Annotated in this window: 94 protein-coding genes, 1 tRNA gene and 2 other annotated features (2 of these 97 cut by a window edge); of the genes, 80 read left to right on the forward strand and 15 right to left on the reverse strand. The window is 29.6% G+C overall.

Going from position 1 to position 115,343, the window contains the following annotated elements; all coding sequences use genetic code 11:
• On the reverse strand, positions 1–310 hold the 5' portion of the coding sequence (locus Q3287_RS01810; protein WP_021383499.1) for an RNA polymerase sigma factor. It extends 170 nt beyond the left edge of the window; only the first 310 of its 480 coding nucleotides appear in the window; the start codon lies at positions 308–310; the stop codon falls past the left edge of the window.
• 241 nt (positions 311–551) lie between these two features.
• Between Q3287_RS01810 and Q3287_RS01815 the strand changes: the two genes are divergently transcribed.
• Positions 552–1,352: a hypothetical protein gene (locus Q3287_RS01815; RefSeq protein ID WP_407963434.1), complete on the forward strand. Its 801-nt coding sequence runs from the start codon at positions 552–554 to the stop codon at positions 1,350–1,352.
• Between the two features lie 380 nt (positions 1,353–1,732).
• On the opposite strand, the gene Q3287_RS01820 is transcribed toward Q3287_RS01815, so the two are convergent.
• Complete coding sequence (locus Q3287_RS01820; RefSeq protein WP_054269209.1) at positions 1,733–3,136, reverse strand: ATP-dependent metallopeptidase FtsH/Yme1/Tma family protein; 1,404 nt, start codon at positions 3,134–3,136, stop codon at positions 1,733–1,735.
• A 627-nt stretch (positions 3,137–3,763) separates the two neighbouring features.
• Between Q3287_RS01820 and infC the strand changes: the two genes are divergently transcribed.
• From infC to Q3287_RS01855, 7 genes are all read left to right on the forward strand, one after another.
• Positions 3,764–4,273, forward strand: a complete 510-nt coding sequence (gene infC, locus Q3287_RS01825; RefSeq protein ID WP_074179152.1) for a translation initiation factor IF-3 — start codon at positions 3,764–3,766, stop codon at positions 4,271–4,273.
• 27 nt (positions 4,274–4,300) lie between these two features.
• A complete protein-coding gene (gene rpmI, locus Q3287_RS01830) occupies positions 4,301–4,495 on the forward strand; it encodes a 50S ribosomal protein L35 (protein WP_003418222.1) in 195 nt (64 codons plus the stop codon).
• Between the two features lie 54 nt (positions 4,496–4,549).
• Entirely contained in the window at positions 4,550–4,906 is a 357-nt protein-coding gene (gene rplT, locus Q3287_RS01835) for a 50S ribosomal protein L20 (protein WP_003423569.1), read from the forward strand.
• A gap of 220 nt (positions 4,907–5,126) precedes the next feature.
• Positions 5,127–5,672 carry a hypothetical protein gene (locus tag Q3287_RS01840; RefSeq protein WP_407963435.1) on the forward strand — a complete coding sequence of 182 codons (546 nt, stop codon included), beginning with the start codon at positions 5,127–5,129 and terminating at the stop codon, positions 5,670–5,672.
• A 172-nt stretch (positions 5,673–5,844) separates the two neighbouring features.
• Entirely contained in the window at positions 5,845–6,762 is a 918-nt protein-coding gene (locus Q3287_RS01845; RefSeq protein ID WP_407963436.1) for an exopolyphosphatase, read from the forward strand.
• A 429-nt stretch (positions 6,763–7,191) separates the two neighbouring features.
• Complete coding sequence (locus tag Q3287_RS01850) at positions 7,192–9,117, forward strand: metallophosphoesterase (RefSeq protein ID WP_407963437.1); 1,926 nt, start codon at positions 7,192–7,194, stop codon at positions 9,115–9,117.
• Positions 9,118–9,423: 306 nt separating this feature from the next.
• Positions 9,424–11,322 carry a metallophosphoesterase gene (locus tag Q3287_RS01855; RefSeq protein ID WP_407811877.1) on the forward strand — a complete coding sequence of 633 codons (1,899 nt, stop codon included), beginning with the start codon at positions 9,424–9,426 and terminating at the stop codon, positions 11,320–11,322.
• A gap of 76 nt (positions 11,323–11,398) precedes the next feature.
• On the opposite strand, the gene Q3287_RS01860 is transcribed toward Q3287_RS01855, so the two are convergent.
• Complete coding sequence (locus Q3287_RS01860; RefSeq protein ID WP_243193995.1) at positions 11,399–12,295, reverse strand: LysR family transcriptional regulator; 897 nt, start codon at positions 12,293–12,295, stop codon at positions 11,399–11,401.
• A 249-nt stretch (positions 12,296–12,544) separates the two neighbouring features.
• On the opposite strand from Q3287_RS01860, the gene Q3287_RS01865 reads away from it, so the two are divergent.
• From Q3287_RS01865 to Q3287_RS01895, 7 genes are all read left to right on the forward strand, one after another.
• Positions 12,545–14,281, forward strand: coding sequence for an ABC transporter ATP-binding protein (locus Q3287_RS01865; protein ID WP_407963438.1), 1,737 nt, complete (start codon positions 12,545–12,547; stop codon positions 14,279–14,281).
• Positions 14,281–16,140 carry an ABC transporter ATP-binding protein gene (locus Q3287_RS01870; RefSeq protein WP_407963439.1) on the forward strand — a complete coding sequence of 620 codons (1,860 nt, stop codon included), beginning with the start codon at positions 14,281–14,283 and terminating at the stop codon, positions 16,138–16,140. The genes Q3287_RS01865 and Q3287_RS01870 overlap by 1 nt, the downstream gene beginning before the upstream one ends.
• 216 nt (positions 16,141–16,356) lie before the next feature.
• Entirely contained in the window at positions 16,357–17,445 is a 1,089-nt protein-coding gene (locus tag Q3287_RS01875; protein ID WP_167639775.1) for a GGDEF domain-containing protein, read from the forward strand.
• Between the two features lie 356 nt (positions 17,446–17,801).
• Positions 17,802–18,248, forward strand: coding sequence for a hypothetical protein (locus tag Q3287_RS01880; RefSeq protein WP_054269219.1), 447 nt, complete (start codon positions 17,802–17,804; stop codon positions 18,246–18,248).
• Between the two features lie 1,135 nt (positions 18,249–19,383).
• Positions 19,384–20,727, forward strand: coding sequence for a glycoside hydrolase family 55 protein (locus Q3287_RS01885; protein ID WP_407963440.1), 1,344 nt, complete (start codon positions 19,384–19,386; stop codon positions 20,725–20,727).
• A gap of 25 nt (positions 20,728–20,752) precedes the next feature.
• Positions 20,753–22,180: a glycoside hydrolase family 55 protein gene (locus Q3287_RS01890; protein ID WP_407963441.1), complete on the forward strand. Its 1,428-nt coding sequence runs from the start codon at positions 20,753–20,755 to the stop codon at positions 22,178–22,180.
• A gap of 100 nt (positions 22,181–22,280) precedes the next feature.
• Entirely contained in the window at positions 22,281–23,714 is a 1,434-nt protein-coding gene (locus Q3287_RS01895) for a glycoside hydrolase family 55 protein (RefSeq protein ID WP_407963442.1), read from the forward strand.
• A 99-nt stretch (positions 23,715–23,813) separates the two neighbouring features.
• Here the strand turns inward: Q3287_RS01895 and Q3287_RS01900 are convergent, their stop codons facing one another.
• On the reverse strand, positions 23,814–24,041 hold the full coding sequence (locus Q3287_RS01900) for a Fic family protein (RefSeq protein ID WP_407963443.1): 228 nt from the start codon (positions 24,039–24,041) through the stop codon (positions 23,814–23,816).
• Between the two features lie 13 nt (positions 24,042–24,054).
• On the reverse strand, positions 24,055–24,246 hold the full coding sequence (locus Q3287_RS01905; RefSeq protein ID WP_054276032.1) for a DUF4177 domain-containing protein: 192 nt from the start codon (positions 24,244–24,246) through the stop codon (positions 24,055–24,057).
• Between the two features lie 194 nt (positions 24,247–24,440).
• Here Q3287_RS01905 and Q3287_RS01910 point away from each other — a divergent pair, with 194 nt between their 5' ends.
• Positions 24,441–25,220, forward strand: a complete 780-nt coding sequence (locus tag Q3287_RS01910) for an SDR family NAD(P)-dependent oxidoreductase (protein WP_407963444.1) — start codon at positions 24,441–24,443, stop codon at positions 25,218–25,220.
• A gap of 42 nt (positions 25,221–25,262) precedes the next feature.
• On the opposite strand, the gene Q3287_RS01915 is transcribed toward Q3287_RS01910, so the two are convergent.
• The gene (locus Q3287_RS01915; RefSeq protein WP_054276034.1) at positions 25,263–26,081 is read right to left on the reverse strand and encodes a MerR family transcriptional regulator; all 819 of its coding nucleotides are present in this window, start codon (positions 26,079–26,081) and stop codon (positions 25,263–25,265) included.
• 167 nt (positions 26,082–26,248) lie between these two features.
• On the opposite strand from Q3287_RS01915, the gene Q3287_RS01920 reads away from it, so the two are divergent.
• Together Q3287_RS01920 and Q3287_RS01925 are read left to right on the forward strand one after the other, a co-directional pair.
• The gene (locus Q3287_RS01920) at positions 26,249–26,830 is read left to right on the forward strand and encodes a TetR/AcrR family transcriptional regulator (protein WP_054276035.1); all 582 of its coding nucleotides are present in this window, start codon (positions 26,249–26,251) and stop codon (positions 26,828–26,830) included.
• Positions 26,827–27,021, forward strand: a complete 195-nt coding sequence (locus Q3287_RS01925; RefSeq protein ID WP_054269228.1) for a hypothetical protein — start codon at positions 26,827–26,829, stop codon at positions 27,019–27,021. Before Q3287_RS01920 ends, Q3287_RS01925 begins: the two co-directional genes overlap by 4 nt.
• Positions 27,022–27,257: 236 nt before the next feature.
• On the opposite strand, the gene Q3287_RS01930 is transcribed toward Q3287_RS01925, so the two are convergent.
• The gene (locus Q3287_RS01930) at positions 27,258–29,000 is read right to left on the reverse strand and encodes a peptidase M3 (RefSeq protein WP_407963445.1); all 1,743 of its coding nucleotides are present in this window, start codon (positions 28,998–29,000) and stop codon (positions 27,258–27,260) included.
• Between the two features lie 428 nt (positions 29,001–29,428).
• On the opposite strand from Q3287_RS01930, the gene Q3287_RS01935 reads away from it, so the two are divergent.
• The 12 genes from Q3287_RS01935 (at position 29,429) to Q3287_RS01990 (ending at position 45,518) form a co-directional block, all read left to right on the forward strand.
• Positions 29,429–30,805, forward strand: coding sequence for a TrkH family potassium uptake protein (locus Q3287_RS01935; RefSeq protein ID WP_054276037.1), 1,377 nt, complete (start codon positions 29,429–29,431; stop codon positions 30,803–30,805).
• A 211-nt stretch (positions 30,806–31,016) separates the two neighbouring features.
• The gene (locus Q3287_RS01940; protein ID WP_054269231.1) at positions 31,017–31,688 is read left to right on the forward strand and encodes a TrkA family potassium uptake protein; all 672 of its coding nucleotides are present in this window, start codon (positions 31,017–31,019) and stop codon (positions 31,686–31,688) included.
• Between the two features lie 171 nt (positions 31,689–31,859).
• Positions 31,860–32,657, forward strand: coding sequence for an RNA methyltransferase (locus tag Q3287_RS01945; RefSeq protein WP_054276038.1), 798 nt, complete (start codon positions 31,860–31,862; stop codon positions 32,655–32,657).
• Between the two features lie 174 nt (positions 32,658–32,831).
• Positions 32,832–33,066 (forward strand) — a binding site (T-box leader).
• Positions 33,067–33,115: 49 nt separating this feature from the next.
• A complete protein-coding gene (gene pheS / locus Q3287_RS01950) occupies positions 33,116–34,135 on the forward strand; it encodes a phenylalanine--tRNA ligase subunit alpha (protein WP_054276039.1) in 1,020 nt (339 codons plus the stop codon).
• Positions 34,136–34,151: 16 nt separating this feature from the next.
• Positions 34,152–36,545, forward strand: coding sequence for a phenylalanine--tRNA ligase subunit beta (gene pheT / locus Q3287_RS01955; RefSeq protein ID WP_407813831.1), 2,394 nt, complete (start codon positions 34,152–34,154; stop codon positions 36,543–36,545).
• 23 nt (positions 36,546–36,568) lie between these two features.
• Positions 36,569–37,159, forward strand: a complete 591-nt coding sequence (gene zapA, locus Q3287_RS01960; RefSeq protein WP_070442131.1) for a cell division protein ZapA — start codon at positions 36,569–36,571, stop codon at positions 37,157–37,159.
• A gap of 161 nt (positions 37,160–37,320) precedes the next feature.
• Positions 37,321–38,001, forward strand: coding sequence for a YoaK family protein (locus tag Q3287_RS01965; RefSeq protein WP_070442128.1), 681 nt, complete (start codon positions 37,321–37,323; stop codon positions 37,999–38,001).
• A gap of 159 nt (positions 38,002–38,160) precedes the next feature.
• Positions 38,161–40,662, forward strand: a complete 2,502-nt coding sequence (locus tag Q3287_RS01970; protein ID WP_407963446.1) for a DUF3656 domain-containing protein — start codon at positions 38,161–38,163, stop codon at positions 40,660–40,662.
• Between the two features lie 103 nt (positions 40,663–40,765).
• On the forward strand, positions 40,766–41,344 hold the full coding sequence (locus tag Q3287_RS01975) for an HD domain-containing protein (RefSeq protein WP_074179169.1): 579 nt from the start codon (positions 40,766–40,768) through the stop codon (positions 41,342–41,344).
• A gap of 50 nt (positions 41,345–41,394) precedes the next feature.
• Complete coding sequence (locus Q3287_RS01980) at positions 41,395–41,871, forward strand: NUDIX hydrolase (protein ID WP_407963447.1); 477 nt, start codon at positions 41,395–41,397, stop codon at positions 41,869–41,871.
• A 124-nt stretch (positions 41,872–41,995) separates the two neighbouring features.
• Positions 41,996–42,817, forward strand: a complete 822-nt coding sequence (locus Q3287_RS01985; protein ID WP_054276045.1) for a nitroreductase family protein — start codon at positions 41,996–41,998, stop codon at positions 42,815–42,817.
• A gap of 226 nt (positions 42,818–43,043) precedes the next feature.
• The gene (locus tag Q3287_RS01990; RefSeq protein WP_407963448.1) at positions 43,044–45,518 is read left to right on the forward strand and encodes a diguanylate cyclase domain-containing protein; all 2,475 of its coding nucleotides are present in this window, start codon (positions 43,044–43,046) and stop codon (positions 45,516–45,518) included.
• 338 nt (positions 45,519–45,856) lie between these two features.
• Here the strand turns inward: Q3287_RS01990 and Q3287_RS01995 are convergent, their stop codons facing one another.
• On the reverse strand, positions 45,857–47,308 hold the full coding sequence (locus tag Q3287_RS01995; RefSeq protein ID WP_054269240.1) for an aminoacyl-histidine dipeptidase: 1,452 nt from the start codon (positions 47,306–47,308) through the stop codon (positions 45,857–45,859).
• A 319-nt stretch (positions 47,309–47,627) separates the two neighbouring features.
• Here Q3287_RS01995 and Q3287_RS02000 point away from each other — a divergent pair, with 319 nt between their 5' ends.
• From Q3287_RS02000 to Q3287_RS02015, 4 genes are all read left to right on the forward strand, one after another.
• On the forward strand, positions 47,628–50,006 hold the full coding sequence (locus tag Q3287_RS02000) for an endonuclease MutS2 (RefSeq protein WP_054269241.1): 2,379 nt from the start codon (positions 47,628–47,630) through the stop codon (positions 50,004–50,006).
• Positions 50,007–50,027: 21 nt separating this feature from the next.
• Positions 50,028–50,441, forward strand: a complete 414-nt coding sequence (locus Q3287_RS02005; RefSeq protein ID WP_407963449.1) for a DUF523 domain-containing protein — start codon at positions 50,028–50,030, stop codon at positions 50,439–50,441.
• Between the two features lie 189 nt (positions 50,442–50,630).
• Positions 50,631–52,331, forward strand: a complete 1,701-nt coding sequence (argS, locus tag Q3287_RS02010) for an arginine--tRNA ligase (protein ID WP_054276047.1) — start codon at positions 50,631–50,633, stop codon at positions 52,329–52,331.
• A 253-nt stretch (positions 52,332–52,584) separates the two neighbouring features.
• Positions 52,585–53,508 carry a hypothetical protein gene (locus Q3287_RS02015; RefSeq protein WP_054276048.1) on the forward strand — a complete coding sequence of 308 codons (924 nt, stop codon included), beginning with the start codon at positions 52,585–52,587 and terminating at the stop codon, positions 53,506–53,508.
• A gap of 4 nt (positions 53,509–53,512) precedes the next feature.
• On the opposite strand, the gene Q3287_RS02020 is transcribed toward Q3287_RS02015, so the two are convergent.
• A complete protein-coding gene (locus tag Q3287_RS02020) occupies positions 53,513–53,719 on the reverse strand; it encodes a hypothetical protein (RefSeq protein WP_003418305.1) in 207 nt (68 codons plus the stop codon).
• Between the two features lie 135 nt (positions 53,720–53,854).
• On the opposite strand from Q3287_RS02020, the gene Q3287_RS02025 reads away from it, so the two are divergent.
• Both Q3287_RS02025 and Q3287_RS02030 read left to right on the forward strand, forming a co-directional pair.
• On the forward strand, positions 53,855–55,609 hold the full coding sequence (locus tag Q3287_RS02025; RefSeq protein ID WP_407963450.1) for a B12-binding domain-containing radical SAM protein: 1,755 nt from the start codon (positions 53,855–53,857) through the stop codon (positions 55,607–55,609).
• A gap of 17 nt (positions 55,610–55,626) precedes the next feature.
• Positions 55,627–56,769, forward strand: a complete 1,143-nt coding sequence (locus Q3287_RS02030) for a tetratricopeptide repeat protein (protein WP_407963451.1) — start codon at positions 55,627–55,629, stop codon at positions 56,767–56,769.
• Between the two features lie 79 nt (positions 56,770–56,848).
• Here the strand turns inward: Q3287_RS02030 and Q3287_RS02035 are convergent, their stop codons facing one another.
• Positions 56,849–57,757, reverse strand: coding sequence for a LysR family transcriptional regulator (locus Q3287_RS02035; protein WP_219673873.1), 909 nt, complete (start codon positions 57,755–57,757; stop codon positions 56,849–56,851).
• 223 nt (positions 57,758–57,980) lie between these two features.
• Between Q3287_RS02035 and Q3287_RS02040 the strand changes: the two genes are divergently transcribed.
• The 24 genes from Q3287_RS02040 (at position 57,981) to hisJ (ending at position 83,509) form a co-directional block, all read left to right on the forward strand.
• Complete coding sequence (locus Q3287_RS02040) at positions 57,981–58,547, forward strand: DapH/DapD/GlmU-related protein (RefSeq protein WP_407963452.1); 567 nt, start codon at positions 57,981–57,983, stop codon at positions 58,545–58,547.
• 127 nt (positions 58,548–58,674) lie between these two features.
• Positions 58,675–59,586, forward strand: a complete 912-nt coding sequence (locus Q3287_RS02045; protein ID WP_054269249.1) for a bifunctional enoyl-CoA hydratase/phosphate acetyltransferase — start codon at positions 58,675–58,677, stop codon at positions 59,584–59,586.
• A 605-nt stretch (positions 59,587–60,191) separates the two neighbouring features.
• Positions 60,192–62,111: an anaerobic carbon-monoxide dehydrogenase catalytic subunit gene (gene cooS / locus Q3287_RS02050; protein WP_021383498.1), complete on the forward strand. Its 1,920-nt coding sequence runs from the start codon at positions 60,192–60,194 to the stop codon at positions 62,109–62,111.
• A 287-nt stretch (positions 62,112–62,398) separates the two neighbouring features.
• Positions 62,399–63,178, forward strand: coding sequence for an AAA family ATPase (locus tag Q3287_RS02055; protein WP_054269251.1), 780 nt, complete (start codon positions 62,399–62,401; stop codon positions 63,176–63,178).
• A gap of 238 nt (positions 63,179–63,416) precedes the next feature.
• Positions 63,417–65,093: a formate--tetrahydrofolate ligase gene (locus tag Q3287_RS02060; protein ID WP_021383446.1), complete on the forward strand. Its 1,677-nt coding sequence runs from the start codon at positions 63,417–63,419 to the stop codon at positions 65,091–65,093.
• Between the two features lie 104 nt (positions 65,094–65,197).
• Entirely contained in the window at positions 65,198–65,830 is a 633-nt protein-coding gene (locus Q3287_RS02065; protein WP_054269252.1) for a cyclodeaminase/cyclohydrolase family protein, read from the forward strand.
• A gap of 91 nt (positions 65,831–65,921) precedes the next feature.
• Positions 65,922–66,794, forward strand: coding sequence for a bifunctional 5,10-methylenetetrahydrofolate dehydrogenase/5,10-methenyltetrahydrofolate cyclohydrolase (locus Q3287_RS02070; protein ID WP_054276053.1), 873 nt, complete (start codon positions 65,922–65,924; stop codon positions 66,792–66,794).
• A gap of 36 nt (positions 66,795–66,830) precedes the next feature.
• The gene (locus Q3287_RS02075; RefSeq protein WP_021383443.1) at positions 66,831–67,505 is read left to right on the forward strand and encodes a methylenetetrahydrofolate reductase C-terminal domain-containing protein; all 675 of its coding nucleotides are present in this window, start codon (positions 66,831–66,833) and stop codon (positions 67,503–67,505) included.
• 35 nt (positions 67,506–67,540) lie between these two features.
• Positions 67,541–68,422, forward strand: coding sequence for a methylenetetrahydrofolate reductase (locus Q3287_RS02080; protein ID WP_021383473.1), 882 nt, complete (start codon positions 67,541–67,543; stop codon positions 68,420–68,422).
• Between the two features lie 43 nt (positions 68,423–68,465).
• On the forward strand, positions 68,466–69,851 hold the full coding sequence (lpdA, locus tag Q3287_RS02085; protein ID WP_021383534.1) for a dihydrolipoyl dehydrogenase: 1,386 nt from the start codon (positions 68,466–68,468) through the stop codon (positions 69,849–69,851).
• A 54-nt stretch (positions 69,852–69,905) separates the two neighbouring features.
• Entirely contained in the window at positions 69,906–70,676 is a 771-nt protein-coding gene (locus Q3287_RS02090) for a carbon monoxide dehydrogenase accessory protein CooC (RefSeq protein ID WP_021383511.1), read from the forward strand.
• Between the two features lie 19 nt (positions 70,677–70,695).
• Positions 70,696–71,640 (forward strand): acetyl-CoA decarbonylase/synthase complex subunit delta, encoded by a 945-nt coding sequence (gene acsD, locus Q3287_RS02095; RefSeq protein WP_054269254.1) that lies wholly within the window; start codon positions 70,696–70,698, stop codon positions 71,638–71,640.
• Between the two features lie 30 nt (positions 71,641–71,670).
• The gene (gene acsC / locus Q3287_RS02100; protein WP_054269255.1) at positions 71,671–73,038 is read left to right on the forward strand and encodes an acetyl-CoA decarbonylase/synthase complex subunit gamma; all 1,368 of its coding nucleotides are present in this window, start codon (positions 71,671–71,673) and stop codon (positions 73,036–73,038) included.
• A gap of 49 nt (positions 73,039–73,087) precedes the next feature.
• Positions 73,088–73,894: a carbon monoxide dehydrogenase/acetyl-CoA synthase methytransferase subunit gene (gene acsE / locus Q3287_RS02105; protein ID WP_021383485.1), complete on the forward strand. Its 807-nt coding sequence runs from the start codon at positions 73,088–73,090 to the stop codon at positions 73,892–73,894.
• 56 nt (positions 73,895–73,950) lie between these two features.
• The gene (gene acsB / locus Q3287_RS02110) at positions 73,951–76,077 is read left to right on the forward strand and encodes an acetyl-CoA decarbonylase/synthase complex subunit alpha/beta (protein ID WP_054269256.1); all 2,127 of its coding nucleotides are present in this window, start codon (positions 73,951–73,953) and stop codon (positions 76,075–76,077) included.
• Positions 76,078–76,163: 86 nt separating this feature from the next.
• Entirely contained in the window at positions 76,164–76,541 is a 378-nt protein-coding gene (gene gcvH, locus Q3287_RS02115; protein WP_003418363.1) for a glycine cleavage system protein GcvH, read from the forward strand.
• Positions 76,542–76,652: 111 nt separating this feature from the next.
• Positions 76,653–78,581: a corrinoid activation/regeneration protein AcsV gene (gene acsV / locus Q3287_RS02120; RefSeq protein WP_054269257.1), complete on the forward strand. Its 1,929-nt coding sequence runs from the start codon at positions 76,653–76,655 to the stop codon at positions 78,579–78,581.
• 24 nt (positions 78,582–78,605) lie between these two features.
• Entirely contained in the window at positions 78,606–79,478 is an 873-nt protein-coding gene (locus tag Q3287_RS02125) for a radical SAM protein (RefSeq protein WP_407963453.1), read from the forward strand.
• Positions 79,475–80,413 carry a radical SAM protein gene (locus Q3287_RS02130; RefSeq protein WP_054276057.1) on the forward strand — a complete coding sequence of 313 codons (939 nt, stop codon included), beginning with the start codon at positions 79,475–79,477 and terminating at the stop codon, positions 80,411–80,413. Before Q3287_RS02125 ends, Q3287_RS02130 begins: the two co-directional genes overlap by 4 nt.
• Before the next feature lie 46 nt (positions 80,414–80,459).
• Positions 80,460–81,275, forward strand: a complete 816-nt coding sequence (locus tag Q3287_RS02135) for a lipoate--protein ligase family protein (protein WP_054269260.1) — start codon at positions 80,460–80,462, stop codon at positions 81,273–81,275.
• A gap of 150 nt (positions 81,276–81,425) precedes the next feature.
• Positions 81,426–81,617: a CooT family nickel-binding protein gene (locus Q3287_RS02140; RefSeq protein WP_003418375.1), complete on the forward strand. Its 192-nt coding sequence runs from the start codon at positions 81,426–81,428 to the stop codon at positions 81,615–81,617.
• Positions 81,618–81,635: 18 nt separating this feature from the next.
• Positions 81,636–82,052 (forward strand): DUF3842 family protein, encoded by a 417-nt coding sequence (locus Q3287_RS02145; protein WP_054269261.1) that lies wholly within the window; start codon positions 81,636–81,638, stop codon positions 82,050–82,052.
• Between the two features lie 15 nt (positions 82,053–82,067).
• A complete protein-coding gene (locus Q3287_RS02150; RefSeq protein ID WP_054269262.1) occupies positions 82,068–82,418 on the forward strand; it encodes a hypothetical protein in 351 nt (116 codons plus the stop codon).
• A 311-nt stretch (positions 82,419–82,729) separates the two neighbouring features.
• Positions 82,730–83,509 carry a histidinol-phosphatase HisJ gene (gene hisJ, locus Q3287_RS02155; RefSeq protein ID WP_054269263.1) on the forward strand — a complete coding sequence of 260 codons (780 nt, stop codon included), beginning with the start codon at positions 82,730–82,732 and terminating at the stop codon, positions 83,507–83,509.
• 170 nt (positions 83,510–83,679) lie between these two features.
• On the opposite strand, the gene Q3287_RS02160 is transcribed toward hisJ, so the two are convergent.
• Positions 83,680–84,555, reverse strand: coding sequence for a DUF4300 family protein (locus tag Q3287_RS02160; RefSeq protein WP_054269264.1), 876 nt, complete (start codon positions 84,553–84,555; stop codon positions 83,680–83,682).
• A 544-nt stretch (positions 84,556–85,099) separates the two neighbouring features.
• On the opposite strand from Q3287_RS02160, the gene Q3287_RS02165 reads away from it, so the two are divergent.
• Positions 85,100–85,612 (forward strand): hypothetical protein, encoded by a 513-nt coding sequence (locus tag Q3287_RS02165; protein WP_054269265.1) that lies wholly within the window; start codon positions 85,100–85,102, stop codon positions 85,610–85,612.
• A gap of 425 nt (positions 85,613–86,037) precedes the next feature.
• On the opposite strand, the gene Q3287_RS02170 is transcribed toward Q3287_RS02165, so the two are convergent.
• A complete protein-coding gene (locus tag Q3287_RS02170; protein WP_054276061.1) occupies positions 86,038–87,135 on the reverse strand; it encodes an alanine--glyoxylate aminotransferase family protein in 1,098 nt (365 codons plus the stop codon).
• Between the two features lie 290 nt (positions 87,136–87,425).
• On the opposite strand from Q3287_RS02170, the gene glpK reads away from it, so the two are divergent.
• Entirely contained in the window at positions 87,426–88,952 is a 1,527-nt protein-coding gene (glpK, locus tag Q3287_RS02175; protein WP_054269267.1) for a glycerol kinase GlpK, read from the forward strand.
• Positions 88,953–88,992: 40 nt separating this feature from the next.
• Positions 88,993–90,108: an ethanolamine utilization protein EutH gene (locus tag Q3287_RS02180; RefSeq protein ID WP_054269268.1), complete on the forward strand. Its 1,116-nt coding sequence runs from the start codon at positions 88,993–88,995 to the stop codon at positions 90,106–90,108.
• 253 nt (positions 90,109–90,361) lie between these two features.
• Here Q3287_RS02180 and Q3287_RS02185 read toward each other — a convergent pair whose 3' ends face one another.
• Entirely contained in the window at positions 90,362–91,126 is a 765-nt protein-coding gene (locus tag Q3287_RS02185) for a DeoR/GlpR family DNA-binding transcription regulator (protein WP_054269269.1), read from the reverse strand.
• A gap of 260 nt (positions 91,127–91,386) precedes the next feature.
• On the opposite strand from Q3287_RS02185, the gene Q3287_RS02190 reads away from it, so the two are divergent.
• The 16 genes from Q3287_RS02190 to Q3287_RS02265 all read left to right on the forward strand — a co-directional run bounded on the left by Q3287_RS02190 (position 91,387) and on the right by Q3287_RS02265 (position 111,136).
• A tRNA-Ser gene (locus Q3287_RS02190) sits at positions 91,387–91,477 on the forward strand.
• Between the two features lie 94 nt (positions 91,478–91,571).
• A complete protein-coding gene (locus Q3287_RS02195; protein WP_054269270.1) occupies positions 91,572–92,360 on the forward strand; it encodes a flagellar motor protein in 789 nt (262 codons plus the stop codon).
• Positions 92,361–92,381: 21 nt separating this feature from the next.
• Complete coding sequence (locus Q3287_RS02200; protein ID WP_407963454.1) at positions 92,382–93,122, forward strand: flagellar motor protein MotB; 741 nt, start codon at positions 92,382–92,384, stop codon at positions 93,120–93,122.
• A 177-nt stretch (positions 93,123–93,299) separates the two neighbouring features.
• Positions 93,300–93,674, forward strand: a complete 375-nt coding sequence (locus tag Q3287_RS02205; RefSeq protein WP_054269272.1) for a hypothetical protein — start codon at positions 93,300–93,302, stop codon at positions 93,672–93,674.
• Positions 93,675–93,766: 92 nt separating this feature from the next.
• Positions 93,767–95,227 carry an extracellular solute-binding protein gene (locus Q3287_RS02210; RefSeq protein WP_243193903.1) on the forward strand — a complete coding sequence of 487 codons (1,461 nt, stop codon included), beginning with the start codon at positions 93,767–93,769 and terminating at the stop codon, positions 95,225–95,227.
• Positions 95,228–95,279: 52 nt separating this feature from the next.
• Positions 95,280–98,309, forward strand: coding sequence for an EAL domain-containing protein (locus Q3287_RS02215; protein ID WP_407963455.1), 3,030 nt, complete (start codon positions 95,280–95,282; stop codon positions 98,307–98,309).
• 76 nt (positions 98,310–98,385) lie between these two features.
• Positions 98,386–100,452, forward strand: a complete 2,067-nt coding sequence (locus Q3287_RS02220; protein WP_407963456.1) for an ATP-dependent helicase — start codon at positions 98,386–98,388, stop codon at positions 100,450–100,452.
• A gap of 319 nt (positions 100,453–100,771) precedes the next feature.
• Positions 100,772–100,984: a binding site (T-box leader), on the forward strand.
• A 225-nt stretch (positions 100,985–101,209) separates the two neighbouring features.
• Positions 101,210–102,025 carry a transporter substrate-binding domain-containing protein gene (locus tag Q3287_RS02225; protein WP_054269275.1) on the forward strand — a complete coding sequence of 272 codons (816 nt, stop codon included), beginning with the start codon at positions 101,210–101,212 and terminating at the stop codon, positions 102,023–102,025.
• A 27-nt stretch (positions 102,026–102,052) separates the two neighbouring features.
• Positions 102,053–102,730: an amino acid ABC transporter permease gene (locus Q3287_RS02230; RefSeq protein ID WP_054269276.1), complete on the forward strand. Its 678-nt coding sequence runs from the start codon at positions 102,053–102,055 to the stop codon at positions 102,728–102,730.
• A gap of 58 nt (positions 102,731–102,788) precedes the next feature.
• The gene (locus Q3287_RS02235) at positions 102,789–103,511 is read left to right on the forward strand and encodes an amino acid ABC transporter ATP-binding protein (protein WP_054269277.1); all 723 of its coding nucleotides are present in this window, start codon (positions 102,789–102,791) and stop codon (positions 103,509–103,511) included.
• A 631-nt stretch (positions 103,512–104,142) separates the two neighbouring features.
• Positions 104,143–105,294 (forward strand): cysteine desulfurase family protein, encoded by a 1,152-nt coding sequence (locus tag Q3287_RS02240; RefSeq protein ID WP_167640374.1) that lies wholly within the window; start codon positions 104,143–104,145, stop codon positions 105,292–105,294.
• Between the two features lie 45 nt (positions 105,295–105,339).
• The gene (gene thiI / locus Q3287_RS02245) at positions 105,340–106,515 is read left to right on the forward strand and encodes a tRNA uracil 4-sulfurtransferase ThiI (protein ID WP_074179186.1); all 1,176 of its coding nucleotides are present in this window, start codon (positions 105,340–105,342) and stop codon (positions 106,513–106,515) included.
• A gap of 39 nt (positions 106,516–106,554) precedes the next feature.
• The gene (crcB, locus tag Q3287_RS02250; RefSeq protein WP_054276067.1) at positions 106,555–106,929 is read left to right on the forward strand and encodes a fluoride efflux transporter CrcB; all 375 of its coding nucleotides are present in this window, start codon (positions 106,555–106,557) and stop codon (positions 106,927–106,929) included.
• Positions 106,930–106,975: 46 nt separating this feature from the next.
• Positions 106,976–107,758, forward strand: coding sequence for a prepilin-type N-terminal cleavage/methylation domain-containing protein (locus Q3287_RS02255; RefSeq protein WP_054276068.1), 783 nt, complete (start codon positions 106,976–106,978; stop codon positions 107,756–107,758).
• 241 nt (positions 107,759–107,999) lie between these two features.
• On the forward strand, positions 108,000–108,638 hold the full coding sequence (locus Q3287_RS02260; RefSeq protein WP_054276069.1) for a nitroreductase: 639 nt from the start codon (positions 108,000–108,002) through the stop codon (positions 108,636–108,638).
• 827 nt (positions 108,639–109,465) lie between these two features.
• A complete protein-coding gene (locus Q3287_RS02265; RefSeq protein WP_407963457.1) occupies positions 109,466–111,136 on the forward strand; it encodes an EAL domain-containing protein in 1,671 nt (556 codons plus the stop codon).
• A 112-nt stretch (positions 111,137–111,248) separates the two neighbouring features.
• Here Q3287_RS02265 and pflA read toward each other — a convergent pair whose 3' ends face one another.
• Entirely contained in the window at positions 111,249–111,983 is a 735-nt protein-coding gene (gene pflA, locus Q3287_RS02270; RefSeq protein ID WP_407963458.1) for a pyruvate formate-lyase-activating protein, read from the reverse strand.
• Between the two features lie 159 nt (positions 111,984–112,142).
• Entirely contained in the window at positions 112,143–114,374 is a 2,232-nt protein-coding gene (gene pflB / locus Q3287_RS02275) for a formate C-acetyltransferase (RefSeq protein WP_407963459.1), read from the reverse strand.
• Between the two features lie 359 nt (positions 114,375–114,733).
• Between pflB and Q3287_RS02280 the strand changes: the two genes are divergently transcribed.
• Positions 114,734–115,343 carry the 5' portion of a calcium/sodium antiporter gene (locus Q3287_RS02280; RefSeq protein ID WP_054269405.1) on the forward strand. Its footprint extends 383 nt past the window's final position, so only the first 610 of its 993 coding nucleotides appear in the window; its start codon is at positions 114,734–114,736; its stop codon lies beyond the right edge, outside the window.

The following is a 115,343-nucleotide window of genomic DNA, read 5'->3' on the forward strand; positions in this document are numbered from 1 at the left end:
TTTGAATAGCAATATACAAATCATTATAATCTTCTTTTTCATCGATTTTTTTATTTTTAAATACGTCTTCAAATGATAGAAATTTCAATTGTTTACGTCTTAATGAGTTACATTCATTTATCACTATTCTAATCAACCAAGTTTTAAAATATTGTTCTTCCTTAAGAGAATCTAACTTTTCATATGCTTTTAAAATAGCATTGTTGACGGCATCTTCACAATCCTGGTCGTTTCCTAAAATAGACTTAGATACACGATACAAAGTCTGTTCTGATTCAAGGATATTATTTATAAATGTAGTTTTATTCAAAGGAATTCCTACCTTTCTATGCAAATTGTAGCGCTACTTTTTTGCCTTTCACTTATTAGATAAGATTTTACTATAAATGGTTCACTTTTTTTGAAAAAAATTAAACGAATAAACATAAGGTACCTTAAAAATAATGTTGACAAAACATTAAGGTACCTTTATAATTAAAAATAGATAAGGTACCTTAGTAAAAGAGGGAAGATAGATTAATAAAAAATCGAATTAATTAGGAGGAGTTAATATGAATTATTACAGAGATAAAAAAGAAAACTTTAGAGGATTTGAAGGTCATCATAGTAATCCATGGAATCATATGTGTGAAGGATGCAGAGTATTTGAAATGATGCATCGTGAAGGATTTGGTTATGGAGAGTGTAGAGGTCATGAAGGACATGGTTCAAGAGGACATGGTCAGGGTGAATTTAGAGGTCATGAAGGATTTGAACCAAGAGGATATGGTCAAGGAAACTTCAGAGGTTATGAAGGATTTGAACCAAGAGGATATGGTCAAGGGAACTTCAGAGGTTATGAAGGATTTGAGCAAAGAGAACATGGTCAAGGAAACTTCAGAGGTCATAAGGATTTTGAATCAAGGGGATATGGTCAAGAAGACTTTAGAGGTCATGGAAATTTTGAATCAAGAGAGCATGGACAAGGAGACTTTAGAGGTCATGGGAACTTTGAATCAAGAGAGTATGACCAAGGAGACTTCAGAGGTCACAGAGGATTTGAGCCAAGAGAGCATAGTCATGAAGAGTGTAGAAGTCATGGAGGCGCTGACCCAAGAGGATTTGAAGGAACATATGAACATGGATATTGCAGAAAAGGTCATGAAGGATTTGAACCAAAATGTGATGAAAGAAACCATATGAAGCATAAAGGGCATGAAGAATTTGGTGCTAAAGATTGTAAAATAGATAGTGAGCATAGAGAACATGAAAGATTTGAAAATCAAAATACAGGTGAAGAAATAGAAGCTGAAAGCAAAGAAGATGCTAAGAAAAACAATACAGAAGAAAATAAAGATACTGATAAAAAGTAAGATTATAAATTAAATAAAATTTAATAGTAAATAGAAGAAATAAATATTAGAAAATAATATTAAAGTTGGAAAGAGATGAGGTTGTAAGTAGATTTGTTTTATATTTTGCTTTTGTATAGAAGGTTTTTTAAATTATTTTATTGTATTTATTTGAGAAAGAGAAGTGATAATTACATGTGCTTGTTTTGTCTTAGATAAATGCTTTATAAATTAGTATAGAGTACATTAATATATAAAATAAAAAAAGCTATAAGTTTAATAATATAAAATTAAACCTATAGCTTTTTTATTTTAATATAATTAATTTGAAATATTTTGACTTTAAAAGTCATTTAAATATAATATAATTACTTTTGAAAAGACTATTAAATTGTCTTATACTAGTTTACAGCTTCTTTTCCTATTAAATCTTTTAACTCCTCATGAGTCATTGTTTCTTTTTCAAATAGGAATTTAGAAACAGAATGTAAATCTTCAAGGTTATCCTTTAATATCTCTAAAGTCTCTTTATAACAAACCTCAACTATACGATTTGCTTCCTTTTGGATTTTATCACATAAGAAAGTTTTATCATTTCCATCAATAGTCATAAATCCTAAGTTACTCATACCATATTCACAAACCATTTGATTAGCTATTTCAGTAACTTTCTTTAAGTCATCTTTTGCACCAGTAGATTTGTGGTTAAATATTAATTCTTCTGATGCTTTTCCTGCAAGTAGTATTTTTATCTTTCCAATTAATTCATCTCTAGTATAAATATATCTATCTTCATCAGGTAATTGAAGAACATAACCTAATGCTTGTCCTCTAGGAACTATAGATATTTTTTGTATAGGGCAAATTCCTACTATATCACTTACAAGAGCATGTCCAGCTTCATGATAAGCTACTATTTTTTTCTCTTTCTCAACTAGTGCAGAGTTTTTAGACTCTAGCCCTGCAATGACTCTTTCAAGTGCCTTGTCAAAGTGTTCTGATGTAATGTATTCACTGTCATCTCTAACTGCAAATATAGCTGCTTCATTTGCTATATTTGAAAGATGGGCCCCATTGAAACCATGAGTTTTTTTAGCTAAAAGTTCTAGATTTACAGATTTGTCTATAGGCTTGTCATCTGTATGTACCTTTAGAATTTCAAATCTAGTGTGATAATTTGGTGCACCTATATGAATGTGTCTGTCAAATCTTCCTGGTCTAAGTAAAGCTTCATCTAATAAGTCAAGTCTATTGGTAGCACCTATTATTAATACATTGGAATCTTTATTAAATCCATCCATTTCAACTAAAAGTTGGTTTAATGTTTGGTCCTTTTCGTTGTTGCTCTCAAGATGTCTTTTTGCTCCTACAGCATCTATTTCGTCTATAAATATTATACTTGGAGCTTCTTTTCTAGCTTTTTCAAATAAAGTTCTAACCCTTTTTGCTCCTACACCTACATATTTCTCAACGAACTCTGAACCTGTAACATTGAAAAATGATGAGTTTGTTTCACCAGCTACAGCAGACGCAAGTAAAGTCTTTCCTGTTCCTGGAGGGCCATAAAATAATACCCCTTTAGGTATCTTAGCACCCATTTTTTGATATTTTTGTGGTGACTTCATAAAATCGACTATTTCAAATAGTTCTTCTTTTACTTCGTCTAATCCAGCAACATCTCTGAATGTAGTCTTTGGTTTTGTAGAAAGTGAATCATCTGTTTGATTTTCTCTTTCCATTTTTGTTTGTGCAAAGACAGGAACTGGATTGTTGATTTTCTTAAAAAAGTTGTTTAGCATTTTCATATTCACACCTCAGGTAATTAATTATTGTTAATCAATTTTATATTTTCCATATTTACTATTTTTTATTATTTATTTTTAATGGAAAAAATATACATGTTATCCAAAGAAAAATAAATTTGCGAAATGTATGAAAAAGTGAATTCATGTATATATGCAGATTGTTTTTAGATGTTTAATAAAATACGACAAATCAAGATAAAATAAATATGATAAAAAATGTTATATTGTATAGATTAAGCGATGTGGAGTATAGTATTATGTATGAAATTGGCTAAGTAAGTTTTTCAGTTGTAGTTTTAAAATAATATTAATTTAGGAGTTAGAGTAGAAATCTAAAAATTAATAGCAAAATAGGAAGCATGTACATATAATGATTATTAGGAAGAAGTAATTAAATTTTAATAAACTAAAAAAAGTAGTTGCAAATAATTTGATTAAGTGATATAGTAAATAAGGTAAGAATAAAACAAAGAAGAAGTCCGCTTCTCACCTTACAACGAAAGTTAGTAAGGTAAATATAAGTTAAAGCTTAATATCAGTTTAAGCTTGTTTAAATTTGGTAACTTATATGGCGGATGATTATATCATTCGCTTTTTATTTTATAAAAAATTTGGAGGTGTCCTACAATTAGCAAAGAATTAGCAATCAATGAACAAATAAAAGACAAGGAAATAAGAGTCCTTTCATCAACAGGTGAACAACTTGGAGTAATGCCTACTAAAGAAGCTCAAGCGATGGCTACTAGCAAAAACTTAGATTTAGTTCAAATCTCGCCAAATGCAAATCCACCAGTATGTAAGATAATGGATTATGGAAAGTTTAGATATGAACAGGCGAGAAAAGACAAAGAAGCTAAGAAAAAGCAAAAAAATATAGTTGTAAAGGAAGTAAGACTTAGACCAGGTATTGAACAAAATGATTTAAATACGAAAGCTAATAATGCTATAAAGTTCCTTAAAAAAGGGGATAAAGTCAAAGTTGAACTTAGATTTAGAGGAAGAGAATTAGGACATAAAGACATAGGCAAAGAAGTTATGCTTAAGTTTTTAGATATAATAAAAGAGTTTGGAGAACCAACAAAAGCCCCTGCATTTGAGGGTAATAATATGGTTGTAATTATAGATCCAAAAAAATAGATGATTAACTGAGAGGAGGAATTTGTCATGCCTAAAATGAAAACTCATAGAGGTGCAGCAAAGAGATTAAAGAAAACAGGAACTGGAAAGTTAAAGAGAGCTAAAGCTTATAAAAAACATATATTAACTAAAAAATCTGCAAAAACTAAAATGAACTTAAGAAAATCAACTTTAGTAAGTGATGGAGATGCTAAGAGAATAGCACAATTATTACCATACTAAGATACAGATTATAAATAATAACTATAGAAGAGGGATATAAAGGAGGTCATAACGATGGCAAGAGTTAAAAAAGCTATGAACGCTCGTAAAAAGCATAAGAAAATATTAAAACTTGCAAAAGGATTCAGAGGATCTAGAAGCAAATTATATAGACCAGCAAATACATTCGTAATGAAAGCATTAAAAAATGCTTATATAGGAAGAAAATTAAAGAAGAGAGACTTCAGAAAACTTTGGATACAAAGAATAAATGCAGCTGCTAGAATGAATGGAATATCTTATTCAAGATTAATGAATGGATTAAAATTATCTGGTATTGAAGTTAACAGAAAGATGTTATCTGAAATGGCTATACAAGACCCAGAAGGATTTGCAAAATTAGCAGAAGTTGCTAAAGCAAAATTAGCTTAGTATTAAATCATGAAACGTAAAGTCTTTGAGTTATGTTAATAATTCAAGGACTTTTTTTATTTTTTAAAAAGAAACTGTCTATGAAAATGGTATTACTGTTCTTAATTTACTATAAAATATGATATCTTAAACTAGTGTATAAAATTTCCAGTCAATATTGAATTAACATTATCAACATGATAATATTATCTTATTAATAATATTATAGGAGGGATATAATATGAATGATAAGTTGATGGATTGCTTTGTAAATCCAACTAAATGTAAGTTGATACTTGAGATTTTTTCAAATAATAGAACTACAGCAAAACAATTAGGAGAAAAATTTCAAGATATATCAAAAGCTACACTTTATCGCTATCTTAATAAAATGCTAGAAGATGACATTATAAAGGTAGTTGAAGAGCATAAAATAAGAGGAACTGTTGAAAAAGTATATGCTATGAAGTTAGACATAGCTGATGATGTAAAGACTATTATAAATGAAAATTCTGGAGAAGAGTATGCACAACTATTTACTCAATATATGATGGTATTTTTAAAAGAGTTTTATGAGTATGCCAAAAGAGAGGAAAAGGATATTCTAAAAGATGGTTCAGGATTTTCTGTCTGTCCAGTATATGCTAGTGTTGATGAGATAACTGAAGCAAGTAAAAAGATTGCTAGTATACTAGAACCTCTTAGAAATAATTCAAATGGAGAGGGAAGAAAAATGCACTCTATAGGGTTAATAATTACACCACCTAAAGAAGATGAAGAGCAATAAAATACTAAAAAAATAACAGTTTAATCTTTATACCAAGCTGTTATTTTTTTAGTATTTTTATTTCACTGTATGTAATAAAATGTATATCAAGGTGACATATAAAGTGATATGATATATCTAAGGAAAAGATTGTTGTATATATGACATATTTAAAGTAAAGGGGATGAAAATTATGAGGTTAATTACACGTTCTGATTTTGATGGATTGGTATGTGGTGCACTATTAAAAGAAGCAGGTATTATTGATAATTGGAAATTTGCTCATCCTAAAGACTTACAGGATGGCCTGGTTGAGGTAACAGAAGATGATTGTCTTGCAAATGTACCATTTGTTGAGGGGTGTGGTCTTTGGTTTGACCATCATTCTAGTGAGTTTGAGAGAAATGAACTTCTAGGAAAGTACAAAGGCGAAAGTCGTATTGCTCCTTCTTGTGCAAGAATTATTTATGAGTATTATGGTGGAAGTGAAAGATTTCCTCATTTTAATGAAATGTTAGAGGCAGTAGATAAAGTTGATTCAGGAAATCTTACAATAGAAGAAGTACAAAATCCAACTGGATGGATTTTGATTGGTTACCTTATGGACCCAAGAACTGGTCTTGGTCGTTGGAGAAACTTTACTATATCTAACTATCAATTAATGGAGAAGTTAATTGATGCATGTAGAACTTTAAGTACAGAAGAAATTTTAGATTTACCAGATGTAAAAGAACGTATAGACGTTTATTTTGAACAAACAAGTAAATTTAAAGAGATGGTTGCCAAATATACACGTGTAGAAGGCGATGTTATCATTTCTGATTTACGTGGAGTTGAGACAATCTACACAGGGAATCGTTTTATGATTTACAGTATGTATCCAGAACAAAATATATCTGCTTGGATTGTAAATGGTAAAGGTGGAAAAGGATGCTCTGTAGCCGTTGGATATAGTATTTTAAATAGAACTTCTAGTGTGGATGTTGGTAGTCTAATGCTTAAGTATGGTGGTGGGGGACATAAAGCTGTTGGAACTTGCCAGTTTAATGATGAGCAAATAGACGAACTACTTCCAAAGTTACTTTATGAACTTGTAAATCCTAAAAAATAATGAATGAATTTGTAAGTTATAAAGATTAGTATAAATAAAATCGAACTTCTTTGTACCCTTTCACACAAGGATGTGAAGTGGTACAATGCAGTTCTTTAGAGCTTCATCAATTGTAATGTCAATATCATATCTAAGGTAGAAACTGAGCTTAGTATCAGTATTCTTACATATCTGATTTTAAACCTTGTTCAATCTTGTGTAGTTTTAAATATACTTGCATACCCAAAATCTAAGTTGTAATCATTCCATTTAATATAACGATATAAAAGATACTTAAATACAATAACATAGAAAATAAAATGTATATCTTTAAATATAATAATATGTGACTAAGTGAATGTTGCTCAGAAGCATATAAAATGCTATAGTTTAAAATAAAGTATGATGTTAAATTTCATTATAATCTAAAAATTTAAGAGGGGGGATTTTATGAAAATAAAATTTGCTATAATAACATCTATGATATTTTTAATTGTATCACTTGTGGCTTGTCAAAGTACTAAAAATATAGAAAAAAAAGCACCAGATGCAGAAGTTAAAATATTAGCTACAGCTGACTTACATTCAATTATGACAGATTCTTTAGTTTCATATGTAAAAGAAGAAAGAGCAAAGAATGAAAACTTACTTATGGTAGATGCAGGTGATTTTTTTGGTACACAAAGTAAAGAAATGTGGGAATGGACTTCTGGAAAAAAACTAGTCAATATTAAAACAAGTGGTAGGGCAGAATATGAAGATATAATTAAGCGAAGTACAGATGAGGTACCTATAGTTAAAGACATGGCTCCTTTGAAGTATGACGCTGTGGTATTTGGAGACAATGAATTTGTTTCAAATGATAAGCAAAATCTTGATAAACTAGTTTCTGATTTTAAAAATAATGATATGCCATTGGTATCGGCAAATATATACGAACAATCTGGAAAAAACTATGTACAACCATATATAATGAAAAATGTTAAGACAAATAAGGGGAATGTAAAAGTAGGAATACTAGGTCTTACTATAAAAGAAGTAGGGGAAAGCCCTGGTCTTGAAGATTTTGAAAAAGATAGAAAAGCAAGAGAGCTTGGAGAACAAGCAGAGTACAAGGGAAAATTATATGCAAATGATTTAGTAGAAGATGCAAAGAAATGGGTAAAAGTAATGCAAAAAGAAAATCCAGATATAATAGTTGCAGTTGTACATTCAGGTGAAGAACCCAAAACGACTAGAAATGCAGGTAATAGAATAAAAGAATTAGCAACTACAGTGGATGGAATAGATGCAATTGTAGCTGGTCATACTCATGAAAGAATAGATGAACATACATATAAAAATAAGTCTGATGAAGAAGTAATAGTTACCCAACCAGGTTCACATGCAGACAGTGTATCACAAATTAATTTTAAATTAAATAAGAAGGATGATAAGTGGCAGATAGAAGAAAAGTCTAGCAAGTTAAAAGTAATTGATAAAGAGGTAAGTATAGTTGCTACTGCAGATTTACATTCACATTTTTCTGATAAATTGACAGTAAGTCTTGTTAATGAACGAAGTAATCCAATCGAACCTGTTGTAGTAGACGCAGGTGACTTTTTAGACCCTCAAACAGGGGAAATGACTCAATGGTATAAAGAGTGGAAAAATATAAGAGATAACAATGCCGGGAAAACGATTAGTAGATGTCCAATGGTTAAATCTATGAATCAGGGTATGTATGATGCAGTAGTACTTGGAAATCATGAGTTTGTATCTGAGAAAGATGAGTTTTGGTCAGATGAGCGCCTTTTAGATGCTGTTATAGAAGACTTTGGACAAATAACAATTCCTGTATTATCAGCGAATATATATAGACAATCTGGAGAAAATTATGTTAATCCATATATCATAAAAGATGTAGAAACAAATGAAGGGAATATAAAAGTAGGAGTATTAGGGCTTACTATAAAAGAAGTAGGGAAAGGTCTTAAAAATGTAAATTTACAAGAGCAATTTCAATACAAAGATAAATTGTACGCAAATGATTTAGTGGAAGAAGCAAAGAAATGGGTAAAAGTGATGGAAAAAGAAAAACCAGATATAATAGTTGCAGTAGTGCACTCAGGGGAAGAACCTAAAAACCCAAAACATCCTGGGAATAGAGTAAAGGAACTAGCAACTACAGTAGATGGAATTGATGCGATTGTAGCTAGTCATACTCATGAAAAAATAGATGAACATGACTATAAAAATAAAGCTGGAGATAAAGTTATAGTGACGCAACCAGGTGAACATGGTAAATACTATTCTAAAATTACTTTTAAAGTAAATAAAGAAAAAGGTTCATGGGTTATTAATGATAAGTCTAGTAAAACAGTAGCAGTTGAATAATTTTATAAAACTTATAGATACAGTAAAGTAGCTAATATTAGTAGTATGGATAAGATGAGTAGATAAGAGTATTTAAATGTGGTAAATATATGTGAGTATACTAGTAGAAATCTTAATTGATAATCTTAGTTTACTAGAGCAGGTTTTGTTTTACGAATAAAAAATATTGAGAACTATATGTAGATTTGATTAAAAAGGAATTTACATATAGTTCTTTTAGTATAATAAATAGTACAAACTTATATAGTAAAGATAAAGCATGGTATTAAATTTTATTATCATCCAAAATCTAAGGGGGAGGCTTTTATGAAAATAAAATTTATTATAGTGACATCAATAATATTTTTAATAGTATTACTCACAGGATGTCAAAGTACTAAAGATACAGAAATTAATGTACTTGCTACAAGTGATTTACACTCAATTATTCCAGATAATTTGGTATCTTATGTGGAGGAAGAAAGAAAATATGATGAGAATCTACTCATGGTAGATGCAGGCGATTTTTTTGATATGCAAAGTGGTGAAATGAATAAGTGGTTTACTGGACAAAAACTGGTAAGATTTAAAGATGGAATACCAGAGTATAAAAAAATAGCTGAACCACGTGAAGGAGAGGTTCCCTTAGCTAAAGAAATGGCAAAACTAAAATATGATGCAGTTACATTTGGAAATCATGAATTTGTTTCTAATGATAAACAAAGCCTTGATAAACTGGTTTCTGATTTTGAAAATAATAACATACCATTAGTGTCGGCAAATGTATATAAACAATCTGGAGAAAACTATGTAAAACCATATGTAATGAAAAGTGTACAGACTGATAAGGGTGATGTAAAGGTTGGAATACTGGGTCTGACTATAAAGGAAGTAGGTGAGCGCTCAAGATTTAAAAATTTTGAGGAAGATAAAAAAGCTAGAGAACTTGGAGAACAAGAACAATATAAAGGAGAGCTCTATGCAAATGATTTAGTAGAAGATGCTAAAAAGTGGGTAAAAGTTATGGAAAAGGAGAAACCAGATGTAATAATTGCGATAGTGCATTCAGGTGAAGAACCTAAAAATCCTAAAAACCCAGGAAATAAAATAAAGGAATTAGCAACTACAGTAGATGGTATAGATGCTATTGTAGCAGGGCATACACATGAAAAAATAGAACAGCATACATATAAAAATAAGTCGGGTGAGGAAGTAATAGTAACACAACCTGGAGCTCATGGTAATAGTATATCAAAGATTAATTTTAAGTTGGATAAGAAGAATGAGAAGTGGTATATAAAAGATAAGTACAGTGAGTTAAAAATATTTGGAAAGGAAGTAAATATAATCACAACATCTGGTCTACATCAAAATTTTTCAGATGAAATGGCAGTCAGTCTGTTTAATGAAAGAGATAGGGATGTCCAACCTATATTTATTGATACTGGGGATTTTCTAGATACCAATGCAAAGGAAATGACTAAGTGGTCTAAAGAGTGGCAGTACAATTCAAAGAAAGGTATCCATAAAAAAATAAATGAATGGCCAATTGTATACCTTGGTTATGATGCTGTAGTACTTGGTAGCCATGAGCTTACATCGGATAAAAAGAATTTTAAAGAAAAAAAATCTATCTTAGATTCTATTATAGAAAATTTTGAGGAAATGAAGATACCAGTTTTGTCAGCTAATATATACAATGAGTCTGGAGACAATTATGTAAAACCATATATAATGCATAAAGTGGAAACTAGGGAGGGGAGTATAAAGGTTGGAGTATTGGGTCTTACTGTAGACAAAGATAAAAAAGATTCTAGTGATTTAAATTCAGAAAAAGATTCAAAAACTTTAAATACTCCTGAAAAAACAGAAGAATTGTATACCAACAATTTAGTAAAAGATGCAGAAGAATGGATAAGAGTTATGCAAAAGGAAAATCCAGATGTAATCGTTGCAGTTGTTCATTCAGATAATAATATGGCACTGAAAAATCCAAGTAGCGAAATAAAAAAACTTGCAATGTCAGTAGACGGAATAGATGCTATTGTGGTAGGTCATACGAAAAATAAGATAGAAGAACATAGTTATAAGAATGAGTTTGGAGATAAGGTCATAGTAACACAATCTGGAGAAGATTGTTATTCAAAAATAAGCCTTGAATTAAGAAAAGAAAATGGTAAATGGAATGTCATCAATAAATATAGTAAGTCAATAAAAATGAAATAGGGTAATAATGAAGTAAGGTAATAATATATATTGAAATAAAAGAGAAGAACCTTTATATAAGGCTCTTCTTTTTTATTTACAAGCAATTAAAATTGTCTATAAAGAATCGAATATATTTTTCTTTTACGTTTTTTTGATATGCAATACCGTATTCGATGATAGCTTGTTCAATGATTGGTCGAATAACAAAGCCATCATTTTCTATTGGAATACAATGTTCAGGCAATATTGCTATACCATACCCACAATTTGCAAGAAGGATACTTGCTTGGTCATTTTCACATACAATATTAAAGTGGCTTTGAGAATGTAATGCTATCTTTTCCTGCAATATATTTCCATGTTGAAATGGTATAAATTTAGGATTTAATATAATCAAACAATTTGTCTTTAAATCATCAAAAGTTAGACTATCTTTCTCAGCGAGTGTGGATTGTGATGACATAATAGCATAATTTTTAGCATCCTTTAATTTTTTAAAAGAACACTCTTTCATATCTCTAATCATTTCTCTTGTTGAGAGCATAATGTCTAAATGTTTATTATTGAATAAATTTTTAAGCTTAAAATAATCCTCCATAAAGATTAAAGGGTATACCTGTGGGAAGACGATTCGTAAGTCTGACAATACATTTTTTAATTTATTGAGTTCAGCATGACTAGAACATCCAATACGCAAAAAAGAAGTGTTCTGAGAAGTAGCTTTTGATATCCTTTTCTGTGATACTTCTATTTTGTTGAGTATATCTTTGGCATCACTATAAAACATAGTTCCAATTTCTGTCAGTCTAACCATTTTTGAATTTCGTATAAATAATTTTGCTCCTAATTCTTCTTCTAGATTTTTGATATGGTGAGTAACTGTAGGAGTAGATAAAAAAAGTTCTTCTGCAGCTTTTGTAAAATTTAACTTGTCAGCAACACATACGAAACATTCTAATTGTTGAGTATTCATATAGCACCTTCCTTCCATATCAAAAGTATAATTGTAAGATAATATAATTTCAATATAACATTAGATTTTATCTAATGTTATTGCGTTTTTTGAAATTCTCATTCAAAAGATATAATGATAAAATTCTAAATATTAGGCATCTAAGTATATCCATTTCTATACGAAATAAAGAAAAGTTAAGTAAGAAAATTATAGATAATTGAAGTTGTCTGATAAAACCTAGAATAAGTTAACATCTTAAAATTTATTTAGAAAAGGAGATAGAGTATGATTAAAAAATTAGCTCGTTCTATTAAAGAGTATAAAACTGCTTCCATACTAACATCAGTGTTTGTTATATTGGAAGTTTTGATGGAAATTTTGATTCCTCTAATTATGGCACAAATGATTGATGTAGGAATCAGTGGAAACAATACACAGACACTAGTACGACTTGGCACTATTTTGATTGTTTGTGTACTTTTAGGATTATGTTTTGGAATCCTGTCTGGAAGTTTTTGTGCTACTGCATCTGCTGGGTTTGCACAAAATTTAAGAAAGGATATGTATTACAAAATACAGGGCTATTCTTTTGCTAATATTGATAAGTTTTCAAGTTCAAGTATTGTAACAAGATTAACCACAGATGTTACGAATGTTCAAAATGCTTATATGATGATTATTCGTGTGGCTGTGCGTGCTCCACTTATGCTTGTATTTTCACTGGTTGCAGCATTTATGGTTAATACAAGTCTATCATTTATATTTTTGATTGCAGTTCCAATTCTTGGAGTGGGTTTATATCTCATTGTAAACCGTTCCCATCCTTACTTTGAAAGAGTGTTCAATATTTATGATGATTTAAATGGTGTTGTGCAAGAGAATCTCACAGGTATACGAGTAGTTAAATCTTTTGTAAGAGAGAAATTTGAAATCAAGAAGTTTAAGAGTATATCAGAAAAAATATACAAGACGTTTGGAAAAGCTGAAGAAATTGTTGCATATAATATGCCATTAATGCAGTTTTCCATATATTGCTGTACACTACTGCTTTGTTGGTTTGGTTCAAAGATGATAGTTTCAAGCAATGCAACTACAATGACTACAGGGGAACTTTCAAGTTTAATTGCATATGCCATGAACATTCTTAATTGTCTTATGATGTTATCTATGGTTATGGTTATGATTAATATGGCAAGAGCTTCTTCTGAACGAATTATAGAAATAGTAGATGAGGAAAGTTCCTTAAAAAACGGCGATAATCCTGTATATCATATGGAAAATGGAGATATAAGTTTTGATAATGTGTCATTCAGTTATGTAGATGATAAAGAAAAAGAATGTCTAAAAAATATTTCATTTCATATAGAGACTGGTTCAACATTGGGGATTATAGGTGGAACTGGAAGTGGAAAAAGCTCGTTGGTTCAGTTAATACCACGACTTTATGATGTTACAGAGGGAAAAATTACAATAGGAGGTGTAAATGTAAAAGATTATGATTTATTTACACTTCGTAATGAAGTAGCAATGGTTCTCCAAAAAAATGAGTTATTTTCTGGAACAATTAAAGAAAATCTACTTTGGGGAAATAAACATGCTAGTGAAGAAGAAATAATACATGCTTGTAAATTGGCACAGGCAAGTCCTTTTATTGATACATTTCCAGATAAATACGACACTTATATTGAACAGGGAGGTACAAATGTCTCTGGTGGTCAAAAGCAAAGACTGTGTATTGCAAGAGCCTTGCTAAAAAAACCAAAGATTTTAATACTGGATGATTCTACTAGTGCAGTAGATACAAAAACTGATTCGATGATTAGAAAGTCATTCAGTGAGGAGATACCAGATACTACAAAAATTATAATTGCACAACGTATTTCTTCAGTGGAAGATGCTGATTATATTATCGTTATGGAAGGCGGTAAAATCAATGGATATGGTACACATGAGGAATTGCTGAAAACAAATGTAATCTATAGAGAAATCTATGATTCACAAACGAAGGGAGATAATAAGTAATGGAAATAAAAGTATTCAGTGTATGGAAACGACTTCTATCTTACATTGTAGGACGACATAAAGTTTTGTTTGGTACAGTTGTTGTATGTATTCTTTTCAGCTCTTGTACAGTTGTTATAAGTTCTTTGTTTTTGCAAACATTGATTGATGACTATATAACTCCACTTTTACTTGAAGAGAATCCATCATTTAGTGGATTATTATATACAATTGTTTTAATGGCATGTATTTATGTCTTAGGAGTTGTTGCAACATTTTTCTATAATAGAATTATGGTAAAAATTTCTCAAGGAACGTTGAAAGAGATTAGAGATGACATGTTTGTACATATGCAAAAACTTCCTATTCGTTATTTTGATACTCATACACATGGAGATGTTATGAGCCATTATACCAATGATACAGACACATTGCGTCAGTTTATTTCACAGGCATTACCACAATTTATTTCGGCTATTATTACAGTAGTTGTTATATTGATTTCTATGTTTATAAGTAATGTACCTCTGACAATTCTAGTTTTAATAGTAACAGTCATTATGAGTATAGCTACTAAAAAAATTGGTGGCGCAAGTGCAAAATACTTTATAAAGCAACAAGAAACTTTAGGAAACATTACAGGTTATATTGAAGAAATGATAAATGGTCAAAAAGTAATTAAAGTATTCTGCCATGAAGAAGATGCAAAACAGCAATTTGATAAAAAGAATAGAGATTTATGTTTAGATTCTACACAAGCAAATAAATATGGTAACATACTTATGCCAACTGTTATGCAACTTGGTAATTTGCAATATGTGTTAATTGCTCTTTTGGGAGGTCTTATGGCACTGCATAGTGTAGGCTCTATTACAGTTGGAATGATTGTGGCTTTCTTAAACTTGTCAAAGACATTTTGTATGCCTGTATCACAGATTGCGCAACAGATTAGTATGATGGCTATGGCATTGGCAGGTGCAGAACGTATATTTGAATTAATTGATGAAGAACCTGAACAAGATAATGGATATGTTACACTAGTACATGCTAGATTTAATAATAGTGAAGCAATAGAAACAACTGACAATACAGGGGTGTGGTCATGGAAACATCCTCATCATGATGGTACAATAACATACACTCCTTTAAAAGGAAATATTCAGTTCTCTGATGTAGATTTTGGATATACAGAAAAGAAATTAGTGCTACAAAACATAGTATTGGAAGCAACAGCAGGAGAAAAAATAGCATTTGTCGGTGCAACTGGAGCTGGAAAAACTACCATCACAAATTTGATTAACCGTTTTTATGATTTGGCAGATGGAAAAATTCGATATGATGGTATTAACATCAATAAAATTAAAAAGACAGATTTACGCCATTCATTGGGGGTTGTATTACAAGATGTCAACCTGTTTACAGGTACAATTATGGATAATATAAGATATGGTAAAATGGATGCTACAGATAAAGAGTGCATTGAGGCATCTAAATTATCAAATGCACATGATTTTATTACTAGGCTACCAAACGGATATCAGACTATATTGACACAAAATGGTGCTAGTCTTTCACAAGGTCAACGACAATTAATCTCGATTGCCCGTGCAGCAGTTGCAAATCTACCAGTAATGATTCTTGATGAAGCTACATCTTCTATTGATACACGTACAGAAGTGTTGGTACAGCAAGGTATGGATAATCTTATGAAGGGTAGAACTGTTTTTGTAATAGCACATAGGTTGTCTACTGTTAGAAACTCAGATTCAATTATAGTTCTTGAGCAGGGTCGTATAATAGAAAGAGGTACTCATGATGATTTAATAAATCAAAAAGGCGTTTATTATAGTCTTTATACAGGGGCATTTGAGTTGGAATAGATTATAGGTTGTAAATTTTTTTTAAGATATAGGCAAAGCAAGGTACTTTAAGTCATAACATGAGTACTTTGCTTTTTTATTTTATATGTGCTTATTAAACAAAATTAATTCCATATATTGGATATATAAGCGATTATTTAAAGCGGTTTATTATATGATATAATATTATACATATAATTAAATTAAAATGTCTTAATAAAAGAGGAGAGTGAATATTTGACATCTATACAACAGTATATTAAAAAATATATGGATAAGTATTTCAATAAAAATTTAAACTTACAAGAAAGGCTTTTTTATCTTTTTTGTTTTGCTGGAGTTATTTGTTCATTTTTAGCTTTTGTCGCAGCTTTTTTTAGTAGTCTTCCTAGTATATCAGTATGGGGCAGTTTTTTTTGCTTTTGTGTAATGACAATATTGGCAATCTATTCTTTTAAGACAAGGTATATTAACATAGGACGTGTAGTAATTAATATAGGGCTTAATCTATTTTTATTTCCGATACTCTTTTTTATCAGTGGAGGTGTAAATAGTGGTATGATACTTTATTTCTTATTGGGGATATGTGTAATATCACTGACACTCGATGGATATAAAAGAATGATTATACTACTTATATCTATAATAGTGTATGGAGTATCTATATTTTTAGCATTTAACTATCCTAACCTAATTATATCTATAGGGGAGTCTCGTATGTCAGATACAATAAGTAATTTTATTATTGTTGCATTGTTTTTATGTGTAGTAATGATAACCGTTTTAAAAGAGTATTCTTATGAGCGTGACAAAGTATATAAATTAAATGAGAAACTTAAAAGACAAGCAATTGTAGATGATTTGACGAATTTGTATAATAGAAGGTATTTAATACAATATATTACTACTATATTAGAAAAACCAGTAGAAGAGAGGGTTTTATCCATTGCATTATTTGACATAGATGATTTTAAGAAAGTAAATGATAAATATGGGCATCTTTGTGGAAATAATGTATTGATTAGATTCGCTCAGATTTTAACAGAAGAAATTGGAAAAGAAGGAATTGCTTCAAGGTATGGAGGAGAAGAGTTTATTATTGTAATGCCTAATTTTACAAAAGAGAAAGCTATTGAAGTTGCTGAACGTATACGCATTAGAGTTTCTAGTGATAAAAGATTGATAGAGCTAGTAAATAAGATTACAGTAAGTGGTGGAGTAGAAGAGTATACTAGAGATATGAGTATTGATAAATTAGTAAATGGAGCTGATAAGAAACTTTATATAGCTAAAAATAATGGAAAGAATAGAATTGTTTTTGAATAATATAGAATTGGAATTTAATGTGCAATCTATGCCACTTTAGTATCATATATTGTATGCTTTGCAAGTCTTTACTACTATTTATTTCTAAATAATTTATCTCAATTACAAATTTAATCAAGAATATGTGATGATATTTTGTGTGTTGTAACACATTTTATAATGGATGTTGTGCTAAATGGAGAACGATGAAAGTGTTATACATAAATATAGTACGATGCATATTTATAAAAATATCAAAACATTTTAAGGCATTTAATGATAAAATAGTTATAGAAAATGATAAATTTAAATTGTATGAGTCTAAATTTGTTTATATTAAAAATATAGAAGCAAATAAATAGAGTGGAGGAGATAAATTGTCTTATATATATGAACCTAAAAACGATATCGAAAGAAAATTAGTAGAAGAATATGATAAACTAAATAAGAAAAAATATGAGAAGATGTATTGCAATATGGAAGATTATCAAATAGCTAAAGAAATATTAAATGAAGATTTATTTATAAGAGTTTGTATTAAAGATAGAAGATTAAAATATAAAGTAATGTGTATCAGTTTGGCTATTGTTGGTATATTCATATGTTTATTTCTGAGCTTTAGTATTTATAATGCTTCTAACATTTCCTCGAAATATTTATTTTCTTTTGGAATACTATTGCTCGCTATTTTATTAAATTCAAAATTAAGAGAAATCGGATTTAAATATAAACAACATAATTTAATTGATTTTAGTGCACTAAAGGTACTGGATGACATGAAAAAGAATACTAAATGTGTAGAAATAGAAAATGATGTATTTTAATGATTGAAACAGTTAAATTAAGAAGATTAAAACAATGAGTTATCTAAAGGTGATATAGTATATATCATATTCAGATAACTCATTTTTAATTAATTATGCATGATTTGAATTTATATTGGTTTATTTGGCTCTCTTTTATATAACCTTTAGCCTCTAGTTTATTTAAGTTTTCAGAAAAGACAACATCTTCCTTATTGAAAGTTGTAAGAAGATGTTTCACACAACTTGGATATCTTGATGTATCGCTAGAAAAAATTGCAAAGGAGAGTAATGTAACACGAAGTGCCTATATAATAGAATACAACCATCAATAGCATATATCATTATCACAATAAATAATAATGTTGCAATTAGATGTGAAGATTTTGAAACAATCATATAAACTTTAAAATTACTTATTAAAAGAGTAATACCACAAACAACCAGCCATATATTATAAACAGTATGTAATAGTGCTTTAGCATTTCCGAGAACACTCATAACTTGTGTTAAATGAATTATACCCTTTAAACCATCAAGCCCTTTTAAAATTTTGATAGCTAATTCTTTCATTACAATAATTCTTCATCAATCATTTTCTTTGTTTTTATTGATTATCTCATACATAAAATAAAACAAATATATAGAATTACCATTCATAAAGAAGTAATTATTTTTTTACAGAACACTTAATTATGATGGAATATTTAATATTTTTAGATTTATCATCATAGAAAGTTCAAAATAAGATACATCTCGTTTTATATGCTAAGGGTATTTGTAAATATCTTGTATATAAGTAGTTTTGGACTAGTTAATTCTAGTAATCTTAGAATTACAAATTATTTATATATAATCAGTTTATAAACAAAATATAATCATTTTATAAACGAATTGACTACTTTTAAGAGGTTATCTCATAGTACTATAAGATAACAGGAATTGTGTTATTACAAAAAGAGAAAACCTATCAACTTATTTATGAATGCAATGTTCAATCCGTTTATTCAATATCTTAATTATTGAAATCCAAGATATTTCATTATAACGATTGTCTCAAATATCATAAAAATATACTTACTTGCTCTAGTTATAGTAAAAATACACTTATTCCTGTAGATACAAATAATTTAAATTTTAAAAAGGGGAATTAATCATGGCAATTGAAACTAAAACTCCAGACTGGGTTAATGTGCTGGAACTAAACAACAAGATAGACATTACTGGAAAAGAAGATGTAAGTGATATGATACAAGAGATTGTTTCTGATGAATCACTAAAAGATTCCGTTATATACTTTCCAAATGGGGATTACTTATTTGAAAAAGGTATTAAAATTAGCCAACAAATAACACTTCAAGGAAATTCTTATTATGGAGGGGATGTTCCAAAGCAAGTAGAAGGTAAAGAACAACCATCTCTTGTAGGAGCAACAAATTTTATAACTCGAGGAGTTTCTAATATAAGCATTATTACATTGACAGAAACAAATCAAACAATCAAAAATATTAACTTTTATTATGATAATAGAGAAATAGAAGGTAAATTACCTGAAAATGTATCTGCTATCACAGAAGGAGAAAGAGTACAAGGTCTATCACATTTTGAGCATTTATATATTTCTGGCTTTTCAAAAACAGGAATAGAAGTTCCATTTTACGCTACTGCAAATGATATCACTGTTACTTCATGTGGACTTGGTATAAAACTTGGAGAGAAATCCATGCTTTCTAGTAGTAAGGTTTATAGATGTAAAAACGGAATGGAGATTACGACTGGTGTCAGTGTAAACAACGTAAAAATAGAAGACATTCAAGAAATAGGTATTAATAATAAAGGGCTTGGTTTCAATCTTATGATGAACCTTTCAGTTGATAATTGTGGATACTGTGGATTTAAGTTTGACAAGATGGCTCATAGCCGAGTAAATGCAAGATTTACTAAGTGTGCTCAGTATTATAAAAATGTTGACTATGATACTTACAAGAATATGACAGATAGAAAAGAAGATGCTTATTCAATATTTTATGGAGATACTTTAGAGAACTGTAATATTGTATTAATGAATAATAATGTTGATACTCTAGAGAATGGTTTAGAGCGTAAGATACATGTAATCAAAGCAAATGAGACAACTAATGTAATGCTAGAATGTGATGCTGAGGCAGATAGTTTTGTACAATGTGCAAAAGGTAACTTATTATTGGAAAATGGTAGAAATACTTATAAGTTTTATGATGGTGAACTTTGTTCTGTAGGTGGCGTTCAGATTTCTGATACAAATCAGGGTGATTTACTTAAGATAAGTGACAATACACTTAGTATAAAAAATGGTGTACAGGACTTAATAGTTCCTAGATTAAGAAAGAATACTGTCATATCATCAATATTAGATTCTGAAGAAGAAATAAGTAAATTACACAGTGGAACATGGGAGCAAATAGGTGTAAAAACACTTGCTGGTAATCCTATGTACTATTATAAAAAAATAGAAGAATAATTCTAAAATTAGGAGGTAGTGAATTATGGGAGAACCTATAATAATTAAAGAAACAGATGGGTGGATTAATGTTTTAGATTATGGAGTTTGTAATACTGAAAAAGAAAATGTAAGTTATAGAGTGCAAGAAATCATAAATGCTGCACCAGAAGATTCCATTATATATTTTCCAAGAGGGAAATACCTATTTACAAGTGGTATAGAGATTAATAAGCGTTTAACGCTATGTGGAGATACCTATTTTAGGTCGAATAATCCAAATCATAAAGATTTTTATTCAGGAGCGACACAATTTTCTGGTAAATTTGATGAAAAAGAGATAGAAAATGGGACAATGGAAAGTTTCACAATAATAACAGTAAAGGGAGTAAAGCATTGTATTAAAAGTATTTCTTTTCAATCAAATAACTGTAATACCAATAGTTATAGTGCGCCTCCTGCAAATGGTAACCCAGGATTTCATCATGAAATAACATTCAAAAGCGAACACAAAGGGAAATGTATATCAGCAATTGTATGTGAAAATACACCAGAAGGGTCTGGTCACTATGAAAATGTAGATTTTGGTGGTTTTGGTGAAATTGCACTTAAAATGTCTAATAATTCTACAGTAAATGATATCACTGTTTTTTCATGTAATCATGGTATTAGTGCAGGGGAAAATTCGATAATTACTAATGGAAAGGCTTGGGGATGTGATTATGGAATGGAAATTTCTACTGGAACATTTATCAATGGTATGAGAGTTGAAGAAGTAGGTAAGATTGCTATTAACAATGTTGGTAAGGGCTCAAACTTTATTACAAATATCACAATTGACCAATGTGGCTATTGTGGATTCAAATTTGATTCAATATCTAATACCCAAATATTAGGCAATGTCTCAAGATGTGGGCAATATTATTTTAATTTTAGCTATGATGACTACTTAAAGTTAGATGAAAAGGTTGAGGAAGCATATTATTTATTATATGGAAATTCAATAGAAGCAAGTAATATAACAATACCAAATGATAATACAGACAATTGGGAAGATAAAGGAAAAGAAAATCACACTGTATATCTCATAAAGGCATTTGAAACCAAAAATGTATTATTAAGATGCACTATAGATGCTACTGATATGGTTCTTGAGTCAGAAAAAGGAAATTTAATATACAATAACAAAGGACAAACAGTTATATTCCATGATGGTGAGATTAGTAGCATCAATGGGATTGGTGTATCTGAAGAGGATTATGGTGATAAAATCAAGATAAAAAAGGGTGATATGTATATAAATAGCAATAATAAAGAGCTTAAAATGTATAGTCCACAGATAGGCGATATACTAACAACAACAAAAGTAACAAGTGATGAAGTTGCTAGTTCTTATGGTGGAAAATGGGAAAAAATTGGTAAAAAGGTAGAGTTTGAAAATACGGTTCATTATCATAAAATGATAGATAAATAAGCAAATTTATTAAGCTCAACGAGGTAGTTTTCTAAAATTCTAGTTTTAATGAGTTTAATATAGTCAAACTGATAACTAAAAAAATCATGTAACATTGAAAGTGAATAAGAAAGGAATAGATGATATTATGGAAGAATTTAAGTATGAAAAATGGATTAATGTATTAGAAAGAGAGCCTGATATTAAAAACGATGGTTCAGAAGATGTAGGACTTCTTATACAGAAGATTATTAATGAACTGGACTTTTGTGTTTTATACTTTCCAAAAGGTAAATATTTATTTAAAACTGGTATTACTATTAATAAAGAAATTACATTACTAGGAGATTCTGATTCATCAACATCTGCTACACAATTTATAACAAGTGGAATCCCTAACATGAGTATTATTACATTAGTAAAAAGAAAACAATGTATTAAAAATATAAGTTTTTATTCTGATAGCTGTGAGGTACTTGTTCACGATGAACCCCCAACAAAAGGAAATCCACATTATCATTATGAAATGCTCATTAAGAAAAATGATAATGGTGAAGACTTAGAGTGTGTATCAGCGATTACAACTGATGGTCTAAGGGATAATACTAGAGGTCTTGGTCATTATGAAAATCTTCATATAAGTGGTTTCTCAGGTATAGGAATTCAGATACCATATTATGCAATTTCAAATGACATTACAGTTTCTTCTTGTGGATTAGGTGTTGATGCAGGTATTGATGCAATTATCTCTAACAGTAGAATATATAAATGTAAAAATGGAATGAGAATTATGACTGGTACTAGCATAAATAATGTAAATATTGAAAAAATACAAGAAGTTGGTCTAGAAAGTAGTCAAATTGAGAATCTTGAAGGATATGGTAGTTATAAAATCAATAATATTACAATCGATCAATGTGGTCATTGTGGCTTTTTATTTGATTCAATAAGAGATACTTGTATATCTGGTATTATAAGAAGATGTGGTCAACGTTATTATAACACTGATTATGATACTTATTTAAAAATAAAAGATAAAGATGAAAAAGCATATTCTCTGTTTAGTGGAAATTATTTTACTAATTGCCATATTAATTTAGTTAGTGATAATAAAGATAACTGGGATGATGAATTAGAATATGAGCACAAAGTTTATGTATTTGAAATTCTTCAAATACCAAATGCTACATTGAAATGTAATATAGATGCTGAGGATTATATAATAAAAGCAGACAATGGAGGTGGAAATTTAAGATTACAAAATAACTTTAATGATTATATATTTATTGATTCCTCTAAACCAGAAATCGTCAATGGAATTAGCACAATGCAACACCATGAAAACGGAAATTTATTACTATTGAATGGTGGCACGTTGAGATTTGGAGATGTTAATAAGAAAAAGGGCATATTTAAATCTCAGGCTGGCTTGATTGTTAAATCAACAGATTCAGATATTTCTCAGATAAAATCTACCTATGGAGAAAAATGGGCGAATATTGGCTCTGAGCGTATTGGAAAAGAAACTGTATATTATTATAAATACACTTCTTAAAATATATTATAAATAACATAAAGAAATGAATCCTTATAATGGGATTCATTTCTTTATTAAAATATTTTATGATAAATTTTTAATATATATCAAGCATTTTCAAATACTTCTCATTAACTTTATATACATCCTTTTCTTTTTAAAAGTATCATATCCTTTATTAATTAAATATAGATACGATAATGCTCTTAATGTTCTTCCATTACCATAACTAAAAGGATGAACATACACAAAATAGAAATGAATTATTGCACTCTTTGCTAAATCATTTACTTTACTATTTTCCATAAAAGTTATTAATTCATCTATAAAATCATATATTTTCAAAATTTTTACGTATTTATTCCTCGATTTCAAAAACTAAATCAATTTTTCTTGTGAACCCATGGGCATTTATTTCTATGGGAATAAATCCAATATAACGATAACCTTTTTTTGCATATTCTTCGATAATTGTGCGATGTTCTTTCATTACACCAGTTACAAGAAATTGAGATTCATAGCTTAAAGTAACATATTCATACTTTTTCATTTTTATTATCTCCTTGAGTTAAATTTATATTTATATATATCATACATTTAGTTTCAAACAAAAGCAATAAAATGGTCAACTGATTACTCGATAGCACTTTTGCAATAAGTATTTATATAACTCTTGAATAGAGCAAGTTTAATTTGCAAAATATAAGTCTAAATATATAAACTTAATAGAAAAGGAGACAAATTATGAGTCAGAAGAACATTGCAATTGTAACTGGTGCGAATAGTGGGTTTGGAAAAGAATTTCTGAAATTATTAGTAAATGAAAAAGAAATAACAGAAATATGGGCAATTGCAAGAAACAAAGGGCGATTAAATCAATTAATAGATGAATTTGGAAGTAAGATAAAAATTTTTTCGAAAGATTTGTCAAAACTAGAAGAAGTAAAAGAACTTGGTACCTTTTTAGATAAAGAAGATATATGTATAAAGTACCTTGTAAATAATGCAGGCTTTGCAAAATTCTGTTCATATAATGATTTGAGTATAGACGAATCTATTAATATGATTGATTTAAATATTACTGCTGTTGTAGCAATGGGTCTTGTATGTATCCCATATATGAAAAGGGGTAGCCATATTATAAATGTTTCTTCTCAAGCATCATTCCAGCCATTACCATATCAAAATATTTATAGTTCAACTAAAGCATTCGTAAGAAATTATACAAGAGCATTAAATGTTGAGCTTAAGGATAAAGGCATAAATGCAATTGCTGTATGTCCAGGGTGGATGAGTACAAATCTATTTGAAAGAGGGATAGTTAAGGCTGAAAAAGGAACAAAAAAATTCTCGGGTATAGTAACTCCAGATGTTGTTGCCATAAAAGCTTTGAAAGATGCAAAGAAAAATAAAGATATTTCTGTGTATGGCATCAATACAAAGTTAAGTCATGTACTAGCAAAACTATTACCACAAAAGATGGTGATGAAGGTTTGGTTAAAACAACAACATATCAAGGCATAATAGGTTTGTTTTTGTTAATCCCAATTAAAATACAAGATAGATTTATATCTTTTTAACTGGGAAGCACACCTCTGTTACCCAATTATCAGGATTATTGTCCTTATCAGGGCCTATATGATAAATATTAAACATAGGGCCATCCATTTCATAATTATTGTCTGATATCCAATTACCAATAGCCTCACAAGTATCTGTAAGTTGATTGAAATCTCCTTTAACTATAGCAGTTGCGGCAGTCACGCTTGGGATAGTCTTAAATCTAACATGTTCAGTATCCTTATATTTTCCAGATACAGCAACCTGTACTTCAACATCTACATAATCTTCTTGATATCCTGTATCATAAAAGACTGCCTTAGAATGATTGGGATATTCAAGTTGGATATTTTGTTCTTTTGTCTCTAAAAATGACTGATGCCATAATAGTCCTTCATCTTTATAAGTTGATATAACTTTTCTAAGAGTCATCATATATTTTTGGGAAAAATTCTTTATAGTTACATCATAATTGTCCATATTATCGTTACCTCCAATTCTTTTAATAGTATTTTCTATTTTAAGTATCTTTCTCTGTATATCCTCTAATTGTTCTTTTACTTGTGAGTGATGGATATTTAGGTATTTTATTAGGCTTTCTTTGTCGTTGTATTCTGTCAAAATTTCTTTTATAGAATACAAGCTAAATCCCATATCTTTTAGTGCATGGATTCGATTTGTAGTTGAAAGTTGGTCTACACTATAGTATCTATATCCATTAGATTTATTTGTATGACTTGGTGTTAAAAGTCCAATTTCATCATAATGACGTAGCATACGAATGCTAATTTTACTTAGTTTTGAAAAATCGCCTATCTTAAACATGCTTGTGCCTCCTTTATAAAGATGTTTGTGTCTTACTATTAATATAAACTATGTCATAGTGTTAGAGTCAATTAAAATTTTGTTGACATACAGTTGACATATATTAAAAAAAATATTATACTGAACATGTTCAGAACTGAAAATGTTGGTTGTTTTGGAGGTCTACTATGAAAAGTAATGATAAGGATGCAAGAGAACGTATAATTGAAGTTACACTGAATATTTTGGATGAAGTAGATGATATTGATAAGGTTACAGTTCGACAAATCGCTGAACGTGCAAATGTAGGGGTTGGTTTAATAAATTATCATTTTAAAACGAAGGATAATTTGTTGAGCATTGCAATAGGGGAAGTAATGTCAAATGCTATAGAAGAGTTATATGATGACAATGTATATACTCTAAAACCTATTGAAGATTTGAAAAGCCTATTAAAGAAACTGTGTGATATTGGATTGAATTATGAAAAGATGCTTACCTTTATGTTGAATCAATGTATATCTAATGGTGATATGCAAGCAGAACTTTCTATTGTACCTATGCTTCGTAAAATTTTTGGAAGTGAAAAAGATGAGATGAGTTTGAGAACTATTGCTTTACAAATTATTTCGCCAATACAGATTGCTGCTTTATCACCAGAGTCATTTCAATTGTATAGTGGTATAGATGTAAAGAATAAACATCAGCGAGATAGCTTTATTGATATTTTAGTAGAAAATATTATTAGAGGGAATGGTGATGTAAAATGAAAATTATAACTATTGGTTCAAGTATTATTACTGCTTTACTTTTTTTTTCAACAATGATTTGTGGATTTTGGATTAAGAATAATAAGGTGACAGATGCAAGTTCTATTAAATTTCATATGAATAGTGCCATTATTACAGGTGTATTTTTAGTGATTTCAATAGTTCTTTTAATTATGTATGTAAAAAAATAATACAATCATTAAAAATAAATAATACAATCAATCATTATTAATAGATAAAACATCAGAAAATCTAAAGGCTAGAGAGTTTGGAATCTCTGATGTTTTATCAGTTTATTTTATTACACTGTAATTAGATGTTTAGTGTTAATTATTAAATAGTAATTGTATGGTCAGTATTAATGAATATCAAACTGAATATCAAACTGAGTATTGTAAATTTAGTATTATAAATTGAGTGCTTCAGATTAAGAAGCATTCTTTAGTTCAAGTGGATTATCTATGCCAAAATAATCATATAAAGTAGAACTTATTTCTTCTAAATTTCCATTTTGGAAGGGTAATTGTAAGTTTACTTTTTCTACTACATCTTTAAAACCAGCATCTGTATTTTGATTTAAAAAATCCATATACACATTAACTGCTTTTCTATAGTCATCTTGTGACAATTTCCATATTTGAAGTGATATATCAGATGCAAGACCATAACTCAAGTAATAAAAAGGAACTTGGAAGTTATGAGATACAAGTATCCAAAAAGGAGCATTCTTTTCTTTAAGTACATTATTTGCCACTCCATATTCTTCTTCTAAGTCAAAAAATAATTTATTTATATCATTTAAGCTCATATATGGATTTTTGTATATAATCTCTTGAAATTCATCATAAAGACAAGCATCAATAATAGTATTTAGAACAATCGATAAATGTTCTTTTTTTATAGCCTCAGATTTCTTACCAAAAAAGTCATCAAAATACTTGTAAAACAAAATCTCTAAAGATGTTGAATGGACTTCGCATATATCTATACTTGGTTGTATTTTGTTATTTAGATTAATGTTGTTGTAATAGTTATAAAAATGACCAAACTCATGAGCAAAGCTAGTAACGCCCAAAAAAGAATTGTCCCATGTATTGAATAAAAAAGGTGCATTGTACTTATTTATATAAGTAGTGTATCCTCCAGGCGATTTATTCTTTCCAGAAGAATAATCATATAAGTCATATTTTTTCATATAGCTAAAACTCTCTTTTAATTTTGGAGATATGTCTTCAAGTACCTTGTCAAACTTCCTAAATGAACGATTTTTATATACCTTAGTATATATAGAAGAATCAGGAGGTATTGATGAAATCTCTCTATATAGTGGAACTATGTACTCTTTGACATCTTTTCTAAATTTCTTTGCTTCTTCTTGAGAATAATCTTTATTTAAGTTCATATAAGCATAATCTATATAATTCTTAAATCCTAACTTGCTTGCTATCTCAGTTCTTGTCTGAACAAGCTCTAAAAATATATTGCCAAATATAGGGTTGTATTTTTTTAAGTAATCTGAATAAATCTTTACATATTCTTCAGGTCTAAGATTTGGTGTTGATAAAGCCTCTTCAAAGTCTGTCTCTATACCATCTATTGGTACTGTAGACTTAGATAAAAGGTCTTCATATTTTACAACTAAGTCTTGCTCTTTTTTAAGTAGACTTTCAACTTCTTTGGAATTAAGTTTTCCCATGTTTTTTAAATAATTAAATGTGTCTTTCCCAAGCTCCTTTTCTAGTTCTTTAGAAAACTTAGAAGTTACAAATATATCCTGGAAATCTTTGTATGCCATGTCGACATCTACTGATTTACTCATAAGATATTTATATTCTTTAGAGTAAAATTCATCTGATGAATCTATATTGTTTCTAATTTTTGCTATAGTAAGTGTACTGTAAAAATCCTGATAAATCTTATCAACATCTTTAAATAAATTTAATTGTTCTTTAGCAGTCTTAGATGTTAAAAGTTTGTCGTTATATGTGTTAATATTTTCGCAAATTGACTTTATATCTGGACGATTATATTCCATTTTTTCAAAGGGAATAGTTCCTCTAACTGAATCTTTTTTTGAGTTATTAGTATAATTTCTTATGTATGATGCAAATATAATAAAAACTGCAATTAAAATTAGAGAAACAAATATTTTCTTCTTGGATTTAATCATAAAAATCCTCCAATCATGGATATAGTTATTAGTTATTTTACTATATTAAATATAAAAAATGCATGTTAAGAAAATTTAACATAAAAATATATACAAGCTTATAAATAATATAAAAAATTTAACTTCAAAAAAGTATATGAAATTTATCTTAATAAAATGATAAATAAATTTTAAGTACAAAATAGTAAAAACTATGATAGTTTTAGACCTATTATATGTGAAAAATATAGATGTTTTTGGTAAAATTCAAATTAAAAGATATATATAAAAATTTGCAATATTCCAAACAAGAATTATAAGGATTCATATCATTGTCTTTATACAATATTTATACTATAATAGAATAATAATTTAGAGGAAAGCTCTAAAAATAAACAAATTAAGGGTCTTAACAGTAGTGATTTTATGTTAAGGAGGTATAAAGAAAGTTGAAAACAATAGTTAGAAGACTTATTCTCTACGCAGATGGAATGCGACCTACTCAAATAATGGTATCTGGGTTTGCAGCGATTATTGTAATTGGAGCATTGTTGTTGACACTCCCGATAGCGTCGCAGAGTAGAGAAAGTATAGGGTTATTGAATGCTCTATTTACGGCTACCTCAGCGGTTTGTGTCACTGGTCTAGTTATGGTAGATACGGCAACTTATTGGAGTTTATTTGGACAGATAGTTATAATAACGTTGATACAAATTGGTGGACTTGGATTTATGACTGTAGCCACAATGTTTTCACTTATGGCACGAAAAAAAATACAACTAAGAGAAAGGTTATTAATACAAGAATCACTGAATCAAGCTGATTTGTCAGGTCTTGTAAAACTTACAAGATTTGTATTAATAATAACCATAACAATAGAAGGAATAGGTGCATTGATTTTATCAACTGTCTTTATTCCGCAATTTGGTTTATCTAGAGGAATATGGTATAGTGTATTTCACGCAATATCAGCGTTTTGTAATGCCGGATTTGATTTGATGGGAAGTGTAAGTGGACCATTTACATCACTAAATTCTTATGTAAATAACTTCACAATATCAATGACTATTTCTACACTTATAGTGTTTGGGGGGCTAGGATTCCCAGTCGTGCTTGATATTGTAAGAAAAAGAAAATTATCAAAATTAAATGTACATTCTAAAGTTGTCTTATTTTCAACTGCGACACTTATTATAGTAGGTGCATTATTCATTTTTATTATAGAATTTAATCAAAAAGCCACTATGGCGGACTTGCCTTTAAAGGGAAAAGTATTATCAGCAATATTTCAATCAGTAACGGCAAGAACTGCTGGATTTAATACACTTGATTTAGCTACTTTACAAGAAAGTAGTATATTTATAATGATAATTTTGATGTTTATTGGAGCATCACCTGCATCTACTGGTGGAGGTATAAAAACTACGACACTGGCTGTTTTGATAATTACTGTTAGAAGTTTTCTATCAGGAAAATCAGATATAGAAGCTTTTGAAAGAAGATTAGCACCAGCAACTATAAAAAAATCTCTAGGTATATTTGTAATTAGTATATCAGCAGTTATTTTTGGGACTTTGATTATTTCAATAACTCAGCCTAATTTTACATTAGTTCAATCAGCATTTGAGGTTACATCAGCACTTGCTACAGTAGGTTCAAGTTTAGCTGGAAGTCCAAACCTAAATGCTTTAGGAAAGATTATAATAATAATCTTTATGTTTATGGGTAGAGTTGGTTCTCTTACTTTATTTATGGCAATACTTTCTGGAGGTAGAAGAAAGAGCCAACCAGTTAGATATGCAGAAGGTAAGATTATGGTTGGTTAAAATATAAATTTATTAGTAAAGTAATGGAATTAGATATAGTAGTGTGAACAAATAAGTTTGATTAATAAGTAAAACATAAATAAAAATAGTAAATTAAAATTAAATTAATATATGTATATATAAAATTTATACGTTATATATAAAATTTATATGCATAACAAGTAATTTAAATGATATTATACAAATTGTGTATTAGGGAGGAAGTTTCGAGATGAAGCAATATATAGTCATTGGGTGTGGGAGATTTGGAAGTTCCGTTGCATCTACTATGCATCTTTTAGGACATCAAGTAATGGCAATAGACAAAAATGAAGATTCAGTTCAAAGTGTATCTGATAAGGTAACTCACTCACTTATAGTAGATGTTACTGATGAACAAGCATTAAGATCATTAGGTTTAGGTAACTTTGATGTGGCAGTAGTTGCAATAGGTTCTGATATAAGAGCATCTATAATGGCGACTCTTATAGCTAAAGAAATGGGTGTAGAGCTGATAATATGCAAGGCAAAGGATGAATTACAAGCTAAAGTGCTTTATAAAATTGGTGCAGATAGAGTTGTATTCCCAGAAAGAGATATGGGAGTAAGAGTTGCACACAATTTAGTTTCTGATAACATATTAGACCATATAGAGCTTGACCCAGAGTACTCAATTGTTGAAATCGTAACTCCAAATGGTTGGGTTGGTAAGACTTTAGTAGAGCTTGAATTAAGAGCTAGATATGAGATAACTGTACTTGCTATAAAAACAGGTAAAAATATAAATGTTACACCTTCTCCAGATGAAGAACTTACAGCTGGAAGTATTCTAGTTATAATTGGTCAAAATACTAGTATAACAGCCATAACATCTGGAAATAAGGGGATAATTAGAAGAAGATAATTTATTATTTAATATATATTTAATTGCAATAAAAGTAGATAGTATCATATAATTATGAATAGTTATATGATACTATTTTTATTTAATCAAAAGTAGGATTTGGAAGAGTAGGATTTTAATTAAAAGTAAAGTAAGGAGGTTGTGCTAAGATAAGTTTAGCATTTAGATAAAATGATTACGAATATAAGCAGTAAGGATAATGAAAAGTTAAAGTATACAAAAGCACTATTGAAGTCAAAAAACAGAAATAAAGAATCGAAGTTCATAATAGAAGGATATAGAATAGTAGTACTTGCACTTGAATGTGGGGCAAGTCTTGATTATGTATTTATCAATGATGACTTTGAAAATAAGAAGGAACATGTGGAACTATTAGAAGATTTAGATAAAAAAAACACAAAGATATATAAGACTAGTAATAAAAACTTTAAGGAACTTATAGATACAGAAAACACCCAAGGTATAATAGGTGTGGTTTCATTTAAAGAAAAAAATTTAAAAGAAAATATAAATAACAAAGATAAATTTGTGTTGATTTTGGACAGAATACAGGACCCAGGAAATATGGGAACTATAATAAGAACTGCTGATTCTGCTGGAGTGGATGCCATAATAGCACTAAAGGGATGTGTTGATATATATAATCCAAAGGTAATTAGGTCGACTATGGGCTCTATTTTTGATATGAACATAATTAATGCCTCTCAAGATGATACTGTGGACATGCTTAAATCATTGGGTTTTAATATAGTTTCAAGCTATCTAAATACAGATAATTTTTATGATAAAATAGATTATGGTTCAAAAGTTGCTTTGGTGATAGGAAATGAAGCTAATGGAATAAATGAAGAACTTGTATCAAAGTCTGATATTTTGGTTAAGATACCTATATATGGTAAAGCTGAGTCGTTAAATGCAGCAATAAGCTCTGCTATATTGATGTATGAAATAAAAAAATACTTGATTTAATGTATTGTAATAAATATAATGTCATGTTATAATCTTGAATTAAATAGTAGAGTATCAAAAATAGTCAATATATTTAAAAAAATAATTGAATTAATTATGTATTAGATGTATATTAAAAATAGTCACATAATTTGAATGGAAATGATATAATACTAAAATAAACAATATAATATTGTAGATACAATGAAAGAGGAAAGTATTTTGATTAAACTTAGTAAAGAGATAAACACCTAGGCTGGGAGTGTTTTCTAAGAGGTCAGGAGAAGTTCCCTCTGGAGTAACAGAGCTGAAACTTGATAGTAGGCTTTGACGTGAAAAACGCGTTAAGTTTGTTAGAGGTGGTTTGATGATTTTTTAATTGTTAAACTACTAGGGTGGTACCGCGAAACTATAGCCTTTCGTCCCTAGACAGGGATTGAGGGGCTTTTTTTATACAAAAAAACGAAAGGGTGATATGTGTGCAAGAAAAATTACTTGCTTTACGTGAAGCAGCTTTAGCTGAAATAAAAGAGGCACAAAGCATAGAAAGTGTAGAAAGTTTAAGAGTTAAGTACTTAGGAAAAAAAGGTGAGATAACTGCCATACTTAAAGAGATGGGAAAATTATCTGCTGAAGAAAGACCAGTAGTTGGTAAGGTTGCTAATGATGTAAGAGAGAATATTGAACTTAGCATAAATTCTAAGAAAGAAGAATTAAATGCTATTGAAAAAGAAAGAAAATTAAAAGAAGAAGTAATAGATGTTACTCAACCAGGAAAAATTCTAAAGGTTGGAAAGAGACATCCAATAACTCAAATCATAGATGAAGTAACAGACATATTTATTGGAATGGGATTCTCTGTAGCAGAAGGGCCAGAAGTTGAGACTGTTGATAATAACTTTGATGCTTTAAATGCTCCTAAAGACCATCCATCAAGAGATATGAGTGATACATTCTATATCAATGATGGTGTATTACTTAGAACTCAAACATCTCCAGTTCAAGTAAGAACTATGAGAAGTCAAGAGTTACCAATAAAAGTAATTGCACCAGGTAGATGCTTTAGATCAGATTCGCCAGATGCAACACATTCACCAATGTTCCATCAAATAGAAGGGCTTGTTGTTGGGAAAGATGTTACTATGGCAGAATTTAAAGGAACTATGGATATCTTCGTTGAAAAATTGTTTGGTTCTGATATCAAAACGAAGTTTAGACCTCACAACTTCCCATTTACAGAGCCAAGTGCAGAAGTTGATGTTACTTGTTTCAAATGTGGCGGTAAAGGTTGCCCAATGTGTAAGTATGAAGGTTGGATAGAAATATTAGGTTCAGGTATGGTTCATCCAAATGTTCTTAGAAATTGTGGAATAGACCCAGAGGTTTACAGTGGATTTGCATTTGGAGTTGGGGTTGAAAGACTTGCAATGCTTAAATATGAAATAGATGATATTAGATTATTATTCGAAAATGATATGAGATTCTTAAATCAATTTTAATTAGGAGGGTATGTAGATGTTAGTATCTTTAAAATGGCTTAGAGACTATGTTGATATAGACATGGATGTAAAAGAGTTCGCTGATAAAATGACAATGACAGGAACTAAAGTTGAAACAATAGATTATTATGGTGAAGAGATAGAAAATATATTGGTTGGAAAGATTTTAGAAATAAAACAACATCCAAATGCTGATAAGTTAGTTATAACTAAGGTAGATATTGGAGATAAAGTTGTTCAAATAGTTACAGGAGCTACAAATATATCAGAAGGAGATTATATTCCAGTAGCTGTAAATGGTTCTAAATTACCTGGAGGAGTTGAAATCAAACAAACTGACTTCAGAGGTGAATTATCAGATGGTATGATGTGTTCAGCAGCTGAATTAGGTATAGATGAACATTACATTGAAGAGTACAAAAGAGGTGGTATATATATTTTAGACCACGAAGATTCATATGAATTGGGAAAAGATATAAAAGATGTTTTAGGATTAAAAGATGCTTTAATAGATTTTGAATTAACTTCAAATAGACCTGACTGCAAATGTATGATAGGTATAGCTAGAGAAGCAGCTGCAACTATAGGAACAAAAGTAAAATATCCTGAAATTGAAGTAAAAGAAAGTGATGAAGAGATAGACTTCAAAGTTGAAATAGACAATCCAGACTTATGTAGAAGATATTTTGCTAGAATGGTTACTGATGTAAAAATAGAACCTTCTCCATATTGGATGCAAAGAAGACTTACAGAAGCAGGTGTAAGACCTATAAGTAACATAGTTGATATAACAAACTTCGTAATGTTAGAGCTTGGTCAACCACTTCATGCTTTTGATATAAATCAAGTAGAGACTGGAAGAATAGTAGTAAGAACTGCTAAAGATGGAGAAAAACTTGTAACATTAGATGATGTTGAAAGAACTTTAGATAAAGATGTGCTAGTTATAACAAATGGAGAAAAATCGCTTGGTATAGCTGGTGTAATGGGTGGAGCTAACTCAGAAATAACTAACAGTACAAAAACTGTACTTTTCGAGAGTGCTAATTTCAAACCAGAAAACATAAGAATGACAGCTAAAAAAGTTGGAATTAGATCAGAAGCATCTTCAAGAAATGAAAAAGATTTAGACCCTAATATTGCAGAGATAGCAGCAAATAGAGCTGTACAACTTGTTGAGATGTTAGGAGCAGGTAAAGTTTTAAAAGGTGTTGTAGATGTATATCCAAATAAACCAGAGCCTAAAAAATTGGTAGTAAATCCTCAAAGAATTAATCATCTTCTAGGTGTAGATGTACCAATGGAACAGTTTGTGGGAATTTTAGAATCATTAGAATTTAAATGTAATTTAATAGCTAATGATAAATTAGAAATAGATGTACCAAGTTTTAGAACAGATATGGAGCAAGAAGCTGATGTATGGGAAGAAATAGCTAGAATTTATGGATTTGAAAACATACCTTCTGTACAATTAGAAGGAAATACAACAGCAGGAATCAAAACTTCAAAACAAAAATTCATGGACTCTTTAAAAGATAATTCAACTGCTGTAGGATTAAACGAAATATTAACATATTCATTTGTAAGCCCTAAGGGAGTAGATAAGATAAGAGTACCAGAAGGTAATGCTAAGAGAAACTTTGTTAAATTACTTAACCCATTAGGAGAAGAAACTTCTGTAATGAGAACTACTTTAATACCAAACATGTTAGATGTTTTATCAACTAATGTATCTCATAAAATAGAAGAAGTATATGCATTTGAGTGTGGACATATATTCATACCACAAGATTCAGAGTTACCTAAAGAAGAAAATAGAATGTGTGTAGGTATGTATGGTAAAGATGTTGATTTCTTTGCATTAAAAGGTGCTATAGAAACAATACTTGTAAATGTAGGATTTGAAGGATATGAAATTGAACCTCAAGATAATAATACTACCTTCCACCCTGGTAGATGTGCTAAAATAGTGTATAATAATAAATATGTAGGTACATTAGGTGAATTGCATCCAGATGTTATAGAAAATTACAATCTAGGTCAAAGAGTTTATGTCGCTGAAATAGATATTGACTTTGTATTTGATAATTCTGATAGAACAAAGAATTATGTACCATTACCAAAATATCCATCTACATCAAGAGATATAGCTCTTATTGTTAAAGAGGATGTATTTGTAAAACAAATAGAAGATATAATAAAGGAAAATGGTCAAGGATTAGTAGAAAGTTACAAGTTATTTGACGTTTACAAAGGTTCTCAAATAGAAGCTGGATACAAGTCAATTGCATATTCAATAACTTATAGAAGTAAGGATAAAACTCTAACAGACGAAGATGTAGCTAAGGTGCATGATAAGATATTAAGTGAATTAAGCGAAAAATTGAATGCTAACTTAAGATCAAATTAACAACTAATGTCGGGGAGGTTAGGATGAACAAAGTAATGGTTAAAATCCATGGCGCTGAATATCCAATGGTTGGAGATAAGTCAGAGAAGTTTATGATTAGTATTGCTGATTTTGTTGACAAAGAAATGGATAAAATAACACGTCAAAACCCGAAATTAAGCTTATCAGTTGCTGCGATACTAACTGCATTAAATATATCAGACCTTTTATTTGAATGTTCAGATGAGAATGAAAAGTTGATTAAAGCTAATGAAGAATTGAGTAAAAAAGTTGGGGCATCTAATGAAGAACTTCAATTAGAAATCAAGTCTCTAAAGCTTACAATAGCAGAAAAAGAAGCAGAAAGTCGTGAAACTGAGGCTAAGATGAAAGAGTTAATTGATATTATAGAAAATAAAAAGCAAGAAATATTCGAACTTAGTAATACGACAGAAGGTTCTAGAGCCGAGTTAGATGCTTATAAAAGCAAGATTGAGGAACTAAGTGCTCAACTTGAAGAGGCAAATGAGAGAGCTACAATAGCTGAGAATTTAGCTTCTGAGTTTCAAAACAAAGCTTATGATTTACAGCTAAAATGTACAGGGTTAAATAATGATGAAAAAAATGTAAAATAAAATTAAAAGATTTGCTGTCTCTATTGTTTGTTGAGACAGCTTCTTTTAATGTATAAATACAAATATTTATACAGATAAAAGTTTTTTTAATATTAATAAAAAATAGTATCTAAAATAATTTTGATTTGGTATCTATCATTAGAAAGTGAGATGTTTTATATATGACAAGCCAGAGCCAGATGTCTGAATCATTCTTCTTATGTTCTTTATTGGCAATAACAGGAGGATTTTTAGATATTTATACTTATGTAGTAAGAGGAAAGGTCTTTGCTAATGCACAGACTGGAAACATAGTTTTATTAGGGCTTAATATAGCAGAAGGGAATATAAAAAAATCTTTTTATTACTTGATTCCTATTTTGGCATTTATGTTAGGTGTATTTATAGCAGAGAAGATAAGAAAGTACTTTAAAGATAATTCTAAGATTCATTGGCGTCAAGTTATTATTATAATTGAAATGATTACAATACTTGTAGTTTCTTTTGTACCTAGAGGACAATTTAATATGTTTGTAAATGTTGCTATATCTTTTATTTGTTCAATGCAGGTAGAGAGTTTTAGAAAAGTAAATGGAAACAGTTTTGCAACTACAATGTGTACTGGAAATTTAAGAAGTGCTACAGAAACATTATTTCATTATATACAGACTAAGAATATTTTTATGATAAAAAAGAGTTTGCAGTATTATGCGATTATTGTATTCTTTATATCTGGAGCTATTTTAGGAACTTTTTTTACAAAGATTTTTGTGGAAAAGTCAATCCTAGTATGTTTCTTTATTTTGGCAGTAGTCTTTGGAGTTATGTTTATCAATAAGGATGATTCATTTAACGAAAACTAACTTAGTGTAAATTGATAAAAAATGAGTTATTATTTGATATACTGTATATGGTAAATAGTATATCAATTTAGATATAGTAAGTAGTGTATAAATTTAATGTAAGTGTGTGTGTTATAGATAATTATATTAATCTAATAAGTATAAATAGAGGAGAAAAATATGAAAAAAATAGAATTACTTGCACCAGTTGGCTCTTTTGATTCATTAAAAGCAGCAGTACAAAATGGAGCAAATGCTGTGTACTTAGGTGGTAAAGACTTTAGTGCAAGAGCATCTGCAAACAACTTTGATAGAAATGAGCTAATTGATGCTGTTAAATACTCTCATATAAGGGGAGTACAAGTTTTTGTCACAGTGAATACATTGATAAAACAGTATGAAATAGAGGATTTTGTAGAATATGTAAAATTTTTATATGATATAGATATTGATGCTTTAATAGTACAAGATATAGGAATGGCAAGGCTTATAAAAAAACTATTACCTGATTTTGAACTACATGCAAGTACTCAAATGGTAGCCCATTCATTAGAAGATGTTAAGTATCTTCAAAGTGTTGGCTTTGATAGAGTTGTTTTAGCAAGAGAATTAAATGTCGATGAGATAAAGTGGATTTGTGAGAATACGACTGTAGATATAGAGGTCTTTGTACATGGGGCTTTATGTGTATGTTACTCAGGTCAGTGCCTTATGAGTAGTATGATAGGGAATAGGTCTGGAAATAGGGGGAGATGTGCACAACCATGTAGACAAAAATATGAGTTGATAGATATAAATACAGGTGAAGTAGTAAAGAGTGATGGAGATTATTTGTTGAGTCCTAGAGATTTAAGTACTATAGAGGAATTAGATAAAATAATTGAGGCAGGTGTATTATCTCTAAAAATAGAAGGAAGAATGAAAAAGCCTGAATATGTAGCTACTGTAGTTTCAGGATATAGAGAAGCAATTAATGAATTCGTAGATAAGAATAAAATAAGTATTTCTGATGAAATAATAAATAATTTGTATACTATATTTAATAGAAAGTTTACAAAAGGATATATACTAGGTGAAGTTGGTAAGGATGTAATGAACTCTAATAGACCTAATAATCAAGGTCTATATGTTGGAAAAGTTTTAGATTACAATAGAAGAAGCAAAAGGCTTAGAGTCATATTAGAAAACACACTTAAAAAAGGTGATGGAATCAATCTAGGTGGAGGTACTATTGGAAGGATAATAAAAGATGGAGAGATAACTACAATAGCACATAAAGGCGATTTGATAGAATTAGATTTTGTTGGCGAAGCAAAGAGAAATCAGCTTATATTTAAGACTTCAGATAGTGAGTTAATGGATAGAGTACAAGCTACATTCCAACAAGATAAGGAGTTAATAAAAACTAATATAAAAGCAAAAGCAAGTATTAAAATAGGTAAAAAGCCTGTGCTTTCTATAAGTGATTTCTGTGGGAATACATCAATTGTAGAGGGAGAAAAGATAGTTGAAAAAGCTATAAAAGTAGCTTTAAGCAAGGAGAAAATAGAGACACAAATCCAAAAGCTTGGTAATACTCCTTACACATTAAAAGATATAGAAATTGATTTGGATGAAGGTGTAAGTATGCCTATAAGTGTTCTAAATCAAATGAGAAGAGATTGTATTGAGCTTTTAGACCAAGAAAGAATAAAAATAAAAGGTAGAAAGTTTAAGGAGAATAGATTAAAATACCAACCAGACAGAGTAAATAAACAGAAAAAACTTAATACAGTCCCTAAAATCAGAGTTAAAGTCAAGAATTTAGAGCAATTAGAAGCAGTATTAAAGTACAATGTGGATTTAATTTATTATGAAGATATAAATACATTATCAAAAGCCTTAGAAATGGTATCAAATATTTCTAAAGAATCAATAGTTTCAAATGTAAATAACATAAATACTTCTGGTGAAAAGAGTTCTAGTGTTGAAAATACTGAAAGTAGATTAATATATTCAGTACCACGAATTATTAGAAATAAGGAATATAAGCAATTTGAAACATTAGATAATATAAAAGGAATCAATAAGGTTCAAATTGGTAACTGGGGTTCTATGGAATATTTTAAAGGAAAAGATTTAAATATAGATTGCTATTTAAATGCATTTAATAGTGAAAGTATAAATCACTTCAAAGATGAGGGAGCAGGTACAGTTTGTTTATCACAAGAATTAAATCTAAATGAAATCAAACAAACTTTAAAATATACAGATGTAGAAATTGAAGCAGTAATATATGGATATACTCCTATGATGATTACAGAATACTGCCCTATGGGAGTTGTTGTTAGGGAGTGTAAAAAGGACAAGAGAGTTGCTAAATGTAAGGAAAGTAGCTATGCCTTAAGAGATTTTACAGATGCAAGTTATAGAATAACACAAGATATATTCTGTAGAAGTACGATTTACAATTCAAAGGTAACTTGTATGTTAGATAATCTATATGAGTTAGATGAAATTGGAATAGATGTGTTTAGAATAGATTTTACAGTAGAAGATAGTGATATGGTTAAAAAGGTTATTGAAGCCCATATTGAGGTTTTGAGTAATGATTTTAAGCTTGGAGAAAAGGCCACTAATTTATATAAGAAGTTGGATGAAATTGGAACAGTTGCAGGACACTACTATAAAGGTGTAGAATAGATATAATATGAAAAATATACATAAATATATAAATAAACTTAAATTTATGTGTATTAAAATATAAAAATATCATATACATGAAAAAATAGGGGGAATAATGAAAATGAGAGAAGAAGCTTTAGAAATTTTATTTAAGTATTTAGAGACTGATAGAATGAGAAAACATTGTTATGCTGTTGAAGCAGTTATGAGAGACTTAGCTAAAAGATTAGAGCCAGAAAAAGAAGAAGAGTGGGCAGTTGCAGGCCTTTTACATGATTTAGATTCAGATATAGTTGGAAGAAAGCCAGGGGAAATCTGTGAAGGACATGCTACAACAACAGTGGAACTGCTTAAAAAAGAAAACTTTGGTGATGAAGAGATGTATAGAGCAATACTTGGTCATCATGATGGAATGGGAGTTACAAGAACTAGTCTAATGGAAAAAGCTATATATGCAGCAGACCCTATAACTGGTTTTATAACTGCTATAGCGTTAGTTTATCCAGATAAAAAGCTTACTAGTGTAAAAACAAAGTCTGTAATTAAAAGGATGAAAGAAACAAGATTTGCTTCAAATGTAAATAGAGATGCAATGAGAAGTATAGAAGATATAGGGATTCCATTTGATGAATTTGCAGAGCTTTCTCTTAATGCAATGAAGAATATCAGTGATGTTCTTGAGAGTAATGAAAATGAATAATACCAATAATATACGAATAAAAAATAGGAAAAGAAAGTAAGGCGGGATGTATGAAGCTTACAACTATTTGTTATATAGAAAAAGATGGAAAGACTTTAATGTTGTATAGAAATAAAAAGAAAGATGATATACATGAAGGTAAATATGTAGGAGTTGGAGGAAAGTTTGAGCAAGGAGAGACTCCTGAAGATTGTGTAATTAGAGAAGTTAAAGAAGAAACTGGGCTTACTCTTAATTCGTTAACATATAAAGGATTGATAACTTTTCCAAAGTTTAAGAATGATGAGGACTGGTACATGTTCTTATATTTTTCAGATGATTTTGAAGGTAACTTATCCGAAAAAGATTTGGATGATTGTAAAGAAGGAAAATTAATTTGGGTAGACAATGATAAAATATTTGACTTAAATATGTGGGAAGGTGACAGATTGTTTTTGAATTGGGCTAAGACTGATAAAGTTTTTAGTGCAAAGATAATATACAATAACGGAAAATTGGAAGATTATGGTGTAAACTTCTTAACTTAATTTGTATACATATTTTCAATTTAGACTTGATTTAGAGTTAATATTGTTAAAAAAATAAAAATTGACTTAGACAACTATTTGCTTTATACTAAAGTAAAATTTTTAAATGGAGGAAAAATCTAGAATGATAGACATAAATTTAGAAACATGCGTAGGTTGTGGCTTGTGTGAATCAGACTGCCTTGTAAATGCAATAAAAGTTAGGGAGAATAAAGCAAAGGTAAAAAATATTCTCTGTATTAATTGTGGTCACTGTATGGCAATTTGCCCAACAGACTCTATAGAAATGCAGGGATTTGATAAGAGTGAAGTATTAGAATACAATCATGAGACTTTTGACTTAGAATCTGAAAACTTAATGAATTTCATAAAATTTAGAAGAAGTATAAGAGACTACAAAGACATAGAAGTAGAAGAAGAAAAAATAAGAAATATAGTAGAAGCTGGTAGATATACGCCAACAGGTGGAAATAGACAGCCTCTAAGATACATATTGGTAAAAGATAAATTAAAAGAAGTAAAAGAATTGGCAATAGAAGGGCTTTACAATATGGCACTAAATACTGATGATGAAGACCCTGCTCGTTCTATATACAAAAATACATTTAAGAGAATGTATAAAGGATATAAAGAAAAGGGAATTGATTCTTTATTTTACGATGCACCATTACTTATGGTAGTTGTTGGTGATATTTCTTTAGGTGGAAGTGTATATGTAGATGGAGGATTAGCTGCATCTAATATGGAGCTTATGGCTTATTCACAAGGATTAGGAATGTGTTATAATGGATTCTTTGTTATGGCATCAAATATAGAGCCAAAGATAAAAGCGTTATTAGGAATGAATGATAATGAGGCAGTTATAACGTCATTTATATTAGGTTATCCAAATGTAAAATATAAAAGAACTGTAAATAGAAATAATGCTAAACTTGATATAATATAAATTAAAAATAATATTATATATCAAATTAAGATAAATAATTTGCTAATATATCAAATTCATTGTAAAGGCAAGTTAAATGGAGTATAATCAAATTATATTATGTATGAATGAGGATATTAAATTTTTTACGAAATTTTATGTCCTTTTTTATACTAACTTATATTTTAAAACCCAAAAAATTATACAGTGTATACACTGTAAATATTATTATATGGAGGAAGCGGTAGTGAATTTGAAAAAGTTATTTTCTTTAACTTTTATAATTGTGTCCATATTCACTTTTTGTATATTTCCTTTTGATATTAATGCCATGAATAATGATAACCGTACTATACGTGTTGCTTATCCTATTCAAGAAGGCCTAAATGAAGTAGATGAACAAGGTAGATACTCTGGATATAGCTATGAATACTTACAAGAAATTGCTCAGTATACTGGATGGAATTATGAGTTTGTTCGAGTTGGAGGAGATACAAACACTTCTCTTCTTAAATCTATGGAGATGTTAGAAAAAGGCGAAGTTGACTTAATGGGTGGAATGTTATACAGTGAACAATTAGAAAAGATATATGATTATGCAGGTTCTAGTTATGGGACTGTAAATACAGTATTACAAGTGCTTAAAGACAATGTAGATATTGACAGTGTAAGTTCACAAGTTACAAAGAACATGCGTATTGCAGTAATAGAGAATGCAACGAATAAGATTAAAGAATTAGATAGATATTGTGAAATGAATCAAATATCTCCTGAATTGGTGACTTGTAAGACAGGAGAAGAACAGTTACAGGCATTAAAGGATGGAAAGGCAGATGCAATGCTTAATGTCAGTATGAATCATATAGATGGTGTGCGAACTATAGCTAAATTTTCTCCTAAACCATTCTATTTTATTACATATAAAGGCAATAAAGAATTATCTCAACAACTCAACTCAGCAATCTCTAATATTGAGCAAACAGACCCATACTTTTCACAGACATTATATGAGAAATATTTTACACCAGAAAATAAAGAGTTAGTTTTATCCAATAAGGAATCTGAATATATAAAAAATATAGAAACTTTGCAAGTAGGAGTTTTACTAAAAAATCCACCATTTCAATATGCAGATGATAAAACAGGTAAATTAAATGGAATTTCAATAGACTTACTTAATTATATCTCAGATAAAACTGGCTTAAAGTTTGATATGATACCTGTGAAATCTCAGAAAGAATTGGACAATATGATAAAAGATTCTAAGATTGATATTGTAGCTGGCATGTCTTATGATTATGAAAGGGCACGTGAGCGTCATGTAGCCATGACTCGCCCATTTATTTCTACACAGTATATTATGATGATTAACAATAAGATTAATGAAGATAGTCTAGAAAATAAACGTTTAGCTCTTACAAAAGATACTTCTTATAAAGAATATTCATCTAATAATATTATTTGGTATGATACATTAGAAGAATGTATTGAAGCTGTAAATAGTGGAAGAGCCGATTATACATATGGTGAAGGATATGCTATACAGTATTATGTCAATCAACCCAAGTATAAGCATGTTCGTCTAATTCAACAAAACTATGAACCACATCGTTTTTGTTTTGGTGTAGCTAAACAGAACAAACAGGAATTATATAGTATATTAAATAAGGCTATCAATAGTATGCCTACTGAAAATATGCAATCAATTATTTATAAGAATACTACATATATATCAAATTTTTCTCTAATTCATATTATGCAGGAAAATCCAATTCAAACTATTCTTATAGTCTTTAGTATATCATTGTGTATTATTATAATTATGGCTTGGAGTCTTCGTACTCGTACAAGTATGAATCAGAGAATTTCTTTAGAACTTAAAAAACATACTGAAGTATATGAGATGGCAAGTGAGTATTTCTTTGAATATGATTATCAAGCAGATAAAATTACGATTGCTATGCAAGAAAATGGAGTTAATGTCTTTAATGGTTTAAGTCATAGTAAAGATGAATATGAAAATGAAATTGAAAAAGAGTATAGGGAACAATTTTTTAAGTTGATTAGGGAACAAGAAAATGGTTCAACAGAAATGTATTGTGTTTGTCCTGATGGAGAGTTTCATTGGGTTAGAATTACATCAAAGATAATTTATAATGAAAAGAATGTTCCTGTGTATTCAATAGGCAAATTACATAATATCGATTGTGAAAAAGAGGAAAAAATGAGGCTATTAGATAAAGCGCAAAGAGATAGTTTAACAAATATTTTTAATGCTGCCTCTATAAGGGATATGGCTACAAAAAGTTTAGATGATTTATCTCATAATGAAATGGGAGCTTTACTTATCTTAGATATTGACTATTTTAAAGATATAAATGATACTTATGGTCATCTTGTTGGAGATAAGATGCTGATTGCAGTTGCAAATATTCTTGTTAAATGTTTTGATGAATGTGATATAGTAGGTCGCCTAGGGGGTGACGAATTTAGCATATATGTTAAAAATGTAAAGGATACAGAAAGTCTTATAGAAAAGTGTAATATTTTATATGATAAAATCCATGGCATTAAATTACCAAATGGAAATAGTATATCTGTAAGTATGGGCGGTGTAATATCAAAGCAAGGACAGACATATGATGAGATATACAAAATGGCAGATGATGCACTTTATAATTCGAAGAAGCAGGGTAGAAATCGATTTAAAATTACTGAATAGGAAAATTTTTTATATACATTTTATATAATCTATATAATGAAAGAACATATAAGTATGTGTTTACCAGAAAATGAATGGAGTTAATCTACATATGTACAAGATATTAAGTAGTATAATTTAATATCTTGATTGTAGAGAATTACATAAGTTTAAAGAATAAAAAATCTATCAAATAAAAATATATAGTAAAATAATAAAGCCTAATGACAAATATAAAAATGCATCATTAGGCTTTATTCCTATAAACTTTTATAATGTTAATTTATAGACTAAGTGTAATATAGATTTATTTATAATCTATAATTGTATCCAAGACTCAATCTAAATAAAATTTAGATTTAATATTGGTTCATAGATTTTAATATTTCTATAACATAATCCCAAACATTAGCTATAGAAGGGATACTAACATGTTCATTTGGAGTATGAACATCAAACATATCTGGTCCTATAGATATAGCTTCAGCATGAGGAAGTTTATCAAGTAATAATCCACACTCAAGACCAGCATGTAGAGCCATAACAGTAGGAACTTTACCAGTTAATTTTTCATAAGTTTCACTACATATTTTTTCTAATTTAGAACCTTTTTTGAACTCCCAAGCTGGATATTGAGAAGTAAGACCATAATCAGCACCTAAAGCTTGAGCTAAAAGTCTTATTCTATCAGCTATCTCATCTCTAATAGACATAACAGAACTTCTAACAGAAGTTAAGAATTCAATAGTAGATTCTTTAGTTTCAATTATAGCGAAGTTAGTAGAACTTTCAACTAATCCTTCTATATCAAGGCTCACAGATTGAACACCATGAGGAGTTAAGCTTGACATTTGAACAACTTTTTCTTTACAATCTTTAGCAAGAACTTTTTCTACAGAAGTTTCAGCTACTGAATAAGTCATACCAGGGTCAGAAGTAGTGAACTCATGTTTAAATGCAGTTAAAATTTCATTTATTTGTTTTTTAGCAACTTCAACATCAGCTTTATTAACAGCTATTACACACTTAGCTTCACGAGGTATAGCATTGTGCTTAGTTCCACCATCAACTGAAGCTAAATCATAGTCAACATCTAATACGCTTAATACTCTAGCTATTGCTTTATTAGCATTTGCTCTTTGTAAAACAATTTCCATACCAGAGTGTCCACCTAATAGTCCAGTAACTTCAACTAATAAACCTTGCTTGTCAGCTTCAACTTCTTTGTATTCAACAGGTAAACTAACAACACAAGTTTTACCACCAGCACAACTAACTAATAAGTATCCTTCCTCCTCGGAGTCCATATTTAGGATATATTGACCTTTAATTAAGCTAGGCTCTAATGCATCAGCACCATTCATACCATCTTCTTCATTAACAGTAACTAAAACTTCTAATGCTGGATGCTCTAAAGTGTTGTCTTCTAATATAGCCATACCCATAGCAACAGCTATACCATTGTCAGCTCCTAAAGTAGTTCCAGTAGCATATATCATGTCACCATCGATTCTTAATTTTATAGGGTCTTTAAGAAAATCATGTTCAACATTCTTTTCTTTTTCACAAACCATGTCCATGTGTCCTTGAAGAACTACGCCTGGACAATTCTCATATCCTTTTGTAGCAGGCTTTCTTATTATTATGTTTAAGCTTTCATCTTGAATAGTTTCAAGACCTAAATCTTTACCAAAGTTAAGTAAATAATCACTTATACCTTTTTCATTTCCAGAACCTCTAGGAATTTGAGATATTTTCTCAAAGTTTTTAAAAACATTTTCTGGTTTTAATCCTTCTAATACGTTTCCCATGACTTATGTTCCTCCTTAGTTTATCTATATAAGTAGCTATTCTTTAAAAACATGCTAAAACAAACTACTTTAAAAATATTAAAGAAGATTTTTTAACAGATTATATTACAAATAAAGCATGTTTATGTATAATATATAGATAGCTACATACATAGTATAATACAAAATATGTGTAAAATATATCTAAAAGAGAAAAAATATAATAATTTTAGAAATGAAAAAGAAATAAAACTTGCAGTTTTTATTGGAAATGCTTGAAAACATACATTTTTAAAATTAAATAAAAAAGTTAAAATATCGAGGATGGTGAATATAGAAAATGAATGAGAAATCGTTAAGAGTTCTAGAATACAATAAAATAATAGACTTATTAAAGAAGAAAGCCTCATCTTCTTTAGGTCTAAAATATATAGAAAGTTTAGTCCCAAATACTGATTTTATAGAAGTAAAATCTATGCTAGAAGAAACTAGTGAAGCTCAATCAATTATTATAAAGAGAGGTTCAGTAGGTTTGGAAGGTATCCATGATATAGAAGACAAGGTAAAGAGAGCGTATATAGGAGCATCTCTTGACCCAGGAAGTCTAATTATGATAGCAGATACTTTAAGAGTAGCTAGGAGATTGAAAAATAGTCTATCCAGCAGTGATGAAGAAGATTTCAATTATCCAATAATACAATCTCTATCAAATTCTCTATATGTGTATAAAGACATAGAAGACCAGATATACAATGCGATAATTAGTGAAGTAGAGATATCTGACAATGCCTCAAGTACACTTAGAGATATCAGAAGAAGAATATCTCAGAAAAATCAATCCATTAGGTCGAAACTAAATTCAATAATAAGTTCAACTACTTATCAAAAATACTTACAAGATGCCATAATTTCTCTAAGAGGTGATAGATTTGTAGTGCCTGTAAAAGCTGAATATAGGTCGCAAGTTGCTGGTATAGTACATGACCAGTCATCTTCTGGTGCGACACTTTTTATAGAGCCAATGACTATAGTAGAAATGAACAATGAATTGAGACAGTTGAAATTAGGAGAACAAGAAGAGATAGAAAGAATTTTATCAGAGCTTTCTGCTATGGTTGGAGAAGTGAGTGAACACTTAATTTCTAATCAGGAGATACTAGGAAGATTGGATTTTGCATTTTCAAAAGGAAAACTTTCGATACAAATGAGAGGTATAGAACCAACTTTAAATGAGGATAAATATTTAAATATAAAAAATGGAAGACATCCTTTGTTAGATAAGAAAAAAGTAGTAGCAAATACAATTTATTTAGGAAGAGACTTCCATACATTAGTAATAACAGGTCCAAACACAGGCGGTAAGACTGTTACAATAAAAACTGTGGGTCTATTTGCACTTATGACACAAAGTGGACTTCATATACCTGCTGATTATGGAAGTAGTATGTGTGTATATGATAATGTATTTGCAGATATAGGAGATGAACAAAGTATTGAGCAGAGTCTATCGACATTTTCATCTCATATGACGAATATAGTATCAATACTACAAAACGTAACAGCAGACTCTTTAGTTATATTTGACGAATTAGGAGCAGGGACAGACCCTGTTGAAGGAGCTGCCCTTGCAATAGCAGTATTAGAAGATATAAATTCTGTAGGAGCTAAATGTATAGCAACCACTCACTATAGTGAGCTTAAAAACTATGCTCTTACTAAATCTGGTGTAGAAAATGCAGCAGTTGAATTTGATATAGAAACATTAAGTCCAACATATAAACTACTTATAGGTGTTCCAGGAAAATCGAATGCTTTTGAGATTTCTAGAAAACTTGGACTAAGTGACTATGTAATTTCACGTGCTAAAGAATATATAAATACAGATAACATAGCTTTAGAAGATGTATTACAGAATGTTGAAAAGAATAGAATCAAAGCAGTAGAAGACAGAGAAGAAGCGGAAAGATTAAAAGAAGAGATTGAAAGACTAAAGGTAGAATATGATGAAAAGCTTGAAAAATTGATTAGTCAAAGAGATAAGATGGTTGAAAAAGCTAAGTCAGAAGCGTTTTCGATTATAAGACAAGCTAAAGAAGAAGTAGATATTATAATAAAGGAACTTAGAAATCTTGAACAGGAAAGAGCTTCAAAAGAAAAGAATCGTAAGATAGAAGAACTTAGAAAAGAATTGACTAGTTCTATGGGAAGTCTTCAACCAACAGTAAAAAGCATGATAGTTCCAAAGGTTTCAAATAAAGAGATAAAAGACCTAAAGCCAGGCGAAGAAGTCAAGGTAATAACTCTAAACCAAAATGGTAGTGTAGTGTCAGTGGATAAAAAGAGAAAAGAAGCAGTAGTGCAAATTGGTATAATGAAGATGACCCTACCTTTTAAATCTTTACAAAAAACTCGCAAGGATGTTTCAACAAATGTAACTAAATCAACAAGAAATATAATAAGGTCAAAATCTGGTAATATAAAAAATGAAGTTGACCTTAGAGGGTTAAATCTAGAAGAAGCTATAATGGAAGTTGAAAAATATCTTGACGATGCATATGTGGCAGGATTGGAATCTGTAACAGTAATACATGGAATTGGTACAGGAGTACTAAAAGCAGGGCTACAAGACGTATTAAGAAGGAATAGACATGTAAAATCACAAAGAGGTGGTCAATATGGAGAAGGTGGAGCAGGAGTAACAATTGTTAAACTAAAATAATTTGTATGGGAGCACATTTTTATGATATTAGTATCTGCATGTTTAATAGGAATAAATTGTAAATATAGTGGCGATAATAATGAAAGTGAAAAAGTTAAGGAATATTTAAAAGACAAAGAATTTACACTTGTATGCCCAGAACAGTTAGGTGGTCTATCTACACCAAGACCACCTGCTGAAATAGTTGATAATAAAGTAATTACGAAAGATAATAAGGATGTGACAGAAAACTTCGTAAAGGGTGCTAAAGAGACTCTAAAAATAGCAAATTTATATGTATGTAGCGAAGCAATATTAAAAGAAGGTAGTCCATCTTGTGGATGTAATTTAATTTATGATGGAAGTTTTTCTGGTAAAAAAATTTCAGGAAAAGGCGTCACAGCAAAACTACTTGAGGAAGAAGGCATAAAAGTTAAAAGTGAAAAAGATTTGTAGAAAACCAATACAGGAATAAAAAATTGCATGTAAAAATAGTATTTTTAATGTATGCAGAATTTGTATAAAAGGTACAATTTCTAAAGTACTTTATCACATAATGAAATACTTGAAAAAACACGAAATTTGATTTAACATAAAGAGATAAGCACAATATAAACCAGGTACAATGTAGAGAGGAGCAACAAGATGCAAGATTTCAAGGTAGCAATATCAAATTGCCTTAAAGAAAAAATAGAAGATTTATCGAAAGAAGAGATAGAGGCACTTATAGAAGTTCCACCAAACAAGGACATGGGTGACTATGCTTTTCCATGCTTTAAATTAGCTAAAGTGTTTAGAAAAGCTCCAAACATGATAGCAAATGAATTGGCAGAAAGTATAGAGCCAAGTGGAGAGATAACAAAGGTGATACAATTAGGCGGATATGTAAACTTTTTTGTAAATAAGTCTCAATTGGCAGAAACTGTAATCAAAAAAGTATTAGAGGAAAAAGAAAATTATGGTCATAGTGATTTTGGTAAAGATAAAACTGTAATAGTTGAGTATTCTTCTCCAAATATAGCAAAACCTTTCCATATAGGACATATAAGAACTACAGTGATAGGTAACGCCCTATATAAGATATATGACTCACAAGGATACAAGACTATAAGAATAAATCATTTAGGTGACTATGGAACTCAATTTGGTAAGTTAATAGTGGCCTTTAAAAAGTGGGGAGAAAAGGAAGTAGTAGAATCTAATCCAATTCCAGAATTACTAAAATTATATGTAAGATTCCACGATGAAGCTGAACAATATCCAGAAATGGAAGATGAAGCAAGAGCGTGGTTTACTAAATTAGAAAATGGGGATGAAGAAGCAAAAGAATTATGGCAATGGTTTAGAGATGAGAGTTTAAAAGAATTTAACCGAGTGTATAAGCTTTTAGATATAGAATTTGATTCTTTGGCAGGGGAAAGTTTCTATTCTGATAAGATGGGTGAAGTTATTGAGTTATTAGAAGAGAAAAAGCTTCTAATAGAGTCTAAAGGTGCAAAGATTGTTGATTTAGAAGAATATAAAATGCCACCAGCACTTATTACTAAGAATGATGGTTCAACATTATATATGACAAGAGATTTAGCTGCTGCAATATATAGAAAAGAAACTTATAATTTTGACAAGTGTATATATGTAGTTGGTTCTCAACAAAACTTACATTTCCAACAATGGTTTAAAGTAATTGAGCTTATGGGATACGATTGGGCAAAAGATTTAATTCATGTTGGGTTTGGTATGGTAGCCCTTGAAGAAGGGACTATGTCAACTAGAAAAGGAAGAGTAGTATTTTTAGAAGATGCTTTAAATCAAGCTATAGATAAGACTAAGGATATTATACTAGCTAAAAATCCAAATGCCAAAAACGTAGATGAAATATCTAAACAAGTAGGTGTTGGTGCAGTAGTATTCCAAGAATTGTCTAATAGTAGAATTAAAGATTACACATTCTCATGGGAAAGAACATTGAGCTTTGATGGTGAGACTGGACCATATGTTCAATATACACATGCTAGATGTTGTGCAGTTTTAAGAAAAGCAGAAGAAGAAATAACTTCTGATATAGATTATAGTCTGTTAGCTGATGAAGATAGTGCAGAAGTTCTTAGAGTTATAGAATCATTTAATAAAAATATTTTACTTGCTCTAAAGAAAAATGAACCACATATAGTGACTAGATTTATGTTAGATTTGGCTCAAGCGTTTAATAAATTTTATCATGACAATCCAATTTTAGTAGAAAATTTGGAAATTAGAAAAGCTAGACTCGCATTAGTTCTAGCTACAAAACAAACTTTAGAAAATTCTCTGAAACTGTTGGGAATGCACGCTCCAGAAAGAATGTAATACGATAAAATGTTGAAATAAAAAGAATAAAATTGAACTTAGTACGCAATTTGTATAACTGTAAAATATAGGGATGTCGAAAACTGATGCTTTACATATAAAAAAGTAGTATCGTATAATAATATATAGATAGTAGATTACAATGATTTTTGTACACTACTATCCCCCTATATATGACAGCTTCTTAAACGGGCTGTCTCTTTTTTTTTAATAGCAAGATATTTAGATTCAATTTTTTAGAAAGGATATATTTATGAATGATGAATTACTAAAAAAAGTCTATACATCTTCTTTTAGTAGTGCAAGTAGGGCTCTTAAAGATTTAATTATAATAAATACGAAATCCTTAATAGATGATAAAACACAAAGATGTGTATATATAGACGAAAATAGACTGAGAGATGAACTTATTTACTATAGATTTTATGGAGAGAAAATAGGGAATATTAATTTTTTAAATATTTTATTACCATTAATTTTATCAAATACTAATATCCAAAAAAGTGAAGACGAGGTTGTTAGACTAATAAAAAAATATGTGAATTATTTTAAAAAAGAAGAATCTTTATTTGATTATTTATTAGGTTCTGTAGCGTATAATTCTGTTATGCACAATCTTATAAATAATAGTAAAATAGAATATGTCGAATTACTACAGAGTATCAAAGACAAGATAATAGGATTTTCTATAGAATTAGACAAATCAGATATTGTAAAGTTTCAGATGGCAAGGATTAAAGCAATACAATTAATTGATAAATATATTGATTCAAAGTTTGAAGAGTATGATGAAGAAAGTGTTCTATTAAACGTGTTAAACGTCTTATACGATGTATATATGGAAGATAGGATTGTAGAAAATGAAGGAATTAAGAGCATAAAAAAATCTATATTATCCATTTTGGGTGAAGATAGTGAATTAAATGAAGATAATATAGATTTTATTTTTTCTATGTCAGAATATGTTGTTAAATTGAGAAAATATAAAATTGGAGTCAAGGCATACAATAAAAAAATAGACCCAAGAAGTTTTATAAGACTTGAAGAAGGGAATACTTTAATAGACCCCATATTTAATCAAATAACAGTTATATCAAAAACTTTTAATGATAACATATTAAGCATAAAAATAAATTCTAAATCAGGTATTCATATATTGAAATTTAAAAAAGTTTAGGCTATCAGAGTGTGCTATTTTTCTCTAGATAATCCAAAAAATCTTTTTCCTTAGTGTCAGTTAAAAAACATAATTCCTTTACAATATTATTTCTAAGGTCGATGAAATCACTAATTTGAGTATTTTCATTAGTGTATTCAAGAGACTTTATAATAAGTAGTAGATCTCTTTTTGATAAAGAGTTGATAGATACTTTTTCAATTAATTCCATAAAAAACTTCCTTTCCTCACATTACTTGAAATTAATAAATTAATTATATAGATATTATTAAAACTTTACATATACTATTCTAACCTATAAGGGGTACAAAAAGACAGTATAATATTAAAAAGAGGTGAGAAATATTTGAAAATTTTATTAACAACATTAAATTCTAAGTTTATTCATACAAATTTAGCTATAAGATACCTAAAAGAATTTGTAAGAGATTTGATAGATGTTGATATGAAAGAATATACGATAAATAATGATTTGGACTATATTTTGAAGGATATATACAAAAACGAGTATGATATAATATTATTCTCCACATATATTTGGAATGTGGGGGATATAGTTAAGCTTTGTGATAATCTAAAGAAAATTAGACCTAATACTAAAATAGCTTTGGGCGGACCAGAAGTTAGTTATGATAGTTATGAGGCAATGAAAAAGTACGATTTTGTGGATTATATACTTTATGGAGAAGGAGAATTAATTTTTAAAGACTTGGTACTTCATTTACAAGGTAAAAAAGACATAAATGATGTAAATGGACTTGTATATAGACAAGGCAATGATATAATCGTGAATAAGCCAATGGAATTACTTCAAAACCTGGACGAGATTCCTAGTCCTTATGAAAATTTAAATCCAAAAGAATATGAAAATAGAATAGTGTATTATGAATCATCAAGAGGTTGTCCTTTTAACTGTCAGTACTGCTTATCATCTACTATTCCAGGTCTAAGATATTTTAGCTTAGATAGAATAAAGAGTGATTTGAAAGCTTTAATAGATGCAAGGGTATCACAGATAAAGTTTATTGATAGAACTTTTAATGCAAATAAAAAAGTGGCTATGGAAATTATGGATTTTCTTATGAAAAATGATAATGGATATACTACTTATCATTTTGAAGTTACAGCGTATTTGATAGATGATAAGATGCTTGAATTTTTAGCTGATTGTAAAGAAGGCCTTTTTCAGTTTGAAATAGGAGTGCAATCGACAAATGAAAAAACACTTGATGTAGTAGGTAGAAGGGATGATTTTAAAAAATTGTCTCATGTTGTTCAGACTGTAGCATCGTATAGAAATATACATCAGCACTTAGACTTAATTGCAGGGCTTCCTTATGAAGATTATAAGAGTTTTGAGAATTCCTTTAATGATGTATTTAATCTAGGTATAGAGCATCTACAATTAGGTTTTTTAAAGATGATTAAAGGTACAGGCATGAGAAAAGTGGCAGATGAACATGGTTTTAAATATAAAGATTATGCTCCATATGAATTTTTATATAATAATTATATAAGTTATGAGGAAACATTGAAGCTAAAGGATATAGAAGATATATTGGAGAGGTACTATAATTCTAAAAACTTTGTGTTGTCCATGAGATATATTATAGGTAGATTTTATAAAAAAAGTCCTTTTAAATTCTTTGAGGCTTTTGCTAAGTATTTTGATGAAAATGGATATTTTGATTTGGCACAAGGAAAGAATCAGCTATATAAAATATTGATGGATTTTTATAATGAAAATATAAATATGGATAATGATGTATTCAATGATATATTAAAGTATGACTATATATCACTTGGTAAAACATCGAATATACCACAGTTTTTTAATAAGTTAGATGTGGATGATTTTAAGAATAGATGCCATGTATTTTTACAGGATAATGGTAATTTATCAACATATTTACCTGGTTTTGTTGATAAGCCAGCTAAACATATAATAAAATATGTTCATTTCGAGCCATTTAAATTCAATGTTGTTGATTTAAAAAGTGATATAAATATAGAAATAAGAGAAGAAAAAAATGTAGTCTTATTTGAATATGATGATAAAAAAGTATTTGAGAAATCTAAAACTCATAAAGTAGAGATTTAAATATTTAGGAGGGAAAAATGGATTTTAAAATAGAAAAATATTTGCTGAAAAAGGCAGAGGAACTAGCTTTTATTACTATAAAGCATGGTGGCGAGTTTAAATTAAAGAGCTATGATGTGTCAAAAGGTGGATTAGATGTACCTATAAAAAATGAGGTATTGGTAAAAGGAATAAAAGAAAAGACTGCTCAGGATAAGTTAAATTCAATGTCTATAGCAGATGCTATGATATATATAATTGGTATAGATAGTAAATTTAAAAACAATAGAGAATATGAAAAGTTCTTAAATGCTTTATCTGAAGATATTAATCTGGATTTAAAGGCATACATGGGATATATGTCAAGAAAATACTTTGAGATTGGGGAACATACAGATGCTTTAATATATATAAAAGCATTTATAACAATGTATCCAGATGATTTAGATGCCATGTATAATTATGCAATAGTTTGCCAAGAGATAGCAAAACAGTATCAAAAAGATATGGATGAGAAGGCAATGAATGCCTTTTTACTTGAAGCAATGGCCAAGCTTGAAAAGATAATTGATGTTGATGAGAGTTTTGCATTAGGTTATTACCATTTAGGTTACCATTACTATAATCAAGGTCAATATCTAAAGACTAAGCTAACTTGGGAAGATGCATTAAGACTTGGGCTAGATGCTGATTTGGTAGCTGAGATACAAGATAACTTAGGAAAGATGGACTTTAAAGTTCAGTATGAAGAAGGATATACACTTGTATTCCAAGGTAAATTTAAAGAAGGATTAGAGAAACTACTGCCATTAGAAGAAGAACATATGGATTGGTGGAACTTGTTGTTCATGATAGCACTTGGATATAAGGGTATGGGCGAGATAGAACAGGCTGAGATGTATTTGGAGAAGATATTGATAATAAAGCCTGAGCAAGTGGATGCTATAGTGGAATTAGGGCTTTGTGAGGCTTATAAAAATAATTTAGATAAAGCAATAGAATATTTTGAACAAGCTGCTAAGATAAAGGAAGACCCAGAGATACTTTGTAATTTAGGGATGGCTTATTTAAATAATGGTGATATTGATGATGCAACTTATTATATAGAAAGAGCTTATGAATTGAATCCACAAGATGAGATTACAATTGCTTGTTTAAAAGAGCTTGGAATAAATAAGTAAGAATATTGTTAAGTTGTATTTGATTTTATTGGTTAGGCGGTATAACATTTATCATGTTATACCGTTTTTTATTTTTTACTTATTTTTCTTCAGATGTATTCAATGTGATAGAAGAAAAATCTTTTTGTATTTGAAGTAAAAATTTTTCTGATGCTTTTGAAAATATTTGATGTTTTTTCCAGATAATATTTAATTTAGCTTCTAAAGGGGGATATAGAGGTCTAAAACAAAGATTACTATTTTCTGTAGTATTAACAAGTCTATCTAAACATAAAGCATAACCTAGCCCTTCTTCTACCATAAGAGAAGCATTATAAACTAAATTATATGTTGCAACAATATTTAGTTTTTCAGTACTATCTTCAAGCCATTTAGAGATTGCCTTATCAACTAGTGTTTGTCTTGAAATAATAAGTGGTATATTACATAAATCTTTTGGATTTATCGCATTTTGTGAGGCAAGGACACTGTCTTTACGCATTAGTAAGCCCCAAACATCAGTAGCAGGGATTTGTATGTAATCATACTTCTGTATATTTGCAGGTTCAATTAAAATACCAAAATCAAGAAGTCCTTTGTCTAATTTTTCAGTTACATCATCAGCATTTCCACTAAAAAGGTGGTATCTTACATTAGGGTATTTTTTATGAAAATGATATGCAGTTCTAGCTATAAGTCGCATAGCCTCAGTTTCTCCACCACCTATATATATATCACCACTAATAATTTCATTGGGATTATCAAATTCCAATTCTACCTTATCAACTAATGATATAATTTCCTCTGCTCTTTTATGTAAAAGTCTACCTTCATTTGTTAAGGAAACTTTTCTATTTCCTCTAACCAATAATTTAACTCCCAACTCTTCTTCAAGTTCTATAATCTGTCTAGAAAGTGTTGGTTGTGTTATATGTAAAAAGGTTGCTGCACCAGATATACTTTCCTCTCTTGCGATTGCTAAAAAATATCTTAATACTCTTAATTCCATAGTTAATCATCCTTTACTAACTTATTTATTATATAATTATATCAATTTTTATGCTTTTTAAGTATATGTAAGTATTTAATATAGGTATTTGATATAAAAAAATTAGTATATTACACTAAAAGTAGTAATCATATTACTTATAAAATTAATTAAGCTAATTTTTATTAAAATGTTATTTAGAAAATACAAATAAACTAAAATGTATATTGAAAGGATGTATAAAATGAATATCAATGAATTTTTAAAGCATGTGAATCAAAGAAAACCTGTTTCTAGTGAATCAGAAATACATGAATTTATGGTTAAGTTAAGTAATGAGGCAATGAAAATCACAAGCAGGCTAAATTCCTCTTATCATGAACCAGAAGAAGTGCGTAGTTTATTTTCTGAGTTGATTGGAAAGAAAGTAGATGAATCATTTTTTATGTTTCCACCATTTTATACAGATTGTGGAAAGAATATTACCATAGGAAAAAATGTTTTTATAAACAGCAGTTGTCATTTTCAAGACCAAGGAGGTATTGAGATTGGAGATAATACTCAAATAGGGCATAATGTGGTATTGGCTACACTTAACCATGGTATTATGCCAGATAAACGCAGTACAACCTATCCTTGTCCAATCATAATAGGAAAAAATGTATGGATTGGTGCTAATGTAACTATTGTTTCAGGAGTCACTATTGGCGATAATGCAATTATTGCTGCTGGAGCAGTTGTAACCAAAAATGTTGCAGAAAATACTATTGTAGGTGGTGTTCCTGCAAAGCTTTTAAGGGTTATTGATTAAATCCCAGAATAAAATATTAAACTATTATTTAGTTATACAAATTTTTTATAACATAAAAAATAAATTGAGAAAAGGTATAGCAAATATGGTATTATTTAGTTAAATATATATAAGGGAGGGGTTACTTTTGATAAAAAAATTAGATGATATTTTAGAGCAACTTAAGGGAGGAGAGAAAATAGTACTTTCTGTAGCAGCAGCTCATGACAAAGAGGTCTTGATGGCAATAAAAGATGCTGTAGAAAGAAATATAATTACTCCTATATTAGTTGGAAATGAAGAAAAGATAAGAGATATATCAAAAGAAATAGGATTTGATTTAAATGGTATCAAAATAGTGGATAAGGATGATATCAAAGATTGTGCAGAAATAGCAGTTAAACTAGTATCAAGTAAAGAAGCTGATTTTGTAATGAAAGGATTATTAGATACATCAGTTATCTTAAAAGAAGTGTTGAATAAAGACTATGGTCTTAGAACTGATAGTTTATTAAGTCATGTAATGGTATATGAGTTAGAAAGATACCATAAATTACTTATAACTACAGATGGAGGTATGAACATAGCTCCTGATTATGAGCAAAAGGCAAAAATATTAAAAAATTCAATAAAGGCTGCAAAAGCTTTAGGTATGGAAACTGTAAAAGTTGCATGCTTAGCAGCTAAAGAAAAAGTAAATCCTAAGATGCAAGCAACTGTAGATGCAGATATGTTAGCAAAAGCTTGTAAAGAAGGCGAGTTTGGAGACAATGTAATCGTAGAAGGACCTTTAGCTTTTGATTTAGCTGTTTCAAAAGAAGCTAGTGAAATAAAAGGATTTAAGAGTGAAGTATCTGGTGATGTAGATATTATGTTGGTTCCAACAATTGAGGTTGGTAATGGAATAGGGAAAGCCTTTACATATATGGCGGACTCTAAATCAGCAGGTATAATTATGGGTGCAAAAGCTCCTATAGTTTTAGTATCAAGAGCCGATTCACATGAATCTAAATTATATTCTATTGCATATGGTGCTATTGTGGCTAAGAGTATGAAATAAAATCAAGAGTATGAAATAAATGAATAAAAATAGAAAAAACAGTCAAAATGTCTAAATTAATGCAATATTAAAAAAATTTTATATAAAAAATAATTATGGCTTCAAATGAATATATACAAATGTTCAATTTGAAGCTATAATTAATATTAAAGTAGGAAAAATAAAAAAATTCAAAAAAATTAGTCCAAAAAATGCTATTCTAAGAAATTTTTACTAATTAAGTTTAGGGAGTAAAAATCTGTAACAAGTCTAAAAGTAATGAAAAATAATAAATACACAATCAACATATAAAAACGAAAAAATGACTAGAAATAATTCAAACTTGATTTAAAAAAAATCAAAACATAATTTAATTAAACTAAAGTATCAAAAAATAGGTTTAAGTATTAAAAAATAGCCAAAAACAGTAAGTAAAATTAACTTAAATTAGGTACCAAAAATTAAATTTTTATGTATTATCTAATTTTGTTAAAAAAATATTTAAATCTAAAGCAAAGTGTTGGAAATTAGTATATAATCAACTTAGAAAGCATTTATTTTATTATTTTATGACATGAAGTCAGTCACCTGGGGGATTTTAAAAATCAAAAAAAGGGGATAGGAATATGGATGAAAAAATGTTAACAATTGATTTAAACAGCCAGAAGATGATAGCAAAAGCTAGAGAAGAAGGCGTAGAAACAATGTATGATAGAAAAGAAGGCTTCAAGGCACAATGTGGTTTTGGTCTTCAAGGTGTTTGCTGTAGAATATGTGGAATGGGACCATGTAGAATAAGTCCTAAGACTCCAAGAGGGTTATGTGGAGCAGATGAACACACTATAGTAGGTAGAAACTTTGCAAGAATGGTTGCTGGTGGGACAGCTGCCCATTCAGACCATGCTAGAGATATTGCACATACATTAGCATTAGCTGATCCAAATGGAAACTATAAAATAAGAGATGAAGCTAAGTTAATAACTTTAGCTAAAGAATGGGATGTAGAGACAGAAGGTAGAGATATCTATGATGTAGCACATGAAGTGGCAGAAATTGCATTAATGGAGTTTGGGAAGCCTTTTGGAACATTAAGATTTATAAAAAATGCACCAGAACCAAGACAAAAAATATGGAAAGAATACGCTATAGAACCAAGAGCTATAGATAGAGAAATTGCAACAATAATGCACTCTACTCATATCGGATGTACTGGTGATATAGATAGTTTAATACACATGAGTCTTAGAACTTCTATGGCTGATGGTTGGGGAGGTTCTATGATAGGTACTCGTCTAAGCGATATCTTATTTGGAACTCCAGTGCCAAGAAGAACAGAGGCTAACTTAGCAGTATTAGAAGAAAATAAAGTTAATATAATATTACATGGACATGAGCCAGCATTATCTGAAATGATAGTTTTAGCTTCAGAAGAGCCAGACTTAGTAGCTTTAGCTAAAGAAGTTGGAGCTGATGGAATAAACTTAGCTGGTATGTGTTGTACAGGTAATGAGATTACAATGAGACATGGTGTAAGAATAGCAGGAGACTTCCATCAACAAGAACTTGCAATAATAACTGGAGCAGTTGAAGCTGTAATAGTTGACGTTCAATGTATATTCCCTGCATTAGCTAGAGTTGCAGATTGTTACCATACTAAATTTGTAACAACTTCTCCAAAAGCTAAAATAACAGGTTCAACTTATATTGAATTTAGAGAAGAACAAGCACTTGATGATGCTAAAGCAATAGTTAAAGAAGCTATTTTAAACTTTAAAAATAGAGATAAATCAAAAGTACTTATACCTGAATTAAAATCAGGGGCAACAGTTGGGTATAGTGTAGAAGCAGTAGTAAACCAATTAGATAGAGTTGTAAACTCTCATATAGACCCAGCAGGAACAGTTAAGCCATTAACAGACTGTTTAAAATCTGGAGTATTAAGAGGAGCAGCTGGTGTAGTTGGATGTAACAATGCTAAAGGAGTTTCAAATGAGGCTCACGTAACAATAATGAAAGAATTAATTAAAAATGACATAATAGTAGTTACTACAGGATGTGGTGCTTCAGCAGCAGCTAAATTTGGTTTAATGGAAACTGATGCAGCAGAAAAATATGCAGGTAAAGGTCTTGCAACTGTCTGTAAACTAGTAGGAATCCCACCAGTACTACATATGGGTTCTTGCGTTGATATAAGCCGTATATTAGATTTAGTTGGAGCAGCAGCTAATTACTTAGATATGGATATGTGTGACCTTCCAGTTGTAGGTATAGCTCCAGAGTGGATGTCAGAGAAAGCGGTTGCTATAGGATGTTATGTTGTAGCTTCTGGTATAGACACTTATTTAGGAATAATGCCTCCAATAACTGGTTCTTCAAGAGCAGTAGACATATTAACTAGCGAATTAAAAGATAAAGTTGGAGCAACATTTACTGTAAATACTAATCCAAAAGAATTAGCAGCTACAATAATAGAAGATATAGAGAAAAAACGTGTTCACTTTGAAGCATTAGTTGAAGAAAAAATGGCAGAAAAGGCTGAAGCTTAAGAGAGATAGAAACCATAGAAAAAACGATTTTATAAGAAATTTTATGGATGAATAAAGTCAAATGTTAAGGCAAAGAACATCGAAATATAACGAATATACTGAATAAATAAAATATAAACAATATAATGAAGAATAATAAAACTATACATGCTGCTTTGAAAAGCTAGTAAGGTAAATGTAATTGGTTCCTGTAAGGACTAGCTGTAGTTTATTTTTAGTGTACAAAAAATAAACAACTATAAAATTAACTGCATAAAAAGCAAATAGTAATAAAGGTGGTAGGGATTATGAAGATAGCAATAACAGGTAAAGGTGGAGTAGGTAAAACGACTTTTTCTTCAATGCTCTCTAGAATGTTTGCTGAAGACGGATACAGAGTTGTTGCTGTTGACGCTGACCCAGATGCTAATTTAGCTTTAGCACTAGGTTTTCCAAAAGAAGTATATGAATCAATAGTACCTATATCAGAAATGAAAAAATTAGTTTCAGATAGAACAGCTGCTTCTGTAGGTTCATTTGGAAAAATGTTTAAGATGAATCCTAAAGTTGACGATATCCCTGAAAATTTCTGTAAAGAATATAATGGAGTAAGATTACTTACATTAGGGACAGTAGATTCTGGTGGCACTGGATGTGTATGTCCAGAGCATGTTCTTTTAAAAAGATTATGTTCACATTTAATACTACAAAATAAAGATGTAGTTGTTATGGATATGGAAGCGGGAATTGAACACTTAGGAAGAGGAACAGCCCAAGGTGTAGATGCTTTTATAGTAGTTGTAGAACCAGGAGAAAGAAGTTTACAGACTTATAGAAAAGTAAAAAAACTTGGACATGATATAGGAGTAAATAAGGTATTTGTTGTAGGAAATAAAATTAGAAACAAAGAAGATGAAGAATTTATAATCAAAAACTTAGAAGATGGAGAATCTTTAGGATTTATTTATTACAATCAAGATGTTATAGATTCTGATAGAGCAAATCAATCTCCATATGATTCTAGTGAAACAACAAAAGCACAAATTAAAGCAATAAAAGATAAATTAATGTCACTTAAAGATAAATAGAATTTTGATTTGGGATTTTAGGTTGGTTAAAGGTTAGACATAGGTAATAGATAGGTAATAAATAAGTAATTAGATAAATAACTAGCTATTAAGTTTGAATATTTTAATAGCTTAGTAGCTAGTTTTTAAGCAATTTTACATGTATAATTATCTTATAAAATATAATTTTTACATATTAATACAATTTTTACAAAAATTATATTTTAAATCTATTTAGGTTGTGGGAGGAGATTCAGTTATGGGATTTAAATCTGATATTGAAATAGCTCAAGAAGCTAAACCTCAAGATATTAGAGAGGTTGCAAAAAAATTAGGACTAGGTGAAGATGATGTAGAACTTTATGGTAAATACAAAGCCAAAGTTGACTACAATCTACTAAAAAGAGACACTGGTAAAAAAGCTAAGTTAATATTAACTACAGCTATAAACCCAACTCCAGCAGGTGAAGGAAAAACTACTACTACTATAGGTGTAGCTGATGCATTTGCAAAATTAGATAAAAATGTATTAGTTGCTTTAAGAGAACCATCTCTAGGACCAGTATTTGGTGTTAAAGGTGGAGCAGCTGGTGGAGGATATGCACAAGTTGTTCCTATGGAAGATATAAACTTACACTTTACAGGTGATTTCCATGCTATAGGAGCTGCTAATAACCTTTTAGCTGCTATGCTTGATAACCATATTCACCAAGGAAATGCTCTTAGAATAGACCCTAAGAAAATAACTTGGAGAAGATGTGTAGACATGAACGATAGACAACTTAGAAATATCGTTGATGGTATGGGTAAAAAAGGTGATGGAGCAGTTAGACAAGACGGATTTGATATAACTGTTGCTTCTGAGATAATGGCAGCATTCTGTTTGGCAAGTGATATATCTGATTTAAAAGAAAGATTAGGAAACATAATAGTAGGATATAGCTATGAGGGTGACCCTGTAACAGCTAGACAATTAAAAGCTAATGGTGCTATGGCTGCATTATTAAAAGATGCTTTAAAACCAAACTTAGTTCAAACTCTTGAAGGAACACCATCATTTGTACATGGTGGACCATTCGCAAATATCGCTCATGGATGTAACTCTGTTATAGCTACAAGAATGGCTATGCACTTTGCAGACTATGTAATAACTGAGGCTGGTTTCGGTGCTGACCTTGGAGCAGAAAAATTCTTAGATATAAAATGTAGAATGGCAAACTTAAAACCAGATGCTGTTATAATAGTTGCTACTGTAAGAGCATTAAAATACAATGGTGGAGTTGCTAAAGCAGACTTAAATAACGAAAACCTAGAAGCTCTTGAAAAAGGACTTCCAAACTTATTAAAACATGTTGAAAACATAACTCAAGTATATGGATTACCAGCAGTTGTTGCAATAAACAGATTCCCACTTGACACTGAAGCTGAACTTAAACTTGTTGAAGACAAGTGTAAAGAGTTAGGTGTAAATGTTGCTCTTTCTGAAGTATGGGCAAAAGGTGGAGAAGGTGGAGTTGCAGTAGCTAAAGAAGTTCTAAGATTATTAGATGAAGAAGAAAATAACTTTAGATTCTGCTATGAAGATGATTTATCTATAAAAGACAAGATAAATGCTATAGCTACTAAGATTTATGGAGCAGATGGTGTAGATTATACTCCAGAAGCTGATAAAGAAATAGCTAACTTAGAAAAACTTGGATTTACTAAGGTTCCAGTATGTATGGCTAAGACTCAGTATTCTTTAACTGATGACCAAACTAAATTAGGTAGACCAACAGGATTTAGAATAACTGTAAGACAAGCAGCAATCTCAGCAGGAGCTGGATTTATAGTTGCACTTACTGGAGAAATCATGAAGATGCCAGGATTACCAAAAGTTCCAGCAGCAGAAAAAATAGATGTTGATGAAAATGGAGTAATAGCTGGATTATTCTAAGCACATTAATTTATAAATAAAGAGTAGGAGATATCTTAAAATAGTTCGTAAAATATCTCGAATAATTTGAGATATTTTCCTACATCCTTTTAAGGAGGATTATCATGAAAATAGCAGATAAAACTTGTGTTGATTTTGTAGAGGTACTATCTTCTAAAGAAGCAGTACCAGGTGGCGGTGGAGCTGCTGCACTAGTTGGTGCAATTGGTATGGCTCTAGGCAGTATGGTATGTAATCTTACAATAGGAAAGAAAAAGTATGCTGAGTATGAAGAAAGTGTAAAAGAGATATTAAGTAAAGCTGGAAAACTAGAAAAAGATTTGTTAAAAATGATAGATGATGATGCAGAATGTTTCTTACCATTATCAAAAGCTTATGGGCTTCCTAAAGAAACTGAAGAAGAAAAAAGAATAAAAGCAGAGACAATGGAAAAAGCGCTTAAAGTTGCTTGTGAAGTACCATTAAATATAGTAAGAGTTTGCTATGAAGCTATTAAGTTACATGAAGATTTAGTTGATAAAGGTTCAAGACTTGCTATAAGCGATGTTGGTGTAGGAGTTCAATGTCTAAGAGCTGCTATACTTGGTGGACAATTAAATGTAGTTATAAATATAAATTCTATACAAGACAAGGAATATGTTGATAAAGTAAAAACAGAAGTAGATAAATTAGTTGAAGAAGGCGTAAAAACTTGTGATGAAGTTTATGCTAAGGTTGAAAAAGCTCTTGGAAAATAATTTTTAAATGACGAAAGTAAATACTATGTTGTTAATATGTAGTATATAGAATAAATTAATTTAAGTTTGCTTGTAGGGGAGTTGTGAATATATGGAAGGAATGTCAACTAAAGGACAAATTATAAAAGGAAAACCTGTAGCTGATAAGATTAGTGAAGAGTTAATAAAAGAAGTTGAGTTATTAGTTAAAGAAGGTATAAATCCTAAACTAACAATAGTTAGAGTTGGAGCAAGAAGTGACGATTTATCATATGAAAGAGGCGCATTAAAAAGATGTCAAAACATTGGTATAACAACAGAAGTGTTAGAGTTAGCTGAAGATATAACTCAAGAAGAATACATTGATGTATTAAAGAGAGTTAATGATGACAAAAATGTTAATGGTATATTATGTTTTAGACCTCTTCCAAAACACTTAAATGAAGAAGTTATAAAATATGTTATTGCACCAGAAAAAGATGTAGACTGTTTTAGTCCAATAAACTCTGCTAAAGTCATGGAAGGTGATAAGAGTGGATTCCCACCATGTACTCCTACAGCAGTAGTAGAAATATTAAAACATTATAATGTTGATTTAAAAGGAAGTAAGGTAACAGTTCTTGGAAGATCAATGGTTGTTGGGAAGCCAGTATCAATGCTTTTATTAAGTGAACATGCAACTGTTACAATATGTCACTCAAAGACTAAAAATTTATCAGGTGTAGCAGCAGACGCGGATGTATTAATAGCAGCTATTGGTAGAGCTAAGATGGTTGATGAAACTTTTGTTAAAGATGGGGCAGTAGTTATAGACGTTGGTATAAATGTTGATGAAGAAGGAAATTTATGTGGAGATGTTGATACAAATGCAGTTTTAGATAAAGTATCAATGATAACTCCAGTTCCAGCGGGGGTTGGTTCAGTTACAACATCTATACTTGCAAAACATGTAGTTAAAGCTTGTAAATTACAAAATAATAAATAGATATATATAAGTGGAAGGTTTAGGGGGGAAGTAGATATGATAATTTCTGAAAATAAACCATTAGAAGAAGTACTAGGGTACTTAAAGAATTTTGACAAGCTAGTTTTAGTGGGTTGTAATCAATGTGCAGCGACTTGTAAAAGTGGTGGAGAAGAAGAAGTTCTAAAAATGAAAGAAACTCTTGAAGGTGAAGGCAAAAAAATCTTAGGATATGTAATGCTTGACCCTGCTTGTAACCTTTTAAAGTCTAAAAAGGATTTAAAGGCTCTAAAAGAAGAGACTAAAGAAGCTGATGCAGTTTTATCTTTAGCATGTGGAGATGGCACACAGACAATAGTTAAGAACCTAAAAGATAAACCAGTTTATCCAGCGAACAATACTTTGTTCATAGGGGAAGTACAAAGGGTTGGAGAATATGAAGAAGCTTGTAAAGCTTGTGGAGACTGCGAACTTGGTTGGACAGGTGGGATATGTCCAGTAACTATGTGTGCTAAAGGTCTTATGAATGGAGCTTGTGGTGGAGCTAAAAATGGTAAGTGTGAAGTAAATGCAGAGAATGATTGTGCTTGGATAAAGATATATGAAAGATTAGAAGCTATAGGACAATTAGGCAACTTAGCAGAAATAAGACCACCAAAAGACTATTCTAAGCAAAATAATCCAAGAAGTTTAAGTGCAAAGAAAAAGAAAGAAGCAGCAGCAAATTCATAAAAGTTTTTTTTAGAAGGTTAAAAGGGGGATTAGAGATGAGCTTATTAAGAGAAACATTAGAAAGTGGAAAATTTGCAGTTACTACTGAAATGGCTCCTCCAAAAGGGACTGACCTTTCACATTTAATAGAATGTGCAAAGCCATTAGTTGGAAGGGTTCATGCAGCAAATGTAACAGACTTTCAATCAGCAGTTATGAGAGCAACTTCTCTTGCTACATGTAAATTACTAAAAGATGCTGGATTAGAGCCAGTTATTCAAATAACAGGGAGAGATAGAAATAGAATAGCTATACAAGGGGAAATGTTGTCAGCAGGTGTATTTGGGATAAACAATCTGTTGGCACTAACAGGAGACCATACTAGCGTAGGAGACCATCCACAAGCTAAGGGAGTCTTTGATTTAGACTCTGTAGGGATACTTCAAACTGCTGAGACTTTAATGGCAGGTACGGACATGGCTGGTAATAAATTAAAGGGTTCTCCAGATTTTTATCTAGGAGCATCAGTAACTCCAGAATATTCTCCAATAGAAGTTCAATTATTAAAAATGCAAAAGAAAATAAAAGCAGGAGCTAAATTTTTCCAAACTCAAGCACTTTATGACATAAATACAATGAGAAAGTTTAGAGAATTAACAAGGGATATGGATTGTAAGGTATTAGCAGGGATAGTACCTTTAAAATCACCAGGAATGGCCAAATTTATGACTGCAAATGTACCAGGAATATTTGTTCCAGATGAACAAATCGAAAGATTAAGAGCAGTTGGAAAAGAAAACTGGGTAAGTGAAGGAATAAAAATGGCAGGAGAACTTATCAAACAATTAAAAGAAGAAGATTTATGTGATGGTGTTCATATAATGGCAATTGGGGCAGAAGAGAATATACCTGCTATACTAGATGCCGCAGGTTTATAGTATTGTAATATTATAGATTATATAAGGTTTGGGGGAATTAAGGATGAAGATAGTAGTAGTAGGTGGTGGACCAGGTGGATATGTAGCAGCTATAAAAGCTTCTATGCTTGGTGCAGAGGTAACAGTTATTGAAAAAAGAAGAGTTGGAGGAACTTGTTTAAATGCAGGATGTATACCAACTAAAGCACTTCTTGCTTCTTCTGGAGTATTAAACACTGTAAGAGAAGCAAAAGATTTTGGTATAGAAATAGATGGAACAGTTACACCAAACTTCACTGCCATAATGGAAAGAAAAAATAAAGTTGTAAACCAATTAATAAGTGGTATAGAATTCCTATTTGAAAAAAGAGGAGTAAAACTAGTTAATGGTTTTGGAAAATTAATTGATAAGAATACTATAGAGGTAACAAAAGAAGATGGAACAGTAGAGACTATAAAAGCTGACAAGATAATACTAGCAAATGGTTCTGTTCCAGTTGTACCAAGAATGTTCCCATATGATGGAAAAATAGTAATAACTAGTGATGAAGTTCTTGGACTTGAAGAGATACCTGAATCTATGTTAATAGTAGGTGGTGGAGTTATAGGATGTGAAATAGGGCAGTTCTTTAGAGCCTTAGGAACAGAAGTGACTATAGTTGAGATGGTTGACCAAATACTATTAAATGAAGATAAAGATGTAGCTAAACAACTACTTAGACAATTTAAGAAAGATAAAATTAAAGTTATCACAGGTATTGGAGTACAAACTTGTGAAGTAGTTGATGGCAAAGCTGTTGCAACTCTTTCTAATGGAAAGGTTATAGAAGCACAATATGCACTAGTATGTGTTGGTAGAAGACCTAACCTTGATAATTCTGGAGTAGAAGATATAGGAATTGAAATGGAAAGAGGAAAAGTAGTAGTTAATGAGCATCTTGAAACTAATGTAGAAGGTATATACGCAATAGGTGATATAATAGATACTCCTTTCTTAGCACATGTTGCTTCTAAGGAAGGTATCGTAGCAGTTGAAAATGCTTTAGGTAAGACTAAAGTAGTAGATTATAGAGCAATTCCAAGATGTGTTTATACAGAGCCTGAAGTTGCTGGTGTTGGTAAAACTGAAAAGCAACTTGAAGCTGAAGGTGTAGAATACAATGTAGGTCAATTTGACTTTAGAGGTCTTGGAAAAGCACAAGCTATAGGACATTTCCAAGGATTTGTAAAGATTATAGCTGATAAAGAAACAGATAAAATAATAGGTGCAGCAGTAGTAGGACCTCATGCTACAGATTTATTAACTGAGTTGTCACTAGCTGTTCATCTAGGATTAACAGTAGAACAAGTAGGGGATGCAATACATCCACATCCAAGTTTATCAGAAGGACTAATGGAAGCTCTTCATGATGTACATGGTGAATGTGTTCATTCTGTACCTAAATTATAATACGTAAACAGAGTACATAAGGCTCTGTGGCTGATTTAAGGGGGAAGTCTTAAAATGGGATACAATATAGCTGTTGCAGGAAAAGGTGGAACTGGTAAAACAAGTCTCACAGGGCTTTTGATTGATTATTTGGTTAAGGACAATAAGGGACCAGTATTAGTTGTAGATGCTGATGCTAATGCTAACATAAATGAAGTATTAGGTATCGAAGTTGAAGCAACGATAGGAGAAATAAGAGAAGAAGTAAATCAAAGAGAAAAGTTAGGCAATGCATTCCCTGGTGGTATGACAAAAGCACAATATCTACAATTTAGATTGAACTCTATAATTGAAGAAGGCGAAGGATATGACTTATTAGTAATGGGTAGATCAGAAGGTGAAGGATGTTACTGTTTTGTAAATGGAATACTTAGAGAACAAGTAAATAAAATATCTGGTCATTACAAATACTTAGTCATGGACAACGAAGCTGGTATGGAACATCTAAGTAGAAAAGTCACTAGACATGTTGATACACTTTTATTGGTTAGTGATTGCTCAAGACGTAGCATACAAGCTGTTGCTAGAATAAGAGATTTAGCTGAGGAACTAAAGTTAAATGTTGGAAGAATACTTCTAATTGTAAATAAAGTTCCAAATGGGGTTATGAATGATGGTGTTAAAGAAGAAATTGAAAAACATAACCTAGAGTTAATCGGTGTTGTACCTATGGATGAATTGATATATGAATATGATTCTACAGGTATTCCTTTAGTTAATTTACCTGAAGATTCAAAATCTAAAGTGGCTATGAAAGAGATTTTTGCTAAATTAGAATTAAAATAGGTTTAAGGGGGAAAAAAATATGGCATTTAAAATGTCTACTCAAAAATATTCTGGAAAAATATCAGAAGTTGAAGTAGGAATAGGGGAAAAGGCAATTAAATTAGGTGGGGAAAATGTATTACCTTTTTATAGTTTTGATGGAGAAGTAGGACATTCTCCAAAAATAGGTATAGAAATATCAGACGTTTATCCTGAAAGCTGGACTGATTCATATAAAGAGTTATATAAAGATGTAGCTAAGTGTCCAGTAGAATGGGCTAAATATGTTGAAGCTAATACACAAGCAGACTTTATTTGCTTAAAATTTGATGGTTCTGACCCAAATGGATTAGATAAGTCAGTTGATGAATGTGCTGATGTAGCTAAAGCAGTAATTGAAGCAATAGAATTACCTTTAGTTGTAGCAGGTTCAGGAAATCATGAAAAAGATGGTAAATTGTTTGAAAAATTAGCTCAAACATTAGATGGGCATAACTGCTTATTTATGTCAGCAGTAGAAGATAACTACAAAGGAGTAGGAGCATCAGCTGGTATGGCTTATGCACACAAAGTTGGAGCTGAATCTTCTGTTGATATAAACCTAGCTAAACAATTAAACGTACTGTTAACTCAATTAGGCGTTAAAGGTGAAAATATAGTTATGAATGTTGGATGTTCAGCAGTTGGTTATGGATATGAGTATGTTGCATCTACTATGGATAGAATTAGACTTGCAGCATTTGGTCAAAATGATAAGACATTACAAATGCCTATCATAACACCAGTAGCTTTTGAAGTAGGTCATGTTAAAGAAGCTATAGCTCCAATAGAAGATGAGCCAGATTGGGGTTGTCCAGAAGAAAGAACTATAGCAATGGAAGTTTCAACTGCAGCAAGTGTTTTAGTAGGTGGTTCAAACGCAGTTATACTTCGTCATCCAAAATCAATAGAAACTATAAAAGAATTGGTTAACGCATTAGCTTAATTAAATTGTTAAGGTTAGGGGGAAAAAATAATGGCATTAAAAGCTTTAGATATATTTAAATTAACACCAAAGAAAAACTGTAAGGATTGTGGATTCCCAACTTGTATGGCTTTCTCTATGAAGGTTGCTTCAGGAGCTGTAGAAGTAGGTAAATGCCCACACATGTCTGATGACGCTATAGCGAAATTATCAGAAGCTACAGCACCTTTAATGAAAGCTTTAAAAGTTGGTACTGGTGCATCTGAATATGAACTAGGTGGAGAAACAGTATTATTTAGACATGAAAAAACATTAGTAAGTAGAAATAGATATGCAGTTTCATTCTGTACTTGTATGAGTGATGAGGCAGTAGATTCTAAAATAGCTAACATGAAAAAAGTTGACTATGTAAGAATTGGTGAACAAATGAAAGTTGAAATGGTTGTTCTAGAGTACTGTGGAGATAAAGATGCATACTTAAAATTAATAGATAAGATAAAAGGTAGTGGATTAGAAGTAGCTTACATTTTAGCTTGTGATGATGCGCAAGTAGTTAAAGAAGCTGCTGAAGTATTAAAAGATGCTAGACCAATGGTATATGGAGCAACTAAAGAGAACTACAAAGATATGATAGAAGTAGTTAAAGGAGCAAGTTTACCATTAGGTGTAAAAGCTGGTAGCCTAGAAGAATTATATGAAACAGTTGAGTTAGTTCAAGCTGCTGGATATAAAGAATTAGTATTAGATGTAACTGGAGAAAACATAAAAGATACTTACACTAATGCTATACAAGTTAGAAGAATAGCTTTAAAAGAGCAAGATAGAACATTTGGATATCCTTCAATAGTATTTGCAAATAGATTATCTAATTCTAACCCTATGATGGAAATTGCCTTATCATCAATATTTACTATAAAATACGGTTCTATAATAGTAATAGATGATATCAGTTACGCTAAGGCGTTACCATTATTTGCACTAAGACAAAATATATACACTGACCCACAAAGACCAATGAGAGTTGAACCAAAGATTTACCCAATCAATAACCCAGATGAAAATTCTCCAGTATTAGTTACTGTTGACTTTGCATTAACTTACTTCATAGTTGCTGGAGACATAGAAAGATCAAAAGTTCCAGTATGGTTAGTAATACCAGATGCAGGTGGATATTCAGTTCTTACATCTTGGGCTGCTGGTAAATTTGGTGGAAATTCAATCTCTGCTTTCATTAAAGAAAGTAAAGTAGAAGAAGTAACTAATTGTAAAGACCTTATCATTCCAGGAAAAGTTGCAGTACTTAAAGGTGATATAGAAGACAACTTACCAGGATGGAGTGTAGTTATAGGACCAGAAGAATCTATGGAATTACCTAAGTTCTTAAAAGGATACCAAGAAAAAGCATGCCAAACAAACTAATAAAATATTAACTAACTATTAATATTAAATTTAAAGGGGGACATTATAAATGGAAAAATTTATGATTATAGGTGAAAGAATACACTGTATCTCACCTTCAATAAGAAAGGCATTAGCAGAAAGAGATCCAGCTCCAATATTAAAAAGAGCAAAAGAACAATTAGAAGCAGGAGCACATTATATAGATTTCAACATAGGACCTGCTGAAAGAGATGGCGAAGAAATAATGACATGGGGAATCAAATTACTTCAATCTGAGTTCAACAATGTTCCTATAGCACTAGATACAGCTAATAAAAAAGCTATCGAAGCTGGACTTAAAGTTTATGATAGAACTAATGCAAAACCAATAATAAACTCTGCTGATGCTGGTTCAAGATTTGATTTAATAGATATAGCAGCTGAATATGAATCAATGGTTATAGGTTTATGTGCAAAAGAAGGTATCCCAAGAGATAATGATGAGCGTATGGCTTACTGCCAAGAAATATTAGAAAAAGGCTTAATGTTAGGAATGGAACCAACTGATATATTATTCGACCCATTATGCTTAGTTATAAAAGGTATGCAAGAAAAACAAGTAGAAGTTTTAGAAGCTATAAAAATGATGACTGAAATGGGACTTTTAACTACAGGAGGATTATCTAACGTATCTAATGGATGTCCTAAACATGTTAGACCTGTTTTAGATAGTGCATTCTTAGCAATGGCAATGGCTAATGGATTTAGTTCAGCTATAATGAATCCATGTGACCCAGAATTAATGAAAACTGTAAAATCTTGTGACATAATCAATGGGGCATCTTTATATGCAGACTCTTTCTTAGAGTTAAATGAAGGTGGATTTGCTTTCTAGGGTTTTTAGGGTATAGTTAATAAAAAATAGGTGTAAATATTAAAGGGGGAAATAGAATGAATCTATATAATATAATCTTTACAGGGTCAGAACAAGCTTTAGGTGCAGCTCAAGCTATGCTAGCTGAAGCTATAGAAAAAAACGGAAAAGAACATAAAGTTGCTTTCCCTGATACAGCATATTCATTACCTTGTATATATGCTGCAACAGGACAAAAAATGAACACTTTAGGGGACTTAGAGGCTGCTTTAGAAGTAGTAAAATCTTTAATAAACAGAACTCATTTATTAGAACATGCTTTTAATGCTGGTTTAGCTACAGCTTTAGCTGCAGAAGTAATTGAAGCATTAAAATACTCAACTATGGATGCTCCATATAGTGAGCCATGTGCAGGTCATATAACTGACCCTATAATCAGATCACTTGGTGTACCACTAGTTACAGGAGATATACCTGGTGTTGCAGTTGTTCTTGGTGAATGTCCTGATGCTGAATCAGCAGCAAAAGTTATAAAAGATTACCAATCTAAAGGTTTATTAACTTTCTTAGTTGGTAAAGTTATAGACCAAGCTATAGAAGCTGGAGTAAAAATGGGTCTTGAACTAAGAGTTATACCTCTAGGATACGATGTAACTTCTGTTATACACGTTGTATCTGTTGCAGTAAGAGCAGCATTAATATTCGGTGGATTAACTCCTGGTGATTTAAATGGATTATTAGAGTACACATCTAATAGAGTTCCTGCATTTGTTAATGCATTTGGACCATTAAGTGAATTAGTTGTATCTGCTGGTGCTGGAGCAATAGCTTTAGGATTCCCAGTTGTAACTGACCAAACAGTTCTTGAAGTTCCAATGAACTTATTAACTCAAAAAGATTACGATAAGATAGTAGCTACTTCATTAGAAGCTAGAGGAATAAAAATAAAAGTTACTGAAATACCTATACCAGTTTCATTTGCAGCAGCATTTGAAGGTGAGAGAATTAGAAAGAGCGATATGTTTGCTGAGTTTGGTGGAAATAGAACTGAAGCTTGGGAACTTGTTGTTAAGAAAGAAGCAGCAGAAGTTGAAGACCATAAGATAGAAATAATAGGACCAAATATAGATGAAGTTGAGGCAGATGGTGTATTGAGATTACCACTTGCTGTAATAGTTAAGATAGCTGGTAAAAACATGCAAGAAGATTTCGAGCCAGTTCTTGAGAGACGTTTCCACTACTTCTTAAACTATATAGAAGGTGTAATGCACGTTGGACAAAGAGATATGGCTTGGGTAAGAATCTCTAAAGATGCATTTGATAAAGGATTTAGACTTGAGCATATAGGAGAAGTTTTATATGCTAAGATGTTAGATGAATTTGAATCAGTAGTTGATAAGTGTGAAATAACTATAATTACAGATGCTGAAAAAGTTTCTGAATTAAAAGGTGAAGCAATAGCTAAGTACAATGCTAGAGATGAAAGATTAGCTTCATTAATTGATGAAAGTGTTGATACTTTCTATTCTTGTAACTTATGTCAATCATTTGCACCAGCTCACGTTTGTGTTGTTACTCCTGAAAGACTTGGTCTTTGTGGAGCAGTTAGCTGGTTAGATGCTAAGGCTACTAAAGAACTAGACCCAACAGGTCCTTGTCAACCAATAGAAAAAGGCGAGTGCTTAGACGATAGAACAGGTGTATGGAATTCAGTAAATGAAACTGTAAACCAAATATCTCAAGGTGCAGTTGAAGCTGTTACATTATACTCTATATTAGAAGACCCTATGACTTCTTGTGGATGCTTCGAGTGTATCTGTGGTATAATGCCAGAAGCAAATGGATTTGTTGTAGTTAATAGAGAGTTCCCAAGTGTTACTCCAGTTGGTATGACTTTCGGAGAACTTGCTTCTATGACAGGTGGAGGAGTTCAAACTCCAGGATTCATGGGACATGGAAGACATTTCATATCTTCTAAAAAGTTTGCTTATGCAGAAGGTGGACCAGAAAGAATAGTTTGGATGCCAAAAGAATTAAAAGATTATGTAGCTGATAAATTAAATGCTACAGTTAAAGAAATGACTGGAATAGAAAATTTCTGTGATATGGTTTGTGATGAAACTATAGCTGACGATTCTGAAGGCGTATTAGCTTTCTTAGAAGAAAAAGGTCATCCAGCATTAGCTATGGAAAGTGTAATGTAATTGATGGAAAATTTAAAATAGTGTGATATAATATTAATATGATTTAAATAATTTAATCAATAATATAATATTGGGGGTCTATCGAAATGAAATTATTACCAGAATTAAAATACTCTAAAGATCATGAGTGGGTGAAAGTAATTGATGGAGATGTTGTATATATAGGTATAACAGATTATGCTCAAGATCAATTAGGAGAAATATTATTTGTTGAAACACCAGAAGTAGAAGATACTGTAACTAAGGGAGTAGATTTTGGAGTAGTTGAATCTTCTAAAGTAGCTTCTGACTTAATATCTCCTGTTAATGGTGAGGTATTAGAAGTTAATGAAAAATTAGAAGATGAGCCAGAATGTATAAATGAAGACCCATATGAAAACTGGATATTAAAAGTAAAACTAGCTGATGTTGCTGAACTTGATACGTTATTAAGTGATAAAGAATACGAGGCTGGATTAGAATAATTAAAGATTAGTATATTATTATAATTGGGGAAAGTATAGTAAAATTTGAGTGCACGCAAATTTAGCTATACTTTCCTTTTATAATATATAGAACAAATTGGGAGGGATAGTATGATAAAAGTAACTTTTACACCAAACAATAAAGAAGTTTATTGCAATGAGGGGGATGTGTTATTAGAAGTTGCAAGAAATGCAGATGTATTTATAGATGCTCCTTGTAATGGAAATGTATCCTGTGGTAAATGTAAGGTAAAATTATTGAATGGGAAAGTTGATACAGAAAAAACAAGACATATAACGGATGACGAGTGGGAGCAAGGTTATATATTAGCTTGTTGTACAAAAGTAGTTTCAGATATAGAAATTGAAGTTCCTTCTAAACTATCATCTTCTATGCATGGTATGAAGATAGAAGGTAGTAATAAAAAAGAAGATAGAGAAATTTTTGAAAGAGCTAAAAAGATAATTGAAGAGCATAATCTTCAATTTAAAACAAATATAAAAAAGAAATACATAGAAATGGAAGAACCGAACTTAGACGATAATATAAGTGATGTAGATAGATTAGAGAGATATGTTAGAAATAATTTAGGATATAATGAAATCGATTTTAGACTAGATATACTTAGAAAGATGCCAACAATATTTAGAAAGAGTGATTTTAAAGTTACAATAACTTATGTCCAAAAACAAAAGAAGCTTACAATTATAAATATAGAAGAAGGCAACAAAGAAAATTCATTGTATGGAGTTGCAATAGATATTGGTACAACTTCAGTAGTTGTATGTCTAGTTGACTTATATTCAAAAGAAGTAGTAGATAAAGCTTCTTCTGGAAATGCACAGATAAAATATGGGGCAGATGTTATAAATAGAATTATATATTCAACTAAGAAAAATGGGTTAGAGACACTTAATAAGGCTATAGTTGAAGAAACTATAAATCCTCTATTGAAAACAATATACGAAAGAAATGGCATAAATAAAGAGGATGTAGTTACATTAGTAGCTGCTGGAAATACAACCATGACAAGCTTATTCTTAGGTGTGTATACAGACTTCTTAAGACAAGAGCCTTACATACCTCCATTTTTAAAATCTCCAAAACTTATGGGTGAAAATGTGGGTCTTTTCGTAAATGATAGTGCATATGTGTACTTAGCTCCATCTGTTGCAAGTTATGTAGGAGGAGATATAACAGCAGGTGTATTATCAGCAGGTATATGGTCAAGTGAAGAAAATGTTTTATTTATAGATTTAGGAACTAATGGAGAGATAGTATTTGGTAATCAAGACTATATGATGAGTTGTGCATGTTCAGCAGGACCTGCCTTTGAGGGTGGAGGTATAAGCTGTGGAATGAGAGCATCAGCAGGAGCAATAGAAAAAGTAGCTATTGATAAAGAAACTCTAGAGCCAACACTAAAGATTATTGATGAATGTGCTCCAGTTGGTATATGTGGTTCTGGTATAATTGATTTAATTTGCCAAATGATTACTAAAGGTGTAATAGATAGAAGAGGTAAGATATACAGAGATTTAGATAATAAGAGAGTTAGATTTAATGAGCATGAGATAGGAGAATATGTATTAGCATTTAAAGAAGAATTTGACTTAGAAAATGATATAGTAGTAAATGAAGTTGATATAGATAACTTTATAAGAGCTAAAGGAGCTATATATTCAGGTGCATATACTCTTGTAGATAGCTTAGGTATGGACTTTAGCATATTAGATAGAGTTTATATAGCAGGTGGTATAGGAAATAACTTAGACATAGAAAACTCAATAATTATAGGATTACTTCCTGATATTGACAGAGAAAAATTCACTTATATTGGAAATAGTTCGCTTGTTGGTTCCTACTTAGCTCTTATAAGCAAAGATGCAAAAAATAAGCTTGAAGAAATAGGTAATCAGATGACTTATGTTGAACTTAGTGTATATCCAAGCTATATGGATGAATTTATATCTGCATGCTTCTTACCACATACAAATATAGAGCAGTTTCCAACAGCAAAAAGATTACTTGAAGAGTAAAACATAACTTAAAAGGAATAAATTATGAATAAAAATTTATCTGAAAAAATGAAAATCGCTTTTGATATTAGACTAAATAATTTTGGTAATAAAATAGACTTTGCTTATCCTAATCAGACATTAGCACTTAGTACTACAAGTAATAAATGTAGCTTAAAGTGTGCTCATTGTAATGGTCACTACTTAAACAATATGGTGCCAATAGAAGATTATAAAGAAAAAGTACAATCAAGAAATATAACTAGTTTTTTATTAAGTGGTGGTTGTAGCTATGAAGGAGATGTACCAATAAATACTCATATCAAGGCTATTAAAGATTTAAAAGAGCAGGGATATAGATTGAATGCTCATTTAGGGCTTATGGACAAAGATAGAATTATAGAGTTGTGTAAGTATTTAGATGTAGTTTCTTTTGATTTAGTATTTGATAGAGAAACAATAAGAGAAGTTTATAAGATTGAAAAGAGTAAAGAAGACTACATTGAAGCTTACAATACAATAAGAGAAAATACAGAAGTAGCACCACATATATGTATTGGTTTAAAAGGAGGGCAAATAAAGGGTGAATATGAAATTATAGAATACCTACAAAAAAATCCTCCTAATAAACTTACATTTATAGTACTTATTCCAACAAAAGGGACTGAGTATGAGAATGTAGAGTCTCCTGAGCTAGAAGAAGTAGCAGATATCTTATGTGAAGCTAGAATTAATTTACCAAATACTGAAATTAATCTAGGTTGTATGAGACCAAGAGGAACATATAGAAAAGAGTTAGATCAGCTATCTATAATGTGTGGAGTTAATAGAATAGTATTACCATCAAAATCTGCTAAGAATAAGGCTATAGAAATGAATATGATAATAACTGAATGTAAGGAGTGTTGCGTTTTATGATTAGACTATCATCTGGGACAGCGATAGAACTTGGGATATTAAACAAAAAAAGCGATATACCTCCTACTACAGCATATATAATGATTGGAGAAAAATGTATAAACAAATGCAGTTTTTGTTCTCAATCAATAGAAAGTAGCACTAGAAAAGATAAGTTATCAAGAGTAGTTTGGCCAGAGTTTTCTAAAGAAGAAATATTGGATGCTTTAAGAATTTATAAAAAGAAAAATATAAAGAGAATATGTATTCAATCAATGGCAAGTGAAGAAGCTCATAAGTCTGTTTTAGATTTTATAAATTATATAAATGAAAAAATAGATATGCCAATTTCATTGTCTGCAAAGTTAGAGAGTGATGAAGAAATAAATAAGTTTTTTTCAGCAGGAGTAGATAAAATAGGAATAGCAATAGATGCAGCAAATAAAGAATTGTATGAAAAAATAAAAGGAAATAATTATGATGAGAAGTTAAAGTTTATAACTGAGATGTCAAAATCATATCCTAATAAAATAAGTACTCATATAATAGTTGGGATGGGTGAAAGTCATGAGGATATATATAATCTATATAATTATTTAAATGAAAATAACATAACGATTAGCTTATTTGCATTTACTCCAGTTAGAGGAACTAAAATGGAAAAAATAAGCCAACCAAATATAGAAAGTTATAGAAGAGTACAATTAATGTCTTATATGATAAATAAAGGCTATTCAAAAGAATGTTTTGAATTTAAAAATGGATATTTAGATAATATCAAACTTGATAATGATATTATAAAAGACATAAACAAAGGTTATCCTTTTGAAATAAGAGGATGTAAGGATTGCAATAGACCATATTATAATGAAAGACCAGGAAGTACTATATACAACTATTCAAGACCTTTAAATCAAAGTGAGATAGATTTAGCTATAAAAGAAATAAATTTATAAATGATTTCTAGGATATATTTGTACTAAAGATGGAGGCGTAATAATCATGAATCAGTGGAGAGTTATACATAATAAATCATATGATGGTGCAATGAATATGGCAATTGATGAAGCTATATTTACTGCATATAAGAAAGGACATAATAAGCCAACACTTAGATTTTATACATGGAAGCCAGCTTGTTTAAGTATAGGATATTTTCAGAAATTGGAAGATGAGATAGATTTGGATAAGTGTAGATGTATGAATATAGATTACACCAGAAGAATTACAGGGGGAAGGGCTGTATTACATGATAATGAGCTAACTTATAGTATAATTATAGGAGAAGAGAACCCTTTAATAGATAAGAGTATTAATCTATCTTATAGATATATAAGTGAAGGTCTAGTTAAAGGCTTGAATTTGGGTGGTATAGAAACTGATAATTTAAATAAAGGCGAGAGAATAAGTAGGGAAAATATATCAGCTGCATGTTTTAATGCACATGCATCATATGAAGTTACCATTAATAATAAGAAGGTTATTGGAAGTGCTCAAAGCAGAAAAGATGGAGTTTTATTGCAACATGGCTCAATAATATTGAATTTCGATGTAGAAAAATTATTCAAATTAATAAAAACTAAAACACCAGAACTCAAGGAAAGGGCTATGAAGTTTACAGCTAAGAAGGCTAGTGGAATAGAAAATGAACTTGGCAAAAAAATAGACATAGATACTCTGCAAGAAAACATAGTAAAAGGATTAGCTGACCAATTTAATGTTGAATTTGTAGAGGAAGATTTGACTGATTATGAGAAGCAATTAGCTAAAGAATTATATGAAAAATATAAGAATGAAGAGTACAATAAAAAGCGTTAACTTTAATTGACTTTATATAAATTAAAGTGCTATACTTAAGGTATAATAATATACGAAAATTGAAATCATGAAGATTTCTTTGGTGTATTGAAATACCTAAGGAAATCTTTTTTTGATTTTTAATAAAAATCATATTAGGAGGAGATTTATATGTGTGAATCATCAGCTTTCATTTGTAAAAGTAATAATGAGTTAGAAAAGGTTATGGAAAATGTGGTTAATATAGACCCTTGTGATGGAAAGATTTATTTAACTGATTTATTAGGAGAGCAAAAGATAATAGATGGGATAATTAAAGAAATAAGATTGATGGACCATAAGATAATAATACAAGAAAATTAATTAATAGGGGAATTTCATATGATAATAGCAGTGATAGATGGAATGGGTGGAGGTATTGGAGCCCAGATAGTTTCTTCTCTGAGAGAAGAATTACCTACATATGTAGAAATTTATGCACTAGGGACTAATTCTATAGCAACTAGTTCTATGATGAAAGCTCATGCTAATAAAGGAGCTACAGGGGAAAATGCTATAGTAGTGTCAGCCAAAAAAGCAAATATAGTAGTTGCACCTATTTCTGTAATAATACCTAATTCTATGATGGGAGAAGTTACTTGTAATATAAGTGAAGCTATTGCAGATAGTGAGGCACTAAAGATACTGTTACCTATTATGCCTGAAAATATAGAGTTAGTTGGATTAGAAGGTAAACCATTAGCACTACTTGTAAAAGATTCTGTAAGTCTTATAAAGAAAGAATTTAATATAAAATAACAGGGGGAATAACTAATGATTTTTGATAGAGAGATTGTAAGATATCATCATGGCAATCATGACCATGACCACTGCCACGAACATATTCATGGAGATATATGTCATGAACATCCACATGACCATGCTCATGACCACGACCACGAACATAGTCATGAGGAATCATCAGAGTCTAAGGATGAAAAAACTTTAAAAATACTTTTAGTACATTGGATAAATCACAATGAAACTCATGAAGAAGGATTTAGAGAGTGGGTTGAAAAGGCTAGAGCAATTGGAAAAGAAGAGACAGCAAAGAGTATTGAAAAAGCTATAGAGTGTATGGAAGAAGCTAATAAGATGTTGCTAGAGGCCAAAAAACATATGTAAATATGATTAATCGCTTATATATTTGATATAGGCGATTTTTACGTTTTTGATATTTAATTATTGAAATTTCTGTTAAATTTGTAATATATCTTAATGAGTAAATTTTACTGTAAAATTGGGGTGTTCAATGTTAATATACTGTGTATTACTATTTAAAACGAATATTAATGTTAAGATACTCTTAAGACTGTTTAAAATTACTTCGATATTAGATATAATAAAGATTAGTATGATTAAAAGATTTTATTTTAGAGTTTAAAGAATTTATATGTTTATAAGAAGTTTTTATTTAAAAAGGAGATGAGTTATTTATGAAAGACGGTCATATACATTCGCCTTATTGTCCTCATGGAAGTAAGGATGATTTTAAAAAATATATACAAAGAGCAATTGCTGTTGGCATAACAGAAATGACATTTACAGAGCATTTTCCATATGCAGATGGATTTAAAGACCCTGCTCCTGAAAATGATAGTTGTATGAGTATTGAAGACTTACCAAAGTATCTCAATGATGTTAAGAAATTGAAGGAAAAATATAAGGATGAAATTAAGATAAATGTAGGGTCGGAAGTAGATTTTATAGAAGGGTATGAAGAAGGAATAAAACAAAACTTAGATAAATATGGAGAAGAATTAGAGGATTCTCTTTTATCAGTACATATAATTAAGATTGATGATGGTTATTATTGTGTGGATTATAGTGTGGAAGAGTTTCAAAATTTGATTGACAAACTAGGAAGTATTGAAGATGTTTATAATAAGTATTATGAGACGTTGATAAAAGCTGTAAATTCGGATTTAGGAATATATAAGCCAAGAAGAATAGGGCATTTAAATTTAGTTAGAAAGTTTAATCAAGTATTCCCATATGATTATGAAGGAAATAAGATTCTTGAAGATTTAATAAAGTTAGTCAAAGAAAAAGGATATGAACTTGACTACAATGTTTCTGGTAATAGAAAAGAGTACTGTAAAGAACCTTATATAGATGGATACTTATTAAAATTAGTAAAAGAATATGATATTCCGCTAGTTCTAGGGTCAGATTCTCATTGTGCAGAGGAAATAAATAACTATAATATTTTTTAGCGATATTCACATAAAAGACTGTAGATAAGTTTGTATAAAATAAATTTATCTACAGTCTTTTGTAAGTTTGACTAATTTAAAATAATAATGGAAATTAAAACTAATATATTTTATTTGTATGTTCTTATGTTAATTTAGTAATTAGAAATATTATTTTGTGTTTAAAGCAATTACTTCATAAGTTTATCATTTTCCATTATTATTGGGTCAAGTAATTCTCCTCCTCCTTCTGACATTTTCAATCTATTGAACATATAATTCTTTACATCTTTTTTACTTTTAAATTTAGTAACTTGATAAGGAGCTGTAACTCCATACTTTTCTATAAATAAAATATCATTACTAGTCTTAATACATATACCTGTATGACCTATAAATACATTTTTAGTTTCTGGATAGCGAATAAATCCACTTATAATAGACATATTTTTATTATCTCTAAAAGATATTTTTCTCTTTTTCCATTCACTTTTTATTTGTTCTGCATTTTTGCTTATGTCATCTGTGTCTTTAGTTGGTATTGCAGAAAAAAAGTTAATAAATTTTTCTACATCTTTGGGACTAAATTTAGCATCTTTATTGTTCGTTATAGTATCTAAGTCTATATTTAAATCAATAGAGTCTCCAGTAAATTTCTTATTTGAATTTATAAAATCTTTGAAAAGTCTAAAAGCTGTTATTCTACAATTTACGTCCATATAATCAGTGTATTTTTTTATCCAATTATCTTGTAGTTTTTCAAGGTTGTATGGAACTTGTTTTTCATCAGTTGAAGAATATCCTGATTTAGATATGTTTATATTATTTTGGAGTATTTTAACTTGATGTTTGTTATAATTATTAATCGCTTTAATGAATGTATCTATGTCTTGTTTACTAACCTTATTTTCTTCTAAAACTTCTTTTACATTATTTTGAATTTTTTTATCTACCATATTAGAATAAACTAGTTTATTATTCTTGATATTGGAATATGCAAATATAGTAATTATACTTGATAACACTAAGACAACTGAGCATATTACTATTAATAGATTTTTTTTCACTTCTATCTCTCCTTTTTTAATTTATTTTGTCGACATATTTATAGTATATAGTACATTTAATTTTAGCTTCAATATGTTTTTAATTACAAAACTGTTGTAAAAAATATAACGTTATTTAAAACTTTTTTTGAAAATGTAAATATATATACTAAGATGGGGTATGTATTTTCAAAATATTTAGAAAATTATGCTTAGTATGTTTGATATATTTTGTATAGTAAAAATAAATGAACTGTTGCTAGAATAGATAGATATTTTAGAGTTGATTATTATAAGATTTTAAGTAAATAAGTTAGCTTGAAGTATATACAAACTTTTTATTTTATTAAAAAGATATTTGATTAATCTAATTTTAAGGCTATTAATAAACATAAAAATCTTATTATTTCATTTCAACTATTCCTCAAAAAAGTGATTTTTAAGGAATAGTTGAAATGAAAAGTTTGGTTACATAATAGTAATTTTAGTTACAAGAATGAAACTGTAAAACTTATGACTTTCTTTATATAATTGCATTGAGAATATTTAATTTAGGAGGTAAGATATGAAAGTAAAAAAATTTAAAACTGGTGTAGTCTCAGCATTAACAATTATGATGATAGGAGTATCATTGACAAATGTATCAGCTATGGAATTAAATGATAATAAGGAATTTGAGACTAAATACAATGAGATGAAAAGAGATTTTCAAGAGGAGTATGGAAAAGAGGACAAATTCAATATAACATTAGATGATGAATTTACAAAAGAAGAAGTGAATGGAGCAAAAGGGATTATAAAGACTACTAATAAAGTGAATAATGAAGTAGTAGTATTAAACTATTTCGATGAGATGAAATCTGGAATCGAATTTGAATTGAAGCCAAAAGAAGAAAAAAATGCAATTTTAAGAGATGAATTCCAACAAGGATATGGGAAGGAAGATAAATTTAAAGTTGTGTTAGATGATGAATTTACAAAAGAAGAAGTAAATGGAGCGAAAGGGATTATAAAGACAACAGATAAAGAAACAGGTAAAGTTGTTGTATATAATTACTTTGATGAGCTTGAAAAATAACATTAAATGTAAACACGATTATATTAAAATATAAAATAGTTAAATGTAAAAATGTTGTATCAAAAATATAGAATAACCAAATCTAAAACGATTGTATTAAAAATATAAGATAACTAAATCTAAAAATGATTGTATTAAAAATATAAAATTGCATCAATATAAAATTTAATATGAGGGTGAACTTTATATATTTAGAGTTCACCCTTATAGAAAATATAAAATCTAATTTATTAAATGAAAATTTAAAAAAGTCAGTCTATTTGATTCGTACTGATATACTATAGAATTTAATCAATAAAGATTAAAGAGCATTAAAACGAAATGGTATTAAATGTTTACTCCATGCTTAAATAAATTTTTCTATTATGATAAAACAGGATTTTGCAATAATTCGAAACAGTAATATAAGTCAATTTTATAAATATTTACATAGCTTTTTTAATTTCTAGTTTTGATTTTAAGACATCTAAAAATTTGTAACAATCTTCTGGATATATTTCTCCCATGTTTGCGACTTGGAAGATATTAGCATCTAAGAATTTGCCTTTTCCAGGATATACTACATAACCATTTTCCCTTTCTAAATCCAATATAAACTCATTTATATCTATTTCTTTAGGCAAAAACACAGAGGTAACTGTATTAGACATATACTTATCTGGAAGTAAAAATGTTAGACCTAGTTCTTCCATTCCATTTCTTAAAATAGCAGAACATTCTCTATATCTTTCTATTTTATTGTCATCTTCTAAAAACTCAGTTAAAGCTTCATTAAGAGCAAATATTAAAGTGACATTAGGTGTATTTGGTGTTTGAGAGGATGATTTTGCAAGTTTGTAGTGTTTATAAAGACTAAGGTACACATTTTTACATTGATATTCTTTAATATTTTGTAAAATGTTTTCTTTAGCACAAATGTATGCAGATCCTGGAAATGCACCAAGGGCTTTACCACCAACACCAGTTATTATATCTATATTGAACTCATCCACATCAATATATTCTCCTGCAGAAGCACTTATTGCATCCACAAAAAATATTTTATTGTACTTTTTAGCAAGTTTTCCTAGTTCAGGAACTGGATTTATCATACCTGAGCTAGTTTCATGAAATACCATGGCAATTACTTTTATATCAGGGTTCTCAATTATGTATTTTTCTAAAATGTCTATATCTGGATATTCTGCCCATTCAAATTTTGGCTTATATGTTTTGACATTATAAGCAGATAATATTTCTTCTAGTCTTTCCCCAAAAACACCATTGCTAACTAATAAAACAGCATCTTCTTTATTGAATATAGAAGACAATACACATTCATTTACAGATGTTCCAGAGCCAGATACAACTAATGAGTAGTAATCAGAAGTTGCGTTGTATAATTTATTGATTTTCTTCTGCGTATCCTTGAATAAATCCATAAACTCATCCCCTCTATGGCATATATCATAGTGAAGAAGTGAATTTCTAACCCTATCTGTAACCATTACTGGTCCAGGACTAAATAGATATGTTTTTTTCATTGTAAATCCTCCTCAAAGTTTAATTTTAATTTCTTTATGACTGTTTGTGTGTATATGTTATAAGTTTATGTGTTAATTTAACTAGATTATAGAATAAAATAGTAAATATTGCAATAATATTTTAATTAAAATACTTTTAAAATCATTTTAATTAAAAAATACAAAAAATATTGTAATAAATATTGTATAAATCCACAGAATGATATAAAATATAAATAACTTGAATAGATTTTATATTCAAAAAATAAAAAAGAATTTATTAATTCTGAAAAATAAGGGGGACGTTTAAAGTGAAATATGTATTAGCAATTGACCAAGGAACAACAGGAACAAGAGCAGTATTAATAAATGAAAAATCAGAGTTTGTTTTTAGTGATTATATGGAACATACTCAAATATATCCACAATCTGGATACGTCGAACATGACCCTATAGAAATTTGGAATAATACAAAGACTGTAAGTAATAATGTATTACAGCAAGCTTTTAAAAGTGGAATCAATGAAAGTGACATAAAAGGAATTGGTATAGATAATCAAGGTGAAACAGTAATGCTATGGGATAAAAATACAGGTATGCCTCTTTATAATGCTATTGTATGGCAGTGTAGGAGAACTTATGATTATGTGGAAAATTTAAAGAGGGTGCCAGGTCTAGAAAATAAAATAATAGATAAGACTGGGCTAATTATAGACCCATATTTCTCAGGCACAAAAATTAGATGGGTAATAGACAATGTAAAAGGTGTAAAGGAAAAAATAAAAAATGGAGAAGTGCTTGCAGGAACATTAGATAGTTGGCTAATTTGGAAAATGACAGGAGGAAAATCTTTTTTAACTGATGTATCCACAGCAGCAAGAACAATGCTTTTTAATATAAGAGATATGGATTGGGATAGAGAGTTACTTGATATTATAGGGATACCTAGAAATATTTTAGCAGATATAATGCCTACCAGTGGAGATTTCGGAACTACAAATAAGGAGGCATTTTGTGGTGTCTCTATAAAAATTACTGCATCAATGGTTGACCAACCAGCAGCTTTATTTGGTAATGGATGTTTTGAACCAGGTATGGTAAAAAATACTTATGGCACAGGATGTTTCTTATATATGAATATAGGTGAGGAGTTAAATATAGCAGGTAATGGTATATTGACAACTGTTGCTTGGAAGATAGGTGATAAAGTTACATATGCTTATGATGGAGGTGTATATATAGCAGGTGCGGCGATACAATGGCTTAGAGATGGAATTGGAGTCATAAAAAATTATTCTGAAACTGATGATATGGCAAATTCAATCACAAGTACTGGTGGTGTATATTTTGTGCCAGCGTTTGCAGGTATTGCAGCACCTTATTGGGACCAATATGCTAGAGGTACAATGGTTGGAATAACAGGAAGTACTAAAAAAGAGCATATAGTAAGGGCAACTCTTGAATCTGTTGCACTTCAAGTTAAGGATGTTGTTGATTCCATGAATTTAGCCTCAGGTAAAAATATAAAAATGTTGAGAGTAGATGGTGGAATTACTAAGAATAATTTTACCATGCAATTTCAATCTGACATATTAGATATACCAATTGAAATTGCAGAAAACACTGAAACAACAGTACTTGGTGTAGGCTATATGGCAGGTCTTTCATGTGGTGTTTGGAATAGTATTGATGAGATTAGAAGCGAATTTACAATAAGTAAAAAATATATACCAAATATGACTGAACAAAAAAGAGAAGAAATATTAATTGGCTGGAATCAGGCAGTAAAAAGAGCTATGAATTGGGAAAACGATACCAAAAGATTGTGTGCTAATTAAGGTGCAACAGAAAATTTTACATATACAGGAGGAACTAAATATGCCCTTTGATAAAATTATATTATACATAATGGCTGTGGGTGTGCTTTTAGGAGCGTTAGATAGAATAATTGGGAATAAGTTTGGGCTTGGAGAGCAATTTGAAGAAGGATTTAATTCAATGGGGCCATTAGCTTTAGGAATGGTTGGTATAGTTTGTTTAGCTCCAGTCATTTCAGATGTGTTAGGTCCTATGATAATACCAATCTTCAACCTTTGTGGAGCAGACCCATCTATGTTTGCTACTATTTTAGCAAATGATATGGGAGGGTATCCATTAGCTATGGAACTTGCACATAATAAAGAGGCAGGAATGCTTGCGGGATTAGTTGTGTCATCTATGCTTGGATGTACTTTGGTATTTTCAATCCCAGTAGGATTAGGTCTTATAGAATATGAAGATAGACCCTTTTTTGCAAAAGGATTACTAATAGGATTAATAACAATACCTTTTGGAGGTGTTGTAGGAGGATTAATAGCAGGGTTTAATTTATCAATGGTAATTATAAATATGATACCAGTGATAATATTGGCAATGATACTAGCTATAGGATTAAAATTTAACTCTACACTCATGATAAATGGGTCATTAGTCTTTGGGAAGTTTATATCAATATTGATAACAGTAGGATTGGGAGCAGCTGCATTTCAAGAAATAACAGGCATAGTACTCATAAAAGGAATGACACCAATAAGAGAAGGGATTCAAGTTATTGGAAGTATTGCAATAGTATTATTAGGTACTTTTCCAATATTGCATTTGTTAGTTAAAGTTCTTAATAAACCACTTACAATGGTGGGTGAAAAATTAGGCATGGATGCAACTAGTGCAGCAGGATTAGTGTTTACTTTAGCTAATAGTATTCCAGTATATAAAATGATGAAGGATATGAGTCCAAAAGGGAAAGTAGTGAATACTGCATGGTTGGTTTGTGCTACAGCAGCTCTAGGAGACCATTTAGGATTTACAGCAGGAGTAGTACCAGAGATGATTACACCTGTCGTAATTGGAAAGTTGATTGGTGGAGTATTGGCAATTGCACTTGCTATGGTGATGACAAAAGATTTAACTTTAGAAGAAGAACAAAATATTAGAGTGAAGAAAGATGTTGTATGAAACGAGTAGTACTTAAACAGAATTTAAGTCACTTTAAATTAAAAAATCAAATGACTAATAACATAATTAAATAGTTCAAAATAATAAAGTAGCATAAACATTGAAGTAATTGAAAGTATTAAACTAATCTCAAAATAGTAACATAATAAAAAACATAAAGTATTGTTTAGATATAAATGGAGCTAAATAAATAATTATTTGGCTCCTTAACTTTAATCTATTATATCAAGGAATAAAAAACCAATCATATGAACTAATTATCAGCTATGACTAAAGGTATTCCTCTCTGAGAAAATTCTATTATTATATCATGGTCTATACTAGAAGATGTAATAATAGTATCTATATGTTCTATAGGAGCAACTGATGCAAATGAATTTATACCAAACTTAGGAGGTTCAACAACCACGATGGATTTTCTAGACCTTTCAATCATTTTTTTTCTAACAAGTGCCTCTTCTAAATGATAGTCAGAAATACCATTTTCAAGAGTGATACCTCCAGCACCTAAAATAGCTTTATCAACATTAAACTGTTCAATAGCTGACAGTGTAAGTGGACCAGAAAAAGAACCTTCAGTTTCTCTAAGATAACCACCAAGCACGTATACTTTTATATTAGTATTCATAAGTTCATTTGCCACTAAAATTGAGTTGGTTATTACAGTTAGATTTTTTTTATCTTTTAAATTTTTTGAAACTTCAAGGACAGTAGTTCCAGTATCCATAAAAATAGTATCATTTGTATTTATAAACTCACTGCATTTTATGGCAATTTGTTTTTTATCATTTGAGTTTATTTTTTTTCTTTTAACATAGTTGAGTTCTACACTACTTGCTATAACTGGTATAGCACCACCATAGACTCTTTTTAAAAGCCCAATACTTTCCATATGAGCTAAATCTCTTCGTGCAGTTTCTATTGATATGTCAAACATTTGAACGATGTCATTTATTTTAATTATATTATCTGATTCGAGAATACTTAAAATCTTCTCGTATCTTTCTTGTGGTAGCATGGAATATCCTCCTTGGGTTAATATTATTTTAGATTTTGGCATAACTTATGATTAAGTCAGGATTTATGTATATTTGTTAATGTATGTATAGTTATCAAATAATATTATAAGTATTATGCAAGATAATTTTACCATATTTGAAACTTACATTTAAGCAAAAAAGTAAAAATAGATATTTAATAATTCAAAATGACTTAAATGTTACAAAATAATTGACTAAAATATAATTTTATTATATAATTTACTAGTACAGACAATCTGGAGAAGTACTCAAGTGGCTCAAGAGGATCCCCTGCTAAGGGATTAGGCTGGGTAACCGGTGCGAGGGTTCGAATCCCTCCTTCTCCGCCAATTATTAAAGGCTATTCTTGTTAAAGGTAGTCTTTTTGTAGTGTCTATTAATAAAAGTAATTTATCAAGTAAAACTAAAGAAAGGAGGAAATAGATGACAACTTTAATTTTTTTCATAGTGGGAATAGCGTCTTTAGTGGTTGCTTTTGTTATTGATGGAGGACACGTTGGAGCACTATTTGTATTTTCATCAGCACTTGTTGTTTTTGGTGGAACTATAGGTGCCGTTGGAGCATCAACACCATTCCCTGTATTTAAAAAGTCAATAAAGATAATGTTATTAGCTTTTAAAAATAAAAAACCTAATAATGTAGAAAATATAATCTATTTTAAAGAAATTGCAATTAAAGCTAGAAAAGAGGGGCTTCTTAGCATTGATAAAGAAATAAGTGAGAATGATGACTTAGACCCTTTTATTAGAAAGGGGCTTGAACTTATGGTAGATGGAGTCGATTCAGCTACTATAAGAAATATCTTGGAATCGCAGATACAAGTAACATCAAAACGACATAAAGAAGGTATATCAATATTTGATTCAGCAGGGGGATTTGCACCTACACTGGGGATAATAGGTACAGTTATGGGATTAGTACATATTTTAGGTAATCTTTCGAGTAACCCAGATGCACTGGGACCTCAAATATCTGTTGCATTTCTAGCTACATTGTATGGTGTTGGTTCTGCCAATTTAATATGGATACCAGTAGCATCAAAACTTAAGGCTATAAATCAACAAGAAATAAATGAAAGACTTTTGGTAATAGAAGCAATATTATCTATACTTGAGGGTGACAATTCTAATTTAATGACAGAAAAATTAAAAATATTTTTAAATTCAAAAGAATTAATTGAACTTGAAGAAACTGATGGTAGAACTGAATAATATAATAAGGATGGAATATTTATGTTACATGATGAAGATGAAAAAGAAGAAAACAATGAGCGATGGCTTTTAACTTATTCAGACCTCATAACACTACTTATGATTTTCTTTGTCATAATGTATTCTATGAGTAATGTTGATGCAGAGAAATATAAACAATTATCTGAATCTCTAAATTCTGCTTTTGGTGGTTCTTCAGGAGTTATTGAAGGTGGTAAAAGCCAAATGGAACCAGTAGTTGAACCAGGGAGTAGTAATTTAGATAGTTTACAAAATGCTGAGTTTAAAAAAGTAGGAGAGGAAATTCAAAAGTATTTAAACGAAAATGGTATGGCAAATTCAGTATCATTAAAAGCTCAAGATAGAGGGTTGGTAATAAGTCTTAAAGATACTATATTATTTGATACTGGAAAAGCAATTGTAAAGAGTAATTCTAGAGATAAGATTATCCAAATAGGTAAGATGCTAAATGAAATGAACAGTTACATAAGAGTAGAAGGTCACACGGATAATATGTCTATAAAAAATTCTGAATTTAAGTCGAATTGGGATTTATCAGTTATGAGAGCAACTAATGTTGTTCAACTTCTTATTGATAGTGCAAGTATAGCACCAGATAAGTTGTCTGCTGTAGGATATGGCGAATTTAGACCAATAGCAGAAAATTCATCTCAAGATGGTAGGTCAAAAAATAGGAGAGTTGATATAGTCTTAGTTGATAGTAAATATGATAATGTAGAAAATGTTGGTGAAAATAAATAGTTAAACAAACTATCTCAATATAGAATTATTTCTAAAAAGAGATAGTTTTTTTGTGTTAAAATTAAAAATAGATGAACAGTAAGTTACCTTTTTTGAAGAATATATGGTATCTTAAATATATAATGTTTAAACAATAAAAACTCAATTTAAAAAATTTTATAGAGGGTGAGGAAACAAATGAGTAATAAGAATAAAAACACAAAGTATAAAGATAAAACGAGACAAAGGTATAATAAAAAAGTTGAGACTTTAAATAAAGAAAAGTTAAAGGAAACTAATAAAAATGCTAAAAAGGTAGATAAAATTGATGATATTATCAATAAGTCTAGTATTGTGTTATGTGTCCTTTTAGTAATATTTTCTTTACTTTATTTGTTTAAGTTAGTTCAACTTAATGTAATAATGATACTTTTAGTGATTACAGTAGCTATTCAACAAGGTTTAGTATCGTTTGGGGCATTTAGAAATAAAAATTATGTAAAAGCTTTATTTTCAATATTTGTAATTATATGTTTCTTAATTGCTTTTAAATATGTTGTTAATCCTGTTTAAATATATCAGTAAACGTTCTATAATTAATATAAATAGTGAAGTTGCAGTTTTAATGCTATTATAAATTTTATAAATTTGAAGGAGTAGATTTTATGAATAGGCGTAAGTTTGCGAAATTAATTATCACATCAATGATTGTTTTATTACTTACAGGATGTAGTCTGAAAAAGGAAGATAATTATAAGCTAGATCCAGAGAATCCGACATCGATAGAAATTTGGCATTATTATAATGGACAGCAAAAAATGGCTTTTGATAAGCTTGTTAAGGAATTTAATGATACTGTAGGTGCTGAAAAAGGAATTATTGTTGAAGCGTTTAGTCAAGGTAATGTAGTTGATTTATCAGAAAAGGTTTTAGATTCTGCAAATAAAAAAGTTGGTTCTGAAGATGTACCAAATATATTTGCAGCATACTCAGATACTGCCTATGAAATGGACAAATTAGGATTACTAGTGGACATGGACAAGTATATAAGTAAAGAGGAACTAAATGAATATATAGAAGAATATGTAGAAGAGGGTAGAATAAATTCTAATGATGAATTTAAACTTTTTCCAATTGCAAAATCGACTGAGGTTTTGATGATAAATAAGACTGATTGGGATAAATTTGCCAAAGCTACAAATTCAAATATAGATGATATAAAAACAATAGAGGGATTAACAGAAATATCAAAAAAATATTATGAATGGACAGATAGTTTAACAAAAGAACCTAATGATGGTAAAGCATTTTTTGGAAGAGATGCTTTAGCAAATTATATTATTATAGGAAGTAAACAATTAGGAGTAGAACTTTTTTCTGTTAAAGATGGAAAAGTTACATTAAATATTGATGAAAAAGTTATGAGAAAATTATGGGATAATTTTTATGTCCCATATATAAATGGATATTTCGCATCTTATGGTAAGTTTCGTTCTGATGATGCAAAAACAGGAGATATATTAGCTCTTGTGGGTTCTAGCTCAGGAGCAGCATACTTCCCAGATAGAGTAATGTTAAATGACAATGAGAGTTATAAGATTGAAACATCTGTTTTTCAAGCTCCACGTTTTAAAGGAAAAGAAAAATATGCGGTACAACAAGGTGCAGGAATGGCTGTAACAAAATCCACTAAAGAAGAAGAATTTGCATCAGTAGAATTCTTAAAATGGTTTACAGATAAAGAACCTAATATAAAATTCTCTATTTCTTCTGGATACTTACCAGTGAAGAAAAAAACAAATGATTTAGATGTTATAAAAGAAGTTATGAAAAAAGATGATTTAAAGGTATCAGATAAAGTTGAGGGCTCATTAGTCTCATCTATTGAACAAATTAATAGTTGTAATTTATATACGAATAAAGCCTTTGATGGTGGAACTAAAGCTAGACAAGTTCTTGAATATTCAATGCTTGATAAAGCTAAAGAAGATTTAAATAAAATAAATGAATTAATAAAAAATGGAACTTCTAAAAAGGATGCAGTAACACAATTTAATAATGACAAGAATTTTGAAACTTGGTTCAAAAATTTTAAGGCTGAGCTTGAAAATGCTACAAAAGAGTAGGTGAATTGGCGGTTAATGTGTCGACATGCACAAAGGTATAGGTGGAATAAGTATGGAAAACAATCTAAGAAAAAATAATTCAATAATGAAAAAGATGATATTTCCCCTAATTATTGTTATGCTAATTCAAACAAGTTTATTTTGTGCCACAATTTTATGGGGAGGAACTATTCAGAAGTTAAATGACAACTCATTTGATATTTTAAATGAAAGAGTAATTAATCGTAAAAACTATATACAAAATGAGATGTTGCAAAGATGGTCAAAAACAAGTGAAACGGAATCCGCAATTAATTCATCTGTAAAGAAGGTCTTGGATGAAAATAATGCTTCAATCAAGGATGTAGGTGACAATGAAGAAATTAACAAAGAGATTATAAAAAATATATCAAGTGATTTGATATATATTTTGAGAAAAAACTCTGTGACAGGTTCTTTTATAATCTTAAGTAATAAAAATATTGAAAATGATTCTATGAATAATAAAGGTGAAGTAAGCAAGACTGGATTGTACATAAGAGATTTAGACCCTAAATTTAACCCAAATGACAATTCTGATTTGTTAATTGAGAGAGGCTCATCAGATATAGCAAGAAACTTTGGAATATCTATGGATAGTTATTGGGCTCCAAAATTTTCATTTAAAGGTGAAAATACACGAAAGGGAGATAATTTTTTTTACAAGCCATTTAGAGCAGCGATTGATAACCCAAATGTATCAAGTTCTAATTTAGGTTACTGGGGAAGCCAGTTTCTATTGACAAATGCAGGAGATAAGGTAATGACATATTCAGTTCCTCTTATTTATGAAGATGGAACTGTATATGGAGTGCTTGGAATAGATTTAAGTATAAACTATTTAAGTGAATTACTGCCATATACAGAGATACATAGTAATAAAAAAGGTAATTACATTTTAGGTGTAGACAGGAATGATGATATGGCATTTGAAAATGTAGTTTCAAATGGATATTCACTAAAAGAAAAATTTTGGGATGGTTTACATTCTAATTTAGAACAGAAAGAATCTTATAAGAATGTATATAAGATTAAAAATGAAGAGGATGATTATAGCTGTGGTAATATTTATGCTAGTGTACAATATATAGATTTATACAACTCTAATACTCCATTTGAAAATGAACGTTGGGCACTTTTGGGTATTATTGAGGAAAAAAGTCTTTTGTCTTTTTCAAAAAGAGTTGAGAGGTTAGTTATAATTTCTATTGCAATTTCTTTAGCAATAGGACTTGTAGGTATTTATATAGCATCAAGATTATTTACAAAACCAATTGTTCTTCTAGCTAAAAAAGTTAGAAATAGTAACCCATCAAAACCAGTAAATCTTGATAAGATAAATATATCTGAAATAGATGAATTATCTTCGGCTATAGAGATACTTAGTGCAAATGTTGCAGACTCTTCTTCAAAATTATCACAGATTATTGAGATGGTAGATATGCCTATTGGGGCTTTTGAATTGTATAAAAATACAGAGAGCGTTTTTTGTACAAAAGAATTTTTTAATGTATTTATTACAGAAAAAGAATTTCAAGAATATGGTTATGTGAGAAAAGATAAGTTTCTTAAAAAACTAAAAGAGCTAGATGAATATTTACAAGAAAGTTATGAAACAGAAAATACGTACATATATAAATTTGAATCTGAAGATAAAAGGTCTAAGTGGGTAAGACTAAATATTGTTGAAGATGAGCTAAAGGTTCTTGGTGTTGTTGTAGATGTAACCAAAGAGTTTATTGAGAAAAGGAAGATAGAATACGAAAGAGATTTTGATATTTTAACTAATCTTTTAAATAGAAGAGCATTTTACTCACAGATTCAAGAGAAATTTAAAAATAAAGATGAACTTAAGGTAGCAGCCTTTATTATGTGGGACTTAGATAATTTAAAATATATCAATGATACATATGGACATGATGCTGGTGATGAATACATTAGATGTGCAGCAGGTATACTTAAAAAGTTTATATCATGGAATGGTATAGTTTCTAGGCTTTCAGGTGATGAGTTTTATGTGTTTATATATGGATATGAGAGTAAAGAGAGTATAAGAGATATTATCAATTCTGTTAAGATACAGATGAGCAATACATTACTAAAACTTCATGATGGAACAGAATTTAAAATAAGGGCATCAGCTGGGGTTTCTTGGTATCCTTATGATTCATGTAATTATGATGAATTAATGAGATATGCAGATTTTGCTATGTATCAAATTAAAAATACAATCAAGGGTGAAGTGAGTGAGTTTGATATTAATGTATATAATAAAGATTCATTCTTACTGAGTAATAGAGAAGAGTTAAATAAATTGATTGATGGACAACTTGTTGAATATGCATTTCAAGCTATTGTAGATTGTAAAGGAGAAGTCTTTGCATATGAGGCGCTTATGAGACCTAAAATAAAGACTTTCAGTTCTCCAGTAGATGTTATTAGATTGGCTCGTTCACAATCTAAACTGTATCAAATTGAGCGTATTACATGGTTCAAAGCACTTAAATCATTTAAAAAATACAGAGATAAGTTTGGAGATTGTAAATTGTTTTTAAATTCTATTCCAAATAATAACTTATCAAGAGTTGATTTTGAAGAAATTGAAGATTTATATGGCAGATATTTAAATAGAGTTGTATTAGAAATAACAGAAAATGATAAAATTAATGAAGATTTTATTGAGAAAAAGAAATCTTATATAAGCCATTGGAATATAGAGATTGCTTTGGATGATTTTGGAACAGGTTACAATGGAGATGCTGTACTTTTATATATAATGCCAAATTACGTAAAGATTGATATGTCCATTGTAAGAGGTATTGATAAAGATGAAGACAGACAGAAAATATTAAAAAACCTTATTTCATATTCTAATGAAAGAGATATTAAAGTAATAGCAGAAGGTGTAGAGACTAAAAGTGAGATGGAAACATTAATTAATCTTGGAATAGATTATATGCAGGGGTATTATATTAGTAAACCATCATTTATCCCTGAAGATGTAAGTGATAAAATTAAGAAAGAGCTCAAGATGTGTCATGAAAATAGGAATGATGTGATTTAATAGAGGAAAAATTACATGTATTTTTATGCACTTTTGGTTTATAATTAAAAAGAAAATAATATAATTATAAATTAGGGTGGTGGAGCTAATAATCACAACAAATATAGATATAAGAAAGTTAAATGAAAATCAATTAGAAGCAGTTGAACATATAGATGGGCCTTGCATGATACTTGCAGGGCCTGGTTCAGGTAAGACAAGAGTAATTACATATAGAATAGCTAATATGGTAGTAAATAAAAACATAGCGCCAACAAGAATCTTAGCAATAAGTTTTACAAAGGCATCTTCAATAGAAATGAAAAATAGAGCTTTAAGTTTAAGTGATGATATAAGACTCAATAAGGTAACTTATGGTACTTTTCACTCTGTATTTTTTAAAATCCTAAGATACTTTGAAAGGTATAATCTAGATAGTATATTTGATGAGAAATCAAAGCGAATAACAATCAAGGCAATACTAAAGAGCTTAAATATAGAAAATGCTGATGATGATGAGAATGTAGGACAAGTTATAAATGAAATTTCTTATGTAAAAAATGAACTTATGGATAAGAACGACTTTAATTCAGAGGTATTGACAAAAGATGAGTTTTTGAAGGTATATAATTTATATGAAGAACAGAAATCTAAAGTTAATAAAATTGACTTTGATGATATGCTTATAAAAACTTATTATTTACTTTTGAACAATAAGTCTGCATTAGAAATGGTTAGAAATGTATATAAATATATATTGATAGATGAATTTCAGGATATAAATAAAGTACAATTTGAAGTTTTAAAATTAATCTCGAATCCTTTAAATAACATATTTGCTGTTGGAGATGAAGACCAAAGTATATATGGTTTTAGAGGAGCAAGACCAGACTTTTTGCTTGAATTTGAAAAGTATTTCAATAATACTAAAAAAATAATATTAGATGTAAATTATAGGTCTAAAAGTGAGATAGTACATACTGCAAACAGGCTTATAGAAAAAAATAAAAATAGATATGAAAAAAACATTAAATGTAGTCAGGGTACTGGAGGAAGTGTGAGTTATATTTGTCCACATGATTCAGAGGAGGAAGCTTTACATATTGCCAAGGAAATAATTGACGAAATAAAAAAAGATTATGTAGAGTATTCAGACTTTGCAGTGATTTATAGAACCAATATACAGTCAAGAGCATTGGTGGATGTATTTATGGATATGAGAATTCCATTTGTGGTAAAAGATTCAGTAATCACAATATATGACCATTGGGCGAGTCAAGATATACTATCGTATTTAAGAATAGGCATTAATCCAAAGTCAAATAAAGATTGGTTAAGAATCATAAATAAGCCATTTAGATATATATCTAAGGATAGTGTAAGTATGGCTAAAGATGAAAATGATTTTATAACAGCATTAATAAACAAATGTAATCTTCATCCTAAACAAATCAAAACAATAACTGATTTGGAAATAGATTTAAGTTATTTAAACACTTTAAATCCTAAAAATGCAATATCTTATATTAGAACTAGTCTTGATTATGATAGATATGTCTTAGATTATTGTAGTAACAGAAAAATAAAGACTAATGGTCTTGTAGAGATATTAAATGAGCTTGAGAGTTCAGCGACAAACTTTAATACTGTGACAGAGTTTTTAGAGCATATTGAGAGAGTAAAGACTGAGTTAATGGAAAACAATAAGAATAAACAGACTGATGGTGTCATATTTACAACTATGCATAGTGCAAAAGGATTAGAATTTAGAAATGTTTATATTATAGGCGTAAATGAAGGAACAATACCTCATGAAAAGTCATATGATATTTGTAAGGAAGAGAAAAAAGAAGAACAATTAGAAGAAGAAAGACGACTTATGTATGTTGCTATTACAAGAGCTGAAGAAAAATTGTGTATAAGTTCTACGTTAAATAAATATGGTAAAAAAGTTGATAAATCACTGTTTATTAATGACATAAAATCTCCAACCAAAAAAGAAATTGATAGTATTGGTGTAGGTGATAAGGTATACCATAAAAAATTTCATGAAGGAGAAATAATTAAAAAAGATGGAATTATGTTTACAATAAAGTTTAAAGATAGGGAGCGAATTTTAGACCTGAAAACTTGCTTATTGAAGAATATAATTTATATTATTTAATTTAGAAAGCAAACTTAGATATAAAATGTATTATTTTATAGGTAAGAAAGAATTATATTATTTATGTATGATATTTAAGGCAAAGATATAGATATAAAATGTATTATTAAAAAAATAGCTCAAAATATGAAAAATATTATTTATTAATATCCAAAGAATATAAATAAATCTAAAAGATTCTATGTATGATTATCTAAAGAGTAGAGCCAAATATACATCATAGTGTTTAAATAATTTACAAATAAAATTATTAAAAAAATAAAAAACTTATTGACAAAAATATTATAAGGAAGTACAATTGTATTAACAATTTAAGGAAACAAATCCAGTGATAGAGAAAGTAGCATATATGGATTTACAGCGAGTTAGGGTTTGGTGTAAGCCTAGCAATGAAGTCTATGTGAAGAGAGCTCTGGAGGAGATTATCAGAAGTTTTTTAGTATGATAATTGGTCTGCCCGCCTTAAGGGATTGAGAGGATAAGTACTTACTTATCAAAAAGAGTGGTAACGCGGATATAATTCGTCTCTTAGCTGTAAAGCTAAGGGACTTTTTTGATTTTAAAATTAAAATATCCACATAGCTTAAAAGCTAAAATTCACAAATTTTGAAAGTTGTAAGAGTATTTATCAATAAGAGTGGTAACGCGGTAAAGTCGTCTCTTAGTCATTAAAGACTGAGAGACTTTTTTTGTAACTTGAAACATGAAAGTATTAAAATTTGAGGGAAATTATAATTAAAAGAGAGGGGTAATAAAAATGAAAGTATTTAAAAAATTATTAAGTTTAGGATTAGTATTAGGATTAACTTTATCACTAGTAGGATGTAGTGGTGGAGAAGAAAAAACAAAATTAGAGCAAATAAAAGAAAATGGAAAATTAGTTGTAGGTACTAGTGCAGAATTCCCACCATTTGAATTCCATAAAGTAGTAGATGGTAAAGATTCAATAAAAGGATTCGATGTAATGTTAGCTGAAGAATTTGCAAAGGAGCTTGGTGTAAAAGTTGAAATTAAAGATATGTCATTTGATGGATTGATAGGTGCTTTAAATGCAGACCAAGTTGACATAGTTCTTGCAGGTATGTCACCAACACCAGAAAGAGAAAAGAGTGTTGATTTCTCAGAGTTATATTATTTAAGTAGAAATGCAGTTATAGTTAAAGATGCAGATATAGATAAAGTAAAGACTGAAGATGATTTAAAGAAACTTAAAGTTGGAGTACAAGCAGGAAGTATCCAAGAAGAATATGTAGTTAATACTCTAAAAATGACAACTACTAAATCTTTAAAAGCAATACCTGATTTAATTACAGAATTAAAAAATGGAAACATAGATGCAGTTGTTACTAATGAAGCAGTTTCTTTAATAAATGTTAAAAAATATGATGGAATCAAAATGGCAAATACTGAAGTTGGTAAAGATGTAACAGAAGGTATGGCAGCAGCAATCAAAAAAGCTGATAACAACAAAGACTTTATAGAATTATTGAATAAAAAGATAAAAGAATTACAAGATGGTAAAAAAATAGAAGAATTTTTAAATGAAGCATCTACTGAAGCTGCTTCAAATTAGTAAGAAAGTTATGTGGGAGATGAAATTATGAGTTTAGATTTTAGTTTTTTAAGTAGATTTGGAACTTCTTTTCTGGAAGGAACAGGTGTGACAGTAGGAATTTCTCTTGTGGCATTATGCTTTGGATTTATAATAGGTATAATCATCTGTATGGCAAGAATATCCAAGAGTAAAGTATTAAGAGCAATATCATCAATCTATATTGAGATTTTAAGAGGAACACCATTATTAGTACAGATATATATAGTATGGTTTGGATTACCTCAATTAGGAATAAGATTCCCTATGTTATTTGGTATACCAAGTGAATTTATAGCTAGTGCATTTGCATTATCAGTAAACTCTGGAGCATATGTGGCAGAGATACTTAGATCAGGTATACAATCAGTTGATAATGGACAAATGGAAGCAAGTAGATCACTAGGATTAAATTACTGGTCAACTATGAGATATATAATAATACCTCAGGCTATAAAAAATATACTACCTTCATTAGCAAATGAGTTTATTACACTTGTAAAAGAATCTTCAATAATCTCTGTAATAGGAGTTGTTGAAATAATGCGTACTGCTGATATAGTAAAAAATGCAGCATTCAAAGCATTAGAGCCATTAATAGTAGCAGCAGCAATTTACTTTGTTATAACATTTACTCTATCAAGATTAGTTGGATTATTAGAAAAGAAACTGTCTGTGTCTAACTAGATGAGAGCGTGTTTAGCATTTAGGGAAAACATAGAATAGTAAAAAGGAAAGTGATAATATGATTACAATAAAAAATTTAAGTAAATCTTTTGGAGATTTAAATGTATTAAAAAATATAGACTTAGAAATCGCTAAAGGCGAAATAATGGTTATAGTAGGTCCTAGTGGTTCTGGTAAAAGTACACTTCTTAGATGTATGAATTTACTAGAAATACCTACAGGTGGAGATATAATATTTGAAGGAAAAAATTTGGTTGATAAAAAAACTAATATTGATGAAATTAGACAAAATATAGGTATGGTGTTTCAAAACTTTAATTTATTCCCACATAAGACTATTTTAGATAATATAACATTAGCACCAATTAAATTAAAAAAGATGACTAAAGAAGAAGCAGAAAAAAAAGCAGAAGTTTTGTTAAGTAGAGTTGGTCTTTTAGATAAAAAAGATTCTTATCCATCACAATTATCTGGAGGTCAGAAGCAGAGAATAGCAATAGCTAGAGCGCTTGCTATGGAACCCGATATGATGTTGTTCGATGAGCCAACATCCGCTCTTGACCCAGAAATGGTAAACGAGGTTCTTGATGTTATAAAGGAACTTGCAAAAGAAGGGATGACAATGGCAATTGTAACTCATGAGATGGGATTTGCGAAAGAAGTAGCAGATAGAGTTATTTTTATAGATGGAGGAAGTGTACTAGAAGACAATACCCCAGAAGAAGTTTTTGGAAACCCAAAACATGAAAGAACTAAATCATTCTTAGCAAAAGTATTATAATATGTAAAAAGGATGTTATTGATATTAGAAATTCAATACATCCTTTTTTTATGAAGATTAATATAATTTAAAATTATATTAATCTTATTTTGCTAAATTTTTGCAGAAAAAAAGAGCTCGGGGTAAGCTCTTTTTTTCCACCGAATCAATTTCCGTTATCAATCCGATTTTTAATAAATATAAAATATATCCTTATGAAAGGGTATTGGGAATAGATATATTAACTAACTAGGGTTACCAGGGGGATAACCTTAATTTATTATAACAAAATGCGACACAAAAATCAATATTTTTTTTGATATAAATTATAAAAGTTATTTTTATAACAAGTAAGCTTATAAAAATAACTTTTATAGTAAAAATAAGCATATGTATAATATAATATATTTATTTTATATAATATATTATTTTATCATATATTGTATTTTATAACGTATTTTTGTAGGATATAATATAAGCATATTATATTTTACTATAAAACTTTATAATAAAGTGAAAAAACTAATTTTTTATGAAAGAATATTTTGTAAATTTAAGATTGTCTTTTTAATAAAGATTAACAAAAAAAATACTATAATTAGTGGTATAATAGTTAGAGCTGAAATTTTAAATAAAGGTAGGTGTAATTAAGTTGGAAATATACTTAGACAATAGCGCAACTACAAAACCTTATCAAGAAGTTATAGATAAAATGGTGTATGCACTTAGTACGGATTATGGAAATCCTTCTTCTGTTCACAGAAAAGGTGTAGACGTTGAAAAAGGAATAAAAGAAGTAAGACAGGTTATAGCTAAATCTCTAGGAGCGAAAGAAAAGGAGATTTATTTTACATCAGGTGGTACAGAATGTAATAATACTATAATAAGAGGAGTTGCAAACTTAAATAAAAAGCGAAAAAATCATATAATATCTACTAACATAGAACATCCTTCTGTTTTAAATACATTGAAGGATTTAGAAGAAGATGGTTTTGAAGTAACTTACTTAGAGGTCGGAAAAGATGGAAAGATAAATATAGAAGATTTAAAGAATGCAATAAAGTCAACTACATGTTTAGTAAGTATGATGCATGTTAATAACGAAATAGGAACTATACAGCCAATCGACGAAGTCGGAAAGTATTTGAAGTCTTTAAAAGAAAAGATATATTTTCATGTGGATGCTATTCAATCATATGGAAAAATTAATTTTAGACCATCTAAATACAATATAGATTTTATGAGCGTGAGTGCACATAAATTTCATGGACCAAAAGGAATTGGATTTATGTATATAAAAGAAAATAATCGTCTTAAGCCTATGTTAACAGGTGGAGGACAGGAAATAGGAATTAGGTCTGGAACAGAAAATGTACCTGGCATATATGGGCTTGGAGAAGCTGTCAGAATACTAAATAAAGATTTAGATGCAGTTATTTCAAAAGTAAATAATTTAAAAGATACATTTAAAAATAAAATAATTGATAATATAGAAGATATAAAAGTTAATTCTCCAGAAGATGGTGTATGTCATATATTAAATATATCATTTAGAGGTACAAAAGGAGAGGTATTACTTCATTACTTAGAACAAAAAGGTATTTATGTATCAACTGGCTCTGCATGTTCTTCTAAGAAGAAGGGTAGCCATGTTTTAAATGCTATAGGTCTTACAAATGAAGAAATAAATGGAACAATAAGATTTAGTTTATCTGATATGAATACAGAAGAAGAAATATCAGAAGTTGTAGAAGTTTTGAAAGAATCAATTTGCGACTTAAGGTCAATAATGAGAAGGAAATAAAGAATACAGTATAAATAATGAGAATAAATTAGTTTAAGAGGTGAAATGGTGTATAATATATTAATAGTAAAGTATGGAGAAATTGGAGTAAAAGGGAAAAATAGATATATATTTGAAAATAGACTTATAAGAAATATAAGAAATATGTTAAAACCAATTGGTAAATTTAATGTATATAAAGAATATGGAAGAATATATGTTGATTTAGAAGATTATGATTATGAAGAAGTAATTGAAGAAGTTAGAAAAGTATTTGGAATAGTGGGTGTATGCCCTGGAGTAAGAGCTAAAAAAGATTATGATACATTAAAAGAAATAGCTTTAAAAATGTTAGAGGAAAAAATAGAAGCTGGTTATAAAACGTTCAAAGTAGAGTCAAGAAGAGGAGATAAATCTTTTAGATTGACTTCTCAAGAAATGAGTATGGATATAGGTGGATACTTATTATCAAAGGTAGGAGATAAGATTGATGTTGATGTAAGAAATCCAGAAATTAAAATAAAATGTGAATACAGAGAATTCCATACTATGGTCTATAGTGATACTATACCTGGATATGGTGGATTACCACTTGGAACAAATGGTAGAGCTATGTCTCTTTTATCAGGAGGTATAGATAGTCCAGTAGCAACATGGATGGTTGCAAAAAGAGGTATGGAAGTAGAGGCAGTACACTTCCATAGTTATCCGTTTACAAGCGAAAGGTCACAAGAAAAAGTTAAAGACTTAGCTAAGATATTGGCAAAGTATTGTGGAAGAGTAAGACTTCATAAAGTTAACATATTAGAAATACAAAAAGCAATTGGCGAGAATTGTAATGAAGAAGAAGCTACTATTCTTTCAAGAAGATTCATGATGAGAATAGCACAGAAACTTTCTGAAAAAAGACATTGTGATGCTTTAATTACAGGTGAAAGTATCGGCCAGGTTGCATCTCAAACAATACAAGGTCTTACTTGTACTAATGCTGTTGTAGATTTACCAGTATTTAGACCACTTATAGCAATGGATAAATCAGATATAGTTGATATAGCCAAAAAAATAGGAACTTTTGAAACATCTATAATTCCTGAAGAAGATTGTTGTAGCGTATTTTCTCCTAGAAAGCCTGTTACTAAACCTAGGTTAGAAAAGATAGAAAAATCTGAAACAGCACTTGATATTGATGGATTAGTACAAGATGCAATTGATAGAATAGAGGTTGAAGATATAGAATTCTAATATACAAGTGATTTTAGCCTCTCGGGGGAGGTGTTATATGTGATTCATATATTGTGTGTTGGTATTGGAGGATTTTCTGGTGCTATATTAAGATATTTAATATCTTTAAGATTTGCAGAAGCTAAGTTTCCATTTGGAACTCTAATCGTCAATGTTATGGGTGGAGTTTTGATTGGTTTTATCATGGAAATGAGTACAAGAACAAATTATATTTCTGATAATTTGAAATTATTTTTAGTAACTGGTCTAATGGGAGGTCTTACTACATTTTCCACATTTAGTTTTGAGAATGTAAAGTTTTTTGATAGTGGCAATTATATGTTATTTGCGTTAAATATATTCTTAAATTTAACGTTAAGTATTTTAGGAGTTTTTATTGGAAGAACTCTATGTAGACAATTTGTTAATATGTAGTATTTTAAAGTAAGTACTATAATTTTATTTAATGGGAATGATTATTATGAATAAAAAGGGTTTTACACTAATTGAATTATTGGTAGTTATATCTATAATAGGAATTTTAGTTATAGTCGCAGTTCCAGCACTATTTAGAAATATAGAAAAAAGTAAAGCAGTTACATGTCTTTCAAATAGGGAGAATATAAAGACTCAAATTGTTATTGCAATGGCTGAGGAAACAAGTAAAGACAAGAAGGAACTTATAAAAGATGTATTAAAAAATAAAGATGGAAAATACTTTGAAACAGAGCCAAAGTGTAAATCAGGTGGAACATATTCAGCAGAATTTGATAATGGTTATGATGGAATAACTGGAGAAGAAAGTATAGCAAAAGTGTATGTTACTTGTACAGAGCATCCAGATGGTGTTGAGATGGCTAGAGATGTATATCAAAGTATGACAGATTTAATTGCATCATTTGCACAAGACCCTTCTATAATACCAGGAAATTCAAAAAATAATGATGATTTTAGAAATTATTTGTTGGATAATAAGTATAAAAATGGTTGGCCTAAAATTCCAGAGGAATTTAAGAAAAAGTATGATTTAGGAAAAGAGCCATTGTATATACAACCATATGCAAATAAGCCTAATACAAATGAAGCTAATGTAGTTGTATTTGCAAACACTTCAACTAAAGGTAATTGGTATGCTTCTTTAATTTATGATTACGATGAAGCTAAATGGTATAAAGGTAAAAGTGGTATTTCTGTAGCAAATAAAACATGGGAAGTTTTAAAAGAAGAAATCCATACTAAATCTGGTTGGGGTCCTTTAAATTAATATGGTATATATTACTGGTATTGATTAGACTATAGAATAATATTCTCTATAGTTAATTAATACCAGATTTTATTTTGAATATTTTATTGGTGCAGTATGATTATTGAATATTTACTATTTTAAAGTCTTCACATATAAACTAAAAATAACTATAATAAGAATATAAAGAATATTAGTTAAATACTAAATCTTTATCAAATTTAGTTAAATACTAAGTAATACATAAAAGGGGAATAGATATATGAATAATTTACAAGATAATCAAACAATAAACTTAATACAAAGTCGTAGAAGTATACGAAAATTTACAACGGAGCAAATTACAAGCGAGCAACTAGATACATTGTTACACTGTGCATTTGCAGCTCCTTCAGGATGTAATAAACAACCTTGGCATATAAGTGTTGTGCAAGACCAGAAACTTTTAAAAGAGATTAGTGATGATACCTTATCCAGAATCCATGAAGTTAGTAATGTTGAGATAAATAAGAATTTTAAATTATTTTATGGTGCACCAACTGTTTTATTTATTTCTTATGATGAAGAAAATTCATGGGCTCCATATGATGTAGGAATACTTACAGGAAATGTAACTACAGCTGCACAAGCATTAGGATTAGGAAGTTGCATAATAGGAATGGTTAGGGGATTATTTACACCTGTTGAACAAGGGGATATAGCAGGTCTTGTGAGTGTATTAGATGAGAATGATGTAAAAGAATCAGATTCAATAAAGATGATGTTTGATACAAATAAAAAATATAGAGAATTGTTGAATATACCAGAAGGGTATTCTGTACCTTTTGGTATTGCTATAGGTGTCCCAGATGGAAATCTACCAAAAGCTAGAGATGTTGTTTATAAAGTTTCTAGAGCTTAGAATATCAGATTAATCAAATGATTATATAAATTTATATGATTAAAAAAGATAACATAAGACTGAAAATAAAAATTTATTTATTTTTAGTCTTATTTTTTATTATTTTATATTTATAAATGAAAAAAAAGTGAAGTAGATTTGTTAGTCTAAGTATATAAAATAAAAATTATAAAGTCGAGAAGTATAAATAAACACTTTATAATATTTTGGAAATAAATAGCAAAACATTGAAATGAAGAAAAAAGAATGTTAAAATAAAATGAAAGTAACCCTTAGTTATAAAAGGGCTTTTTTTTATACCTATAAAAATCTAAAAATATTACGCTTAAAAACCAATCTAAAAAATTTTTCATTTCTAATAAACAAGTACACATCAATAAAATAAAATTAAACCTAAAAACAGTAAAATATTTATAAATTTGATTGTTAATTAAGTGCATTTTCTTTGAAAAATTATGTATAAAATTGAAGAAAAGTTCCAATTTTTTGAATAGTAACTTTTTTATAACAAATGGAAACTATTAGAAGTTAAAAATAATGATAATTATAATAAAAATATCTTTTTAATTAAAAAATATTAATGGATTAAGTATATTGTATAATTATACATTTAAATATTTCTATCAAATCAATAAGGACAAATAATAATTAAGAGTAAGTGGCTTAGAAATAATGAAGATAAAAGAAATAGTAAAATAGAATAATTTAGATAATAATATTTTATTGATAAATTACACCAACTGTAAACTATAACCCTACTTTAAAATTATTTTTATTATAAGTAGGGTTATAATATTACTATATTAATTATATTGTAGGGGGAAAAGATGAGAGAAGAATCGAACTCTTTAAATTTAAATCATATAGAAATTTTCTTTGAACTTTTGTCTCAAAGTACAGAAGACTATATATTTTTTTGGGACATAAACAGGAATAAATTTAAAATTTCTTCAGCAGTTTTTGATGAATTTAACTTAAGTAAAGATGTAGATTCTGATGTAGTAAATTGTTGGAGTAAAATTATTTATCCAGATGATGTTCAAGTGTGGAAAGATGATATACAAGCGTTGATAGATGGAAAAAAAGATGAACATAATCTAGAATATCGATTAATTAATAAATATGGAGAAGTAGTATGGATTTCTTGTAGAGGGAAGGCTTACATATCAGAAGATAAAAAAACTATAGTTTTGATTGGAAGAATAAAGAATATTGGTGAAAAAAATAAGTTTGATTCTATCACTGGAACATGGAATAGAGAACAGTTCGAGTACTGGATGAATTATATCATAAAAGAAAAGACCTATGAAAGTGGAGCTATATTTATTATGGATATAGACAATTTCAAAAATATAAATGAAAAATATGGTCACTCTTATGGTGACAAGGTATTGCGTGCAATTGCCACCGAAGTGTTAGAATATTTACCAAAAGATGTTCGATTGTATAGATTAGACGGAGATGAATTTGCATTTTTTTACCCTATGTGTACTAAAGAGACTATAAATAAAATCTATGAAAAGATACAGATGTATACCAATACCCAACATGAGATTGAATCGAATAAGTATTATTGCACAGTAACTGCGGGGGTTGCTATGTATCCACAGGATGGAGATACTTATTTGGACTTATTCAAACATGCCGATATTGCACTAGATATAGCAAAAATAAATGGAAAGAATAGAATTAAGTTTTTTTCACCAGAATTATACGAAAACAAACTAAAGGTAATTTCAATGCAACATAAGCTAAGAGAAAGTATTGAAAATAACTTTAATGACCTTGAACTATTTTTTCAGCCACAAATAGATGCAGCCACAAGAGAAGTAATAGGAGCAGAGGCACTTCTAAGATGGCATTCAAGTACTTATGGAGAAGTATCTCCTATTGAATTTATACCAATCTTGGAGCAAAGCAATTTGATTATACCAGTGGGGAAGTGGATTATAAAAGAATCTATAAAACAGTGTAAAGAATGGCATAAAATAAATCCAGACTTCAAGATATCTGTAAATGTATCGTACATTCAATTAAAAGAAGATTTTTTTAGAGATTTTATAGTTGAATGTTTAATAGAGTATCAATTAAGACCTGAATTTTTAATTTTGGAGTTAACAGAGAATTGTTGGATACCAGATATAAATTTACTGAATGATAAGTTTATTAGCTTAAAGGGTATAGGAGTACATATTGCAATAGATGATTTTGGTACAGGATATTCATCTTTAAATTACCTTAAAGAACTGTCTGTTAATATAATAAAAATTGAAAGAAGTTTTGTTAAGAATATTACATATAATAGCTATGAACATACTTTCCTTGAATATATCATTAAATTGGCTCACATCATCAACTTAAAAGTTTGCGTTGAAGGTATAGAGTCTTATGAAGAATATGATATAGTAAAGAGTCTAGGTGTAGATATTATTCAAGGATTTTTATTTGGAAGACCTGTGAGCGCATCTGAGTTTTATAAACTTCAATTGTCAAAGTAAATATATAAAAAATGCTAGGTATAGAAGATAATGTAGTAGTATATTAAAATAGGGTAAAGTACAAGTTTTTAAGAAGCTTATACTTTACCCTATTTCATTGTGCAAATATATCTTAACTATTATATACTTTTACCCCAAATTTAGATATTATTTCACTAGCTTTTTTAATATCTTCTTTACTAGCATCAGGGACATCTTTTAGTTCATAATCTATTCCTAGATTCTCCCATTTGTGTATTCCCATAGAATGGTATGGTAGTAATTCAAATCTTTCTACATTTTTTAATGTAGCTACAAATTGACCTAGTTTTTCTAGGTTATCTGTATCATCAGTAATACCAGGAACTAAAACATGTCTTATCCACACAGGGATATTTCTTGAGTCTAAGTATCTAGCAAGTTTTAGAGCTTTATCCATACCAACACCAGTCAAATCAATAGATTTCTCTTCAACCATATGTTTTAAATCAAGCAAAACTAAATCAGTATTATCTAGAATTGGGTCTATGGTTTTTATATCTACAAATCCAGATGTATCCAAACAAGTGTGTATATCATTTTCTTTTGCTTTTTTAAATAATTCACTCAAAAATTCTGGCTGAAGAGTAGATTCTCCACCAGAAGCAGTTATACCACCACCAGAAAACTTCATAAAAGAAGTATACTTAAGAGCATCAGTTATTATCTCATCAACTGTATATTCTTTCCCTGACTTAGTATCCCATGTATCTCTGTTATGGCAGTACTTGCATCTAAGTGGACATCCCTGAAAAAATAATATATATCTTATTCCTGGCCCATCTACAGTGCCAAATGTTTCTATAGAGTGTATCTTTCCCTTAATCATAGAGTTCACCTCACAATATATTTTAATGACTTTATTAATAGTTATAATATTTGTCTAAAAAAGGCCATCCTATACCAGAAATAATTCAAATATAAGATGGCCTTTTATTTTTATTTTCTACACAGTAGTAATCTTAGCTAAAGTATAAAAATTTAAAGACTAAGCCATTTTACCGTGGAATGTTCTGTTTATAACATCTAATTGTTGTTCTTTTGTTAATTTTATGAAGTTAACAGCATATCCAGATACTCTTATAGTTAATTGTGGATATTCTTCTGGATGTTCCATAGCATCTTCTAAAGTAGCTCTATCAAATACATTTACATTTAAGTGATGAGCATTTTGAGAGAAGTATCCATCCATCATTGCAGAAAGATTGTTTATTCTTTCATTCATATCTTTTCCTAAAGCAGCTGGTACTATAGAGAAAGTATTAGATATACCATCTTGAGCATGCTCATATGGTAATTTAGCAACTGAAGATAATGAAGCTAAGGCACCATTAGTATCTCTACCATGCATTGGGTTAGCACCAGGAGCAAATGGAGCACCAGCTCTTCTACCATCTGGTGTATTACCAGTTTTCTTACCATAAACAACATTTGAAGTTATTGTAAGTATAGATTGAGTTGGATAAGAATTTCTATAAGTTTTATTTTTTCTTATTTTATTCATAAAGCTTTCAACTAACTCTACAGCTATACTATCAACTCTGTCATCATTGTTTCCGTATTTTGGATAGTCTCCTTCTATTTCAAAATCAACAGCTATTCCTTGTTCATTTCTAATAGTTTTAACTTTGGCATGTTTTATAGCAGATAATGAGTCTGCACAAACTGATAATCCAGCCATACCACAAGCCATAGTTCTGAATATATCTCTATCATGTAATGCCATTTCTAATGCTTCATAAGAATATTTATCATGCATGTAATGTATTACATTTAAAGTATTTACATATAATGTTGCTAACCAATCAGTGAATGGTTCAAATTTACTTATAACTTCATCATAATCTAAGTACTCAGAAGTTATAGGCTCAAATCTTGGTCCAACTTGAACGCCAGATTTCTCATCTATACCACCATTTATAGCATATAATAAAGTTTTTGCTAAGTTAACTCTAGCTCCAAAGAACTGCATTTGCTTACCAATTTTCATTGCAGATACACAACAAGCTATACCATAGTCATCTCCCCAGTATGCTCTCATTAAATCATCATTTTCATACTGTACTGAACTTGTATCTATAGATACTTTAGAACAGAAATCTTTGAATCCTTGAGGTAATTTAGTTGACCATAGAACTGTTAAGTTTGGTTCTGGAGAAGGTCCTAATGTATATAGAGTATTTAACATTCTAAATGAGTTTTTAGTAACTAATGTTCTACCATCTATTCCCATACCTCCTATACACTCAGTTACCCAAGTTGGGTCTCCAGAGAATAGGTTATTGTAATCAGGAGTTCTTAGGAATTTAACCATTCTTAATTTCATAACAAAGTGGTCCATATATTCTTGTAATTCTTCTTCTGTTACTATTCCTGCTTTTAAGTCTCTTTCAAAGTATATGTCTAAGAAAGTAGATGTTCTACCTAAAGACATCGCAGCACCATTTTGGTCTTTAACAGCACCTAAATAACCAAAGTATAACCATTGTACAGCTTCTTTTGAGTTAGTCGCTGGTTTTGATATATCAAATCCATAAGACTGAGCCATCTTTTTAAGTTCATTTAAAGCTGATATTTGCTCAGCTATTTCTTCTCTTAGTCTGATAACTTCCTCATCCATGCAAGAAACTTCTAATGATTCCTTTTGCTTATTTTTATCTTCTATTAAGGCATCAACACCATATAAAGCAACTCTTCTATAGTCACCAATTATTCTACCTCTACCATAAGCATCTGGAAGACCTGTTATTATACCAGATTTTCTAGCTGCTCTCATTTCTGGAGTGTAAACATCAAAAACTCCCTGGTTGTGTGTTTTTCTGTATTTAGTGAATATATCTTTTATTTCTGAGTCTAATTCATATCCAAAAGCATCACATGAGTTTTCAACCATTTTTATACCACCATATGGCATAACAGCTCTTTTTAAAGGGGCATCCGTTTGTAACCCAACTATTGTTTCTAATCCTTTATCTAAATATCCTGGAGCATATGCAGCTATTCCAGAAACAGTTTTTGTATCAACATCTAAAGTACCACCATTTTCTCTTTCTTTTTTAAATAAGACCATAGCTTTGTCCCATAGCTTTTTAGTGTTTTCAGTAGCACCAGCTAAGAAAGAGTCATTTCCTTCATATGGAGAATAGTTTAATTGTATAAACTCTCTAACATTTACTTCTTTAGTCCATCTTCCTGTTTTAAATCCTTGCCATGCATTCATTAAGTATTTCCTCCTTAGATTTAAATGATAAATAATACTATTAAAATTAATTTTTATATACTTAATTTGTTTTATATATTTTTTAAAAAATATATTTTCTAATATAATAATAACATATTATCAGTATCCTGTATACACAAAAAATAAAAAATTGTCGTTTTAAAGTATAAAACAAATTATATGTTATTAATGTGATGAAATTATACCCATATATAAATAAAATGAAACAGATAAATGATTAATTAACAATAATATATTTTTTAAATCCTAAACTTGAAATAAATAAATTTTATTATGAAAAAAAGAAAAGCATACATCTTCATAAATTGAATATTTATTTAATAGGGGGAGGTGATATATTGTTTATCACAGTGATATTATTTTTAGTAGGTTTCCTATTAATTACTAAAGGCGCAGATATCTTTATAAATTGTACTGTAGAGATAGGTAGAAAAACAAACATATCAGAAATCATACTTGGAGCAACTATCGTTAGTTTTGCGACAACATTACCTGAATTTACAGTGTCTTTACTTGCTTCTATTGATGGTCATACTACAATGAGTTTAGGAAATGCAGTTGGTTCTATAATATGTAATACAGGGTTAGCATTAGGATTAGTTGTTTTTATAAGTCCATATAATGTAGATAAAAAAATGTTTTTTTCTAAGTCTTTACTATTAATAGTATCTGTTATAGTTTTAATTTTATTGGGTTTAGATGGAGTTATAACAAGAGGAGATTCGTTATTGCTTATAATAATATTAATCTTTTATATGGTTAATAATTATAGAAGTGTAGTTGGAAAATCTACTAAAAATAGAAATATTAAAAATAGTACTATTAAAGATATACCTACTAAAAAGAGTAAGAATTTTAGAGGTTTTTCTGTAGTAGAAATTTTAAAAATACTAGCACTTTTTGCTACAGGTTTGATAATGATGATAATTGGTTCACAGATTCTTATAG

Origin of the sequence: Clostridioides sp. GD02404 (genome assembly GCF_045898275.1) — a bacterium.
Taxonomy (GTDB): Bacteria; Bacillota; Clostridia; order Peptostreptococcales; family Peptostreptococcaceae; genus Clostridioides; species Clostridioides difficile_A.

Bases quoted from the DNA above. Each gene is read 5' to 3' on its own strand.
- Q3287_RS01815 (WP_407963434.1), top strand. From the start codon at position 552: ATGAATTATTACAGAGATAAAAAAGAAAACTTTAGAGGATTTGAAGGT.
- Q3287_RS01820 (WP_054269209.1), bottom strand. From the start codon at position 3,136: ATGAAAATGCTAAACAACTTTTTTAAGAAAATCAACAATCCAGTTCCT.
- rpmI (WP_003418222.1), top strand. From the start codon at position 4,301: ATGCCTAAAATGAAAACTCATAGAGGTGCAGCAAAGAGATTAAAGAAA.
- rplT (WP_003423569.1), top strand. From the start codon at position 4,550: ATGGCAAGAGTTAAAAAAGCTATGAACGCTCGTAAAAAGCATAAGAAA.
- Q3287_RS01840 (WP_407963435.1), top strand. From the start codon at position 5,127: ATGAATGATAAGTTGATGGATTGCTTTGTAAATCCAACTAAATGTAAG.
- Q3287_RS01845 (WP_407963436.1), top strand. From the start codon at position 5,845: ATGAGGTTAATTACACGTTCTGATTTTGATGGATTGGTATGTGGTGCA.
- Q3287_RS01850 (WP_407963437.1), top strand. From the start codon at position 7,192: ATGAAAATAAAATTTGCTATAATAACATCTATGATATTTTTAATTGTA.
- Q3287_RS01855 (WP_407811877.1), top strand. From the start codon at position 9,424: ATGAAAATAAAATTTATTATAGTGACATCAATAATATTTTTAATAGTA.
- Q3287_RS01860 (WP_243193995.1), bottom strand. From the start codon at position 12,295: ATGGAAGGAAGGTGCTATATGAATACTCAACAATTAGAATGTTTCGTA.
- Q3287_RS01865 (WP_407963438.1), top strand. From the start codon at position 12,545: ATGATTAAAAAATTAGCTCGTTCTATTAAAGAGTATAAAACTGCTTCC.
- Q3287_RS01870 (WP_407963439.1), top strand. From the start codon at position 14,281: ATGGAAATAAAAGTATTCAGTGTATGGAAACGACTTCTATCTTACATT.
- Q3287_RS01885 (WP_407963440.1), top strand. From the start codon at position 19,384: ATGGCAATTGAAACTAAAACTCCAGACTGGGTTAATGTGCTGGAACTA.
- Q3287_RS01890 (WP_407963441.1), top strand. From the start codon at position 20,753: ATGGGAGAACCTATAATAATTAAAGAAACAGATGGGTGGATTAATGTT.
- Q3287_RS01905 (WP_054276032.1), bottom strand. From the start codon at position 24,246: ATGAAAAAGTATGAATATGTTACTTTAAGCTATGAATCTCAATTTCTT.
- Q3287_RS01910 (WP_407963444.1), top strand. From the start codon at position 24,441: ATGAGTCAGAAGAACATTGCAATTGTAACTGGTGCGAATAGTGGGTTT.
- Q3287_RS01915 (WP_054276034.1), bottom strand. From the start codon at position 26,081: ATGTTTAAGATAGGCGATTTTTCAAAACTAAGTAAAATTAGCATTCGT.
- Q3287_RS01920 (WP_054276035.1), top strand. From the start codon at position 26,249: ATGAAAAGTAATGATAAGGATGCAAGAGAACGTATAATTGAAGTTACA.
- Q3287_RS01925 (WP_054269228.1), top strand. From the start codon at position 26,827: ATGAAAATTATAACTATTGGTTCAAGTATTATTACTGCTTTACTTTTT.
- Q3287_RS01930 (WP_407963445.1), bottom strand. From the start codon at position 29,000: ATGATTAAATCCAAGAAGAAAATATTTGTTTCTCTAATTTTAATTGCA.
- Q3287_RS01940 (WP_054269231.1), top strand. From the start codon at position 31,017: ATGAAGCAATATATAGTCATTGGGTGTGGGAGATTTGGAAGTTCCGTT.
- Q3287_RS01945 (WP_054276038.1), top strand. From the start codon at position 31,860: ATGATTACGAATATAAGCAGTAAGGATAATGAAAAGTTAAAGTATACA.
- pheT (WP_407813831.1), top strand. From the start codon at position 34,152: ATGTTAGTATCTTTAAAATGGCTTAGAGACTATGTTGATATAGACATG.
- zapA (WP_070442131.1), top strand. From the start codon at position 36,569: ATGAACAAAGTAATGGTTAAAATCCATGGCGCTGAATATCCAATGGTT.
- Q3287_RS01965 (WP_070442128.1), top strand. From the start codon at position 37,321: ATGACAAGCCAGAGCCAGATGTCTGAATCATTCTTCTTATGTTCTTTA.
- Q3287_RS01970 (WP_407963446.1), top strand. From the start codon at position 38,161: ATGAAAAAAATAGAATTACTTGCACCAGTTGGCTCTTTTGATTCATTA.
- Q3287_RS01975 (WP_074179169.1), top strand. From the start codon at position 40,766: ATGAGAGAAGAAGCTTTAGAAATTTTATTTAAGTATTTAGAGACTGAT.
- Q3287_RS01980 (WP_407963447.1), top strand. From the start codon at position 41,395: ATGAAGCTTACAACTATTTGTTATATAGAAAAAGATGGAAAGACTTTA.
- Q3287_RS01985 (WP_054276045.1), top strand. From the start codon at position 41,996: ATGATAGACATAAATTTAGAAACATGCGTAGGTTGTGGCTTGTGTGAA.
- Q3287_RS01995 (WP_054269240.1), bottom strand. From the start codon at position 47,308: ATGGGAAACGTATTAGAAGGATTAAAACCAGAAAATGTTTTTAAAAAC.
- Q3287_RS02000 (WP_054269241.1), top strand. From the start codon at position 47,628: ATGAATGAGAAATCGTTAAGAGTTCTAGAATACAATAAAATAATAGAC.
- Q3287_RS02005 (WP_407963449.1), top strand. From the start codon at position 50,028: ATGATATTAGTATCTGCATGTTTAATAGGAATAAATTGTAAATATAGT.
- argS (WP_054276047.1), top strand. From the start codon at position 50,631: ATGCAAGATTTCAAGGTAGCAATATCAAATTGCCTTAAAGAAAAAATA.
- Q3287_RS02015 (WP_054276048.1), top strand. From the start codon at position 52,585: ATGAATGATGAATTACTAAAAAAAGTCTATACATCTTCTTTTAGTAGT.
- Q3287_RS02020 (WP_003418305.1), bottom strand. From the start codon at position 53,719: ATGGAATTAATTGAAAAAGTATCTATCAACTCTTTATCAAAAAGAGAT.
- Q3287_RS02030 (WP_407963451.1), top strand. From the start codon at position 55,627: ATGGATTTTAAAATAGAAAAATATTTGCTGAAAAAGGCAGAGGAACTA.
- Q3287_RS02035 (WP_219673873.1), bottom strand. From the start codon at position 57,757: ATGGAATTAAGAGTATTAAGATATTTTTTAGCAATCGCAAGAGAGGAA.
- Q3287_RS02040 (WP_407963452.1), top strand. From the start codon at position 57,981: ATGAATATCAATGAATTTTTAAAGCATGTGAATCAAAGAAAACCTGTT.
- cooS (WP_021383498.1), top strand. From the start codon at position 60,192: ATGGATGAAAAAATGTTAACAATTGATTTAAACAGCCAGAAGATGATA.
- Q3287_RS02055 (WP_054269251.1), top strand. From the start codon at position 62,399: ATGAAGATAGCAATAACAGGTAAAGGTGGAGTAGGTAAAACGACTTTT.
- Q3287_RS02060 (WP_021383446.1), top strand. From the start codon at position 63,417: ATGGGATTTAAATCTGATATTGAAATAGCTCAAGAAGCTAAACCTCAA.
- Q3287_RS02065 (WP_054269252.1), top strand. From the start codon at position 65,198: ATGAAAATAGCAGATAAAACTTGTGTTGATTTTGTAGAGGTACTATCT.
- Q3287_RS02070 (WP_054276053.1), top strand. From the start codon at position 65,922: ATGGAAGGAATGTCAACTAAAGGACAAATTATAAAAGGAAAACCTGTA.
- Q3287_RS02075 (WP_021383443.1), top strand. From the start codon at position 66,831: ATGATAATTTCTGAAAATAAACCATTAGAAGAAGTACTAGGGTACTTA.
- Q3287_RS02080 (WP_021383473.1), top strand. From the start codon at position 67,541: ATGAGCTTATTAAGAGAAACATTAGAAAGTGGAAAATTTGCAGTTACT.
- lpdA (WP_021383534.1), top strand. From the start codon at position 68,466: ATGAAGATAGTAGTAGTAGGTGGTGGACCAGGTGGATATGTAGCAGCT.
- Q3287_RS02090 (WP_021383511.1), top strand. From the start codon at position 69,906: ATGGGATACAATATAGCTGTTGCAGGAAAAGGTGGAACTGGTAAAACA.
- acsD (WP_054269254.1), top strand. From the start codon at position 70,696: ATGGCATTTAAAATGTCTACTCAAAAATATTCTGGAAAAATATCAGAA.
- acsC (WP_054269255.1), top strand. From the start codon at position 71,671: ATGGCATTAAAAGCTTTAGATATATTTAAATTAACACCAAAGAAAAAC.
- acsE (WP_021383485.1), top strand. From the start codon at position 73,088: ATGGAAAAATTTATGATTATAGGTGAAAGAATACACTGTATCTCACCT.
- acsB (WP_054269256.1), top strand. From the start codon at position 73,951: ATGAATCTATATAATATAATCTTTACAGGGTCAGAACAAGCTTTAGGT.
- gcvH (WP_003418363.1), top strand. From the start codon at position 76,164: ATGAAATTATTACCAGAATTAAAATACTCTAAAGATCATGAGTGGGTG.
- acsV (WP_054269257.1), top strand. From the start codon at position 76,653: ATGATAAAAGTAACTTTTACACCAAACAATAAAGAAGTTTATTGCAAT.
- Q3287_RS02125 (WP_407963453.1), top strand. From the start codon at position 78,606: ATGAATAAAAATTTATCTGAAAAAATGAAAATCGCTTTTGATATTAGA.
- Q3287_RS02130 (WP_054276057.1), top strand. From the start codon at position 79,475: ATGATTAGACTATCATCTGGGACAGCGATAGAACTTGGGATATTAAAC.
- Q3287_RS02135 (WP_054269260.1), top strand. From the start codon at position 80,460: ATGAATCAGTGGAGAGTTATACATAATAAATCATATGATGGTGCAATG.
- Q3287_RS02140 (WP_003418375.1), top strand. From the start codon at position 81,426: ATGTGTGAATCATCAGCTTTCATTTGTAAAAGTAATAATGAGTTAGAA.
- Q3287_RS02145 (WP_054269261.1), top strand. From the start codon at position 81,636: ATGATAATAGCAGTGATAGATGGAATGGGTGGAGGTATTGGAGCCCAG.
- Q3287_RS02150 (WP_054269262.1), top strand. From the start codon at position 82,068: ATGATTTTTGATAGAGAGATTGTAAGATATCATCATGGCAATCATGAC.
- hisJ (WP_054269263.1), top strand. From the start codon at position 82,730: ATGAAAGACGGTCATATACATTCGCCTTATTGTCCTCATGGAAGTAAG.
- Q3287_RS02165 (WP_054269265.1), top strand. From the start codon at position 85,100: ATGAAAGTAAAAAAATTTAAAACTGGTGTAGTCTCAGCATTAACAATT.
- Q3287_RS02170 (WP_054276061.1), bottom strand. From the start codon at position 87,135: ATGAAAAAAACATATCTATTTAGTCCTGGACCAGTAATGGTTACAGAT.
- Q3287_RS02180 (WP_054269268.1), top strand. From the start codon at position 88,993: ATGCCCTTTGATAAAATTATATTATACATAATGGCTGTGGGTGTGCTT.
- Q3287_RS02185 (WP_054269269.1), bottom strand. From the start codon at position 91,126: ATGCTACCACAAGAAAGATACGAGAAGATTTTAAGTATTCTCGAATCA.
- Q3287_RS02195 (WP_054269270.1), top strand. From the start codon at position 91,572: ATGACAACTTTAATTTTTTTCATAGTGGGAATAGCGTCTTTAGTGGTT.
- Q3287_RS02200 (WP_407963454.1), top strand. From the start codon at position 92,382: ATGTTACATGATGAAGATGAAAAAGAAGAAAACAATGAGCGATGGCTT.
- Q3287_RS02205 (WP_054269272.1), top strand. From the start codon at position 93,300: ATGAGTAATAAGAATAAAAACACAAAGTATAAAGATAAAACGAGACAA.
- Q3287_RS02210 (WP_243193903.1), top strand. From the start codon at position 93,767: ATGAATAGGCGTAAGTTTGCGAAATTAATTATCACATCAATGATTGTT.
- Q3287_RS02215 (WP_407963455.1), top strand. From the start codon at position 95,280: ATGGAAAACAATCTAAGAAAAAATAATTCAATAATGAAAAAGATGATA.
- Q3287_RS02225 (WP_054269275.1), top strand. From the start codon at position 101,210: ATGAAAGTATTTAAAAAATTATTAAGTTTAGGATTAGTATTAGGATTA.
- Q3287_RS02230 (WP_054269276.1), top strand. From the start codon at position 102,053: ATGAGTTTAGATTTTAGTTTTTTAAGTAGATTTGGAACTTCTTTTCTG.
- Q3287_RS02235 (WP_054269277.1), top strand. From the start codon at position 102,789: ATGATTACAATAAAAAATTTAAGTAAATCTTTTGGAGATTTAAATGTA.
- thiI (WP_074179186.1), top strand. From the start codon at position 105,340: ATGGTGTATAATATATTAATAGTAAAGTATGGAGAAATTGGAGTAAAA.
- Q3287_RS02255 (WP_054276068.1), top strand. From the start codon at position 106,976: ATGAATAAAAAGGGTTTTACACTAATTGAATTATTGGTAGTTATATCT.
- Q3287_RS02260 (WP_054276069.1), top strand. From the start codon at position 108,000: ATGAATAATTTACAAGATAATCAAACAATAAACTTAATACAAAGTCGT.
- Q3287_RS02265 (WP_407963457.1), top strand. From the start codon at position 109,466: ATGAGAGAAGAATCGAACTCTTTAAATTTAAATCATATAGAAATTTTC.
- pflA (WP_407963458.1), bottom strand. From the start codon at position 111,983: ATGATTAAGGGAAAGATACACTCTATAGAAACATTTGGCACTGTAGAT.
- pflB (WP_407963459.1), bottom strand. From the start codon at position 114,374: ATGAATGCATGGCAAGGATTTAAAACAGGAAGATGGACTAAAGAAGTA.